General features: G+C 72.7%; 109 protein-coding genes (2 of these 109 running past the window's edge). 50 read left to right on the forward strand and 59 right to left on the reverse strand.

Going from position 1 to position 111,597, the window contains the following annotated elements:
• A protein-coding gene (locus tag DEI95_RS01115) for a methionine ABC transporter permease (protein WP_110824693.1) crosses the window boundary here: on the forward strand, positions 1-438 show its 3' portion. 234 nt of this gene lie to the left of the window's left edge; 438 of the gene's 672 nt are visible here — the last part of the coding sequence; its start codon lies off the left edge, out of view; it ends in the stop codon at positions 436-438.
• 274 nt (positions 439-712) lie between these two features.
• Here DEI95_RS01115 and DEI95_RS01120 read toward each other — a convergent pair whose 3' ends face one another.
• Together DEI95_RS01120 and DEI95_RS01125 are read right to left on the reverse strand one after the other, a co-directional pair.
• Positions 713-1,489, reverse strand: a complete 777-nt coding sequence (locus DEI95_RS01120; RefSeq protein WP_110824694.1) for an endonuclease/exonuclease/phosphatase family protein — start codon at positions 1,487-1,489, stop codon at positions 713-715.
• A gap of 185 nt (positions 1,490-1,674) precedes the next feature.
• Positions 1,675-3,099 (reverse strand): MFS transporter, encoded by a 1,425-nt coding sequence (locus DEI95_RS01125; protein ID WP_110911478.1) that lies wholly within the window; start codon positions 3,097-3,099, stop codon positions 1,675-1,677.
• Positions 3,100-3,221: 122 nt separating this feature from the next.
• Here DEI95_RS01125 and DEI95_RS01130 point away from each other — a divergent pair, with 122 nt between their 5' ends.
• On the forward strand, positions 3,222-4,463 hold the full coding sequence (locus DEI95_RS01130) for a hypothetical protein (RefSeq protein WP_111059103.1): 1,242 nt from the start codon (positions 3,222-3,224) through the stop codon (positions 4,461-4,463).
• 57 nt (positions 4,464-4,520) lie between these two features.
• Here the strand turns inward: DEI95_RS01130 and DEI95_RS01135 are convergent, their stop codons facing one another.
• The 3 genes from DEI95_RS01135 to DEI95_RS01145 form a co-directional block, all read right to left on the reverse strand.
• A complete protein-coding gene (locus tag DEI95_RS01135) occupies positions 4,521-5,012 on the reverse strand; it encodes a pyridoxamine 5'-phosphate oxidase family protein (RefSeq protein WP_110901589.1) in 492 nt (163 codons plus the stop codon).
• Between the two features lie 171 nt (positions 5,013-5,183).
• Positions 5,184-5,807, reverse strand: a complete 624-nt coding sequence (locus DEI95_RS01140) for a hypothetical protein (protein WP_110824698.1) — start codon at positions 5,805-5,807, stop codon at positions 5,184-5,186.
• A gap of 87 nt (positions 5,808-5,894) precedes the next feature.
• Positions 5,895-7,004, reverse strand: coding sequence for an LLM class flavin-dependent oxidoreductase (locus DEI95_RS01145; RefSeq protein ID WP_111059104.1), 1,110 nt, complete (start codon positions 7,002-7,004; stop codon positions 5,895-5,897).
• 122 nt (positions 7,005-7,126) lie between these two features.
• On the opposite strand from DEI95_RS01145, the gene DEI95_RS01150 reads away from it, so the two are divergent.
• Positions 7,127-8,044 carry an SDR family oxidoreductase gene (locus DEI95_RS01150; protein WP_111059105.1) on the forward strand — a complete coding sequence of 306 codons (918 nt, stop codon included), beginning with the start codon at positions 7,127-7,129 and terminating at the stop codon, positions 8,042-8,044.
• Between the two features lie 95 nt (positions 8,045-8,139).
• On the opposite strand, the gene DEI95_RS01155 is transcribed toward DEI95_RS01150, so the two are convergent.
• Positions 8,140-8,928 carry an NRDE family protein gene (locus tag DEI95_RS01155; RefSeq protein WP_110824701.1) on the reverse strand — a complete coding sequence of 263 codons (789 nt, stop codon included), beginning with the start codon at positions 8,926-8,928 and terminating at the stop codon, positions 8,140-8,142.
• 134 nt (positions 8,929-9,062) lie between these two features.
• Here DEI95_RS01155 and DEI95_RS01160 point away from each other — a divergent pair, with 134 nt between their 5' ends.
• The 7 genes from DEI95_RS01160 to DEI95_RS01190 all read left to right on the forward strand — a co-directional run bounded on the left by DEI95_RS01160 (position 9,063) and on the right by DEI95_RS01190 (position 14,742).
• Positions 9,063-10,373 (forward strand): phosphopantothenate--cysteine ligase family flavoprotein, encoded by a 1,311-nt coding sequence (locus tag DEI95_RS01160; RefSeq protein ID WP_258367381.1) that lies wholly within the window; start codon positions 9,063-9,065, stop codon positions 10,371-10,373.
• Between the two features lie 99 nt (positions 10,374-10,472).
• Positions 10,473-10,874 carry a hypothetical protein gene (locus tag DEI95_RS01165; RefSeq protein ID WP_111059106.1) on the forward strand — a complete coding sequence of 134 codons (402 nt, stop codon included), beginning with the start codon at positions 10,473-10,475 and terminating at the stop codon, positions 10,872-10,874.
• Positions 10,871-11,695, forward strand: a complete 825-nt coding sequence (locus tag DEI95_RS01170; RefSeq protein ID WP_111059107.1) for a DUF2071 domain-containing protein — start codon at positions 10,871-10,873, stop codon at positions 11,693-11,695. The genes DEI95_RS01165 and DEI95_RS01170 overlap by 4 nt, the downstream gene beginning before the upstream one ends.
• The gene (locus tag DEI95_RS01175; RefSeq protein ID WP_111059108.1) at positions 11,692-12,327 is read left to right on the forward strand and encodes a DUF1810 domain-containing protein; all 636 of its coding nucleotides are present in this window, start codon (positions 11,692-11,694) and stop codon (positions 12,325-12,327) included. The genes DEI95_RS01170 and DEI95_RS01175 overlap by 4 nt, the downstream gene beginning before the upstream one ends.
• Positions 12,216-12,866: a GntR family transcriptional regulator gene (locus DEI95_RS01180; protein ID WP_110824705.1), complete on the forward strand. Its 651-nt coding sequence runs from the start codon at positions 12,216-12,218 to the stop codon at positions 12,864-12,866. The genes DEI95_RS01175 and DEI95_RS01180 overlap by 112 nt, the downstream gene beginning before the upstream one ends.
• A gap of 187 nt (positions 12,867-13,053) precedes the next feature.
• Entirely contained in the window at positions 13,054-13,509 is a 456-nt protein-coding gene (locus DEI95_RS01185; RefSeq protein ID WP_111059109.1) for a MarR family winged helix-turn-helix transcriptional regulator, read from the forward strand.
• A gap of 357 nt (positions 13,510-13,866) precedes the next feature.
• Complete coding sequence (locus DEI95_RS01190; RefSeq protein ID WP_258367383.1) at positions 13,867-14,742, forward strand: phospholipase; 876 nt, start codon at positions 13,867-13,869, stop codon at positions 14,740-14,742.
• 118 nt (positions 14,743-14,860) lie between these two features.
• On the opposite strand, the gene DEI95_RS16390 is transcribed toward DEI95_RS01190, so the two are convergent.
• The 3 genes from DEI95_RS16390 to DEI95_RS01205 are packed head-to-tail and all read right to left on the reverse strand — an operon-like array spanning position 14,861 to position 16,529.
• Positions 14,861-15,232, reverse strand: a complete 372-nt coding sequence (locus DEI95_RS16390; RefSeq protein WP_146243561.1) for a hypothetical protein — start codon at positions 15,230-15,232, stop codon at positions 14,861-14,863.
• A complete protein-coding gene (locus DEI95_RS01200) occupies positions 15,229-15,966 on the reverse strand; it encodes a hypothetical protein (protein WP_146243562.1) in 738 nt (245 codons plus the stop codon). Before DEI95_RS01200 ends, DEI95_RS16390 begins: the two co-directional genes overlap by 4 nt.
• Positions 15,963-16,529 (reverse strand): RNA polymerase sigma factor, encoded by a 567-nt coding sequence (locus DEI95_RS01205; protein WP_111059112.1) that lies wholly within the window; start codon positions 16,527-16,529, stop codon positions 15,963-15,965. Before DEI95_RS01205 ends, DEI95_RS01200 begins: the two co-directional genes overlap by 4 nt.
• 163 nt (positions 16,530-16,692) lie before the next feature.
• Here DEI95_RS01205 and DEI95_RS01210 point away from each other — a divergent pair, with 163 nt between their 5' ends.
• Positions 16,693-17,328 carry an MOSC domain-containing protein gene (locus DEI95_RS01210; protein WP_111059113.1) on the forward strand — a complete coding sequence of 212 codons (636 nt, stop codon included), beginning with the start codon at positions 16,693-16,695 and terminating at the stop codon, positions 17,326-17,328.
• 15 nt (positions 17,329-17,343) lie between these two features.
• On the opposite strand, the gene DEI95_RS01215 is transcribed toward DEI95_RS01210, so the two are convergent.
• On the reverse strand, positions 17,344-17,727 hold the full coding sequence (locus DEI95_RS01215; RefSeq protein ID WP_110824711.1) for an MmcQ/YjbR family DNA-binding protein: 384 nt from the start codon (positions 17,725-17,727) through the stop codon (positions 17,344-17,346).
• Positions 17,728-17,899: 172 nt separating this feature from the next.
• Here DEI95_RS01215 and DEI95_RS01220 point away from each other — a divergent pair, with 172 nt between their 5' ends.
• On the forward strand, positions 17,900-18,199 hold the full coding sequence (locus DEI95_RS01220) for an excalibur calcium-binding domain-containing protein (RefSeq protein ID WP_110824712.1): 300 nt from the start codon (positions 17,900-17,902) through the stop codon (positions 18,197-18,199).
• A 39-nt stretch (positions 18,200-18,238) separates the two neighbouring features.
• Here DEI95_RS01220 and epsC read toward each other — a convergent pair whose 3' ends face one another.
• The 4 genes from epsC to DEI95_RS01240 form a co-directional block, all read right to left on the reverse strand.
• A complete protein-coding gene (epsC, locus tag DEI95_RS01225) occupies positions 18,239-18,823 on the reverse strand; it encodes a serine O-acetyltransferase EpsC (protein WP_258365921.1) in 585 nt (194 codons plus the stop codon).
• The gene (cysK, locus tag DEI95_RS01230; protein WP_110824713.1) at positions 18,820-19,758 is read right to left on the reverse strand and encodes a cysteine synthase A; all 939 of its coding nucleotides are present in this window, start codon (positions 19,756-19,758) and stop codon (positions 18,820-18,822) included. The genes epsC and cysK overlap by 4 nt, the downstream gene beginning before the upstream one ends.
• 152 nt (positions 19,759-19,910) lie before the next feature.
• A complete protein-coding gene (locus DEI95_RS01235; protein WP_111059114.1) occupies positions 19,911-20,960 on the reverse strand; it encodes a dipeptidase in 1,050 nt (349 codons plus the stop codon).
• Between the two features lie 42 nt (positions 20,961-21,002).
• Positions 21,003-22,124 carry a YeiH family protein gene (locus DEI95_RS01240; RefSeq protein ID WP_110824715.1) on the reverse strand — a complete coding sequence of 374 codons (1,122 nt, stop codon included), beginning with the start codon at positions 22,122-22,124 and terminating at the stop codon, positions 21,003-21,005.
• A 36-nt stretch (positions 22,125-22,160) separates the two neighbouring features.
• Between DEI95_RS01240 and DEI95_RS01245 the strand changes: the two genes are divergently transcribed.
• Positions 22,161-22,679 carry an SRPBCC family protein gene (locus DEI95_RS01245; RefSeq protein WP_110824716.1) on the forward strand — a complete coding sequence of 173 codons (519 nt, stop codon included), beginning with the start codon at positions 22,161-22,163 and terminating at the stop codon, positions 22,677-22,679.
• On the opposite strand, the gene DEI95_RS01250 is transcribed toward DEI95_RS01245, so the two are convergent.
• The 8 genes from DEI95_RS01250 to DEI95_RS01285 form a co-directional block, all read right to left on the reverse strand.
• Positions 22,646-23,473 (reverse strand): MurR/RpiR family transcriptional regulator, encoded by an 828-nt coding sequence (locus DEI95_RS01250; RefSeq protein ID WP_110824717.1) that lies wholly within the window; start codon positions 23,471-23,473, stop codon positions 22,646-22,648. The genes DEI95_RS01245 and DEI95_RS01250 overlap by 34 nt on opposite strands.
• Positions 23,470-24,762 carry an allantoate amidohydrolase gene (locus tag DEI95_RS01255; RefSeq protein WP_110824718.1) on the reverse strand — a complete coding sequence of 431 codons (1,293 nt, stop codon included), beginning with the start codon at positions 24,760-24,762 and terminating at the stop codon, positions 23,470-23,472. The genes DEI95_RS01250 and DEI95_RS01255 overlap by 4 nt, the downstream gene beginning before the upstream one ends.
• On the reverse strand, positions 24,759-26,045 hold the full coding sequence (locus DEI95_RS01260) for an alanine--glyoxylate aminotransferase family protein (protein WP_110824719.1): 1,287 nt from the start codon (positions 26,043-26,045) through the stop codon (positions 24,759-24,761). The genes DEI95_RS01255 and DEI95_RS01260 overlap by 4 nt, the downstream gene beginning before the upstream one ends.
• 43 nt (positions 26,046-26,088) lie before the next feature.
• Entirely contained in the window at positions 26,089-27,651 is a 1,563-nt protein-coding gene (locus DEI95_RS01265; RefSeq protein ID WP_110824720.1) for an AtzH-like domain-containing protein, read from the reverse strand.
• Positions 27,648-28,718 (reverse strand): acetamidase/formamidase family protein, encoded by a 1,071-nt coding sequence (locus DEI95_RS01270; protein WP_110824721.1) that lies wholly within the window; start codon positions 28,716-28,718, stop codon positions 27,648-27,650. Before DEI95_RS01270 ends, DEI95_RS01265 begins: the two co-directional genes overlap by 4 nt.
• A complete protein-coding gene (gene allB / locus DEI95_RS01275; RefSeq protein ID WP_110824722.1) occupies positions 28,711-30,090 on the reverse strand; it encodes an allantoinase AllB in 1,380 nt (459 codons plus the stop codon). The genes DEI95_RS01270 and allB overlap by 8 nt, the downstream gene beginning before the upstream one ends.
• Positions 30,087-30,848, reverse strand: coding sequence for an aspartate/glutamate racemase family protein (locus tag DEI95_RS01280; protein ID WP_110824723.1), 762 nt, complete (start codon positions 30,846-30,848; stop codon positions 30,087-30,089). The genes allB and DEI95_RS01280 overlap by 4 nt, the downstream gene beginning before the upstream one ends.
• Positions 30,849-30,985: 137 nt before the next feature.
• Positions 30,986-32,545 carry an NCS1 family nucleobase:cation symporter-1 gene (locus DEI95_RS01285; protein WP_111059115.1) on the reverse strand — a complete coding sequence of 520 codons (1,560 nt, stop codon included), beginning with the start codon at positions 32,543-32,545 and terminating at the stop codon, positions 30,986-30,988.
• A gap of 198 nt (positions 32,546-32,743) precedes the next feature.
• On the opposite strand from DEI95_RS01285, the gene DEI95_RS01290 reads away from it, so the two are divergent.
• Both DEI95_RS01290 and DEI95_RS01295 read left to right on the forward strand, forming a co-directional pair.
• Entirely contained in the window at positions 32,744-33,673 is a 930-nt protein-coding gene (locus DEI95_RS01290; protein WP_110824725.1) for an ABC transporter ATP-binding protein, read from the forward strand.
• Positions 33,670-34,578: an ABC transporter permease gene (locus DEI95_RS01295; RefSeq protein WP_110824726.1), complete on the forward strand. Its 909-nt coding sequence runs from the start codon at positions 33,670-33,672 to the stop codon at positions 34,576-34,578. Before DEI95_RS01290 ends, DEI95_RS01295 begins: the two co-directional genes overlap by 4 nt.
• 110 nt (positions 34,579-34,688) lie before the next feature.
• Here the strand turns inward: DEI95_RS01295 and DEI95_RS01300 are convergent, their stop codons facing one another.
• Positions 34,689-34,907, reverse strand: a complete 219-nt coding sequence (locus DEI95_RS01300; protein WP_110824727.1) for a hypothetical protein — start codon at positions 34,905-34,907, stop codon at positions 34,689-34,691.
• A 126-nt stretch (positions 34,908-35,033) separates the two neighbouring features.
• A complete protein-coding gene (locus tag DEI95_RS01305; RefSeq protein ID WP_111059116.1) occupies positions 35,034-35,780 on the reverse strand; it encodes a FadR/GntR family transcriptional regulator in 747 nt (248 codons plus the stop codon).
• A gap of 103 nt (positions 35,781-35,883) precedes the next feature.
• Here DEI95_RS01305 and DEI95_RS01310 point away from each other — a divergent pair, with 103 nt between their 5' ends.
• The 3 genes from DEI95_RS01310 (at position 35,884) to DEI95_RS01320 (ending at position 39,323) form a co-directional block, all read left to right on the forward strand.
• On the forward strand, positions 35,884-36,798 hold the full coding sequence (locus DEI95_RS01310) for a proline iminopeptidase-family hydrolase (RefSeq protein WP_111059117.1): 915 nt from the start codon (positions 35,884-35,886) through the stop codon (positions 36,796-36,798).
• Between the two features lie 126 nt (positions 36,799-36,924).
• The gene (locus DEI95_RS01315; RefSeq protein WP_258367384.1) at positions 36,925-38,373 is read left to right on the forward strand and encodes an APC family permease; all 1,449 of its coding nucleotides are present in this window, start codon (positions 36,925-36,927) and stop codon (positions 38,371-38,373) included.
• On the forward strand, positions 38,370-39,323 hold the full coding sequence (locus DEI95_RS01320; RefSeq protein WP_111059118.1) for an acetamidase/formamidase family protein: 954 nt from the start codon (positions 38,370-38,372) through the stop codon (positions 39,321-39,323). The genes DEI95_RS01315 and DEI95_RS01320 overlap by 4 nt, the downstream gene beginning before the upstream one ends.
• A 212-nt stretch (positions 39,324-39,535) precedes the next feature.
• Here DEI95_RS01320 and DEI95_RS01325 read toward each other — a convergent pair whose 3' ends face one another.
• The gene (locus tag DEI95_RS01325) at positions 39,536-40,258 is read right to left on the reverse strand and encodes a VIT1/CCC1 transporter family protein (protein WP_110824731.1); all 723 of its coding nucleotides are present in this window, start codon (positions 40,256-40,258) and stop codon (positions 39,536-39,538) included.
• Positions 40,259-40,422: 164 nt separating this feature from the next.
• On the opposite strand from DEI95_RS01325, the gene DEI95_RS01330 reads away from it, so the two are divergent.
• Positions 40,423-41,214: an SGNH/GDSL hydrolase family protein gene (locus DEI95_RS01330; protein ID WP_111059119.1), complete on the forward strand. Its 792-nt coding sequence runs from the start codon at positions 40,423-40,425 to the stop codon at positions 41,212-41,214.
• 30 nt (positions 41,215-41,244) lie between these two features.
• On the opposite strand, the gene DEI95_RS01335 is transcribed toward DEI95_RS01330, so the two are convergent.
• From DEI95_RS01335 to DEI95_RS01350, 4 genes are all read right to left on the reverse strand, one after another.
• Positions 41,245-41,742 (reverse strand): N-acetyltransferase, encoded by a 498-nt coding sequence (locus DEI95_RS01335; protein ID WP_111059120.1) that lies wholly within the window; start codon positions 41,740-41,742, stop codon positions 41,245-41,247.
• A gap of 68 nt (positions 41,743-41,810) precedes the next feature.
• Complete coding sequence (locus tag DEI95_RS01340; protein WP_258367385.1) at positions 41,811-43,211, reverse strand: LLM class flavin-dependent oxidoreductase; 1,401 nt, start codon at positions 43,209-43,211, stop codon at positions 41,811-41,813.
• An 87-nt stretch (positions 43,212-43,298) separates the two neighbouring features.
• Entirely contained in the window at positions 43,299-43,748 is a 450-nt protein-coding gene (locus DEI95_RS01345; protein WP_146243563.1) for a hypothetical protein, read from the reverse strand.
• An 89-nt stretch (positions 43,749-43,837) separates the two neighbouring features.
• Positions 43,838-44,206, reverse strand: a complete 369-nt coding sequence (locus tag DEI95_RS01350) for a VOC family protein (RefSeq protein ID WP_110890104.1) — start codon at positions 44,204-44,206, stop codon at positions 43,838-43,840.
• A 61-nt stretch (positions 44,207-44,267) separates the two neighbouring features.
• Here DEI95_RS01350 and DEI95_RS01355 point away from each other — a divergent pair, with 61 nt between their 5' ends.
• Entirely contained in the window at positions 44,268-44,720 is a 453-nt protein-coding gene (locus DEI95_RS01355) for a MarR family winged helix-turn-helix transcriptional regulator (RefSeq protein ID WP_111059122.1), read from the forward strand.
• 87 nt (positions 44,721-44,807) lie between these two features.
• Here DEI95_RS01355 and sufU read toward each other — a convergent pair whose 3' ends face one another.
• From sufU to DEI95_RS01385, 6 genes are all read right to left on the reverse strand, one after another.
• The gene (gene sufU, locus DEI95_RS01360) at positions 44,808-45,257 is read right to left on the reverse strand and encodes a Fe-S cluster assembly sulfur transfer protein SufU (RefSeq protein WP_110824738.1); all 450 of its coding nucleotides are present in this window, start codon (positions 45,255-45,257) and stop codon (positions 44,808-44,810) included.
• Entirely contained in the window at positions 45,254-46,579 is a 1,326-nt protein-coding gene (locus tag DEI95_RS01365; protein ID WP_110824739.1) for an aminotransferase class V-fold PLP-dependent enzyme, read from the reverse strand. Before DEI95_RS01365 ends, sufU begins: the two co-directional genes overlap by 4 nt.
• Positions 46,580-46,672: 93 nt before the next feature.
• Entirely contained in the window at positions 46,673-46,885 is a 213-nt protein-coding gene (locus DEI95_RS01370) for an antitoxin (protein ID WP_110824740.1), read from the reverse strand.
• A 220-nt stretch (positions 46,886-47,105) separates the two neighbouring features.
• On the reverse strand, positions 47,106-48,389 hold the full coding sequence (locus DEI95_RS01375) for a chloride channel protein (RefSeq protein WP_111059123.1): 1,284 nt from the start codon (positions 48,387-48,389) through the stop codon (positions 47,106-47,108).
• 167 nt (positions 48,390-48,556) lie between these two features.
• Positions 48,557-50,794 (reverse strand): alpha-galactosidase, encoded by a 2,238-nt coding sequence (locus DEI95_RS01380; RefSeq protein WP_111059124.1) that lies wholly within the window; start codon positions 50,792-50,794, stop codon positions 48,557-48,559.
• Between the two features lie 38 nt (positions 50,795-50,832).
• Positions 50,833-51,816, reverse strand: a complete 984-nt coding sequence (locus DEI95_RS01385; RefSeq protein WP_258365918.1) for a magnesium and cobalt transport protein CorA — start codon at positions 51,814-51,816, stop codon at positions 50,833-50,835.
• Between the two features lie 103 nt (positions 51,817-51,919).
• Here DEI95_RS01385 and DEI95_RS01390 point away from each other — a divergent pair, with 103 nt between their 5' ends.
• On the forward strand, positions 51,920-52,708 hold the full coding sequence (locus tag DEI95_RS01390) for a tryptophan-rich sensory protein (protein WP_258367386.1): 789 nt from the start codon (positions 51,920-51,922) through the stop codon (positions 52,706-52,708).
• A 116-nt stretch (positions 52,709-52,824) separates the two neighbouring features.
• Here DEI95_RS01390 and ald read toward each other — a convergent pair whose 3' ends face one another.
• The 3 genes from ald to DEI95_RS01405 all read right to left on the reverse strand — a co-directional run bounded on the left by ald (position 52,825) and on the right by DEI95_RS01405 (position 56,193).
• The gene (gene ald, locus DEI95_RS01395) at positions 52,825-53,922 is read right to left on the reverse strand and encodes an alanine dehydrogenase (protein ID WP_111059185.1); all 1,098 of its coding nucleotides are present in this window, start codon (positions 53,920-53,922) and stop codon (positions 52,825-52,827) included.
• A gap of 227 nt (positions 53,923-54,149) precedes the next feature.
• On the reverse strand, positions 54,150-55,151 hold the full coding sequence (locus tag DEI95_RS17035) for an AraC family transcriptional regulator (RefSeq protein WP_111059126.1): 1,002 nt from the start codon (positions 55,149-55,151) through the stop codon (positions 54,150-54,152).
• A gap of 79 nt (positions 55,152-55,230) precedes the next feature.
• On the reverse strand, positions 55,231-56,193 hold the full coding sequence (locus DEI95_RS01405) for a sugar-binding transcriptional regulator (protein WP_110824855.1): 963 nt from the start codon (positions 56,191-56,193) through the stop codon (positions 55,231-55,233).
• Between the two features lie 193 nt (positions 56,194-56,386).
• Here DEI95_RS01405 and DEI95_RS01410 point away from each other — a divergent pair, with 193 nt between their 5' ends.
• Positions 56,387-58,129, forward strand: a complete 1,743-nt coding sequence (locus DEI95_RS01410; protein WP_181436153.1) for a glycerol-3-phosphate dehydrogenase/oxidase — start codon at positions 56,387-56,389, stop codon at positions 58,127-58,129.
• Positions 58,130-58,235: 106 nt separating this feature from the next.
• Here DEI95_RS01410 and DEI95_RS01415 read toward each other — a convergent pair whose 3' ends face one another.
• Both DEI95_RS01415 and ykgO read right to left on the reverse strand, forming a co-directional pair.
• Positions 58,236-58,892 (reverse strand): histidine phosphatase family protein, encoded by a 657-nt coding sequence (locus tag DEI95_RS01415; protein WP_111059128.1) that lies wholly within the window; start codon positions 58,890-58,892, stop codon positions 58,236-58,238.
• Positions 58,893-58,920: 28 nt separating this feature from the next.
• Entirely contained in the window at positions 58,921-59,043 is a 123-nt protein-coding gene (ykgO, locus tag DEI95_RS01420; RefSeq protein WP_056224971.1) for a type B 50S ribosomal protein L36, read from the reverse strand.
• A 44-nt stretch (positions 59,044-59,087) separates the two neighbouring features.
• Here ykgO and DEI95_RS01425 point away from each other — a divergent pair, with 44 nt between their 5' ends.
• Both DEI95_RS01425 and DEI95_RS01430 read left to right on the forward strand, forming a co-directional pair.
• Entirely contained in the window at positions 59,088-60,101 is a 1,014-nt protein-coding gene (locus DEI95_RS01425) for a GTP-binding protein (RefSeq protein ID WP_111059129.1), read from the forward strand.
• Between the two features lie 59 nt (positions 60,102-60,160).
• Complete coding sequence (locus tag DEI95_RS01430) at positions 60,161-60,685, forward strand: DinB family protein (protein ID WP_111059186.1); 525 nt, start codon at positions 60,161-60,163, stop codon at positions 60,683-60,685.
• Between the two features lie 25 nt (positions 60,686-60,710).
• Here the strand turns inward: DEI95_RS01430 and DEI95_RS01435 are convergent, their stop codons facing one another.
• Both DEI95_RS01435 and DEI95_RS01440 read right to left on the reverse strand, forming a co-directional pair.
• Complete coding sequence (locus DEI95_RS01435; protein ID WP_110824856.1) at positions 60,711-61,721, reverse strand: sugar-binding transcriptional regulator; 1,011 nt, start codon at positions 61,719-61,721, stop codon at positions 60,711-60,713.
• A gap of 73 nt (positions 61,722-61,794) precedes the next feature.
• Positions 61,795-62,655 (reverse strand): GolD/DthD family dehydrogenase, encoded by an 861-nt coding sequence (locus DEI95_RS01440; RefSeq protein ID WP_111059130.1) that lies wholly within the window; start codon positions 62,653-62,655, stop codon positions 61,795-61,797.
• 48 nt (positions 62,656-62,703) lie between these two features.
• Here DEI95_RS01440 and DEI95_RS01445 point away from each other — a divergent pair, with 48 nt between their 5' ends.
• From DEI95_RS01445 to DEI95_RS01470, 6 genes are all read left to right on the forward strand, one after another.
• Positions 62,704-64,008, forward strand: a complete 1,305-nt coding sequence (locus DEI95_RS01445) for an RbtT/DalT/CsbX family MFS transporter (RefSeq protein WP_111059131.1) — start codon at positions 62,704-62,706, stop codon at positions 64,006-64,008.
• A gap of 50 nt (positions 64,009-64,058) precedes the next feature.
• Positions 64,059-65,837 (forward strand): dihydroxyacetone kinase family protein, encoded by a 1,779-nt coding sequence (locus DEI95_RS01450; protein WP_111059132.1) that lies wholly within the window; start codon positions 64,059-64,061, stop codon positions 65,835-65,837.
• Complete coding sequence (locus tag DEI95_RS01455; RefSeq protein WP_111059133.1) at positions 65,834-66,295, forward strand: ribose-5-phosphate isomerase; 462 nt, start codon at positions 65,834-65,836, stop codon at positions 66,293-66,295. The genes DEI95_RS01450 and DEI95_RS01455 overlap by 4 nt, the downstream gene beginning before the upstream one ends.
• Before the next feature lie 128 nt (positions 66,296-66,423).
• Positions 66,424-67,494, forward strand: a complete 1,071-nt coding sequence (locus tag DEI95_RS01460) for a DUF2092 domain-containing protein (RefSeq protein ID WP_111059134.1) — start codon at positions 66,424-66,426, stop codon at positions 67,492-67,494.
• Positions 67,491-68,480, forward strand: a complete 990-nt coding sequence (locus DEI95_RS01465; RefSeq protein WP_110901413.1) for an ABC transporter ATP-binding protein — start codon at positions 67,491-67,493, stop codon at positions 68,478-68,480. Before DEI95_RS01460 ends, DEI95_RS01465 begins: the two co-directional genes overlap by 4 nt.
• The gene (locus DEI95_RS01470) at positions 68,467-69,354 is read left to right on the forward strand and encodes an ABC transporter permease (protein WP_375342333.1); all 888 of its coding nucleotides are present in this window, start codon (positions 68,467-68,469) and stop codon (positions 69,352-69,354) included. The genes DEI95_RS01465 and DEI95_RS01470 overlap by 14 nt, the downstream gene beginning before the upstream one ends.
• A gap of 32 nt (positions 69,355-69,386) precedes the next feature.
• Here the strand turns inward: DEI95_RS01470 and DEI95_RS01475 are convergent, their stop codons facing one another.
• Positions 69,387-70,448: an NADP-dependent oxidoreductase gene (locus tag DEI95_RS01475; RefSeq protein ID WP_110824757.1), complete on the reverse strand. Its 1,062-nt coding sequence runs from the start codon at positions 70,446-70,448 to the stop codon at positions 69,387-69,389.
• A 156-nt stretch (positions 70,449-70,604) separates the two neighbouring features.
• Complete coding sequence (locus tag DEI95_RS01480) at positions 70,605-71,516, reverse strand: metallophosphoesterase (RefSeq protein WP_111059135.1); 912 nt, start codon at positions 71,514-71,516, stop codon at positions 70,605-70,607.
• 59 nt (positions 71,517-71,575) lie between these two features.
• On the opposite strand from DEI95_RS01480, the gene DEI95_RS01485 reads away from it, so the two are divergent.
• A complete protein-coding gene (locus DEI95_RS01485; RefSeq protein WP_110901417.1) occupies positions 71,576-72,574 on the forward strand; it encodes a low specificity L-threonine aldolase in 999 nt (332 codons plus the stop codon).
• Positions 72,575-72,597: 23 nt separating this feature from the next.
• Here DEI95_RS01485 and DEI95_RS01490 read toward each other — a convergent pair whose 3' ends face one another.
• On the reverse strand, positions 72,598-73,806 hold the full coding sequence (locus DEI95_RS01490; RefSeq protein WP_111059136.1) for an ROK family protein: 1,209 nt from the start codon (positions 73,804-73,806) through the stop codon (positions 72,598-72,600).
• Between the two features lie 131 nt (positions 73,807-73,937).
• Here DEI95_RS01490 and DEI95_RS01495 point away from each other — a divergent pair, with 131 nt between their 5' ends.
• The 6 genes from DEI95_RS01495 to DEI95_RS01520 all read left to right on the forward strand — a co-directional run bounded on the left by DEI95_RS01495 (position 73,938) and on the right by DEI95_RS01520 (position 81,133).
• Complete coding sequence (locus DEI95_RS01495; RefSeq protein WP_111059188.1) at positions 73,938-75,239, forward strand: ABC transporter substrate-binding protein; 1,302 nt, start codon at positions 73,938-73,940, stop codon at positions 75,237-75,239.
• 11 nt (positions 75,240-75,250) lie between these two features.
• Positions 75,251-76,183, forward strand: a complete 933-nt coding sequence (locus DEI95_RS01500) for a carbohydrate ABC transporter permease (RefSeq protein WP_181419553.1) — start codon at positions 75,251-75,253, stop codon at positions 76,181-76,183.
• A complete protein-coding gene (locus tag DEI95_RS01505) occupies positions 76,183-77,100 on the forward strand; it encodes a carbohydrate ABC transporter permease (protein ID WP_181420368.1) in 918 nt (305 codons plus the stop codon). The genes DEI95_RS01500 and DEI95_RS01505 overlap by 1 nt, the downstream gene beginning before the upstream one ends.
• Positions 77,101-77,138: 38 nt before the next feature.
• Positions 77,139-78,827: a glycoside hydrolase family 13 protein gene (locus DEI95_RS01510; RefSeq protein WP_111059137.1), complete on the forward strand. Its 1,689-nt coding sequence runs from the start codon at positions 77,139-77,141 to the stop codon at positions 78,825-78,827.
• 177 nt (positions 78,828-79,004) lie between these two features.
• Positions 79,005-79,904 (forward strand): ABC transporter ATP-binding protein, encoded by a 900-nt coding sequence (locus DEI95_RS01515; RefSeq protein ID WP_110890203.1) that lies wholly within the window; start codon positions 79,005-79,007, stop codon positions 79,902-79,904.
• On the forward strand, positions 79,901-81,133 hold the full coding sequence (locus DEI95_RS01520; RefSeq protein ID WP_110824762.1) for an ABC transporter permease: 1,233 nt from the start codon (positions 79,901-79,903) through the stop codon (positions 81,131-81,133). Before DEI95_RS01515 ends, DEI95_RS01520 begins: the two co-directional genes overlap by 4 nt.
• Positions 81,134-81,177: 44 nt before the next feature.
• Here the strand turns inward: DEI95_RS01520 and pnuC are convergent, their stop codons facing one another.
• Complete coding sequence (pnuC, locus tag DEI95_RS01525) at positions 81,178-81,843, reverse strand: nicotinamide riboside transporter PnuC (RefSeq protein ID WP_110824763.1); 666 nt, start codon at positions 81,841-81,843, stop codon at positions 81,178-81,180.
• 313 nt (positions 81,844-82,156) lie between these two features.
• Between pnuC and DEI95_RS01530 the strand changes: the two genes are divergently transcribed.
• From DEI95_RS01530 to DEI95_RS01545, 4 genes are all read left to right on the forward strand, one after another.
• Complete coding sequence (locus DEI95_RS01530; protein ID WP_110911743.1) at positions 82,157-82,705, forward strand: alternate-type signal peptide domain-containing protein; 549 nt, start codon at positions 82,157-82,159, stop codon at positions 82,703-82,705.
• Positions 82,706-82,817: 112 nt separating this feature from the next.
• Complete coding sequence (locus DEI95_RS01535) at positions 82,818-83,414, forward strand: TasA family protein (RefSeq protein WP_110824765.1); 597 nt, start codon at positions 82,818-82,820, stop codon at positions 83,412-83,414.
• The gene (locus DEI95_RS01540) at positions 83,411-84,289 is read left to right on the forward strand and encodes a hypothetical protein (RefSeq protein WP_110890128.1); all 879 of its coding nucleotides are present in this window, start codon (positions 83,411-83,413) and stop codon (positions 84,287-84,289) included. Before DEI95_RS01535 ends, DEI95_RS01540 begins: the two co-directional genes overlap by 4 nt.
• Positions 84,286-84,981, forward strand: coding sequence for a signal peptidase I (locus DEI95_RS01545; protein WP_111059189.1), 696 nt, complete (start codon positions 84,286-84,288; stop codon positions 84,979-84,981). Before DEI95_RS01540 ends, DEI95_RS01545 begins: the two co-directional genes overlap by 4 nt.
• Here DEI95_RS01545 and DEI95_RS01550 read toward each other — a convergent pair.
• Complete coding sequence (locus tag DEI95_RS01550) at positions 84,948-86,498, reverse strand: Mur ligase family protein (protein WP_258367388.1); 1,551 nt, start codon at positions 86,496-86,498, stop codon at positions 84,948-84,950. The two genes, DEI95_RS01545 and DEI95_RS01550, sit on opposite strands and share 34 nt — an antisense overlap.
• 232 nt (positions 86,499-86,730) lie before the next feature.
• Here DEI95_RS01550 and DEI95_RS01555 point away from each other — a divergent pair, with 232 nt between their 5' ends.
• Both DEI95_RS01555 and DEI95_RS01560 read left to right on the forward strand, forming a co-directional pair.
• Entirely contained in the window at positions 86,731-87,258 is a 528-nt protein-coding gene (locus DEI95_RS01555; protein WP_110901424.1) for a hypothetical protein, read from the forward strand.
• A 120-nt stretch (positions 87,259-87,378) separates the two neighbouring features.
• Positions 87,379-88,707: a GNAT family N-acetyltransferase gene (locus DEI95_RS01560; protein WP_111059138.1), complete on the forward strand. Its 1,329-nt coding sequence runs from the start codon at positions 87,379-87,381 to the stop codon at positions 88,705-88,707.
• A 62-nt stretch (positions 88,708-88,769) separates the two neighbouring features.
• Here the strand turns inward: DEI95_RS01560 and DEI95_RS01565 are convergent, their stop codons facing one another.
• From DEI95_RS01565 to DEI95_RS01595, 7 genes are all read right to left on the reverse strand, one after another.
• Positions 88,770-89,627: a cation-transporting ATPase gene (locus DEI95_RS01565; RefSeq protein WP_111059139.1), complete on the reverse strand. Its 858-nt coding sequence runs from the start codon at positions 89,625-89,627 to the stop codon at positions 88,770-88,772.
• Between the two features lie 115 nt (positions 89,628-89,742).
• Positions 89,743-91,020, reverse strand: a complete 1,278-nt coding sequence (locus tag DEI95_RS01570) for an FAD-binding protein (RefSeq protein WP_258367389.1) — start codon at positions 91,018-91,020, stop codon at positions 89,743-89,745.
• A gap of 28 nt (positions 91,021-91,048) precedes the next feature.
• Positions 91,049-92,581 (reverse strand): L-arabinose isomerase, encoded by a 1,533-nt coding sequence (gene araA, locus DEI95_RS01575; protein WP_111059141.1) that lies wholly within the window; start codon positions 92,579-92,581, stop codon positions 91,049-91,051.
• Positions 92,578-93,279, reverse strand: a complete 702-nt coding sequence (locus DEI95_RS01580) for an L-ribulose-5-phosphate 4-epimerase (RefSeq protein WP_111059142.1) — start codon at positions 93,277-93,279, stop codon at positions 92,578-92,580. The genes araA and DEI95_RS01580 overlap by 4 nt, the downstream gene beginning before the upstream one ends.
• Entirely contained in the window at positions 93,279-94,952 is a 1,674-nt protein-coding gene (locus DEI95_RS01585) for a xylulokinase (protein ID WP_111059143.1), read from the reverse strand. Before DEI95_RS01585 ends, DEI95_RS01580 begins: the two co-directional genes overlap by 1 nt.
• Before the next feature lie 93 nt (positions 94,953-95,045).
• Positions 95,046-96,941 (reverse strand): glycoside hydrolase family 127 protein, encoded by a 1,896-nt coding sequence (locus DEI95_RS01590; RefSeq protein ID WP_111059144.1) that lies wholly within the window; start codon positions 96,939-96,941, stop codon positions 95,046-95,048.
• Positions 96,942-96,950: 9 nt separating this feature from the next.
• Positions 96,951-98,009 carry a substrate-binding domain-containing protein gene (locus DEI95_RS01595; RefSeq protein ID WP_220036608.1) on the reverse strand — a complete coding sequence of 353 codons (1,059 nt, stop codon included), beginning with the start codon at positions 98,007-98,009 and terminating at the stop codon, positions 96,951-96,953.
• Between the two features lie 185 nt (positions 98,010-98,194).
• Between DEI95_RS01595 and chvE the strand changes: the two genes are divergently transcribed.
• The 3 genes from chvE to mmsB all read left to right on the forward strand — a co-directional run bounded on the left by chvE (position 98,195) and on the right by mmsB (position 102,158).
• Entirely contained in the window at positions 98,195-99,331 is a 1,137-nt protein-coding gene (gene chvE / locus DEI95_RS01600; protein ID WP_111059145.1) for a multiple monosaccharide ABC transporter substrate-binding protein, read from the forward strand.
• Between the two features lie 129 nt (positions 99,332-99,460).
• On the forward strand, positions 99,461-100,990 hold the full coding sequence (mmsA, locus tag DEI95_RS01605) for a multiple monosaccharide ABC transporter ATP-binding protein (protein WP_375342334.1): 1,530 nt from the start codon (positions 99,461-99,463) through the stop codon (positions 100,988-100,990).
• Positions 100,977-102,158: a multiple monosaccharide ABC transporter permease gene (mmsB, locus tag DEI95_RS01610; protein ID WP_110824778.1), complete on the forward strand. Its 1,182-nt coding sequence runs from the start codon at positions 100,977-100,979 to the stop codon at positions 102,156-102,158. Before mmsA ends, mmsB begins: the two co-directional genes overlap by 14 nt.
• A gap of 86 nt (positions 102,159-102,244) precedes the next feature.
• Here mmsB and DEI95_RS01615 read toward each other — a convergent pair whose 3' ends face one another.
• Entirely contained in the window at positions 102,245-103,609 is a 1,365-nt protein-coding gene (locus tag DEI95_RS01615; protein ID WP_111059147.1) for an alpha-amylase family glycosyl hydrolase, read from the reverse strand.
• A gap of 85 nt (positions 103,610-103,694) precedes the next feature.
• On the opposite strand from DEI95_RS01615, the gene DEI95_RS01620 reads away from it, so the two are divergent.
• Entirely contained in the window at positions 103,695-104,093 is a 399-nt protein-coding gene (locus DEI95_RS01620; protein WP_111059148.1) for a DUF3253 domain-containing protein, read from the forward strand.
• Positions 104,094-104,396: 303 nt separating this feature from the next.
• On the forward strand, positions 104,397-105,818 hold the full coding sequence (locus tag DEI95_RS01625; protein WP_111059149.1) for an MFS transporter: 1,422 nt from the start codon (positions 104,397-104,399) through the stop codon (positions 105,816-105,818).
• Between the two features lie 229 nt (positions 105,819-106,047).
• Here the strand turns inward: DEI95_RS01625 and DEI95_RS01630 are convergent, their stop codons facing one another.
• Both DEI95_RS01630 and DEI95_RS01635 read right to left on the reverse strand, forming a co-directional pair.
• A complete protein-coding gene (locus DEI95_RS01630) occupies positions 106,048-106,452 on the reverse strand; it encodes a DUF6640 family protein (RefSeq protein ID WP_220032872.1) in 405 nt (134 codons plus the stop codon).
• Between the two features lie 24 nt (positions 106,453-106,476).
• Positions 106,477-107,550 (reverse strand): spore photoproduct lyase family protein, encoded by a 1,074-nt coding sequence (locus DEI95_RS01635; protein ID WP_258367390.1) that lies wholly within the window; start codon positions 107,548-107,550, stop codon positions 106,477-106,479.
• A gap of 62 nt (positions 107,551-107,612) precedes the next feature.
• Between DEI95_RS01635 and DEI95_RS01640 the strand changes: the two genes are divergently transcribed.
• Both DEI95_RS01640 and DEI95_RS01645 read left to right on the forward strand, forming a co-directional pair.
• Positions 107,613-107,921 carry a biopolymer transporter Tol gene (locus DEI95_RS01640; RefSeq protein ID WP_110890146.1) on the forward strand — a complete coding sequence of 103 codons (309 nt, stop codon included), beginning with the start codon at positions 107,613-107,615 and terminating at the stop codon, positions 107,919-107,921.
• A gap of 246 nt (positions 107,922-108,167) precedes the next feature.
• Entirely contained in the window at positions 108,168-108,473 is a 306-nt protein-coding gene (locus DEI95_RS01645) for a hypothetical protein (RefSeq protein ID WP_110890147.1), read from the forward strand.
• 68 nt (positions 108,474-108,541) lie between these two features.
• On the opposite strand, the gene DEI95_RS01650 is transcribed toward DEI95_RS01645, so the two are convergent.
• Both DEI95_RS01650 and DEI95_RS01655 read right to left on the reverse strand, forming a co-directional pair.
• The gene (locus tag DEI95_RS01650) at positions 108,542-110,371 is read right to left on the reverse strand and encodes a beta-galactosidase family protein (RefSeq protein ID WP_111059150.1); all 1,830 of its coding nucleotides are present in this window, start codon (positions 110,369-110,371) and stop codon (positions 108,542-108,544) included.
• 78 nt (positions 110,372-110,449) lie between these two features.
• Positions 110,450-111,597: the 3' portion of a sugar ABC transporter substrate-binding protein gene (locus tag DEI95_RS01655; protein WP_110901441.1), read on the reverse strand. It continues 187 nt past the right edge of the window; 1,148 of the gene's 1,335 nt are visible here — the last part of the coding sequence; the start codon falls outside the window, past its right edge; the stop codon is at positions 110,450-110,452.

Genomic DNA, 111,597 nt, shown 5'->3' on the forward strand with positions numbered 1-111,597 from the left:
GCCGCGATCGCCCCGCTCTCCCGCGTGGTCGTGCAGACGACGATCGGTGTCCCGGCGGTGACGTTCGCGATCTCGCTCGCGGCGGCGTTCGCGGTGTCGCGCATCGTCGAGCAGAACCTGCTGGCGGTCGACCCCGGCGTCGTCGAGGCGGCACGGGCCTCCGGGGCGCACCCGGTGTCGATCCTGCTGACGGTGCTCATCCCCGAGGGCCTCGGGCCGCTCATCCTCGGCTACACGTTCATCTACATCGGCATCGTCGACATGACCGCGCAGGGTGCGCTCGTCGGTGGCGGTGGCCTCGGTGAGTACGCGATCACGTACGGGTCGCAGCGGTACGACTGGTGGGTCGTCTACGTGTCCGTGGCGGCGATCGTCGTGATCGTCCAGCTCGGCCAGTTCGTCGGCAACCGGCTGGCGCGGGCGACGCTCCGCCGCTGAGCCGATTCGCTGGCCCGCCAGGTTCCGCGATTCCGGCATCTCGCGCGCCGAGATGCCGGGACCCCGGAACCTCGGCGGCACGCGCGCGGCATGTCGTGTGACCTCGGCGGGCGCTGACGCGGCCTGGAGGCCCCGCCTCCGCCACGGGACCGCCGTCGGCCCGCCAGATGGACCGGTGGGGTCGCACGATGTGCCGCCGACCGGCAGGGGCAGCGGCAGGTCGTGCGACCCCGCGCAAGGTGCGCGGCGCGTCGTTCGGCTACGCGGCGGGCGGCTACGCGGCGGGCGCGTCCTCCGCGGCCGGGGCCTCCACCGCGGCGGGCTCCTCGTAGTCCGCACGGACCAGGATCGGCCGGTGGTCGGAGATGCCCGCGGGCAGGGTCTCGACCCCGGCGATGTGCAGGCCGACACTCGTGGCGAAGTCGAAGTGGCCGGTGAACTTGCGGTAGCGCAGGTACGTCGGCTGGTCGGACAGGGACAGCGCGAAGCCGGACTCCTCGATCTTCCGGCGCAGGTTCGTCTGGAACCACGGGTAGTTGAAGTCGCCGACCATGATCGCCGGGGCCTCGCTCGACAGGTCGCGGACGAAGTCGTGCGCGGCCTCGATCTGCTTGCGGCGCAGCGAGTTCGTCGCGGTCAGGGGCGAGGCGTGGAAGGACGCGACGATGACCTCGGTGTCGGCTTCCCGGTCGTACAGGTGCATGGCGATGAGGCGCTCGTGCGCGGGTGACAGCACCCGGTCGTGCAGGGACTTCTGCAGCGAGTGGATGCCGAGGTCGCGGACGTCGAACCGGTCGTCGCGCTTGTAGATGGCGAGGCCGAGCCGGTTCGCCTGGGTGGACGCGGCGAGGGTCAGGCCGCCGACGGACGTGGCGAGGTCGGTGCTGTCGCACTCCTGCACGCAGAGCACGTCGGCCTGGGAGGACTCGGCGAGGGCCGCGAGCTCGCTGTTCGCGGTGTGCTCACGGAGGTTGTAGCTCACGACGCGCAGGGCGGTCTGCCGGACCTCGGTGGTCGAGTCTGTCGTTGCCTGTTCCTGTGGCGCCGCCATGCTGCCTTCCGTTCCGGGCCCGATCGGCCCTCTCTCCTGCGGCGGTCACGGTACTCGGACACCGCAGCAGGTTGCTGAGACTGTAGCGCGGTGCGGATCGCGGACACGTGACGTGGCGGTGGACGATCGGTGACGACCCGACCGCGTGCCGGTCGACCCCGCCGCTGGCGCGCCGCACCGCCCCGTCAGCGCCCCGCCGGCTCCCGTACGCGGCGGGTCGGACGGACGGTCTCCCCCGCCGTCCGGCTCATGAGCAGCCCCTCGACGCAGGCGACGAGCAGCAGGACCGTGATCACGCCGAAGGCGACCGCGTACGGCGCCGTACCGGCGAGACCCTCCCCGCCGAGGCCCGACGCGGCACGGAGCACGACGGCGACGACGGCCACCCCGAACCCGGCCGCGGTCTGCTGCAGTGTCGAGGACAGCGTGTTCGCGGCGGTCATGTCCGGCTGCTCCACGTCCGCGAACGCGATCGTGTTGTACGCGGTGAAGCCCACCGACCGTGCGGCACCGCTGACGACGAGGAGGACCGCGAGCAGCCAGAACGGCGTCTCCGGTGTGAGGAACACCATCGCCAGGACGGACAGCGCCGCGAGGGCGGAGGACACGACGATGACCGGACGGTACCCCCACCAGCGCAGGAACGGCGTGGTCGCGGGCTTGATGCCGAGGTTGCCGACGAAGACCCAGAGGACGGCGGACCCGGCCTCGAGTGCGGTCCACCCCCAGGCGTCCTGGAAGAGCAGCGGCAGCACGAACGGCACCGCGGACACCGCCAGGCGGAACAGGCTGCCGCCTGCGTGTGAGACACGGAAGGTCTCGAGCCGGAACGCGTCGAGCCCCATGATCGGGTGCGGTGCCCGGCGGAAGTGCCGGATCGCGAGCCAGGTGCATCCCGCACCGACGACGCCGGCGACGACGGCCGGCACGACGGGCACGGTCTCGAGGGCGAGCAACGACGCCATGACGACGAGCGCGCCGAGCCCGAGGCAGGCGAGCACCGACCCGCGCCAGTCGAACGGCACCCGCTCCGGCGCACGCTCCTGCGGGACGAGGACGAGCGCCGCGACGACGGCCACCACCCCGAGCGGGATGTTGACGAGGAAGATCCAGTGCCAGGACAGCGTGTCGACGAGCACCCCGCCGAGGAACGGCGCGATGATCGGCGCCGCGAGCGCGGGCCACGTCAGGATCGCGATCGCCGTGACGAGCTGGTCGCGACCGGCGCTGCGGAGCACCACGAGCCTCCCGACCGGCACCATCAGCGCACCGCCGAGGCCCTGCAGGATCCGCCACAGCGTCAGCTCGACGAGTCCGGTCGAGGCGGCGCAGAGCGCCGAGGCGAGCGTGAACAGCGCGATCGCGCCCACGAAGACGGTCCGGGACCCGACGCGGTCGGTGATCCACCCGCTGACCGGGATGAACACGGCCAGGGTGACGAGGTAGGCGGTGATCGCGACACCGACGGCGGCGGAGTCGACGCCGAGGTCGCGCCCCATCGCCGGTGCCGCCGTGGCCAGGATCGTCCCGTCCAGGAGCTCCATGAAGAAGGTGCCCGCCACGAGCACGGCGACCGCCGTGCTGCTCGTCCGTCGTGTCGTCGTCGTCATCGCTCCGGATGCTAGTCGGACCGCTGCGTGATCCGTGACGCGAGGTGTCCCCCTTCCCCAGCGAGCGACGACTACCGTGGACCCGTGCCGTCTGCCCACCCCGACCTCTGCGGACCGCGCGCATGAGCCGCCTGGACGGGGTCCTCACCGGCTCGGTCGCCGCGGGTCGTCGCCGCGTGGTCGACACGGTCGTCAGCCTGCCGGCGTGGTCGGCGGTCCTGCTGCTCTGGACCGTCGGGCGCCTGGTGTCGACGATGTGGCTGATGGTCGTGTACCCACTCGTCTCGCGCGTGCAGCCGGACAATGCCATCTGGGGCAATGACCACGGCTTCACGGCGTTCCTGACGTCGTGGGACGGGCAGTACTACGAGGCGATCTCGCTGCACGGGTACCCCTCGGTCCTGCCGATCGATGCCACCGGACACGTCGCACAGAACGCCTGGGCGTTCCTGCCCGCGTTCCCGTTCACCATCCGGCTCCTCACCGTGTCGACCGGTCTGCCGTTCACCATCGGCGCCCCGACCGTCGCGATCGTCGCCGGCCTCGTCGCGACGTTCCTGCTGCACCGCCTCGTCCAGGAGCACGCCGGTGCGACCGCGGCACTGTGGGCGGTCTTCTTCTTCACGTGCGGTCCGCTGTCGTTCCTGCTGCAGGTCGGGTACGCCGAGACCGCCTTCCTGGCGCTGACCTTCGGGGCGCTGCTGGCGATGGAACGACGGCGGTACGGGCTGCTCACCGTCCTCGGGGTCGTCGCCGCGTTCACCCGTCCCGGTGCGCTCGCCATCCCGCTGACGCTCGGTGTGCTCGCGCTCCTCCGGTACTCCGCGGCGCGGCGGACGGGCGCCCGGTCGCTCGACGGGTTCCCGGTCGCGGAGCGGGTCAAGGTCGTCGTCGCCGGGCTCGTCATGGCGGCGGCGGGATCGGCGTGGCCGGTCATCGCGGCCTGGGCGACCGGTCGTCCGGACGCGTACCTCGCGACCGAGATGTCCTGGTGGGTGAACTTCATCGGCCGGGTGCACTTCGTGCCGCTGTCGCCGTGGTTCCTCACCACCGCGAAGTGGCTCGGCGTCGGCGGCGTGCTCCTCGTCGTGCTCCTGCTCGTCCTGTACCCGCTGTGGTTGTCGCGCCGCTCCACCCGGCAGCTCGGGACCACCACGGTGGTGTTCGCCGCGGGGTACGCGCTGTACGTCTTCGCGGTGTCGCTGCCGATGGCGTCCACGCCCCGGCTGCTCATGCCCCTCGCGCCGCTGATGGGGTCGCCGGAGCTGGTTGCGAAGCCGGGACTGCGGTGGACGCTGGTGGCCGGCGCCCTGGTGCTGCAGCCGGTGTTCGTCGCGCTCCTCTGGCTGCTCGGCCCGCCCTGACGGGACCGTCGCCGACGCCCGGGCTCGTGTCGGACACGACCCGGGCGGCGACGTGCGTCAGACCTCGAGCGTGCCGTGACTGCCGACGTCCGGCTGGGACTGGTGCCCGATCGCGGCCTTGAGGGTCTGCACGAGACCCCCGACCGGACCGGCGTCCTGCGTCCAGTACTCGACCGAGACGCCCTGCACCGTGAGCAGCCGGATCGACGGGTCGTCGCGCCCGTCCGGGAACCACGCCTCGGCGAACGGCGACCAGAGTTCGTCGACCACCGCGCGGTCCTCGGTGACGGTCGCCGTGCCGGCGATGGAGAGGTACCCGCCCTGCGACTCGATGGCGACGTTGACGTGCGGGTTCCGGGCGATGTCCTCGACCTTCTCGCTGCCGTCCTGCACGAGGAACCGCAGCGTCCCGTGGAAGGACTTGTCCTGCACGGCGAGGGGTCGGGCGTGCAGCTGGCCGTCCTCGCTGACGGTCGTGAGCAGTGCCGTCCGTGCTCCGTGGACGATGTCGGAGATGGCGGCGCGGTGGTCGGTCTGGGTGTCGGTCATGATGCTCCTTTGCGTCGTGCGCCCCGACTGCCGGCACGAGGCCGGCTCCGTGACGCGAACCGTTCCCTCCAGTCTGCCCCGATCGGCTCGGGATGCGCGAGGGACATCTGCCGGGAGGCCCGTCCCACCCCCGCGACGCCGCTCCGGCCGCGTCGGCGCGGACGGCAGCGGTCAGGCGCGCTCGCGGATGGTCGTCTCGACGTCGACCACCTGCGGGATCCGCGGCAGCGACGCGAAGCCGAACCGCACCGGCGGGTCCAGGGGCGCGAGCTCCCCGAGGGGCTCCCCCGCCCAGGTGCCACGGACACCGACCACGTCGTGCGCCCCGGTGACGCCGTAGTACTCGCGGCGGCCGCCCCCCGCGGTGCCGGCGGTGCCCGCTCCGGGAGCGACGAGCTTCGCGACGGGGTCGATCACGGTGAGCCACCGCGGGTCGCGGGCGATGCGCTTCGGGACGATGCGGAGCACCCGACCGAGCGGGGAGATCGTGCCGACGTCGACCGAGGCGACGAGGGGCCCGGCGTCGAGTTCGAGTCCGCGGGCGGTGCGTCGGGCGCTGATGTCCACGACCGACACCGCGTCGAACCGGTAGGTGCCGGAGACGTAGGCGGCGACGATCTCGTCGGGAGCGAGGAGCACGCTCGACCCGTCGGGCAGCTCGACGAACACGTCGGTGAACGCGCCGAACGGGGACGACTCCCACATGCCGACGACGAACCGGACGCCGGAGGTGCTCCCGGCGCCGAGGATCCGTCCGCGGAACCGTCGTTCGGTGGTCTCGTTGCTCGGCGACATGCGCCAGACGGTACGCGGAGCAGCCCGGGAACCGCCGGGCGGACCGCTCAGCCCGTCCGGCGACGGGTCAGCCCGTCCGGTGGTGGATCAGGGGACGGGGACCGGCTCCGCGAGCAGCTCGCGGACGCGCGGCGCGACCCGCGTGCCGTACAGCTCGATCGACCGCATCATGTCCTCGTGCGGCAGGCGACCGGTCGCGTACCGCATGTCGAACCGGGTGACGCCGAGGATGCGCATGTTCCGCGCGATCTTGCGCGCGACGGTCTCCGGCGACCCGACGTACAGCGACCCGCCCGCGGAGAGCCCGGCGCGGTAACCCGCCTGGTCGAGGGGCGGCCAGCCACGCTCACGACCGAGCTGGTCGGTGACGGCCTTGTGGAACGGCCAGTAGCGCTCGGCGGCCTCCTCGTCGGTCTCGGCGACGAACCCGGGCGAGTGCATCGCGATCGGCTGCTGCGGGAGCTCGAGCTGGTCGAGCGCCTGGCGGTAGAGCCGGGCGTACGGGGCGAACTGCGCGGGCTGCCCCCCGATGATCGCGAGGAACAGCGGCATGCCGTAGGACGCGGCGCGGATGACCGACTGCGGTGACCCGCCGACGCCGATCCAGGTCGGGATGGGGCCGTGTTCGAGCTTCGGGAAGACGTCCTGCTCGACGAGCGAGGCGCGCTTCGTGCCCTGCCACGTGACGGTGTCGCCGCCACGGAGGGCGCTCCAGAGCTGCAGCTTCTCCTCGAAGAGCACCTCGTAGTCCTGCAGGTCGAAGCCGAACAGCGGGAAGGACTCGGTGAAGGACCCGCGGCCCAGGACGACTTCGGCGCGCCCGTTGGAGATCGCGTCGACGGTGGCGAAGCGCTCGTACACGCGGACCGGGTCGTCGGAGGACAGCACGGTCACGGCGGAACCGAGGCGGATGCGCTCGGTCCGGGCGGCGATCGCTGCGAGGACGACCTCGGGGGCGCTCACGGAGTAGTCGGCGCGGTGGTGCTCGCCGACGCCGATGAAGTCGATGCCCACCTGGTCGGCGAGGACGGCCTCGTCGAGCAGGTTCCGCAGCGTCTGCGCGTGGGTGAGGGGGCTGCCGGCAGGACCGTCGGTGACGTCGCCGAACGTGTCGAGGCCGAGCTGCACCGGGCCGACCCGGTCGGGTGCGGGCGGCGGGACGTCCGAGGGTCGGTCCGTGCCGAAGGCGTTGCTCATGGGACCCTCCCGGATCTCGCAGTCGATCAATGCGAACGCATGAAAACTAGCACGATCGCCCGCCGACCGCACCCCCTGCCGCGGGCGAGCCGGGCACAGCGCCGCTGTGTACGGTCCACCCCATGGTGCAGTCCTCGACCCTCCCCGACCAGTCCGGCCGACGCATCGTCGTCACCGGGTCCAACAGCGGCACCGGCAAGGAGGCCGCCCGCCGGCTCGCCGGGGCCGGCGCGAGCGTCGTGCTCGCGGTCCGCACCCCGTCCAAGGGCGAGGACGCCGCCGCGGAGATCCGTCGTGAGCACCCGGACGGCGACCTCGAGGTCCGGGAGCTCGACCTCGCCGACCTGTCGAGCGTGCACCGCTTCGCCGACGGCGTCATCGCCGACGACCGACCGCTCGACGTCCTCGTCAACAACGCCGGCGTGATGGCCCCGCGGGAGCGCTTCGAGACCGTCGACGGGTTCGAGCTGCAGTTCGGGACCAACTTCCTCGGCCCCTTCGCCCTGACGAACCTGCTCCTGCCGACGCTCCTCCGCGCCGAGGCGCCCCGCGTGACGACCATGTCGAGCATCGCCGCGGTGCCGGGGAAGATCCACTTCGACGACCTGCAGTGGCAGCGCGGCTACCAGCCGTGGCTCGCCTACGCGCAGTCGAAGCTCGCCGACCTGCTCCTCGGGCTGCACCTGCACCAGGTCGCGATCACGCGGGAGTGGGGCCTCAGCTCGACGCTCGCGCACCCCGGCTTCACGCGGACGAACCTGCAGGCGGCGGGCCGCTCCCTGGGCCGCGACCGCCCCGTCCACGCGAGCGACCGGGCGTTCCCCTGGACGCAGGGCGTCGAGCAGGGGTCTGAGCCGCTCCTCTACGCCGCCGTGGGACCGGGTGCGGTGTCCGGCGCCTACTACGGACCGGCCGGGCCCCTCGGCCTCACCGGGCCGACGACGCTCGCACCGATCCCGCGCTCAGCACGGGGCGTCGACCTCGCCCGCTCGCTCTGGGCGGTCGCCGAGGACCTCACCGGGACCCGCCTGCCGGACTGACGCCGGTCCGCGGGACCCGGGCCGGGCCTCCCGGCGGACACCGCACCAGTCGCCCCCGCCGGGAGGCCCGTCCTCGGGCCTCCGAGGACGGTCGCCTACGCGTGGTCGTGCGTCAGCGGCCCGTGCAGGACCCCCGGCTGTGCGAGCCGGGTGTGACGCAGCACCGTCCGCTCCGGTCCGACCGCCGCGGCGACGATCGACAGGGTCGCGAAGTGCCCCTCGGGTTCGACCGTGTCCCGCAGGATCGCGTCCGGGTCGTCGGCGGGCAGGACGGTCGAGCCGTCGAGCACGTCGAACCACGGACCCCAGCCGTCCTCGTCGGCAGCCGGCCCCGTGCGGCCCACCTCGTCGGAGGGGTCCCGAGCGGGCGGGCCCGTCGGCGCCGGCGCGGCGCGGAACGCGTCGAGCCACCGGCCGATCCGGGGCGCCGCCGGGTCGTCCGGCTCGCCGTGCGTGACCATGTGCACGCCGGGCCCGAGCACGGTCGTTCGGACGGCCGACCCGTCCCAGGTGACGACCTCGGCCCCGTCGGCCGTCGCGCGCACGAGGTTGAAGGCCCGGCTCGTCGGCGCGGTGCCGGCCGCGCCCGGCAGGACGCCGTCGACCACGGCGTCGAGCGGCAGCGTGCCACGGGTCGTCCAGGACCCGTCGACTCCCGGGGTGTCCTCCCACCGGTTGAGCACGACCGCGAGCCCGGCACGGTCCGACGCGGCCAGCCACGCACCCCCGGCCTGCTGGTCGCGGACGCCCCGGACCCCGGGGTCGCGGTCGGGCCACCACGCCGCCGGCGGGTCCCACGGCCGGTCCGGCGACTCGTCCCGCAGCGCGAGCATGGTCACGGGCCAGGCCGCGGCGGGATCGACACGGACGACGACGGTGCACATGACGGCGATCCTGCCACCCGGCGTCGGCGTTCCTCGCCATCGCCGACACTCTCCGGGGTCGGTGCTCGCACGTTCCCCCGCCGGTCGCCCGAGCGACGGCCGCACGCGTGCGCTCGGCGGGTAGCGTGAGCGCCGTGAACGAGGCAGCCCTGCAGACCGTCCGCCCCCGCACCGTCGTCGTCGGCATCACCGGCGGGATCGCCGCCTACAAGGCCGTCGGCGTCGTCCGCGACCTCGTGAAGCGCGGCCACGACGTGCACGTCGTCCCGACCGAGGGCGCGCTGCGGTTCGTCGGGCTGCCGACCCTGGAGGCGCTCAGCCGCAACCCCGTCTCCACGAGCGTCTGGGACGACGTCGCCGAGGTGCGGCACGTCGCACTCGGCCGTCGCGCCGACCTCGTCGTGATCGCCCCCGCCACCGCGGACAGCCTCGCGAAGATGGCCGCGGGCCTGGCCGGCGACCTGCTCGGCACGACCCTGCTCGCGACCGAGGCACCCGTCGTCGTCGCCCCCGCGATGCACCCGCAGATGTGGGAGCACCCGGCCACCAGGGCGAACCTCGCGACACTCCGCTCCCGTGGCGTGCACGTCGTCGGTCCCGTCGTCGGCGCCCTGACCGGCGACGACGCCGGCATCGGCCGGATGTCCGAACCGGAGGACATCGTGCGGGCCGCACTCGCCGTGCTCGACGGGACGGACAGCGGGGACGCGCACGGGGGTGCCGACATGGCCGGAGCGGCACCGAGCCTCCGCACCGGCGCCCGCGGCGAGCAGGGCGACCTGGCCGGCGTCCGCGTGGTGGTCAGCGCGGGCGGGACCCGCGAACCGCTCGACCCGGTGCGGTTCGTCGGCAACCGCTCGAGCGGCCGGCAGGGCGTCGCGCTCGCCGCGGAGGCCGCACGCCGGGGCGCGGACGTGACCCTCGTCGCCGCGAACACCGACCCCGGGCTCACCGCGGACCTGCCCGTCGAGGTCGTGCGCGTCGGGTCGGCGCAGGAGCTCGCCGCTGCCGTGCACGCCGCCGCGCCCGCAGCCGACGTCGTCGTGATGACCGCGGCGGTCGCCGACTACCGGCCGGCCGAGGTGCTCGAGTCGAAGCTCAAGAAGGAGCAGCAGGGCGACCGGATGACGCTCGAACTCGTGAAGAACCCGGACGTCCTGGCCGAACTCGTCGCCGCCCGGCGGGTCGGGCAGGTCATCGTGGGCTTCGCCGCGGAGACCGAACCCGACCGCGAGGCGCGCATCGAGCTCGGGCGCGCGAAGATCGCCCGGAAGCCGGCCGACCTGCTCGTCGTCAACCACGTCGGCTGGTCGCACGGCTTCGAGCGCGAGGAGAACGCGATCGAGGTCCTGGTGCCCGGCGGCGAGGTCGTCCGCGAGACCTCCGGGTCGAAGGCCGACGTCGCCACGGCCGTCCTCGACCTGGTCGCGACCGCGCTGACCTGAGTGGTGCCGCCGTCCGGGGCACGCGCGCCCTCCCGACCCGCGATGCCGACCCCGGACCGACCTGGGCGTGCGCCGGGGCACGACGGGCACGATGGAGCGATGCGACGGCGGACCAGACGTGCACGACGTGCGACGAGGACCGCCGGTGTCCTCGCCCTCATCCTCGGCGGTGCGGGCGTGACGCACTTCCTCCGGCCCCGCGGGTACGACCGCATCGTGCCGGACGCCCTCCCGCCACGGACGACCACCCTCGCGTCCGGTGTCGCCGAGCTCGGCATCGCCGCCGGGCTCCTCGTCCCGGCGACCCGACGCGGTGCCGGGTGGGCCGCTGCGGCGCTCTTCCTCGCCGTCTTCCCCGCGAACCTCAAGATGGCCGGGGACCTGCTCGACAGCCCCCGGTCCAGCCGGACCGCACGCCTGGTCGCCGTCCTCCGTCTGCCCCTGCAGGCCCCGCTCGTCGCGTGGGGGGTGCGGGTCGCCCGACACGCCCCCCGCCGATGAGCGAGGCCGCGCCCGCGCCGGCGCCGGGACGGGGCGCTCCCCGCGCCCGGGCCTCCGTGGCGTTGCTGCACCGCCCGGTGACCGTGCACGCCTGGGACGACATCGTCTTCGCGCACTGGCGCTGCGAGCCCGAGACGCTCGCGCGCCTGGTCCCGCGTGGCACCCGACCGGACGTCGTGGACGGCAGCGCCTGGGTCGGGCTCGTCGCCTACGTGTTCCGTGAGACGCAGGTCCCACCGTTCCCGCCGTCCACCCGCCTCGGCAGGATGACCGAGGTCACGATCGAGGTCCTCACGGTCGACGACGCCGGCCGCCGCGGGATCGCGTACCTGACCGTGGACACGCCGAACGTCCCCGCCATCGTCGCCGCCCACGCGCTGCTCGGCGTGCCGTACACGTTCGCCTGGGCACGCTCCCGTCGCCGCGGCGAGACCGTCGGCCACCGGTCCGTCCGGCACCCCGGACGCGTGCGGCACCCGATCCGTGCGGTCCGCCTGGCCCGCGCGGCCCGCCGGACGCCAGGCCCGTCCACCGTCCAGCACGCCGCCTCGGTCCGCGCCGTGGCCGGCGAGGTCGACCGCTCGCCCTTGGCCGCCGAGCTGACCACCCGTGCCGGCATCCACGCACGGCTGCTCGCGCAGACCCTGTTCTGGCAGCGCCAGCACCCGCCGCTCACCGTGCGGTCCGCCCGACTCGAACGGCTCGAGGGCGACCTGCCCGACGCGGTCGGCCTGCCGGGGCTGTTCGACCGGGCTCCCGACTCCGTGCTCGTCGTCGACGGCACCACCGTCCGCTACGCCTGGGGGGACGTCGTCCGATGAGCACCGTGCACGACGGGTCGGACGGCGACGACCCGTTCGACCTCGACCGCTTCGTGACGGCCCAACAGGGCGTGCACGAGACCGCGCTCGCCGAGCTCCGGTCCGGGCGGAAGCGGTCGCACTGGATGTGGTTCGTGTTCCCGCAGGTCGCCGGCCTCGGTCGGAGCTCGACCGCCCGCCACTACGCGGTGACCGGCCTGCCGGAAGCCCGGGCGGTCCTCGCACACCCGGTGCTCGGACCGCGACTGCTCGACGCCGCGGCCGCGGCCGCCGACGCGCCGGCGGACTCGGCCGAGGACCTGTTCGGCGGCATCGACGCCGTGAAGGCCCGGTCGTCGATGACCCTGTTCGCCCGTGCCGCCGGCGACCCGGCACCGTTCCGGGCCGTCCTGGAGCGGTGGTTCGACGGCCACGAGGACCCCGCGACGCTGCGCCTGCTCGACCTGGGCTGGCCACATCCTGCCGGTAGCACATCAGGTACGGTGAGGAGGCCCCCGCCCCCGATCCGGAAGGTCCTCGCATGCCGGTCCCCAGCACCGCCCCGACCGAGCACAAGCTGCTCCGCGACACCGTCCGGCAGAAGATCCACGAGGCGATCATGGACGGGACCCTCGAGCCCGGGGAGCGCCTGAACGACGAGGAGCTCATCGCCTGGCTCGGCGTCTCCCGGACCCCCATCCGCGAGGCCCTCAGCCAGCTCGCCCGGGCAGGGCTCATCGAGATGGCACCGAACCGGTACACGCGCGTGACCACCCCCGACCCGGCGCAGGTCGTCGAGGCCATGCAGACGCTCGGCGTGCTGTTCGGCGGCGTCGTCCGGCTGGCCGTGCCGCGTCTGTCGGTGGCCGCGCGGAAGCGGATCCTGTCGGCGCTCGACACGACCGTCACCGAGCTCGAGGCACACGACGTCCCGGCGGTGAACCGTGGCGCCCTCGGGGTGTTCGCGCTGTACGTCGACGAGTGCGGCAACGCGGACCTGCAGCGTGTCTGCCGCGACACGATGGACGGCCTGGCCTTCCGGCTGCGGTTGCCGGACCTCGACCGGCTCGTCGACTGGGATCGGATGACCGAGGACTTCCGGCGGCTCCGGACGGCCACGGCCGACGGGGACAACGTCGCCGCGGAGCTCGCCACCGAGGCCATCCACCTCCTCCCGGGCGAGAAGCGCTGACCCCGTAGCCGTCCATTCCCTGAACGTCCGCACAGGATCGGAGCGGGCCGACCGGGAGCAGGGCCTGACCTCGTCACCGGACACGGTCCCGCCGATCCCGGCGGTCACGCTCGTGTCCCCCGATCTGCACCGCCCCGGCGACCGCTACGATCGTGCTCACCACCCGACCGATCCCCGCGGAGCAGCCATGACCGACCTCGACCCGGACCGCACCGAGGTCGCCGCACGACTCGCCGCGGCGGTCGGTCGGATCAACCGGCGGGCGCGCACCGACTCCGCGTCACTCGGCTACGGCATCGTGTCGGCACTCGCCTCCATCGTGCAGCACGGCCCCCTGCGCCCCGGCGACCTGTCGCGGATCGAGGTCGTCACCAAGCCGACGATGACCCGCATCCTGACCGAGCTCGAGCAGCGCGGCTTCATCGAGCGCGACGCCGATCCGCGCGACGGCCGGGCCTTCATGGTGAGTGCGACACCCGCCGGCGTGGACGCCGTCGACGCGGCCCGTTCGGAGCGCACCGGCATCGTCGCCGGCCTCATCGCGGAATTGTCCCCCGACGACGTCGACGCGATCGCCGGCGCCCTCGACGCACTGGAGCGCGTCGCCCAGAGTCCGACCGCCCGGGCGGCCGGGTCCTCCTGAGCGCTCGCGCCTCGTTACCGAACCGTTACCGGGCTCCGGCCGGTCTCCGGTGCGCAGGTGCTGACGACACGTCCAGGATCACGGGTCATCGTGGCGGCTTCGCCCCGCGGGTGACCTGAGCGTCACCGCGCCGCGGCGGAACGGACGGGCCCCACACCACCGTCCGCTCCTCCCCCGGCTCGCGGGTCCACGCGACGACGCGGACGGCAGGGCCCCCACCCCTGTCGTCTCCCCGGTGCGCCCGACCGTCCCCGACGCTCGACCGCACCGGTGTCCGGCGTGCGCCCGACCCGCGCACCCGTCCGGACAGCCGTCCACCGAGGACCCGCACCACGAGCCGGCCGACCCCCGGAAACCATGACGCGAACCACTCCCCGCACCGGTGCCCCGGCACCCGGCACCCGCCGCGCCGCCCTCGACACCCCCTCCCGTCGCATGCGTCGGACCCTGCGCAAGCACGGCGTCCTCCTCGCCGGCGGGGCCGCGGTCGTCGCGATCGCCGGCGGCGCCCTCACCGTGACGCAGCCCGCGCTCGGCGACGCGCTCGGCGTGCCCAGCGCCTCCGCGACCCCCGGCCTGAGCGGCACCGACCTCGGCCGGGCCCAGGCCGCAGCGACGGTCGCGACCGCCCGCACCGTCGTGCAGGACGCCAACGACGAGACCGACACCGCCGAGCTCGAGCAGCACATCGCATCGCTGGCGGACATCCGTGCGCTGTCCGGCTCGGCGCTGACCGAACGCATCGCCGCGACCGTCGACACCACGCAGGAGGTCGCTCAGGCGAGCGCCGACCAGGACGCGCAGGACGCCGCCGACCGGCAGGCGGCAGCGCAGCGGGCTGCCGACCGGGCGGCCGCGGCGGAGGCAGCCGCCGCTCGTGCCGCGGCGGAACGGGCTGCCGCCGAAGCGCAGGCCCGCGCGAACACACCCGCCGGGGCGAAGACCGTGGCGGCGGCGATGGCGGCGTCCGAGTACGGCTGGGGCGCGGACCAGTTCCAGTGCCTCGACAGCCTGTGGACGAAGGAGTCCGGCTGGGACTACCGGGCCGTCAACCCGGACGGCGGCGCGACGGGCATCCCGCAGGCGCTCCCCGGCTCGAAGATGGCCTCGGTCGCCGCCGACTGGCAGACGAACGCCAGCACCCAGATCACCTGGGGCCTGCGCTACATCGACGCCTCCTACGGCACCCCGTGCAGCGCGTGGTCGCACTCGCAGGCGGTCAACTGGTACTGAGCCGGCCAGCCCGCTGACGCGACCGCCCGACGTCCCGGGCAGACCGGGTGGTGAGCGAGCGACGCGACGGGCCGGTGTCGGGCCTCCCGTCCGGCGCAGCCCGGGCCGAGGACGACCGTCAGCCGATGCGCGCGACCCGCACGTCGATGCGGGTCGGTGTCCGACCCGCGGCGGACGCGGCCGCGAGCGCGGCGTCGTGGACGGCATGTGCGACGGCGGGGGCCGGCGCGCTCCCGTCCGTCCCGATGACCAGGTGGAGCACCGGACCGTCGACGCCGACGCGCGCACCGGCCGGGCCCGCACCGGCAACGCCGGGGGCGAGGCGCCGGACGGCCGCGACGGCGCTGCCGATGGTCGGCAAGGGCCGGTAGAGGTCGGTGACGCCGGGGACGGCGAGCACGGCGGCCTCGACCGCCAGGAGCGTCTCCGCGGTCCAAGGTGTGGCGGTCTCGTCGGTGACGTCGCCGCCGGTGGTGGTCTGGTCGGTCATCGCGAGGTCTCCTCGTCCGTGGTCCGCTCGTCCGTGGCCCGCTCGTCCGTGGCCCGCTCGTCCGTGGCCCGCTCGTCCGTGGTCCGCTCGTCCGTGGTCCGAGGTGTGATGAGGTCACGGACGACGACGTCCACCGCGACCACGGTCAGGTCGGTCTGCGTGGCGAGTGCCTTCTCGACGGCCAGCCGCACGGCGTCCGCGGTCGGGACGAGCCGGTTGCCGGCGACCACGGCGACCTCCACCGAGACCCGCACGGGTGCCGCGAGCGCCGTCACGTCACCGTCGAGGAGACAGCGGGAGACCACAACGCCGGGGACCTCGTCGCCGGCACGACGGACGAGTGACCGGACGGCGCCCTCGGTCAGGACCGGGTGCTCGGTCGGGGCCGCGGCGCGCAGCGGGATGTCCCGTCCGGCACGGACCTCGAGCGAGATGTTCGCCAGGACGCCGCCGATCCAGGACTCGTCGGCGGGCGGCTCGGCCTCGGCCGCCTGGTCGAGCGACGCGAGCGAGGCGTGTCGCAACCGCAGGATGGCGGCGAGGGCGTTCTGGCACGCGGGGCTGTCGTCGATGGTGGGGTCCGCCGGCTGCATCCCCGCGTCGAGGTAGTCGGAGAGCTCGTCGATCGTGTGCCCGTCCAGGTCCTCGGGCTCGAGGGTCGCGAGGCCGGGCTCGTCCGGTACGGACGCACCGTCCGGTCCGGACGCGGCGGTCGGTTCGGGTGCGGCGGTCATCGCCATCCCTCCATGAGTCGGATCATGTTCTTCCGGGCGCGGGACAGGATCCCGCGGACGGTCGACGTCGGCAGGCCGAGCTCCTCGGCGATGTCCTCGTAGCGGTACTCGAGGACCTCCTTCATCACCCAGCACCGGCGTTGGTCGACGGGTAGTGCGCTGAGTGCGCGGTCGACGGCGTCCTCGCGGGAGTGCGCCTCGGCGACCCACTCGGGGGCCGCGTCGGACGGTGCCGCGACCTCGAGTTCGGTGACGTCGTCGTGGTCCCGGCGCGACCGGATACGGTCCAGGCACTTCCGGCTGAGGATGCGCATCAGCCAGGCCTTGACCCGCCGGCGGTCCTGGAGCCCGTCGAGTCGGTTCCAGGCGGTGATGAAGGTCTCCTGGACCACGTCGTCGAGCTCGTCCGTCGACCCGAGCGTGCGTCGCGCGTAGGCCCGGAGCAGCGGCGTGTGTCGTCGGATGAGGACCTCGAACGCCCGGACGTCACCGTCGGTGGCACGGTCGGCGAGCACCTCGTCGTCGAGGTCGACGAGATCCGTCCGGTGTTGCTGCGGCTGCACGGTCCCCTTCTACTGGGAGCGGTTGCGAACGGCCCGCGTGTCGGCGGACCGGAGCGCTCGGGCACCGATGAGACGCACGCCGGCGCCGGATCGTCACACCGGATCCGGCCGTGCCCGATGCCCACGGATGCGCGCCCGGGCCGATGTACGGCAGGCTGTCCCCATGTCCGTCGTCACCGCCGTCTGCCGCGTCGACCAGCTGCTCCGGGACTCGGGCACGATCGGTGTCACCGCGATCGACAAGCGACCGGTGCCGGGTCCGGTCCGCGTCCGTCCCCTCGGCCTGCACGCCGACGTGCAGGCGGACCGGAAGCACCACGGCGGTGAGGACCAGGCCGTCTACGTGTACGCCGACGAGGACGCCGCGTACTTCGCCGGACAGCTCGACAGGCCGATCCCGCCCGGGCTCTTCGGCGAGAACCTGCGCACCTCCGGCATCGACGTCACCGGCCTCGTGATCGGCGAGCGGTGGCGGATCGGCGAGGTCCTGGAACTCGAGGCGACGATCCCGCGGACCCCCTGCGGCACCTTCGCCCGGCGGATGGGGGTCGACAAGTGGGTCAAGCGCTTCGCGGAGGAGGGCCGCCCCGGTGCGTACTTCCGCGTCAAGCGCTCCGGCCCCGTGGCCGCGGGCGACACCGTGACGGTGCTGGCGCGCCCCGAGCACGGCGTCACGATCGGGCAGATGTTCGCCGGACTCAGCGCGGACCAGGCAGCTGCGGTGCTCGCCTCGGGTGACGGGCTCGCTCCGAAGGTCGTCCGGGAGGCCCGGCTCGCGCTCCGGCGCTCCGCCGTCTGACCGGGGACGGCCGGGTCAAGGCTGCTGTGCACCGCGGGTCGGGTCGAGTGGACGACGGGCACGGGGCAGGCCCGCGACGACGAGGTCCCACGCGTTCGCGACGAGGTCCTCGACGAACGCCTCGTCGAGTCCGGGTCCCGGGGAGAGCGTGATCCAGTGGCGCTTGTCCATGTGCCAGCCCGGCGTGACCTCGGCGAGGTCCCGCACCAGCGCGGCGCCGTGCGGCGGCGCGCACTTGAGGGTGACGATCGCGACGCCGCGAAGTTCGGTCGTCATCACGAACATCTTCTCGACGACCTTGTAGACGTCCGTGCCCTCGCCGAAGGGCTGCGTCTCGGTCACTGCCGGGAGGGCCATCGCCGTCCGTGCGGCGACCGACTGCAGGGTGCTGCCGTCCATGCACCCATGATGACGGGGACCAGGGACACCGACGGGACGGAACGGGGTCGCGGTGTCGAGGCCGGGTCGGTGCATGCCTCGATCGGGGGGGGTGGTGAAGATGTCTCATCGATTCGCAGTACCCTCGTCCTGCCTGCGTACCGACGCCGGTCATCGCTCCGGAGGAACCGCCATGAAGACCACCCGCACCCTCGGCGTCACCGCCCTCGCGCTCGCGCTCACCGTCGGCGGCGTCGTCGGCACCGCGACCAGCGCCTCCGCGGCCCCGAAGACCTACGCGAACTGCACCGCCGTCCACAAGGTGTACTCGGGCGGCATCGCGAAGAAGTCGGTCACGAAGAACAAGGTGACCTCCGCCGGGAAGACGTCGTACCGCGCACTCAAGGGCACGGTGAAGAAGGACGACGCGCTCTACAACGCGAACAAGAAGATGGACCGCGACGCCGACGGGATCGCCTGCGAGAAGAGCTGACCGCTCCGACGCGCGCCGGGGCCGGCCGGGCGGGACGGTTCAGAGTTCCGGCACGCCCTCGTGACCGGAACGTGGCCGGGCCGTCCCGGCGACGCCGGTGACGACGGAGCCGGGCGGCACGTCCTTCGTGACGACCGTGCCGGCTCCGACGACGGAGTCGTCGCCGACGGTGATCCCGCCGATGACGGCGGAGCCCGCCCCCAGGACGACCCGGTCGCCCACCGTCGGGTGGCGCTTGGAACCCAGCCCCGGGCCTCCGCCCCGACCCCCGAGCGTCACGCCGTGGAAGACGAGGACGTCGTCGCCGATCACGGCCGTCTCCCCGATCACCACGCCGATGCCGTGGTCGATGAAGAACCGCCGTCCGATCCGTGCGCCCGGGTGGATCTCGATCCCCGTCAGGGTCCGGGTGGCCTGCGCCAGGATGCGCGCCACCGTGCGGGAGCCGGGCAGGCCGCGCGCGTGCCACAGCCGGTGCGCGACGCGGTGCGACCAGACGGCGTGCAGGCCCGAGTAGACGATCGCGTTCTCGAGGTCCCCGCGCGCGGCGGGGTCACCGCGGCGTGCTGCGGCGAGGTCCTCCCGGACCGTCCGCAGCACGCCGCGGCGTGGAGCCGTCGTCACGCAGAGAGCCCCTCGAAGAGCACCGTCGACAGGTAGCGCTCCCCCGTGTCGCAGACGATCGCGACGACGCGCTTGCCGGCGTTCTCCGGCCGCGCCGCGACCTGCAGGGCTGCGTGGATGATGGCACCCGAGGAGATGCCGGACAGGATGCCCTCCTCCGTGGCCAGCGCGCGGGCGACCCGCAGGGCGTCGTCGAGCTCGACGTCGATGACCTCGTCGATCACCGAACGGTCGAGCACCTCCGGGACGAAGTTCGCCCCGATGCCGGCGATCTTGTGCGGTCCGGCCGTGCCCTTGGTCAGGAGGGGCGAGTCGGCCGGTTCGACGGCGATGACCTGCACGCCGGGGACGCGCTCCTTGAGGACCTGCCCGACACCGGTGATGGTGCCGCCGGTCCCGACACCCGCGACGAACACGTCGACGTGCTCCTCGGTGTCGCGGAGGATCTCCTGCGCCGTGGTCCGGCGGTGGATCGCCGCGTTCGCGGTCGTCTCGAACTGGTGGGCGAGGATCGCGCCCGGGGTCTCGTCGACGATCTGACCGGCGCGTTCGACGGCGCCCTTCATGCCCTCGGAGCCCGGGGTCAGGACGATCTCCGCTCCGTACGCGCGCATCACGGCCCGGCGCTCGACGCTCATGGTCTCGGGCATCGTGATGACGACCTTGTACCCGCGGGCCGCACCGACGAGGGCGAGGGCGATGCCGGTGTTGCCCGACGAACCCTCGACGATCGTGCCGCCGGGCTTCAGCTCGCCGGACTCCTCGGCGGCGTCGATGATCGCGACACCCAGACGGTCCTTGACGCTCGCACCGGGGTTGTAGAACTCGAGCTTGGCGAGGACCTCGGCCCCGCCCTCCTGCGGCAGACGGTTCAGCCGCACGAGCGGGGTGTTGCCGAAGGCCTGGGAGATGTCGTCGTAGATGGTGCCGCTCATCGGTTCCGTCCTCACGTCGGTTGCCGCAGCCCCTCCCGTGGAGGCGCGGTGCGCTCGCGATCCTAGCGACCGCACCCAGGGCGGTCCTGTTCCGTGACGGAACGGTCCGCGGAGCGGTGCCGAGCGTGCCGGCGACCCGCGCCTCCCGTCCGTCAGCGCGGAGCGACCGCGAGGTGCGCCGTCCGCGCGAAGCGCTCGTCCGTGGCCTCGAGTACCCGCAGGACGTTGCCGCCGGCGAGTGCCCGGAGGTCCGCGTCGCCCCAACCGCGGCGGCGCAGCTCCTCGGCCAGCACCGGGTACCGGGACACGTCCCGCAGGTCCGGCGGCAGCACCGGGGTGCCGTCGTAGTCGCCACCGAGCCCGATGTGCGCGGCTCCTGCCACGTCCCGAGCGTGCTCGACGTGGTCGGCGACGTCAGCCACGGTCACGTGCGGCGGCTCCCCGACCGACCCGCTCTCCTCCCAGTCCGCCCACGCCCGCGAGACGAACGCCGGCACGAACGTCACCATGACCACGCCGCCGTTGTCCGCGAGGCGGGCGAGCACGTCGTCGGGGACGTTCCGCGGGTGGTCGGCGACCGCGACGGTCGACGAGTGGCTGAACACGACCGGTCGTGTGGCGACGTCGAGGGCGTCCCGCATCGTGGCGGGGGCGGTGTGCGACAGGTCGACGAGCATGCCGATGCGTTCCATCTCGGCGACGACCTCTCGTCCACGATCGGTCAGTCCGTCGTGCGCCCGCGCTCCCGTGGCCGAGTCGGCCCACGGAGTGTCCTCGGTGTGCGTCAGGGTCATGTAGCGGACGCCGAGCCGGGCGAAGTCGCGGAGGACCGCGAGGTCGTCCCCGATGGAGTGGCCGCCCTCCGCGCCGAGGAGCGAGGCGATGCGGCCGGAGGCAACGGCGGCGCGGACCTCGTCCGCCGTGCGGGCGAGCGCCAGGTCGTCCTGGTACCGGTCCACCATGCGGTGCACGAGGTCGATCTGCTGGAGGGTCGTCCGGACCGGGTCCGGCTCCTCGACGGGTACGTAGACCGACCAGAACTGTCCGACGACCCCACCGGCCCGGAGCTTCGGCAGCTCGGTGTGGAGGGAGTCGGTCTCGGAGTCGATGCCGTCCAGACCGGATGCGTGCGTGTCGCGGCGTTCCGACGGCAGGTCGTTGTGTCCGTCGATGACGGGGAAGGCGAGGGCGTCGAGGTCCATCCCCCGACCGTAGCGCCAGGTCAGCGGCAGCTCGGCGGCGGGTCAGAGGCTGCCGGTGAGGGCCTGCAGGCCGAGGCTGGACAGGGACACCACGACCCACAGGGCGCCGCCGAGCAGCAGCGGTCGGAACCCGGCCCGGCGGAACCCGGCCAGGTCGGTGGAGAGCCCGATGGCGCTGAGCGCGACGGTGATGAGGAACGCGGCGACCGCGGCGATCACCGGGTGCGCCGGACCGGGGACGAGACCGGTGGAGTTCACCGCGGCGGCCAGCACGAAGCCGATGAGGAACCAGGGCACGAGGCGGGTCACCCGACGCGCCGACCAGCGCGGTCTGCCGGACGGTGACGTGGCACCCGGTCGAGCCCCGGCGGGGACTCCTCCGCTCGACTGCGCCGTGCCGTCGAGGGCGACGCCGTCGGTCGCGACCGTCGTGGGGTCCGAGCGACGCCCGACGAACCAGGCCAACCCGAGCACGACCGGGATGATCATCAGGGTGCGGACGAGCTTCACGACGACCGCGGAGTCCGCAGCGCCCGCCCCGTAGGTGCTCGCCGCGGCGACGACCGACGAGGTGTCGTTCACCGCGGTTCCCGCGAACAGACCGAACGCGTGCTGGCTCATCCCGAGCGCGTGCCCCACCACGGGGAAGACGACGACCGCGGCCACGTTGAACAGGAAGATCGTCGACACGGCGTACGCCACCTCGATCGACACCGCGCCGATCACCGGGGCCACCGCGGCGATCGCGGAGGCGCCGCAGATCCCCGTCCCGACCCCGATCAGCATCCGCAGGTTGCCGACGACGCCCAGCGCGCGACCGATGCCCCACGCTGCGAGCAGGCAGACGACGAGGGTGCCGAGCATCACCGGCAACGACGCCACCCCGACGCGCGCGACCTGCAGCAGGGACAGCTGGGCGCCGAGGAGCACCACCGAGCACTGCAGGACGGTCTTGCTCGCGGTCGAGATGCCCGGCCGGAACACCGCGCCCGGACGACGGATCGTCCCGATGACGGCCCCGATGAGGACGCCGCTGACCGGAGCGCCGACGACGGGCAGGAAGCGCCCGATCACGGTGGCGACCAGGGCGATACCGGTGGCGAGTGCGAGTCCGGGCAGGAGCCTCCCGGCACGGTCCAGCGGGCGCACGGCGGCTTCGGTCACGTGACCATCCTGCCGCCCGTACGGCAGGATCGTCGCGTGAGCGCTGTCTTCCGGATCGTGACCGACCTGCCGGTGCCGCCGGAGCGCGCCTTCGCGCTCTCGCTCGACATCGGCGCGCACCTGCGGTCGATGGCCGCGAGCGGGGAGCAGGCGGTCGCCGGACGGACGAGCGGCGTGATCGGGCTCGGTGAGTCGGTCACGTGGCGCGCGCGTCACCTCGGCGTCGTCTGGCGGATGACGAACGAGGTCACCGTCCTGGAGGCGCCGCACCGGTTCGTCGACGAACAGGTGCGTGGGCCGTTCGCCCGGTTCCGGCACGAGCACCGGTTCGAGCGCACGGCGGACGGGACGCGGATGGTGGACGAGATCGCGTTCCGTGCCCCTTTCGGGCCGCTCGGGACGATCGCCGAGGGGCTCGTGCTGCGCCGGTACCTCCGGGCGCTCATCGTCGAGCGCAACGGCTCGCTCCTGTCGGAGCTCCGTGCGGAGCGGGAGCCCCGGGTGGTGCAGGACGACGCTTCTCAGGACCCGGCGAGCTCGCCCAGCGTGTCGTAGGCGTCCGCGACCGCCTCGACCCGGGTCCGGCCGGACGGCCCGGAGGCCTCGTAGACGTCGTTCGCGATCGCCGCGACCACGGCGAACAGGGCCGCCATCGAGTCGAACGCCGACGGTGAGTCGACCGGGCACAGGACCGCGGTCGCAGCGGGTGCCGCGATGACCGCCGCGGTGGGGTCGCCGAGCACGACCACGTCGGCGCCCGTCCCGACGCAGTGCCGCACCACGCGGTCGACCCCGGCCGCGTGCCGTCGCACGGTGACGATGAACACGAGGTCCCGGCGGTCGAGGTCGGCGACCTCCTCGCCGAGACGTTGCCCCGGCGAGGGGCCGATGCGGACGTCCGGACGGACCTGCGCGAGCTGCGCGCGCAGTTGCAGGGCGATCGGGTACGCACCGCGCTCGCCGACCACCAGGACCCGGCGGGCGCGCATCACGCGGCGGGCGAGTCGGGGACGGTCGGCCCGGGCGAGCGAGGCGAAGGCGGCGTCGAGGTTCCGCGCCTCCACCGCGCGCTGGTCCACGTGGGCGGCGTCCTCGGCGGCCCAGGGCAACCCGGTGCCGCGGGCGGACATCAGGTTCTGCCGGACCTCGGCGGCGTCCTGGAAGCCCAGGGACCGGACGAGCCGCGAGACCGTCGCCTTCGAGGTCCCGGACTCCGCGGCGAGTTGCGCCGAGGTACCGACGAGCAGCAGTTCCGGGTCGTGTCGGATCATCGCGGCGACCCGGCGTTCGGCGGGCGAGAGGCGCTCCCACACCCGGTCGATCCGCCCGCGGACGTCCGGGACGGTCACGCGTCGGCTCCGTCGGCGAGGAGGTGCTCGTCAGCGAGCCGTTCTACCGCCGTGGCGAGCGCGTCGAGGCCGAGGGCGACGTCCGCCGCGGAGACGAACTCGTCCGGGTGGTGGCTGATGCCGTCCGGGTTGCGGAGGAACAGCATCGCGACGTCGGTGACGAGGCCGAGGGACATCGCGTCGTGTCCGGCACGGGAGAACAATTCGAGCGGTGCGGATTCGCCGGTCGCGACGATGCCGGCCCGGACGGCGTCCATCAGCCGCGGCGCGCAGAACACCGCGGGGGCACGGTGCACCTCGGTCGGTGTCACGTCGACCCCGCGGCGCTCCCCGATCTCGCGGAAGGCGTCGGCGACGGCGTCCCACACGCGGTCCCGTCCGTCGTCGAACTCGCCGCGCAGGTCGACCGCGAAGGTCGCAAGGCCCGGGACGACGTTGACGGCCCCGGGTTCCACCGTCATGGTGCCGACCGTGCCGATGTGCTGCTCGGTACGGCAGATCCGTTCGACGGCGAGTGCTGCCTCGGCGGCGGCGAGCAGTGCGTCGTGGCGTCGTTCGTAGGGCGTCCCGCCGGCGTGCCGGGCCTCCCCGACCGCCTCCACCGTGAAGCGCCGGGCGCTCGCGATGCTCGTCACGACACCGAGCGCCTGGTCGGCCTGCTCCAGGTACGGTCCCTGCTCGATGTGCGCCTCGAGGTACCCGACGAGGGACGCCGGTGCGACCGCGGCCTCGGCGATCCGGCCGGGGTCGAGGCCGAACGACTCGAAGGCGGACCGGAGGGTGGTGCCGTGCGCGTCCTGCAGGTCCCACCACGCCTCGTCCCAGACGCCGGCGACCGCGGAGGACCCGAGCAGCGCCTTGCCGAACCGGGTTCCCTCCTCGTCGGAGAACGCGATCACCTCGAGGGCGAACGGCAGCGCCCCGTGGTCCTGGACCAGGCGGGCGACGACCTCGACGGCCATGAGGACCCCGACGACGCCGTCGTAGCGACCGGCGTCCACGACGGTGTCCAGGTGGGAGCCGAGCAGGAGCACCGGCGCGTCCGGTGTCGCCCCCGCGGCGCGTCCGTGCAGGTTGCCGGCGGCGTCCTGCCAGGTGCGCAGCCCGACGTCCCGCATCCAGGCCCCGACGGTCTCGTTCGCCCGGGCGTGCTCGGGTGACAGGTACACGCGGGTGATCCGCCCGGGCGTCTCGGTGACGTCCGCGAGCTCGTCACAGCGGGCGATGATGGTGTCCGCCGCGGCCCGCGCTCGATCGCTCGCCAGCGGCACCTGCACGACGGCGCTCACGCGGGCGCTCCGGCGGGGACGAACGTCGCTGCGTCCGGGATCGGGGGCACGGCCGCGGGTGCGCTGTCGGCCGCTGCCGCGTACACGTCGAGCGCGGCGTCGACGCCGCCGCCCTGCGGAACGGCCACCCCGCCGCGCCGCAGGCACTGTTCGAGGGCGGCGAGCGTCGTCACGACGGTGTCCTTCCGGGCGTTGTAGCCCATCGTCCCGATCCGCCAGACGCGCCCGTGCAGGGGTCCGAACGAGGTGCCGATCTCGATGCCGTGGTCCTCGAGCATCGCGGCGCGGACGGCGTCCCCGCTGACCGTGTCCGGGATCTCCACCGCGACGACGTTGTGCATCTTGTGGCCGACGTCGCCGAAGACCGTCAGGCCGAGTCCGCGGACGCCCTCGAGCATCGCCCGCCCGGCGAGCGCGTGCCGCTCGACGACGGCGTCGCGGCCCTCCTCGAGCAGGATGCGGGCGCACTCGTTCGCGGCGTAGAGCATCGACGCCGCCTCGGTGTGGTGGTTGAGGCGCCGGGGACCCCAGTAGTCGAGGATCATCGCGAGGTCGAGGTAGTTCGACCGGATCGGGTCGTCGGAGACGTCGTCGCCGGGCTCGCGGATGCCGGCCTCGATGCTCCGACGGGCGTCCAGCACGGCGACCGCGGCCGGGGAGAGGGACAGCGGCGCGCTGCCGGAGGGACCGCCGAGGCACTTCTGCAGGCCCGCACTGACGGCGTCGATGCCCCACGCGTCCACCTCGAGCGGGTTGCCGCCGACCGAGGCCGTGACGTCGGTGTAGAAGAGCACGCCGTACCGGGCACAGATCGCGCCGAGTTCGTCGAGCGGCTGGTTCATCGTCGTCGAGGTGTCGCCCTGCACGATCGCCAACACCTTCGGACGGACACGGGCGATCGCGTCCTCGATGACCGAGGTCGGGAACACCTGCCCCCACTCGGTCTCGATCGTGTGCACGGTGGCGCCGGCTCGTCCGGCGATCTCGGCGAGCAGGTGCCCGAACCGTCCGAACACCGGCACGAGCACCGCGTCGCCCGGGGCGAGGAGGGAGACGAGGGCGGCTTCGATGCCGGCGCGCGAGGTGCCGTCGACCAGGACGGTGGCGTCGTTCCGCGTGCCGAGGACCTGCCGGTACAGCTCCTGCGTCCGGTTCATGGTCTCGGTCATCCACGGGTCGTACTGGCCGACGAGCGGTGTGGACAGGGCGCGGAGCACGCGGGGGTCGGCGGTGATCGGCCCGGGCCCCATGAGGAGCCGTGTCGGCGGGTTGACGGGATGCATGTTCGTACCTTCCGTTCCTTGCACGATCCTATTGGAACGCTCGTTACAGCAGTGTTGCGACGGCCAGTCCGGCAGCACGGTCGACGAGCGCCAGGTCCGACCCGACCGGACCGACGAGGGAGACGCCCACCGGGGCTCCGTCGACGACCAGGAGCGGAGCGCTCACCGCCGGCAGGCCGCCGACGCCGGCGACCGCGGTCATCCGCAGGGTCGACCGCCGTGTGGCGAGGACCGCCGGGCCGTCGGCCGTCCGGAGCGGCGCGGGGCCGGGCACCGTCGGGAGGACCAGCGCGCCGTCGGCGACCACGGCCCGGACCGCGGAACGCAGTCGCCCGAGCCCGTCCCGCGCAGCGGCCTCCTGCTCGGCGGTGATCCGGGCGGCCGCCGCGAACCGATCGGCGACGTCCGGGCCCAGGGCACCGGGATGCGCTGCGACCCACGCCCCGTGGTTCCGGCGTGCTTCGGCACCCTGCACGATCCGCACCGTCTCGGCGAGGTCGTCAAGGTCCGGCAGGTCGACGACCCCGACGCCCGTCCCGGTCCGTGCCAGCCAGTCCTCGAACGCGCGTCTCGTGGCGGGGTCCGCCGCAGCGAGCAGGGCCTCGCAGACCAGCAGCGGCGTCGCGAGGCTCCGCACCGCGGTACCGACCGCCACCGTCGCGACCGCTCGGAGCGTGTCGGGCCGTCGCGTCAGCCACCCGACCGTGTCGAAGCTCTGCGCGAGTGGCAGGACGCCGTCGCGCGACACGAGTCCGTGGGTCGTCCGCAGACCCCACAGCCCCTGGTACGAGGCGGGGACGCGGATGCTGCCCGCGGTGTCGGTGCCGAGCCCGACGTCCGCCTGCCCGAGCGCCACGGCCGTCGCGGGGCCGGAGGTCGAGCCACCGCTGATGCGCGCCGGATCGGCCCCGTTCGGCGGGGCGCCGGTGTGGGCGTTCCGCCCGGCGAGCGCGTAGGCGAACTCGTCCGTGCGGGCGATCCCGGTCACGTCGGCCCCGGCCTGCAGGAGCACCGAGACGGCCGGGGCGTGCTCCGTCTCGACGCGGGCTGCGGACTCCCACGTCGGGTTGCCGGCGCCGATCACGTGGCCGGCGACGGCGAAGAGGTCCTTGACGGCCACCCGGACCCCGGCGAGCGGACGGGCGTCGGACGCACCGGCGACCGCCTCCGCACCGGACGCGGCACCGGCACCGGCGCCGCGGACGAGCGGGTCCCCGACGGCCCGCCACACCGTCCGGTCGAAGGCGACCGCACGGCCCGTCACGTGCGCCGTCCGGATCCGCCACGCGCCCGCCGTGCGACGCCAGAGCTGCGTCTGCAGGCCGCGCCCACCGTCCGTGAACCGCGACTCCCCCACGACGAGGACCTCGTCCGCGGTCAGTTCCTGCACGTCGACGCCGACGAGCGTGCGCCGGGCGACACCACCACGGGCGGACCGGAACGCGCTGATCCGGTCGTGCCCGCGGAGCAACCCGGCTCCGTCGCCGCGCAACGTGTCCGGGCCGGGCTCGAACAGCGCGTCCAGCACCGCGGTGTCGTCCCGCATAAGGGCGTCCTCGTAGGCCCGGAACGCCGTCTCCAGTCCGTCCGGCCACGTCCCGGTCACCCGCACGTCGGTACCGCCTGGAAGTCGCTCTTCCGCACCGTCGCGTGCACACCGCACACGAGGTCGACGACCTGCGAGATCCGGAAGTCGGTCGCGGCGCTGAGGTAGGCGTACGCCAGGTGCTCCTCCACGCCCCACCGCGCCCGGAGCAGCGTGATCGCGGCACGGACGCACCGGCGCACGGCGTCGTCCAGGTCGGCGTCCATGCCCGTCGGGACGAGGTACTCCGTGGTCTCCGCCAGGGGTCCGACCAGCGCGCCGAAGCGCGCGAGCGCCACGGCCCGCGGGACCACGTCGAGGCGCAGGGTCAGCCGGAGCGAGGCCTCCATCGCGGTGAGCGCGACCTCGCCGTCCCCCTGCGCGAAGTGCGGATCGCCGACGGAGACGCCGGCCCCGGGCACCTGCACGGGCAGGTGCAGTGTGGCGCCGGCGGTGAGCAGGGCGATGTCGACGTTCCCGCCGTGCGGCCCCGGTGGGACGGAGTGCGGCCGGACCTCGCTGTCGACGGTCACGCCGACGATGCCGGGGAACGGCCGGAGTGGGAAGGTGACCACCCGGGGCCCGCCCGTCACGACCGGCAACCGCCCGAAGTCGACGCCGTCACGGGTCACGACGTCCGCGAAGACCGAGACGGGCTCGTCCCCGCGCGGGAGTTCCCCCGGCAGCGCTCCGCGACCGTGCCGGTTGGAGATCACGCCGTACGGCACCCGCGGGACGGCCTCGAGCACCGTGACGGAGACGACGTCGCCGGGCTCGGCCCCCTGCACAGCGACCGGGCGGGACACCACGTGCGGACCGTCGGCCGCGTCGCGCTCCACGTGCCGGACGATGTCGACCGCGTCCGCCAGCACGTCCGCCGCGGCCACGCCGTGCCGCCCGAAGAACGCCACCGGGTCGGACCCCTGGTCGGGCAGCAGGCCTTCGTGGCTGACGGTGTCGATCGTCACGACGGTCCCGGGGGCGACGGTGCGGACCGGCTCGTCGTCCCGACTCGGCAGCCGTCCCCAGAGGACGTCGTCGGGCGTGGAGCCGAGGTGCACGTCGGCTGCGGCGAGCGTCTCAGGCACGGTCCACCAGCTCTCCGGCGACCACGTCCACGGTCGTGACGTCGTCCGCGGTGGAGGTGATCCGCCTCCCCCGCAGCCAGGTCCCCGTGACCCGACCGCGTACCGACAGCCCGTCGAAGGCGGAGACGGGGTTGCGGTGTGCGAGCGCGTCGGCCCGGACCGTGGACTCGGCGTCGGGGTCGAACACCGCGAAGTGCGCGAGGGCGCCCGGCGCGATCCGACCGCGGTCGGTGAAACGGGCGAGCGCCGCCGGTCCGGTCGTGACCGCGGGCACGACCGCGTCGAGCGGCAGGCCACGGCGAGCGGCCTCGGTCCACACGGCACGGAAGCCGACCTGGAGCCCGGCGATGCCGCCCCACGCCAGACCCCAGTCGTCGACCTTGAGGTCGACGGTCGACGGGGAGTGGTCGGACACCACCATGTCGATCGTGCCGTCGAGGAGCCCCGCCCAGAGCGCGTCGCGGTTCGCGTCGTCACGGATCGGCGGGCAGCACTTGTACGCGGTGGCTCCGTCCGGGATCGACCCGGCCTCGAACGCCAGGTAGTGGGGGCAGGTCTCGACCGTGATGCGCACGCCGTCGTCCTTCGCCGCACGGATCATCGGGAGGGCGCCTGCGTCGGAGAGGTGCAGGACGTGCACCCGGGCGCCGGTCTCCCGTGCGCCGTCGATCACCCGGGCGATGGCCGAGCGTTCGGCCTGCGCGGGTCGGGTGGCGAGGAAGTCGCGGTACCGGCCGCCGAGCGCGTCGTGGTCGACGAGGTGCTCCGGGTCCTCGGCGTGCACGATGAGCAACGCGTCCAGGGCAGCGACCTCGCCGATCGCCTGCCGCAGCGCACCCGGGTCGAGGTGCGGGAACTCGTCCACGCCGGACGGTGCCGTGAAGCACTTGAAGCCGAAGACCCCGGCGTCGTGCAGGTCGCCGAGGGAACCGGCGTTGCCCGGGACCGCGCCGCCCCAGAAGCCGACGTCGACCGCCACCCGGCCGGCCGCACTCGCCCGCTTGACGGCGAGGGCGGGCACGTCGACCGTCGCCGGGATCGAGTTCAGCGGCATGTCGATGATCGTCGTGACACCACCGAGTGCGGCCGCGCGCGTGGCGGAGGCGAAGCCCTCCCACTCGGTGCGGCCGGGCTCGTTGACGTGGACGTGGGTGTCGACGAGGCCCGGCAGCAGGACGTGCCCGTCCGGCACCGTCTCGTCACGCTGCCCGTTCGCCACGGCGTCGACCGGTCCGACGGACACGATCCGGCCGTCACGGACGACGACCGACGCGGGGCGGAAGGCACCGTCGACCCAGGCGCGCTGCGCGCGGAGCACGAGGTCGGCGGGCGCCAGGCCCTCGTCCACCGTCACGGACCCGAGGCTCGTCATGCGCCCGCCCCCACCGTCACGCGGGCGTCCGCGAGCGCGAAGGACGCGAGCGCCCCGGAGAACGGCTTCGGTGGCGGCGGGGCGTACTCGCCGTGCTTCCCGGTCGTCAGCCCGAGGCGGACGAGCGACTCGGCGAGCAGCGTCGTCGCGCTGACCCCGTCGACGACCGGGGCCCCGATCTCCTCGGACACGGAGGCGCAGAAGTCGGCCATGCCCGCGCAGCCGAGCACGACCGCGTCGGCGCCGTTCGCGATGACCTCGCGACACTCGGCGACGACCAGGTCCCGCGCGCCGGACGTCGGGTCCTCGAGCCGGAGCACGGGCACCTCGCACGCCCGCACCTCCGTCAGGAGCGCCGCACACCCGTAGCGCTCGGCGAGTTCCCGTGCGCGCCCGGTCGTCCGCGCGAGCGTCGTGACGACCCCGAACCGCCGCCCGAGCAGCACCGCCGTCCGGTAGGCGCCCTCGGCGATGCCGATCACCGGGCCGCTGGCGAGCTCCCGGGCCGCGTCGATGCCGGGATCGCCGAAGCACGCGACGACGGTGGCGTCCACCCCGTCCCGCTCGCCCGCGGCGATCTGCTCGAGGAGCCCCGGGACGGCGAGCGCTTCCTCGTAGTGGCTCTCGATCGAGGCCGGCCCCATCGTGGGCTGCACGGCCTCGACGACCGTGCCCGGACCGACGACGGCGGCCGCGGCCCTGCCGATCGCCGCCGTCATGGACGCGGTGGTGTTCGGGTTGACGACACGGATGCGCATCGCGGGTCCTTCCGATGGAGCTGGTGGTGCTGGGTGGTGACGATCCTCGACGGACCGGGGGCGGGCCTCCCGGCTGTCCACAGGGGCACCGGCTCAGAGGGCTGCGCCGGCGCCCCTGTGGACGAGTGGGCAGCCGTTCAGGCGCGGCCGGAGGCGGCGCCGTCGTCGACCGTCGGGTCGTCCGCGGCGAGCGCGGGCATCCGCGGCGACCGACGTTCCATCGCCCAGAAGACGACGAGCCCGAGTCCGCAGCCGATGAACCAGCTGTAGGTGCTCAGCCAGGGCAGGACGCCGAGGGCCGGCGGGAGCACCGCGCTGCCGACCGAGACCGCCCCGGTGGTGACGAGCGTCCAGATCGCGTTCGGGTTGAAGCCCTTCCGGTACCAGTACCGCGCGGACGGGTCCATCGAGTACATGTCGTCGACCGCGACGCGCTGCTTCCCGACGATGTAGTACCCCGCGATGAGGATCCCGAACAGCGGACCGATCAGCGCACCGAGCACGCCCAGGGTGTACAGGATGGCCTGGTCGTTGCCGTACCAGTTCCACGGGGTGAGGAGCACCGACCCGACCGCCGCGATCATGCCGCCCGCCCGCCAGCTGATCCGGCGCGGGGACACGTTCGAGAAGTCGAAGGCGGGGCTGATGAAGTTCGCGACGATGTTGATGCCGACGGTGGCGATGACGAACGTCAGCCCGCCGAGCAGGATCGCGAAGGGGGCGTCGATCGCCTGGACGGTCGCGATCGGGTCGGTGATGAGCTCGCCGAAGACCGGCACGGTGGCACTCGCGCACAGCACGGTCAGGATCGAGAAGAACAGGAAGTTGACCGGCAGCCCGAGCAGGTTGCCGCGCTTCACGGCCGCGAACGACCGCCCGTACCGCGAGAAGTCGCCGAAGTTGAGCATCGGGCCGGAGAAGTAGCTGACGACCAGGGCGATCGCGGACAGCATCACCGGGATGCTCTCGGCGAAGGACATCGGCTCGCCGACCGAGAGCGTCAGCGAGATGTTGCCGATGCCGGCCCGTGCGACGAGGTACACCGCGAGGGCGATCATGACGACGTAGACCGCCGGCCCGGCCCAGTCGATGAACTTCCGGATCGCGTCCATGCCCATCCAGAACAGGGCTCCCTGAGCGACCCACAGGACGGCGTAGGAGATCCAGCCGAGCGCGTCGAGGCCCAGGAAGGACGGCTCGAGGAGGGCCGCGGCACCCGGGATGAACTTGAGGAACACGATGTTCAGCGACTGCGCCGCGAGGAACGTCTGCACGCCGTACCAGGCCATCGCGATGAGACCGCGGATGATCGCCGGGACGTTCGCACCGAGCACGCCGAACACCGCGCGGTTGATCACCGGGTACGGGACCCCGGTCCGCTGCGACGGCTTCGCGACGAGGTTCGCGAAGACCTGCACGACGAGGATGCCGACGACCAGGGCGACGAGCACCTGCCAGCTCGCGATGCCGAGCGCGAAGAGCGACCCCGCCGTGACGTAGCCGCCGACCGAGTGCACGTCGGACATCCAGAACGCGAAGACGTTGTAACTCGACCAGGTCTGCTTCCGCAGCGGCGCGAGGTCCTCGTTCGTGAGGGCCGGGTCGTACCCGGGCTTGATCAGGCCGGCGCCCGCGGGGGCGGTCGACGTGACGGGGGCGTGGGGCGGTGCGACGGGTGCCGCGACTTCGGTTGCCATGACGTCCTCCGGAGTGGGAGAGGGTGAGGTCGGCGTCTGCCTGGGAAGGAAGCTACGGACCCCGGTCGCACCGCCCGTTTCCCCTGTGTGACGACCGTGTGACATGACACCTGCATCGGAACGATCGTTCCAGGAGGCGCCGATCTCCTCCTCGAGGGGGAGGCACCGGCCGGACGGGCTCCCCTAGCGTGGCCACCGATGATCGAAGTACAGCACCTCTCCAAGCGCTACGGCCCGAAGACCGCGGTCGACGACGTCTCGTTCGTCGTGCACCCCGGGATGGTGACCGGCTTCCTCGGCCCGAACGGCGCCGGCAAGTCGACCACCATGCGGATGATCATGGGGCTCGACCGCCCGACCTCCGGCAGCGCGACGGTGAACGGGCGGCCGTACCAGGACTTCCGCGACCCGCTCCGGCAGGTCGGGGCCCTGCTCGAGGCGAAGGCGGTGCACTCCGGGCGCAGCGCGCACAACCACCTGCTCGCGCTCGCGGCGACGCACGGCATCCCGAAGCAGCGCGTGCACGAGGTCATCGAGATGACCGGCCTCGAGTCGGTCGCCCGCAAGCGGGTCGGTGGGTTCTCGCTCGGCATGGGCCAGCGGCTCGGCATCGCGGCGGCACTGCTCGGTGACCCGCACACGCTGATCCTCGACGAGCCGGTGAACGGCCTCGACCCGGACGGGGTGCTCTGGGTCCGTCAGCTCGCGCGCCGTCTGGCGGCGGAGGGGCGCACGGTCTTCCTCTCCAGCCACCTCATGAGCGAGATGGCGCAGACCGCCGACCGCGTGGTCGTCCTCGGTCGCGGCAAGGTGCTCGCCGACGCCCCGATCGCGGAGTTCGTCGCCGGCGCCGGTGGTCCCGCCGGCGGCACGGCACTCGCCCGGGTCGTCGTCCGGACCCCGATGCCGGACCAGCTCTTCGCCGCGATCGGCCCGGCGGCCACCGTCACCCAGCGTGAGGACGGGTCGTTCCTCGTGGTCGGGCCGGACGCACCGACGGTCGGTGACATCGCCGCCCGCGCCGGTGTCGTCCTGCACGAACTCACCCCGACCGGCGCCAGCCTGGAGGAGGCCTACATGGCGCTCACCCGCGACGACGTCGAGTACCGATCGGAGGGCACGCGATGAGCGCGCCGCAGCAGACCGACCACCGCGGGACCGAGCAGCACCGCCACCGCGGCAAGGCCTCCCTGGAGGGCAAGCGCCTCGGGTTCGCCCGACTGGTGCGCAGTGAGTGGATCAAGTTCTGGAGCATCCGGTCGACGTTCTGGTGCTTCGCCGTCATCGCCGTGCTGACGATCGGCCTGGCGACCCTCCTCGGCGCCCTGGCCGAGGCCGGCGCGACCACCACCACCGACGCGGCGAACGAGACCATCGTCGGGATGAACACGATCAGCGTGTACCTGTCCGCTCTCGTGGTCGGGGTGCTCGGCGTCCTCATCATCTCCGGCGAGTACACCACCGGGCAGATCCGGTCGACCTTCACCGCGGACCCCGGACGCCTCGGCGCCCTGCTCGCCAAGGCCACCGTGCTCGCCGTCTCGACGTTCCTCGTCAGCGTCGTCGCCACCTGGATCGGCGTCGCGATCTCGACCGCGCTGCAGGCGGGCAAGGGGGTCCACCCGGACCTCGCCGACCCCGCGGTCTTCATGCCGCTCCTCGGTGCGTCCGTGTACGTGACGCTCGTGGCACTGCTCGCGTTCGGCATCGGCCTGCTCGTCCGCTCGAGTGCCGGCGGCATCGCCATCACGCTCGGCATCCTGCTGGTGCTGCCGATCGTGCTCAGCCTGGTGTCCGTGCTCGCGGGCATCGACTGGCTCGGCACGGCCGCCGGGTACCTGCCCGACGCAGCCGGCGGGCAGCTGTACGCCTACGCGTCCGACGCACCCGCGGGCGCGACCGGAGCCCCGGCGACGGCGACGGCCGAGGGCGGTTCCGACCTGAACGGGTGGAGCGGTGCGGGCGTCCTCCTCGCCGAGGTGGTCGTGGTCAACGCCCTCGCGATGGTGGTCGCGCGACGCCGCGACGTCTGAGCACACCGGCACACCGGCCCACCGGCCCACCGATGACCGGTCGCTGCCGACGGGAGGCCCGTGGCGGGTCCGCCGCGGGCCTCCCGTCCGTCAGGCGACGACCGGAGCGGTCATCCCCCGACCCGGGGGTCCGAGCCACCGCGGGCGCGCAGCAGCCCGCCGACGACGAGGGTCACGAGCCCGCCGACGGCGACCAGCAGGGCGGCCAGGGCTGCCACGCCGGCGCCGATGTTCGCTCCCGTGCCCTCGGACAACGGGATGCTGTTCCACCACAGCGCGAGCTGGTGCCCGACGAGCCCGATGACCGTCAGCACCACCCCGATGACCATCAGGCGATGCGACGACCCCGGGCCCCTCCGCGGTCGGGGCGATCGCTGGAGGCGCGGCGGCGGCAGGTGGGTCATGTGCTCATCATGCCCGTGTCGTGCCGGCGCCCGCGGACGCGGTCTTCGCCCTCACCGTGGTGCGGGATCCGCCGTCGGGACCTGCCCCGCGCGCAGCATCGCCTGTTCGAGCAGCTCCACGTCGATGCCGACATGCCGGCGTGCGACCTCGCCGGCCTCCGCCGCCCGCCCCGCACACACCGCCTCGACGAGGACCTCGTGGTCCCGCGTGGCACGTGTCTCCATGTCCGCCATGCCCTCCTCGGTCCCCCAGAGGTGTGCCGGTGCCGCGATCGAGATCTGCGCCTCGAGGGTCGCGAGGGTCGCGCGGAGGACGTCGTTGCGCGCCGCGTCGATGATGCTCCGGTGCAGGACGGCGTCCGCCTGCTGCTTCGCCGCGCCGCTCGAGGCCTGCCGGAAGGCGTCGAGCCGGTCCCGGAGCGCGGCCGCCTCCGCCGGGGTGATCCGCTCGGCTGCGGCGGCGGCCAGGGCCCCGTGCAGCAGGGCGATCGCGTCGGCGGTGTCCTGGATGCCGGCCCACCGGGCGAGCAGGGTCCGGCCGACCGACTCGGACGAGCTCGCCGGCCACTGCGTCCGGACGAACGTGCCGCCACCACGTCCGCGTCGGGTCTCGAGCAACCCGCGGTCGACCAGGCGGGCGAGGGCGCTCCGCACGGTGACACGCGCGACGCCGAGCAACGCCGCCAGTTCGCGTTCGGGCGGGAGTCGCGCCGCGGGCAGGTACTCCCCCACGGCGAGCGCGGTCACGAGCCGGTCCTCGACCTCGTCCACCCGCGTCTCCGTCGCGCGATCCGTCACGGCACCCCTCTCGACGGCCCTCCGTGGGCCGGCGCTGTTACGGCCACGTTAAACGAGCAGAAAAGGTCTTGCCTGGGACCTTTCGAAGGGCCATGCTCACCCCATGTCCCGCATCACCGAGAGCACGATGCCGTTCCTCGACGGCGAGACCTGGTACCGGATCACCGAGCCCGACCGTCCCGTCCCGGGGACGCTGCCCCTCGTCGTCCTGCACGGCGGCCCCGGCATGGCGCACGACTACCTGCGGAACCTCGAGGCGTTCGCCGACGAGACCGGCCGCACCGTCGTCCACTCTGACCAGTTCGGCTGCGGTCGGAGCAGCCACCGTCCGGACGCCCCCGCCGACTTCTGGCAACCGCAGCTGTTCGTCGACGAGTACCGCGCGCTCGTCGCCCACCTCGGCCTCGGCGACCACCACGTGCTCGGGCAGTCGTGGGGCGGCATGCTCGGCGCCGAGATCGGTGTCCGCCGTCCGGGTGGCATCGCGAGCCTGTCGATCTGCAACTCCCCCGCGTCGATGCAGCTGTGGGTCGACGGTGCCGCGGAGCTCCGCAGCCGTCTGCCCGAGGACGTGCAGGACGCGCTCACCCGGCACGAGGCCGCCGGCACCACCGAGGACCCCGAGTACCTCGCCGCGACGCAGGTGTTCTACGAGCGCCACGTCTGCCGCGTCGTCCCGATGCCCGCCGACTTCGTCGCGTCCGAGGAACAGATGGAAGCCGAGCCGACGGTCTACCACACCATGAACGGGCCGAACGAGTTCCACGTCATCGGGTCCCTGCGCGACTGGTCCGTCATCGACCGCCTGGACCAGGTCGACGTCCCGACCCTCGTCGTCGCCGGTGAGCACGACGAGGCCACCCCCGCCACCTGGCAGCCCTTCGTGGAGCGCATCCCCGGGGCCCGCCAGCACGTCTTCCCCGGCGCCAGCCACTGCACCCACCTGGAGCAGCCGGAGGAGTTCCGCCGCGTCATCGGTGCGTTCCTCGCCGAGCACGACGCCCACCCCACCGACTGACTGACACCGCCGGCACCACCCCGGCCGGCCGTTCGCCGGACAGGAGGCCCGTCACCGACCCGTGCCGCGCCTCCCGTCCGGACACCCACCCCCTGCACCGTCCCTCCTCCCCGAAACGGAACCGACATGTCGCAGCAGCACAGCGAGCTCTCCGCACAGCAACAGCTCGAGGCCTACGGCTACAAGCAGGAGCTCGACCGCTCCGTCTCCACCACCGACCTGCTCGTGTACGGGCTCGTCTTCATGGTGCCGATCGCCCCGTGGGCGATCTTCGGCACCGTCTACAACGCGTCGAGCGGCATGGTGCCGCTCGTCTACATCGTCGGCCTCGTCGCGATGATCTTCACGGCCCTGGCCTACGCGCAGATGGCGAAGTCGATCCCCCTCGCCGGCAGCGTGTTCTCGTACGTCGGCCGCGGCATCCACCCCGCCGCCGGCTTCTTCGCCGGCTGGGCGATCCTGCTCGACTACCTGCTCGTCCCCACGCTGCTCTACGTCTTCGCCGCGGAGAGCATGGTCGGCATCTTCCCCGGCACCCCGCGGTGGCTGTGGGCGCTCGTCTTCGTGGCGATCAACACCGTCATCAACCTGGCCGGGGTGTCGTCGCTCAAGCTGGCGAACCGGATCTTCCTGCTCATCGAGCTCGTCTTCGTGGTGGTCTTCGTCGTGATCGCGATCGTCGCCCTGACCGGCGGCACCGTGCCGGGAGCGTCCTTCAGCACCGACCAGGTGTTCGACCCGGCGAAGGTGTCGGCACCGCTGATCGCGTCGGCACTGTCGATCGCGGTCCTGAGCTTCCTCGGCTTCGACGGCATCTCCACCCTGTCGGAGGAGTCGACCGGCCGCCGTGGTGGTGCCGGGCTGGCGATGATCCTGGCGCTCGTCATCGTCGCGTTCCTGTTCGTCGTGCAGACCTGGCTCGCGAGCGCACTGGCCGCCGGTCGGGATTCGTTCTCGGACAGCGAGGCCGGGAACGCGTTCTTCACCGTCGTCGAGCAGGCCTCGTCGAGCGGGTGGGCGACGGCCTTCTTCGCCGTCAACGTCCTGGCCGTGGGCATCGCGAACGCCATGGCCGCGCAGGCCGCGACGAGCCGCCTGCTCTTCTCGATGAGCCGCGACCGGCAGCTGCCCGCGTTCCTGCACAAGCTCAACGGCCGTCGGGTCCCGCAGAACGCGATCCTGGTCGTCTCGGTGCTCTCCGCGATCCTCGTGCTGTTCTTCGTCGGACAGATCGACACGATCTCGTCACTGGTGAACTTCGGCGCGCTGTTCGGCTTCATGCTCCTGCACGTGTCGGTGTTCGTGCACCACGTCGTGAAGGGGAAGTCGCGCAACTGGCTGCTGCACCTCGTCGTGCCGCTCATCGGGTTCCTCATCATCGGGTACGTGCTGCTCAACGCGGCCGTCGAGGCGAAGGTCGGCGGCGTCATCTGGCTCGTCGTCGGCGCCGGCGTGTTCCTGTACTACCGGGCGACCGGGCGCTCCACCGAGGTCGGTTCGGAGGAGCCGGGCACGCTGGGTGAGGGCGACCGCACCGCCGCCACCACCCTGACGAAGGACGAGGACCACCGATGACCGCGGACCACCACCTCCCGAACACGCTCGGCCGCCCCGGCTACGCGGCCGACCGCGAGCCCGTGCTGACCATCGCGCCCGGCACCGGCGAGACGATCGGGTTCGAGACGACCGACGCCGTGTACGCCGAGCTCGACGACCACCACGACATGGCGCAGCTGCAGGCCCCGATCAACCCGGTCACCGGCCCGGTGTACGTCGAGGGCGCGGAGCCGGGCGACACCCTCGCCGTGACGATCCACGACATCGAGCTCACCACCCACGGCTGGTCCGTCTCGCTGCCGGGCTCGGGCGCCCTACAGCACGTCATGGGCGACCGCGTCTTCACCCGACGCTGCCCGATCGAGAACGGCGTCGTGCACGTCACCGACCGGCACGCGTTCCCGGTCCGCCCGATGATCGGCTGCATCGGCACCGCCCCGGCCGCGGGCGAGAACTCGACGATCATGCCCGCGTACGCCGAGGGCGGGAACATGGACGTCACCGAGGCCCGACCCGGTTCGACGGTGTACCTGCCGGTCCGGGTGCCCGGCGCCCTGCTGTCGATCGGCGACATCCACGCCATCATGGCCGAGGGCGAGTCCTCCTTCGTCGCCATCGAGGCGCAAGGCACCGCCGTCGTGTCCGTCGACCTCGTCAAGGGCGGACCCGAACTGCGTGCTCCGCGCATCGAGACCGCCGACGAGTGGTTGTTCGTCGGTCTCGGCGAGCCCGTGCAGGAGAGCATCCGCCGCGGGTACGAGGACGCGTACGCGTTCCTGGTCGACGAGCACGGCTGGTCCGGGGACGACGCCTACGCGGTGCTCAGCGCCGTGGGCGACTCGAAGCTCGGTGGGCCGACGGGCTCCGGTGCGCCGGACCCGCTCCACCCGTTCGACGCGGTCGGCGCCGTGACGCTGCACCGGGTGCCGAAGGCGGTGCTGGAGCCGGCCGAGACGCCGACGCCGTAGCCACCCGCCGCCGGACGGGAGGCCCGGACCACGTGACCGACGTCGGTCACGCGGTCCGGGCCTCCCGTCCTTGCGTCCGTGCGTCCTGCTTGCTCGCTTGCGTTCGAGGTTCCGCAACACGCCGCCGGGGGCCCGTCCCGGTTCCGCAATTCGCGCATCTCGCGCCGCGAGATGCGTGAATTGCGGAACCGCGGGGACGGGGCCCGGGCGCGTCAGAACGCGTGTGCTCCGAGGAGCGTCCCCGCGGCGTAGGTCGCGGCGAGCGCGAGCGCCCCGCCGAACACCACGCGGACGGTGGCGCGGCCGCGACGAGCACCACCGAGTGCGGCGCCGGTCGTCCCGGTCACGGCAAGTGCGACGAGCACGGCGACCACCGTGACCGCGATCTGGATCGACGTCGGGGCGAGGAGCATCGCGAGGAAGGGCAGCGCGGCGCCCGCGGTGAAGGTCGCGGCCGAGACCCAGGCTGCGCGCCACGGGCTGACGACCTCCTCCTCGGCGTCGCGGAGTGCGGCGGCGGCGCGGCGGTCCCGGACCTCGGGTCGGACGAGTTCGGCGGCGACGGAGGTCGCGACGTCGTCCGTGACCCCGAGCGCGCGGTAGTGGTCGGCGATGGTGACCGCGTCCTCGGACTCGGCCTCGAGCTGGGCCTGGTGGGCGGCCTGGCCGGTGCGCTGGGCGTCGCGGGCTCCGCTCACCGACACGTACTCGCCGAGCGCCATCGACACGGCGCCGCCGACGAGTGCTGCCGTGCCCGCGGCGAGGACGGGGCCGGTCGTGGCACCGGCACCGGCGACCCCGACCAGGACGGCGGCGACGGACACGATGCCGTCGTTCGCGCCGAGGAGACCGGCGCGCAACCAGTTGAGGCGGGCGGCGCTCGTGGCGTCGTCGTGCTCGGTGCCGGGGAGCGCGAGGTCAGCTGCGGTCGACATGGGGAGAGCCAAGCACCTGCGCGGGGATCGCACCAGCAAGGGAAGGCTCCCCTGACCGGGGCGTTCCCCACCGAGGACGACCGGTCCGCACCGGCCGCGCAGCGGGAGGAGCACGATGGACGCGACCGCACGCTCCGCCGCCACCGGCTGCCCAGAGGAGGACCATGTCCACCGTCCCCGCCCGCACCGACCCCGTCCGCTACGTCGCCATCGGGGACAGCTTCTCCGAGGGCGTCGGCGACGACGGGGACGTCCCCTTCCCCGGGTGGGCCGGACGACTGGCCTCCGGGCTCGCCGACCACCTGTCGGGCCCGGTCTCGTACGCGAACCTCGCGATCCGCGGTCGCCTGCTCGCCGGGGTCCTGGACGAGCAGCTCGACGCCGCGCTCGCCCTCGACCCGACGCCGACGCTCGTCACGTTCTGCGGCGGCGGGAACGACATGCTCCGTCCGGGCTACGACGTGGACGTGCTGCTCGGGCGGCTCGCGACCGCGGCGGACGCGGTCGCCGCCCGCGGGATCCGGCTGGCGCTCCTCAGCCCGGCCGACCCGAGCGCCCGACTGCCGCTCGGCAAGCTCATCAACGCCCGCGGGGACGCCTGGGCGGAGGCCCTGACCGGCTTCGCGCGGGAGCGGGGCCTGCCCTACGTCGACGTGTCCCGCGACCCACACCTGCGGCGCGCCGAGTTCTGGTCCGAGGACCGGCTGCACATGAACCCGCTCGGACACCAGCGGGTCGCCGACCTGGCCCTCCACGAGATCGCGGGTGGACCGACCGTGACGGCGCCGGTCGTCCTGGACGCGACGCGATCATCGGTCACCGAAGAACTCCGGTACTACCGGGACCACGTCGTCCCGTGGGTCCGGCGGCGCGTAACCGGCCGGTCCTCCGGTGACGGGCGGGTCGCGTCCCACGGCGACTGGACCCCCGTGCCGCCGAGCGGCCGACGACGCTGATCCGGGCGGGGTGCGGCCCCGCAGCCGCGGTCAGACCACGAACGTCCGGGTCGGGCGGCCGCTGAGGGCGTGCGGGAACGGCTCGCCGACCGGGCGGAACCCGGCGCTGCGGTAGAGGCGCACGGCCGGCGCGTTGTCCTCGAGCGCGTGCAGCATGCAGTGCTCGTACCCGGCGTCCCGGGCAGCGTCGACGGCCGCGACGAGGAGCGCTCGACCGAGCCCGCTCCCCTGCGCGGCCGGGTCGACCGCGAGCAGGCTGAGGTAGGCGGCGTCCGCGGGTCCCACTCCCCCTCCGGTGCCCGGCGCGGTGACGAGTGCGAAGCCGCGGACGCCGTGGTCGGAGTCCCCGGGCGCGACCACGAGGGCGACCCGCTCGGCGGCGAACTTCGCGGCGGCTCGCGCCCGGACCGCCGGGTCCCGGGGACGACCGTCGCGCGCGGCGACGGCGGCGGCCCACAGGTCGATGCACGCGGTGTCCGTCCCGGCCTCCGCCGTCGCGACGCGCACGGCTGCAGAGGACTCGATCACCGGACCACCCTACGACCGGGCTCCTGCGTGCGCGGGACGCCAGGGCACGGCGTCACGAGGACCACCCGTCACGCGGTCGCCGGCACCCGTACCCGGAACGACGCTCCGCGGTGTTCGTCCGGCAACCGGTCGCCCCGTCCGAGCAGCTTGTGCCGCAGGGAGCCCTCCTCGTACCCGTCCGGGTAGGCGTTGCGCGCCCGGAGTTTGGGGACGACGAACTCGATGACGTCCTGCCACGTGCCCGGCGTCACCGCGTACGCCAGGTTGAAGCCGTCGACGTCGGTCTGCTCCTGGATGTCGATGAGGCGCTGCGCGATCGTCGCCCCGCTGCCGACCTCGACCGGACCGAGTCCGCCGATCGCCGTCTGCCGGGCGATGTCCCGGACCGTCCACGTCGTCCCGTCCTCACCGGTCGCGGCGGACAGGTTCGCGGCGGCCGACTGGATCGCGTTCGACTCGATGTTGCCGAGCGGCTCGTCCAGGTCGTACTGCGACAGGTCGACGCCCATCCAGCCGGAGTTCAGCACGAGCGCACCCGCCTCGGACGCGTACGACAGGTAGTCGCGGTACTTCGCCTGCGCGGCCTCGTCGGTCTCGTCCGTGATGACGGTGAGCAGCGTGTACACCCTGGCGGCGTACCGGTCGCGACCAGCGGCCTCCAGGGCGTCGCGGATCTTCCGCACCGTCGCGGCGAGCTGCGGCAGGGTCGGCGCCCCGACGAACACGGCCTCGGCGTTCTCGGCGGCGAAGCGGATGCCGCGCGGCGAGGCGCCCGCCTGGTAGATGACGGGCGAGCGCTGCACGGACGGCTCGGACAGGTGGATGCCCGGCACGTCGAAGTGCGCACCGTGGTGCTCGATCGGGTGCACCTTCGCGGGGTCGGTGAAGACACCGGTCTCGCGGTCCTCGACCACGGCGTCGTCCTCCCACGAGCCCTCCCACAGCTTGTAGAGGACCTCGAGGTACTCGTCGGCGACGTCGTAGCGGTCGTCGTGGCTGAGCTGGTCCGTCTGGCCCATGTTGCGGGCGGCGCTCGGCAGGTACCCGGTGACGACGTTCCAGCCGACGCGGCCCTTCGTCAGGTGGTCGAGCGTGGACATGCGTCGGGCGAACGGGTACGGGTGCTCGTAGGCGGTGCCCGCGGTGATGCCGAAGCCCAGGTGCTCGGTCACCGCTGCCATCGCGGACACGAGGAGGATCGGGTCGTTCACCGGCACCTGCGACCCGGTGCGGAGCGCGGCCTCGTTCGTCCCGCCGTAGACGTCGTAGGTCCCGAGGACGTCGGCGATGAAGATGCCGTCGAACGCTCCGCCCTCGAGGATCTTCGCCAGGTCCGTCCAGTACGACAGGTCGTTGTAGTGCCGGGATCGGTCGCGCGGGTGGCGCCACAGCCCGGAGGACTGGTGCGCGACGCAGTTCATGTCGAACGCGTTGAAGCGGATCTGCCGGGGCTCGCGGTTCGTGGTCACGACGCGACCGTACGTCGGCCGTCCCCGCGGCGTCACGGAGGATGACGCCGCATGACACGGGCATCCGGGTGCGGGACGTGCCGGTGGTCAGCGGGGCGCCCGGACCGTGACCTCCGCCGTCGACGGGCCGCCGCACTGCTCGGAGCCGCCGTACCGGATCCACCGCGTGCGAACCGTCTCCGTCAGGAGCGGCCGGTCGGCGGCGTCCCGCAGCTCGACGACCGCCCGGTCCGGCGTGCCCATCAGCACGGGGAGCCGCCAGACGGCTCCGGCGGCGGTCGACGTCGGCGACGGGGCCGGCGCGACCTCGGGAGGCAGGACGGGCGGGTCGCTCGGCGCGGGCGGCGTGCATCCGGTCCCGGTGCAGACGGCGACGTCACGGACCGCGTCGACCGACCCGTCCGATCCGCTGACCGTGACCACCACGGTGTTCGTCCACCCGATCGCCGGACAGGCCGTGGGCACGATGCCACACGCCGCTGTCGTCAGCACCGACAGCGCAGCCCCGGTCGCTGCCCACACCCGTCGCCCCCGCATGCCCCCATCGTCGGTCCTGAGGAGCGGTGGTGGGGACACGATGTGGTCACGACCACCGGTCGGGGGACGACCGGCGGTCCGCGCGACGCTCAGGCGCGGTCGTGGAGGGTGACGTGGTAACCGTCGGGGTCGGCGAAGGTGAACGTCCGGCCGAACGGGCCGTCGATCGGTGCCGCGACGATCCGGTGCCCGTCTGCCTCGAGGGCGTCGTGGACCGCCTGGACGTCGGTCGCGTGCAACCAGAGGGCGACGCCGAGACCCGGCTGGTCGACCGACGCGAGGTCGGTGCCGGGGAGGACGTCGCGCAGCGCGAACGCGATCGGCGTCGTGGTGAACACGACGGCGTGCGGTGGCCCGGCGGGCGAACGCTCGAGCCCGAGGTACCGCTCGTAGAACGCCTGCGAGGCATCGAGGTCGCGGACCTGCAGGGAGAGGAAGTCGGGGCCGGTGGCGGGCATGGGTGCTCCTTCTGGTCATGTCAGTTGTCTGACACCGAGCAGCGTATGTCAGACTGCTGACATGAGTCAACAGGACGGCGTCGACCTCCCGACCTCGATCGGGTACCTGCTCAAGGAGACCGCGACGGCGCTCCGGACCGCGATGGAGGCCGTGCTCCGCCCGCTCGGCATGACCGTGACGCACTACTCCTGCCTGGAACTCCTGGCGCAGCGTCCGGGGTCGTCGAACTCCGAGCTCGCCCGCGGCACGTTCGTGACCCGGCAGTCGATGAACGTCCTGCTGCAGACCCTCGAGCGCGACGGCGTCGTCGAGCGCCCGCCCGGGGCCCGCTCGGGCCGGGTCATGCCGGCGCAGCTCACCGACCGCGGACGCCGGGACCTCGCCGCCGCGACGGCCGCCGTCCGCTCGGTGGAGGACCGGATGCTCGCCGACCTCGACGAGGACGACCGCGCCGCGGCGAGGCGGCTGCTGCGGCGCATGGTGCGCGCACTGCGGGACGGCGCCGCGCACTGACGGACGGGAGGCGCGGCACCCGCTGGCACCGCGCCTCCCGTCCGGTGGACCGCCGCCGAGGGCCGCGCCCCCGCACCGCGCCGGTCGTCAGCCCGCCGCGACCGCCTGCTGCGCCGCCGCCTCGGCGGCGACCCACGCGAGCATGCCGCACTTGACCCGCATGACGAACTTCGAGACACCCTGGAAGGCGACGAGGTCCTCGAGCACGTCCTCGTCCGGCTCGCCGACGCCCCGGGAGCGCATCATCGTGCGGAACGCCTCGGTCAGGGTCAGGAGTTCCGGGACGGTCCGGCCGACGGCCATGTCGGTGAGGACCGAGGCCGACGCCATCGAGATCGAGCAGCCGTCCCCCTGCCAGGCGACGGCGGCGATCCGGTCGGTCCCGGGCTCGAGTCGGAGCCGCACGGTGATCTCGTCACCGCACGTCGGGTTCCGCTCGAAGTGCTCGGCGTCCGCATCCGGCATCGGACCGTCGCCCCGACGGGCTCTCGCGTGGTCGAGGATCACCTGCTGGTAGAGCCCGTCCAGGCCGGTCACGCGGGCTCCTCCGCACCGAAGTAGCCGCGGATCCCGCCGACCGCGGTCACGAAGCGGTCGACGTCCTCCTCGGTCGTGTACACGTACGTGCTCGCGCGGCTCGTGGCCGTGAGCCCCAGACGACGGTGGAGCGGCTGCGCGCAGTGGTGGCCGGAGCGCACCGCGATGCCCTGCGCGTCGAGGTACTGGGACACGTCGTGCGCGTGCACGCCGTCGACGACGAAGGACGCGAGTCCACTGCGCGGGACACCGGCCGCGGGTCCGACGACGGAGACGCCGGGGACGGTGGCGAGGCCGGTGAGCATCCGCTGCGCCAGGTGCTCCTCGTGCTCCTGCACCCGGTCCATCCCGATGCGCTCGAGGTAGCGGACGGCCTCGGCGAGCGCGACGGCCTGTGAGACCGGCTGCGTGCCGGCCTCGAACCGCTCGGGGGCCGGCATGAAGTCGGTGTGCTCCATCGTCACCGTGGTGATCATCGAGCCGCCGGTGCGGAACGGCGGCAGTGCGTTGAGCAGGTCCTGCCGACCCCAGAGCACGCCGATCCCGTTCGGGCCGAGCATCTTGTGCCCGGAGAACGCGGCGAAGTCGATGTCGAGGGCGCGGACGTCGAGCGGCCGGTGCGGCGCGGACTGGCAGGCGTCGAGCACGACGAGCGCCCCGACGGCGTGGGCCGCCGCCACGAGCTCGGCGACGGGGGCGATCATCCCGGTGACGTTCGACACGTGGGCGAACGCGACGACCCGGGTGTGTTCGGTGACGAGCGCGACGGCGTCCTCGGCGCTCCAGCACCCGGTGTCGTCGACCGGCACCCAGCGCAGCGTCGCACCGGTGGCGGCGGCGAGCTCCTGCCAGGGCACGAGGTTCGCGTGGTGCTCGGCCTCGGTGACCAGGACCTCGTCCCCGGGGCCGATGCGGAAGCGGTCGGCCTCGGCACCGCCGCGGCCGGCGCTGGCGTTGCGGATGCCGTAGGCGACGAGGTTGAGCGCGTCGGTGGCGTTGGCCGTCCAGACGACCTCGGACGGGCTCGCGGCTCCGATGAAGCGCGCGACGGTCGCACGGGCGTCCTCGTAGGCGTCGGTGCTCAGCGCGGCGAGGGTGTGGGCACCGCGGTGCACGGCCGCGTTGTCCTGCTCGAGGAAGCACCGTTCGGCGTCGAGGACCTGCACGGGCCGCTCGGCCGTCGCGCCGGAGTCGAGGTAGGCCAGCGGCTGCCCGTTCACCTCCTGCTGGAGGATCGGGAAGTCCGCCCGGATGCGGAGGACCTCGTCCTCGGTGAGCGGTGCGACGAAGTCGTCCGTCGGCGTTGGTGCAACGATCGTCACGGTGCTGGCCCTCCTGTACGTCTCCGGGAGACAACCCGTCAATGGTGGTCGTTCTTCCCGGCAGCGTCCAGTCGGGCCGGCACCGCGCGGGCGCTACTCGTTCCCGACGCGCTTGTCGGCCTGCTCGCGGGCGGCGTCGATCTTGTCGTCGTACTTGCCGCCGGTGGCCTTCTTCACGGCGTCGGCGACCCCTTCGAACACCTTGTCGCTGACGCCCTCGGCCTTCTCGCTCTTCAGCGCGTCCTGCACCTTGCCGTTCTGCAGCAGCGCCTGGGCCTTCTTCGTGATGTCGTCGAACCCTGCCATGACCTGCTCCTCGTCGATCGGGCGGAACCTCGTGCCCCGCGTCCTGGCGCCGATGCTAACCAGCGTGCGGCCACCTGGTCCGGGCCGTCCACCGGATGCCCAGCACCGGACCGGTCGACGGTGCCGCGGGGCGGCGCGGCGCGGCGCGGCTCGGCGCGGCTCGGCGCGGCTCGCCGCGGCGCGGCGCGGCGCGGCTCGGCTCGGCTCGGCTCGGCTCGGCTCAGGCCATCTGCGCACTGCGCCGACGGGCCAGGACGTAGCCGACGGCGACGGCTCCGCTCACCGCCAGCAGCGAGGGGATGAGGATGTCGGTGCCCTCCTGCGTGAACTCGACGACGAGCACGAGGGCCGTGAACGGCGCGCGCATGGTCGTGGCCAGGAACGCGGCCGCGCCGACGAACGCGAAGGCCGCCAGGCTGCCGCCGTCGGTCGGCCAGAGCAGCATCCAGGCGGCCCCGAGGAAGCCGCCGAGCGCCGACCCGACCGCGATCGAGGGGGTCAGCGTGCCGCCCACGGCGCCGGCACCGATCGTCGCCGCGGTCGTCACGGTCTTCAGCAGTCCGAGGACGAGGAGCGCGAGCAGGGGCGCCATGCCGAGCAGCGTCGGCCCGTCGAGGTCGGCGTTCATCGCGGCGAGTCCGAGCGCCCGGCCGTTCCCCATCACCTCCGGGAAGGGGATCGCGACGAGGCCGACGAGTGCGAACACGACCGGCAGCACGACGAGCAGCTTCCACCCGGTCGGGGCGATCGCCTGCAGCCGGTTGGTGGCCCGCACGAACCCGACCCCGGCGAGCCCGAGCAGCGGCCCGACGACGACCGCCCAGACGAGCAGCGAGGGCGAGAGGTGCATCGCGGGCACGTGGTACAGCACCTCGTCCGGGATCACGAGCCGGGCGACGAACGCGGCGACGGCACTCGTGACGAACGCGGGCAGGGCCGTCGCCAGGGTGAGCTCGCCGAGCAGCACCTCGACCGCGAACAGCGCACCCCCGAGCGGTACGTCGTAGACCGCTGCGAGCCCGGCGGCAGCACCACAGGCCACCAGGACCTTCGTCTCGCGCGGCGTCAACCCGGCCCGGACGGTGAGCAGCTGCGCGGCCCACGCACCGAGTTCGCGCGGTGCGACCTCCTTGCCGATCGAGGCGCCGAGACCCACCGCGAGGATCTGCACGCCCGCGTTGCCGACGGTCACCAGGGAGGGCATCCGCCTGCCCGCGACGGCGGCCTGGACACCGACGACCGGACGCCCCCACCGCCGGATCGCCCACCACGCGACGGCCGTCAGGACGCCGGCGGCCAGGACCGCGAGGAACCGGTTCAGCGCCGACGGTGCGTCCGCCGCCTCACGGTGCTCGCCGAAGGCGTAGCCGAAGGCGACGAACTGGATGAGTTGGAGCGCGAGCCACACGGCGATCCCGGCGGCCCCGCCGGCGACGCCGACGAGCCCCGTGACCACGGCCAGCTTGAGCGCCCAGGCCGGAGCGGCGAGACCGTTGTGTGGCATGTCGGCAAGCGTAGCGGTCGCGCGTCGGCGTGCGTCGCGCGCGTCGACGCGCTCGTTCGACGGTTCTTCGCGCTCGTCAGTGGGTTGGCCGGGAGGCCCGTCCCGCCGTCCCGGCTCCGGCACCGGTCCGGAGGCGGTGATCCGGGCCTCCCGACCGGGCTCCGACGTCAGACCGCGGCGACGCGGTAGGGCACGACGGTCTCCGGGTACGTCATCGGCGCCTGGACGCCGACGACCTCGAGCACCCGGCCGGAGAACACCCGGTCGCCGGACTCCCACGGCGCGGGCTCGAGGCCCGGCACGTCCCCGATGACGACCGGGTCCACGCGGTACCGGGTCTCCGGGTCGAGGCCGCGCAGCGTGATCCGGCCGCGCGGGCTGACCTCGGAGCGGCCGACCACGGCGAGGAAGAACAGCGCCTCCCGCCGGTCCGGAGCCACCGCGCCGTAGATCAGCTGCGTCTCGTCGGCCTGGTCGACACGCACCAGGTCCCCGTGGTGCAGGAGCTCCCGGCACTGCCGGTAGGTCGCGACCCACTCGGTGAGCTCGCGCTCCTCGGCCTCGGTCGCGGTCGCCAGGTCCCACTCGATGCCGAGGTGCCCGTAGAGCGCGGTACCGGCCCGGAAGGCCAGGGTGTGGCGGCGCCCGGTCGTGTGGTTCGTGCCGCTCGCGATGTGCGACCCGAGCATCTCGGGCGGCAGGAGCTGCATGGTCCAGCGGTTCATCTGCTGCCGCTCGAGCGGGTCGATGCAGTCCGAGGTCCAGACGCGGTCGGTGTGCTCGATGACGCCGAGGTCGACCCGGCTACCGCCCGACGAGCACGACTCGATCTCGAGCCCCGGGAACCGGTCCTTGAGCGCCGCCATCAAGCGGTACGCGGCCAGGGTCTGCTCGTGCACGGCAGCACCGGCGCCCCGGGTGCCTGCCTCGATCAGGTCGCGGTTGTGGTCCCACTTGACGTAGTCGACACCGACCTCGCCGATCACGGCGGTCAGCCGTCCGAGGACGTGCTCGTACGCCTCCGGGATCGCCAAGTCGAGCACCTGCTGGTTCCGGGCGCGGACCGGGAGTCGGCCGTCCGCCTGCATGATCCACTCCGGGTGCTCCCGGGCCAGGTCGCTGTCCTCGTTCACCATCTCCGGCTCGAACCACAGCCCGAACTCCATGCCGAGGGCGCGGACGTGGTCGACCAGCGGGGCGAGCCCGTCGGGCCAGACGTCCTCGTCGACGTACCAGTCGCCCAGCCCGGCACGGTCGTCGCGACGGCCGCGGAACCACCCGTCGTCGAGGACGAACCGCTCGACGCCGATCCGGGCGGCCCGGTCCGCCAGGTCCGTCAGGCGGGTGAGGTCGTGGTCGAAGTAGACGGCCTCCCAGACGTTGATCGTCGTCGGCCGCGGCCGGGTGGGGTGCTGCGGGCGCCGTCGGAGCCAGTCGTGGAACCGGTGGGCCTGGTCGTCGAGGCCGTCCCCGTAGGCGCCGTACACCCACGGGCCGGCGTAGGTCGCTCCCTGGTCGAGCCGGACCTCGCCGGGCAGCAGGAGCTCCCCACCGCCGACCACCTGTCGGCCGTCGTTGCCGCGCTCGGCGTGGTGCCGGTGGTTCCCGCTCCAACCGACGTGCACGCCCCAGACCTCGCCGCTCGCGAAGCCGAAGCCGGGGGTTCCGACGCTCAGGACCGTGGCGGCGTCGGGGCCCGTCCGACCACGACGGCCCTCGCGCTGGTGCGTGCCGACGACGAGTTCGTGCCGCTGCGGGGTGCGCTCCTTGCCCCAGCGTCCGGCGAAGTCGAGGACCTCGCGAGCACGACCCGGGACCGGGAGCGCGACGGTGACGTCGTCGACCGTGTAGTGACCCGGGGCCGTGTTCGTGACCGCCGCGCGGAGCCGGACCAGGCCGGAGGACAAGAGCTCGATCTCGATGCGGACGGACAGGCCGGCGACGCGGTCCTCGGCGTCGGCGACGAGGCGCCGGCCGGGGGCGACGCCGGTGCCGGGGACGCTGGTCCTGCCGGGGTCACTCGTGTCGGTGCCGCCCGCGCCGGTGGCACCCGTGCCGGGGGCGCTCGCGGCGGTGCCGCTCGTCGGCAGGTCGCTGACGTCGACGGCGGTGAGCGTGAACGCCGGCGACCAGTCGCGGCCGTCCCGATGCCCGACGAGGCCCGGACGCCCCGTCCACCCGGTGTGGGCCTCGGGGAGCACGCTGAGGCGCACGGCGACGTCGGGCGTGCTCGGCTGCAGCGGGAGGACGTCGGCGGCCGCGAGCGCGGACAGCTCGGCGTCGGACAGGTCCCCGAGAGCCGCACCCCAGTGCACGACGGCGGGCAGCCGGCCGTCCGAGCAGTCGAGCACGAGGGACACACCCCCGGCGCTCAGATGGACGGGGACGGTGGGGAGCGACGACATCGGTTCTCCTCGGTGCGAGCGAGCGGGCGGGCGGGTCCTCAGAACCAGCGTTTGACCTTGAACACCGCGTAGAGGACCGCGGCGAACAGGACCATCAGCACGATCGACAGCGGGTACCCCCACGTCCAGGACAGCTCCGGCATGTGCTCGAAGTTCATGCCGTAGACCGCGGCGATGAGCGTCGGGGCGAACAGGATCGCCGCCCAGCCGGAGATCCGCTTCGTGTCGTCGTTCTGCTTCTGCGCCGCCAGGGTCGAGTCGACCGTCAGCGCGTTCTGCAGGAGCTGCCGGAAGGTGTCCAGCCGCTCCACGACCCGGATGACGTGGTCCAGGACGTCACGGAACCGGCGCTGGAGCTCGACGGGCAGGTGGTACTTCTCGGCGCCGCGGTGCAGGTCCTCGATCATCCGGATGAGGGGGCGGGCGGCGCGCTGGAAGTCGACGACCTCTCCGAAGAGCTCGTAGACGCGGCGGGAGACGCCGGCCTCGCCCGAGAAGAGCTGCCCCTCGATCTGGTTGATGTCCTCCTCGAGCCCGTCGATGACCGGCCGGTAGTCGTCGACGATCGAGTCCATCAGGGCCCAGAGCTGCGCCTGGGGCCCCGCGGTGACCAGCCCGGGCTTGCCGCTCATCCGCTGCAGGGCGCGCGGGACCGCTCGTCCGCCCCGCGGGTCTGCCTGCACCACCGCGAGGAAGAAGTCCTCACCGACGAAGGCGTGGACCTCGCCGAACTCGACCTCCTCGGCCGCGTCGCGGTACACCGCGGGCTTGAGCACCGCGAAGAGCGTCGAGCCGTACCGCTCGAGCTTCGGTCGCTGGTGTCCCTCGGCGGAGTCCTCCACCGCGAGCTCGTGCAGGCCGAGAGCGACCGCGACGTCACCGAGTTCCTCGGCGTCCGGCCGATCGAGCACGATGCAGGCCGAGGCACCGTGCTCCGCGATCATCGTGAAGCTCTCGTCGAGCGAGGGACTCGTCGTCGGGGCGATCCGGTCCACGTACACGGTGTTCAGCTCGACGGTCACGGCACCACCGTACGCACCCTGGGCAGCGGCTGCGTGATCGCGGACGGGGTGGCGTAGCGTCCTGGTCATCAGCATGCTGACGAAGGGGAGCACGATGCGCTGGATGCGGAAGGTCATGATCGCCGTGAGCACGGTGGTCGCCGTGGTGGGTTCGTTCATCGGGTCCGGGGCCGCGGGCGGCACCCCGATCGCCGAGGCGGCCGACGGCGCGCTCTCGGCATCGTCCACGGCGATCGCCCCCGGTGGGCCCGCGTTCGGCATCTGGAGCGTCATCTACGTGGGGCTCGTCGCCTTCGCCGTCTGGCAGTTCCTCCCTCGTCGGGACGACCGGGCCCGGCACGACCGCCTCGCCGTGCCCGCGACCCTGTCCCTGCTCCTCAACGCGGCGTGGATCCTGTCCGTGCAGTTCGGCTTCCTCTGGCTGAGCGAGCCGGTCATCCTCGCCCTGCTCGGCGTCCTGGCGTGGGCGTTCGTGGTGCTCCGGCGCACCAGGCCGTCCGGCCGTGTCGAGGCGGTCGTCACGGACGGCACGTTCGGGCTGTACCTCGGATGGGTCTGCGTGGCGACGGCGGCCAACACGGCCGCGGTCCTGACGGCTGCGGGGTTCCGGGGCTTCGGCCTCGGTCAGGACGTGTGGGGTGTGGCGGTCGCAGCGGTCGCCGGCCTCGTCGGGGTCCTCGTCGGGGTGACCGGCCGTGGTCGCATCGCCCCGGCGATGTCGCTCGGCTGGGGGCTCGCGTGGGTCGCGGTCGCGCGGCTGGACGGGCCGCTCGTCTCGGTGCCCACCGCCGTCGCCGCGCTGGTCGCCGTCGCCGCGGTGCTCGTGGTGACGGTCGTCGCGCGGGCCCGTGCAGGCTGGACCGCAGGGTCGGCCGCGCCCCGCACCGCCTGAGCGCGCTGGCGCAGCGCCGGACTGCTGCGCGGAACCGACAGATCGACGTGGACCTTCCGCGTCGATCTGTCGGTTCCGCGTGCATGACCGGCCGGGCGGGCCGGGGCGGGCCGGGTTCAGCGCCGCGCGACGGCCATGCCGTGCGCGGCGGCGACGGCCTCGTTCGTCACGCGGCCGTCGTGCACGTTGAGCCCGGAGGCGAGTGCCGGGTCGGACTCCAGCGCCCGCTCCCACCCCTGGTCCGCGATCGCCACGGCGTACGGGAGCGTCGCGTTCGTCAGCGCGATGGTGCTCGTCCGCGGGACCGCGCCCGGCATGTTCGCCACGCAGTAGTAGACGGCGTCGTGCACGGCGAACGTCGGGTCGTCGTGGGTGGTCGGCCGCGACCCCTCGAAGCACCCGCCCTGGTCGATCGCGATGTCGACGAGGACGGACCCGGCGCGCATGTCGGCGACCATCGCGTCCGTGACGAGCTTCGGAGCCGACGCCCCGGGGATGAGGACGGACCCGATCACCAGGTCCGCCTCGGCGACGGCGTGCGCGATCGCGAGCGGGCTCGACCGGAGGGTCGTCACCCGGCCGTCGAACCGCGCGTCGAGGGCTCGGAGGCGCGGCAGGCTGATGTCGAAGACCGTCACCTCGGCACCCATCCCGAGCGCGATCGTCGCGGCGTGCTCGCCCGCGACACCACCGCCGATCACCACGACCCGCCCCTTCGGCGTGCCGGGGACACCCCCGAGCAGGAGCCCGCGGCCGCCGTTCGCACGCATGAGGTGGTGGGCGCCGACCTGGGCGGACAGCCGCCCGGCGATCTCCGACATCGGCGACAGGAGCGGCAGCGAACGGTCGGGGAGCTGCACGGTCTCGTACGCGATCGCGGTGGCGCCCGACTCGACCAGCGCCGCGGTCAGCGGGCGGTCGGCGGCGAGGTGCAGGTACGTGAAGAGGACCTGTCCCGCGCGCAGGAGCGGGTACTCGGCGGCCACGGGCTCCTTCACCTTGAGCACCATCTCGGCGTCCCAGGCCGACCCAGCATCCGACACGATCACGGCACCAGCTGCGGTGTACTCGTCGTCGGAGAACGCCGACCCGGTCCCGGCGCCGGACTGCACGAGCACCTCGTGCCCGTGCATCGTCAGCTCGGCGACGCCGGCCGGGGTCGCGGCGACGCGGAACTCGTTGTTCTTGATCTCGGTGGGGACGCCGATGCGCATGACGGACTCCTTCGTGGGCAGGTGCTCGGACACCGCCCATCCAGCCGCACGTTCGCCGCGAGTGCTCCCGCACCGAAGGATCACCCGCTCACCGGGTGTTCCGTTCCGCTCAGTTCGGAATCACGCAGGACGGGAGCGCTCCCACCGAACGATCCGGTCGCTCCCCCGGACCGACGCAGCACCTCGGCTGACGGCGACGAGCCAGCCGTCGGCGACCGGGTCTGCCCTCAGCGGCGCGACCTGGTCCGCAACGTGTCGCTCGGCAGCTCGCCGAACCGGGACCGGTACGCGGCCGAGAACCGACCGAGGTGGCCGAAGCCCCACCCGCGGGCGATGTCCGCGACCGAGGTCTCGTCCCGCTCCGCCCGTCGCAACTCGTGGAGGGCGCCGTCGAGCCGGACCGAGCGCAGCAGCTCACCGGGCGTCTGGTCCAGGTGACGGCGGAGCGACTGCTGCAACCCGCGCGGGCTGAGCCCCGCCGCCGCGGCGATCTCCGGCGTGCCGATCGGCTCCCGGGCGTGCGCCTGCACGTAGTCGAGCGCGCGTCGCAGCCGCTGGTGCTCCGGCCCGGACCCGGTCACGGCGGCACGCCAGGTGCTGCGGCGTGGGAACGCCCGGAGCGCCGCGTCCGCGAAGGTCTCGGCGACGTCACGGCGGACGGTGGCGGTCAACGGGGTGTCCACCTGCAGCCACGTCGACGAGAGCCGGCGGACCGTGTCGCGCCAGACCGCCATGCCGTCGGCGGTCGGCCGTTCGAGGGGTTCGAACGAGAACGTGTCGTCGCCGACCAGGCTCGTGACGAACGGGCGGTCGAGGTGCACGAGGTTGAGGCCGATGTCGCGGTGGTGCAGGTCGTACGGCTCCGACGGCAGGATGACCGGGACACCGGGCTCGAGGTCCACGGAGCGGCCGTTGAACGTGATGGTGCTGCTCCCGCTGCGGAGCCACGCGACGATGAAGTCGTCGGACTGGCTCTGGCTGCGCAGGTCGACGCCGAAGCGGGAGGTCCGCAGGGAGATCCGTTCATCGGTGACACCGGCGAAGTCCCACGCTGTGTCCGCGTGCGTCCGCCGGATCGCGGGGGCCTTCAGGTCGTAGTCGGAGGTGAAGAACGCCATCGCCTGGTCGATGTCCGTGCCTGCCAACCGCCGGTACGACCGGGTGTCGGCACGCTCGACGCCGACGGGCGGAGCGGACGGAGCGGGACCGGGATCGGGAGTGAGCACCATGCTCCGACCGTACGCGACACCTCCGACATCCGACCCGACTGGCCTCCCGCAGAACCGGGGCCACGCGCGTCCCGTCCGGTCAGTTCTGCAGGATCGCCTGCCCGACGCTCTCGTCGAGGATGAGGTCCGTCACGAGCCCCGCGGCCAGGGCGCCACGCAGCGACGCGGCCTTCCCCCGCCCGGCGACGACGCAGATCCGACGCGGTGCCCGCTTGACCGTGTCGAGGTCGGGCGCGCCGGCGCGGGCGTTCACCCCGATGTCCTTCCACGACCCGTCCGCGCGGTAGAACACGGTGGACACGTCGCCGACGACCCCGGCCTGTCGCAACTCGTCCTGGTCCGCCGGGTCGAGGTACCCGCCGGAGTACACGTGCGACGGCACCGGGGCCTGCGGAGCGCCGACCCCGAACACGACCAGGTCCATCCGCTCGTGCAGGTCGAGCACGCGTCGGATCGAGCGCTCGCGGAACAGCGCGGCCTTCGTGGCGGGGTCGTCGAAGAACGCCGGCACGGGGAACTGCTGCACGAGTGCACCGTAGGCCTCGCCGAACCGCCGGAGGATCTCCGACGCGTAGACGATGCCCGTCGTGCGGGTGTTCGCGGCGCCGTTCACCTGCACGACGGTCGACCCGTGCGTGGTCTTCGGCACGAGGTAGCGGCTCACGGCGCTGACCGTCGAGCCCCACGAGATGCCGATGACCATGTTCGACTCGATGTACTGCGTCAGGATCCGGGCGGCGGACAGGGCCACCCGCTCCAACCGGTCGACGTCGCTCGTGTGGTCCGGCACCGGGACGACGTGTGCGTGCACGCCGAAGCGCGCCCGGATGCTGCGGCTCAGCGCGGCCGCCTGGTCGAGCGGTGAGCGGATCTGGATGTCGACGAGCCCGGTGTCACGGGCGTACTTGAGCAGGCGGGACACCGACGACCGGGACGTGCCGAGCTCGTCGGCGATGGCGTCCATCGTGAGGTCCTGCAGGTAGTAGAGGTGCGCGGCCCGCAGGGCCTGCTGGGTGCGCACGGGCTGGGCGGCGTCGCTCATGGGTCCGAGCATGCACGGACGTGCACGCCCGCTGCAACCCCGTCCGGGCCTCCCGTCCGCCGTCCAGCGGCCCGGGCGGGAGGCGCGACAACCGTTCTGCACGTCCGTGCACGGAGGTTGCCCACACGTTCCGACGAGCGCACGATCGATGGAGTACCAACGGAATCGACCCCAGAAAGCGATGCGAACGACCATGTCGAAGAAGACGCAGCCCAGGAACACGGTCACCGCCCTCACCGGACGCCCGAACGCACAGGTCCTCATCGTCGGTGGCGGGATCAACGGCATCGCCACCTTCCGCGACCTCGCACTGCAGGGCGTCGACGTCGCCCTCGTCGAGCGCAGCGACTACGGCTCGGGCGCGTCCGCCGCGTCGAGCCACATGATCCACGGCGGCATCCGCTACCTCGAGAACGGCGAGTTCCGTCTGGTGCGCGAGAGCGTGCAGGAGCGCAACGGCCTCATCCGCATCGCCCCGCACTACGTCAAGCCGCTGCAGACGACCATGCCGGTCTTCTCGACGTTCTCCGGCATCATGAACGCCCCGCTGCGCATGCTCACGCACAAGCAGCGCTCCACGAAGGAGCGCGGCGCGATGCTCATCAAGATCGGCATGACGATCTACGACTCCTTCTCGCGCGACGGCGGTTCGGTCCCGAAGCACGTCTTCCGCACGAAGAAGGCCGCGCTCGAGGACATGCCGGCCCTCAACCGCGACCTCAAGTACACGGGCACGTACTACGACGCTTCGGTGCACGAGCCGGAGCGCCTGGCGCTCGACGTCCTCAAGGACGGGCTGGCCGCGAGCACCGGCACCGGCTCGGACGCGACGGCCCGTGCGACGAACTACGTCGAGGCCGTCGGCAGCCGTGACGGTGGCGTCCTGCTCCGTGACCGCGAGACCGGCGAGGAGTTCGTGTTCACCGCGGACGTCGTCGTGAACGCGTCCGGTCCCTGGACGGACCTGACGAACGAGGCGTTCGGTGGTGGCACGAAGTACATGGGCGGCACGAAGGGCTCCCACATCGTCGTCGACAACCGCGAGCTGCTCGAGGCGACGAAGGGCCGCGAGCTGTTCTTCGAGAACAACGACGGCCGCATCGTCCTCATCTACCCGCTCAAGGGCCGGGTCCTCATCGGCACGACCGACATCGACGCCGACCCGTCGCAGCCGGTCGTCACCACCGACGAGGAGATCGACTACTTCTTCGGGCTCGTGAAGCACGTGTTCCCGCAGATCGAGGTCACGCGCGACCACATCGTGTACAGCTACTCGGGCATCCGACCGCTCCCCCGCCACGAGGACACCGCCCCCGGGTTCGTGTCCCGCGACTACCGGATCGTCGACACCCCGATCGCCGGCCTGCCGGACACGACCGTGCTGTCGCTCGTGGGCGGCAAGTGGACGACCTTCCGGGCCCTGGCCGCGCACCTGTCGACCGACGTCACGAAGAAGCTCGGCGTCGCCCGCACGGTCGACACGACCGGCATGCCGATCGGTGGTGGCAAGGACTTCCCGACCACCGACGGCCAGCGTGCCCTGTGGATCAAGTCGCACCGTGACGGCCTCGCGTCCGAGACCGTCGACCGCCTGCTCGACCGCTACGGCACCCGTGCCGCCGAGGTCGTCGACGCGCTGGTCACCGGTCCGGTCGAGCCCCTCGAGTCGGACGGCACGCTGACCCGCGCCGAGGTCCGGTACTTCGCCGAGCACGAGCAGGCCGTGCACCTGGTCGACGTCGTCCTCCGCCGCACGAACCTCGCGTTCGTCGGTGGCGTCACGATCGACCTGCTCGACGAGCTCGCCGACGTCATGGCCGAGACCCTCGACTGGACGACCGAGGAGCGCGCCGACGAGGTCCAGCGCACGCTCGACGTGCTGCGTGAGTCGCACCGCGTCATCGTGCCGCTGACGTCCGCGTCGCAGCTCGCCTGACCCCTCCGCAGAACGCACCGTGGGCGGTCCCCCGCGACGACACGTCGTCGCGCGGGACCGCCCACGGCGCGTTGCGGGTCCGGACCGGAGGCTCGGACCGGCCCCGTCAGAACCGCTCGCCGGTCGGGTCCTGCGCGGCCAGGTCGGCGAGGCCGTCGCCGCCGACGGGCTCGCCCGCCCAGTCCACGAGGCGCCACCCATCGGCGGTCGAGCCCTCGAGCTCCACGACGCCGGTGTTCTCGAGGTGCCGGTTCCGCCCGAGGTCGTCCGGCACGTTCTGCGCCGTGACCGCGGCCCAGATCCGGATCGCGGCGCCGTGGCTGAACGCCGCGACGACGTCCGCCCCGGTCTCCTCGATCTGCCGCACGGCGTCGTCGTACCGCGCGAAGAACGCGTGGCCGTCCTCCGCGCCGGGCAGGTGCTCGTCGCGGTCACCGGCGGCCCAGGCGTACACGGCCGCGAGGTAGCTCTGGACGGCGACCGTGTCCCGTCTGCCCTGCAGGTCGCCGGCCTCGATCTCCCGCAGGCCCGGCAGCACCACGGGTGCGAGGTCGAGCGCACGCGCGAGCGGGGCCGCGGTGATCTGCGTCCGGACCATCGTCGAGGTGAACAGGCGCTCGATGCCCCGGTCCCCCAGCGCGGCGGGGAGCGCGTCGGCCTGCTCCTGTCCGAGCTCGGTCAGGCCCGGTCCGGGCACCTCCGCGTCGAGCAGGCCGGTCACGTTCGCGGGGGTCTGTCCGTGTCGGACGAGCAGGAGTCGCATCCCCTCACCCTACGGAGCGGCTCCCCCACTAGCCCTGACGGGTGTTCCAGCGCGGGTCCTTCTTGTTGATGACGTACACGCGCCCGCGCCGCCGCACGACCTGCGAGCCGGGGATCTTCTTGAGCGCCTTGAGCGAGTTGCGGACCTTCACGTGGACCTCCTTGATGAGAACGGTTTTCATGTACCGTACTGCACATGGCCGCAGTCCCGATCACCCTCGTCTCCGCCCTCCACGACGTCGACGCCGCACGCATCGCCGCACGGCTGTCCGACGGGCACCGACTGCACGCCGCCGGCAGCGCGATGGCCGCGGCGCGGGCCGTCGCGGACCGGGCCGGGCGCCTCGCCGACGTCTGCGGGCCCGGTGCCCGGCACGCGCTCGTCGTCACCCTGCCCGTCGGCGGTGACGCTCGGGCCGTGGGCATGATGCTCGCGAACGCGGCCCGGGCCGAGACGGGCGACGACCGGGTGCTCCGCCACGTGGTGTCCGTCCTCCGCACCGACGAGGTCGAGCACCTGTTCTGGTCCGGCGTCGACGACGCGTTCGTCGCCGGCGAGCGCCTCGCGGCCCTGGTCGAGTACGCGACCGTCATCGTGCTCGACCGCACCGACCGCCTGCCCACGGCACGGCGTCGAGCCCTCGTCGGCCTCGTGCACCGCTGCGCGCCGTCCGCCGTGGTCCTCGCAGACGAGCGGGTCCGCAGCGCCGACGACCTCCCGGCGTCGAACGGCGGCACGGCCCGGGTGCTCGCCGGGAGCGCCGGGTGGATGCGCGCCCTGTCGACCGGGGCCGACGACGCCCACCGGCGGTCCGCAGACGGGCTCACCGCCGTGTGCTACCGGGACCCGCTGCCCTTCCACCCGTCCCGACTCGCCGACGTCGTGGAGCACGACCTCGCGGCCGGGGCGGACGGACGGGTCCTGCGCTCCCGCGGGTTCTTCCGGCTGGCGTCCCGGCCCGACCACGTTGGCTCCTGGTCGAGCGTCGGGGCGATGCTCGCGCTCGACCCGACCGCGAACCCGTCCTGGGACGAGGACGCCCCGATCGGCCAGTCGCTCTGGTTCGTCGGCGAGGACCTGGACGCGGACCGGGTCACGCGGGCGCTCGACGGAGCGCTCATCACCCCGGACGAGCTGCTCGCCGGGCCGGACCTGTGGCGCGCCTGGGCTGACCCCTTCCCGGTGTGGCCCGTGCTCGACCGCGACTGACGGCACGGTCCCCGCGACCGACCCGACACCGAGCCGTCCGCGACTGCTACCGTCTGGCCGTGGCGATCGAACCGGACACGAAGAACTGGACCTGGGTCATCGAGGCGGCGTGCCCGGACTGCGGCTTCGACGGCAGCGCGGTGACGTTCCGGGACGTGCCCACGGTCATCGACGCGAACACGGACGGCTGGCCCGAGCAGCTCCGCCGCCCGGACGTGCGGGAGCGCCCGGACGAGTCGACGTGGTCACCGCTCGAGTACGGCGCCCACGTCCGTGACGTGCACCGGAAGATGACGGAGCGCCTCGAGCTGATGCTCGCCGAGGACGACCCGCTGTTCCCGAACTGGGACCAGGACGCCACCGCCGTCGCCGACCGCTACGCCGAACAGGACCCGGCCACCGTCACCCGGGAGCTCCTCGCCGCCGCCGACCGCGCCGTGTCGGCCTTCGGCGGAGTGCCCGACCACCAGCTCGCCCGGACCGGGCGCCGCTCGGACGGCAGCGTCTTCACGGTCGCGACGCTCGCCGTCTACTACGCGCACGACCCGGTGCACCACCTGTGGGACGTCCGCCGGTCGCGCTGAGCGGTCCGGGCCTCGCGGCCGGGCGTCAGGCGAGCGCGTCGAGCAGTGCCCGCGCCGTCGCCGCGTCGGTGACCAGCTCGTTGACGAGCCGGCCACGCACGGCGCTGATGATGCTCGGCACCTTCACGGCACCGACGGCCACGCCGACCGCGTGCGGCACCGCGGCCAGGACCTCCCGCGAGGTCCGGACCATCCGCTCGCTGCCGGGGAACTCGATCGCCTCGCCGTCGGGGCCGGTGAAGTTCAGGCACACGTCCCCGGTCGCCCGGTCGAAGACCGCGTGGTCCACGGGCAGGCCCCTGGCCATCGCGTCGCGGGTCGCGACCGGCGCGCCGATGCCGAGGATCGCGCCTGTCGCACGCTCCCAGAGACCGACGACGTGCTGGAAGGCCGGGTCCTCGTCCAGGGAGGCCCGCAGCGCCTCCGACGGGAGCGCCTGCGCGAACAGGAAGGTCGGGATCGCCCCCGACCGCTCCGCGGCCGCCCGGGTGATCTCGTTCGTCTGGAACCACTGGTTCGGGTCGGCCTGACCACCGACGGTCGGGACGAGCTGCACGCCCGGCATCGGGGGCACGACGCCGTGCGCGATGGCGTGCACCGTGCTGCCGGAGGACACCAGGACCGCGTCCCCCGGGGCGAGGTGCATGGCCTCGACCGCTGCGGCGACGGGCTCGGCGAGGTCGACGCCGAGGGTCGCCGTGTGCGTCACGGCCGCGAGGTACACGGCTTGCAGACCGAGCACGACCCGCAACCGCTCGGCCAGGACGGCGGTCTCGTCCTGGAACGGGTCGACGACCTCGATCCGGACGAGCCCGGCGCGGCGGGCCTCGGACACCAGGCGGCTGACGGTCGGGCGGGAGACGCCCAGGCGGGCGGCGATCTCGTTCTGGGTCGCGTCCTCGAGGTAGTACATCCGGGCCGCCTGGTACACCGTGTCGAGCGGGAACCGGGAGCGGGGACCGTCGCCGGCGGGGACACCGCCCTCCGTGGGCGGACCGCTGGCGGGTGCGGGGTCGGACGGACTCGTTCCGGACATCGAGCGCGGGCCTCCCGGGGTGGTGCCGTCGGCCGGGTGCCGGGACGACACCGCGATCGTAGCGCCGCCCGTCCTACCGGATGGTGAAGCCACCGTCGACGCGGAGGTCGGCGCCGTTCACCATCGCGGCCGACCCGCCGGCGAGGAAGAGCACCGCCGCCGCGACCTCGTCGGGCGTCGCGAACCGTCCGGTCGGGATCTCGTCCTGGTGGCGCAGGCCCGCCTCGTTCGCCCACGCGGACCGACCCAGGGCGGTGAGCACGACCGTCGGCGACACCGTGTTGACGGTGACGCCGCGGCGCCCCCACTCGAGGGCGAGCACGCGGGTCAGCCCGAGCAGACCGGCCTTCGACGCGCAGTAGGCGGCGTGCCCGTCGATCCCGACGTGCGCAGCCTGGGACGCGATGGTCACGATCCGTCCGTACCCCGCGGCGAGCATGTGCCGTCCGACCGCCTGCGTCACGCGGTGCGTGCCGGTGAGGTTCACGTCGAGCGTCCGCGCCCAGGCGTCGGGCCCGAGGTCCTCGGCGGGGGCCAGGGCGACGATGCCCGCGCAGTTCACCAGGACCTCGACGTGCCCGGCGCCGGCGAGGACCTCGGCGACGGCCGTGTCCACCGAGGCCTGGTCCGTGACGTCGCACCCGATGCCGAGGTGCCCGTCCCCGGGCAACTCGGACGCAGCCGAGGCCGACGCGTCGACGCGGACGTCGATGACGGCGACCCGTGCACCGCGGCCGGCGAGGGCGCGTGCGACCGCGTTGCCGATGCCGGACGCGCCACCGGTGACGACCGCGACGCGGCCGGTGAACGGGTTCGTGTGGTCGAGGTGGGCCGGACCGGGCCGCAGCAGCGCGGCGAGGTCGTCGTCGTCCGGCAGCGCTGCCGGGGCCGATGCGGGACCGGTGGACGGGTGGTGGTTCTGGAACGCGGACATGACGGGTAACATACCCGATGTCAGATACCACTGCGATCGAGAGAGCCCATGTCGACGACGACGCCCCCACTCCTGCGCACCGCTCCCGCCCCCGGCCGCCTCGACCGACTCGGGATCCCCCGCCCCCTCGCCCTCGGCTTCCTCGGCGTCCTGGTGATGATGACCGGGGTCGGCGTCGAGTCGAACTTCGTCACCCCGCACATGGTCGCCGTGCTCGGCAGCCCTCCGGCCACGGTCGCGACGATCGTCACCGGCGCGAGCCTCGCCACCCTCGTCGGCAGCTACCTGTCCGGCGCGCTCGCCGACCTGGTCGGCCCACGCCCCGTGATGACCGTCGGCGTCGTCGTCTGGGTCGTGTTCGAGGTCCTGTTCCTCGGTGCCCTCCACCTCGGCAGCGTCCCGCTCACCGCGGTGGCCTACACACTCCGCGGACTCGGGCACCCGCTCGCCGCGTTCGCGTTCCTGGTCTGGGTGAACGTCACCGCGCCCGTCGAACGCCGTGGTGCGGCGGTCGGGTGGTTCTACGTCGCCTTCACCGGCGGCCTGCCCACGCTCGGCTCGTTGTTCGCCCTCGGGACCATCCCGGCCCTCGGCGGCGGGGTCGTCGGCGAGACCGGAGCGATGACCGCCTCGATCGCCCTCGTCGTCGCCGGGTGGGCGCTCGCGCGCTTCGGTGTCCGGCTGCCGAGCGGCACGCAGCGGATCGCCCCCGCCGGCGAGAGCGCCTGGCGGGTCGTCACGAGCGGGATCCGCCTGACCGCGACACGGCCGCGCGTGCTCATGGGGTTCCTCGTCCGACTCGTCAACACCGCACCGGAGTTCGGCATGTTCGTCGTCCTGCCGGCCGTCATCGCCGACGAGCGCGGCTGGGGGCAGCAGCGCTGGCTCCTCATGACCGTGTGCGTGTACGCGACGAACATCCTCGTGAACGCCCTGTTCGGCTGGGTCGGCGACCGCATCGGATGGGTCCGCACGGTCCGCTGGTTCGGCGTCGTCGGGTCCGCGGTCGGGCTGCTGGCCTGGTGGTACGTCCCGCAACTCGTCCCCGCCGGCTCCGACTGGGGGTACGTCGCCGCCGTCGTCGCCGGGTGCGTCTTCGGGTGCTCACTCGCGGGGTTCGTCCCGATGGGCGCGCTCATGCCGGCGCTCGAACCGCAGCACCGTGGTGCGGCCATGGCGATGTACACGACCGCGGCCGGCGGTGCCGCGTTCCTCGGCACCGGAGTGGTGGCCGTCGTCCTCGCGCTCGGCGGGGGCGGCGCCGCCGTCACCTGGACGTTCGTGGGGCTGTACGCCTGCGCCTTCCTCATGGTCGGCCGACTCCACGTCCCGCAGCACGACGAGGCCCACTGACCGATGTCCCCGTCCCTTCCCACCCACCCGTCCCCCGAGGAGGACCGCACATGACCACGATCTGCGACGACCCCGACGAGTTCGCCGAGGACCAACTCGCCGGTTGGCTCGCCCTGTACGCCGACCGCGTCCGCGGGGTGACCGGCGGCGTCGTGACGCTGCCGACCGCCGACACCGCCCCGCAGGTCGCCGTCGTCATCGGTGGCGGCTCCGGCCACTACCCCGCCTTCAGCGGTCTGGTCGGTCCCGGGCTCGCGACCGGCGCGGTCGTCGGGAACGTCTTCACGTCACCGTCCGCCGCCCAGGTGTACTCCGTGGCCAGGGCCGCCGACCAGGGCCGCGGCGTCGTCCTGTGCTTCGGGAACTACGCCGGCGACACGATGAACTTCGGGATCGCCGCCGAACGACTCCGCGCTGCCGGTGTCGACACGAGGATCGTGGTGGTCACCGACGACGTCGCCTCGGCGGACGAGGTCGACCGACGACGCGGCATCGCGGGCGACTTCGCGGTCGTCAAGGCCATGGGCGCCGCGGCGGCCGCCGGGGCCTCGCTGGACGAGGTCGAACGGGTCGGCCGGCACGCGAACGACCGAACGCGGACGATCGGCGTCGCCTTCTCGGGCTGCACGCTGCCCGGAGCCGACGAGCCGTTGTTCACGGTGCCGCACGGTCACCTGGGCCTCGGCCTCGGGATCCACGGGGAGCCGGGCATCCGCGACGTCCCGCTCGTGCCGGCCCGCCAGCTCGCGCACCTGCTCGTGGACCGGTTGCTCGCCGAGCGTCCGGCCGACGCCCCCGCCGGTGGCCGGGTCGCCCCGGTCCTCAACGGTCTCGGCGACACCAAGTACGAGGAGCTGTTCGTGCTCTGGGGACGGATCGCGCCGCTCCTCGAGCAGGCCGGCCTCGCGGTCGTCGAGCCCGAGGTCGGCGAACTCGTGACGAGCCTGGACATGGGCGGGTGCTCGCTCACCCTGCAGTGGCTCGACGACGACCTCGAACGACTCTGGTGTGCCGACGCCTACGCGCCCGCCTACCGCAAGGTGGCAGCGCCCGTCACAGCACTCGTCCCCACGGCCGCCGGGACCGAGTGCGTTGCGGACGCGACGGTCGTGCCGGACGCGAGCCGGGCCTCCCGGCAGGCCGCCGACACCGTGCGCGTGGTCGTCGCGGCGACGGAACGGCTGCTCCGCGAGCAGGAGCACGAACTCGGCCGCATCGACGCCGTCGCCGGGGACGGCGACCACGGACGCGGGATGGTGAAGGGCATCGGTGCGGCCCGGCGGGCGGTGGACGGCACGGACGCGACCGCCGGCGTCGCGTTCCTGCTCGGACGCGCCGGCGAGGCCTGGGCGGCAGAGGCCGGCGGGACCTCGGGCGTGCTCTGGGGCGCGGCCCTCGAGGCGTTCGGCGCCGCGATCGGCGACGACGCCGACGAGGTCACCGCGTCGCTCGTGGTCGACGCGGCCCGGGCCTTCGCCGACGCGGTCGTCCAGCTCGGACGGGCGCAGCGTGGCGACAAGACGCTGCTCGACGCCCTGCTGCCGTTCGTCGACGCCCTCGACGCGGCGGTGCGCTCCGGCGTGCTGCCGGAGGCCTGGACCGCTGCCGCCGAGGTCGCCCGGCTCGAGGCGACCGCCACCGCGGCGCTGTCGCCACGCGTGGGACGAGCCCGGCCGCTCGCCGCGAAGAGCGTCGGCACCCCGGACGCCGGAGCCGTCTCGATGGGCATGGTCCTCACCCGCGTCGGCGAGGTCCTCACCGCCCGACGTGACACCACGAACACCACCATCACCACCACCACCACCACCACCGGAGGAGTGCACGCATGACGTTCCGCATCGCGATCGGATCGGACGACGCCGGCTTCACACTCAAGGAGGTGCTGCGCGCCGACCTCATGGCCGATCCCCGGGTCGTGGACGTCGTCGACGTGGGTGTCGACGCCGACGGCCACACGGCCTACCCCCACGTCGCCGTCGAGGCCGCGCGGCTCGTCGCCGCCGGGTCCGCCGACCGGGCGCTGCTCGTCTGCGGCACCGGACTCGGGGTGGCGATCAGCGCGAACAAGGTCCCCGGCATCCGGGCGGTGACCGCGCACGACCCGTGCAGCGTCGAGCGGTCGGTGCTGTCGAACGACGCGCAGGTCCTCTGCCTCGGGCAGCGGGTGATCGGCACCGAGCTCGCCCGCCGCCTGGTGCGCGAGTGGCTCGGGTACACCTTCGACCCGACATCGGCGAGTGCCGGGAAGGTCGACGCGATCCGGTCGTACGAGCAGTCCGCCGGATGACCCGGTGAACGCTGTGCTCCGGCCGCCGGACCTGGCCGGAGCACAGCGTTCTGTCGGTTGCCGGACGTACCGTGCACCCGACTCCGATGCACCACCGCGGGTCCGATGCTCGACCGAGGGGAACCCCCATGAAGAAGTCCGTCTGGCTGCCGGCACTGATCGCGCCCGTCGTCGTCGCCGGGGCCGTCGCCGCTCCCGCACTGGCGAACGCCGCCGCTCCTCCCGTCGCCGGGGAGCACCCGACCGCCGCCGCGGTCATCGCCAGCATCGCCGATTCCTCGGACGCGCAGTACTCGGGCAAGCTGGCGCAGACGAGCGACCTCGGGCTCCCGGAACTGCCCACCGGCTCCGGCGGCTCCTCGCTCGAGGGGGACGCCTCGGACGCACTCGGTCTGCTCACCGCCCCGCACACCGCCCGCGTCTACGTCGACGGCGCGACGAAGCAGCGGGTGCAGGTCACCGAACAGCTCGCCGAGCGGGACGTCGTCCGCAACGGCAGCACCGTGTGGACGTGGGACTCCGAGGAGCGCGCCGCGACGAAGGTCACGCTCCCGAGCCGCTCCGCGGAGACGCCCGGATCCGGCACCACCACCCCGGGTGACGTGGCCGAGCGCGCGATCGACGCCATCACCCCGACCACGGAGGTCTCGAAGCCGGTGGCGACCTCGGTCGCCGGTCACGACGCCTGGCTCCTCACGCTCAGCCCGAAGTCCTCCGACACCCTCGTCGGCACGGTGCAGCTCGCCGTCGACCAGCAGACGGGTTTGCCGCTGCGCGCATCGGTCACCGCCGCGGGGAAGGACGACCCCGCGTTCCAGGTCGGCTTCACGAGCCTGTCGTACGGCGCGCCGGCGGCACGCCTGTTCGCGTTCACGCCGCCGAGCGGTGCGGACGTGACCACGAAGGACCTCTCCGACGCCGATCCGGGTACACACGGGAACGGCTCCGGGCACGGTGTGGCCGACCACGGCGCCACGGTCACCGGCAGCGGGTGGGACACGGTGGTGGCCCTGCCCGCCGGTACCGCCGACCAGACCGGTCTCGGGTCGGACGCGTCCGGGCTCCTCGACCAGCTCACGACGGCGGTCGACGGCGGTCGCGCCCTGCAGACCTCGCTCGTCTCGGTGTACCTGGCCGACGACGGCCGTGTCCTCGCGGGCGCGGTGCCGGTCGCGACGCTGGTCGCCGCCGCGAAGTGACGACGGGGACGGACACCGCGGCCGCACCCCGGGACACCACGGACACCGCAGCCGGGCTCGCCATCCGGACGGTCGGCCTCCGCAAGGTCTTCCGGAAGCAGCGGGCCGTGGACGGCATCGACCTCGCGGTGCCCCGTGGCTCGGTGTTCGGGTTCCTCGGGCCGAACGGCAGCGGCAAGACCACCACGATCCGGATGCTCCTGGGGCTGTCGACCGCCACGAGCGGGACGATCGAGGTGCTCGGCGAACCGATGCCGCGCGGGCTGCACTCGGTGCTCCCCCGGGTCGGCGCCCTGGTCGAGGGTCCGGCCTTCTACCCCTACCTGTCCGGCCGGGCGAACCTGTCCCGCTTCGACGCCGCCGATCCGACCTCCGACCCGCGGACGCGGCGGGAGCGGGTCGCGAGCGCACTCGACCGGGTCGGGTTGAGCCACGCCGCCGACAAGAAGGCGCACGCGTACTCGCTCGGGATGAAGCAGCGCCTGGGCCTGGCGAACGCGCTGCTGTCCCCGCGCGACCTCCTCGTGCTCGACGAGCCGACGAACGGCCTGGACCCGCAGGGCACGCGGGAGGTCCGGCACCTCATCCGGTCCCTGGCGGACGACGGCACGACGGTGTTCGTGTCGAGTCACCTGCTGGCCGAGATCGAGCAGGTCTGCACGCACGCGGCTGTGATGCGCACCGGCTCGATCGTCGCGCAGGGCCCGCTCGACGAGCTCCGAGCCGCCGGCGCCCGGACCGTCACGGTCCGGACCCCCGACATCGGGCAGGCCGGTGTCGTCCTCTCCCGCCTCGGACTCGCGCCCCGGCGGGAAGGCGGGTCCGACGTCCTGGTCGCCGACCTCACCACCGACGTCGAGCCGGAGACGATCACCGCCGAACTCGTCCGCGCCGAGGTCCGGGTGCGCGGCATCGCGGTCGGCGGCGGCACCCTCGAGGACCTGTTCGTCGCACTCACCGGAGAGGGATTCGATGTCGCAGGGTGACACCGTGGACACGACGACACGACCCGCTGGTACCCGGTCCGCTCCGGGCGCTGCGCGGCGGCCCCGCACGTTCGCCCTGCTCGGGTCCGAACTCGCGCTCGTCTTCCGTCGGCGTCGGACCTGGGCGATGCTCGGGGCACTCGCCCTCGTGCCGATCCTCATCGCCGTCGCGGTCCGGCTCACCACCGACGGCGACGATGGTGGCCCGGCGTTCCTCGGCGACATCACGAACAACGGCCTGTTCGTGTCCTTCACGGCGCTGACGGTGTCGATCCCGCTCTTCCTGCCCCTCACGGTCGGGGTGGTCGCCGGCGACACGGTCGCCGGCGAGGCCAGCCACGGCACGCTGCGCTACCTGCTCGTCGCCCCGACCGGGCGGGTGCGGTTCATCGTCGTGAAGACGATCGGCGCGGTCGCGTTCTGTCTCGCCGCCACCCTGCTCGTCGTCCTCGTCGGGGCGGCGATCGGTGCGGCGCTGTTCCCGGTCGGTCCGGTGACGCTGCTCTCCGGTACGCAGGTCGACGGCTGGTCGTACGCGGGCCGTGCGGTCCTGCTCGCGCTCTACGTGACGCTGTCGATGCTCGGCCTGGTGGCGATCGGTCTGTTCGCGTCGACGCTGACCAACGTCCCGGTCGGGGCGATGGCCGCGACGGTCGTGCTGGCCGGGGCATCGCAGGTGCTCGACCAGCTCCCGCAGCTCGACTGGCTGCACCCGTTCCTGTTCTCGCACCTCTGGCTCGGGTTCGGCGACCTGCTGCGGGACCCGATCTCGTTCGACTCGTTCGGCAGCAACGCGGTCCTGCAGCTCGGGTACCTGGTCGTCTTCGGCGCGCTGGCGTACGGCCGGTTCGCCAGCAAGGACGTCCTCAGCTAGGTCCGGCCGGCGCCAGCGCTGCACCGCCGCCGTCAGTCGGCGCCGCGGGACGCCGGGGAACCGCTCTCGAGCGTGCCCTCGGCCTTCTCGTGCGCGTACACGTCGCGGAGGTCACGCGCCTTCTCGGACCGGTACCAGTCCTGCCGGGCCCCGGTCTCGACGGGCTGCATGCCGACGACGACCTTCCCGCGGGAGTGCATCTCCGCCAGGTCCTCGTACGCCTCGACGATGTACTCGAACGGGTAGAACCCGGAGATGAGGACCTGCACACGGCGGTCCTCGACGGCCTTCACGAGGTACGTGATGAGCTCGCGCGCCTCCGGGTCGGACGCCGGGGCCCGGAGGAACCGGAGTTCGGCGTCCCGCCGGTCGTCCGACGACACGAAGCGCTTCTCGTCCACCCCGAGCCGGACGGCGAGCTCGCGCGCGGACTCGTCGCCGTGGTTGTCGATGAAGGCGGTGACGGGCCGGCCCTTCGCGATCTCGGTGATCCGGGCCTCCTCACCGTCCCCGTAGGCGACGGGCAGGATGCCGATCTGCCGCAGGTAGTCGTGGTTGCGCGGGCTGCCGAGTCCGATGACCGTCGCACCGGCGTCGCGGGCGAGCTGGCACTGGATGTGACCGACGCCGCCGGCGGCCGCGCTGATGACGACGGTGTCGTCGGGTCCGAGTCGGAGCTTCCGGACGACGTCGACGGCGGTGCAGCCCGCCAGGTACAGCCCGCCGGCGACCTCCCACCCGACGTGGGTCGGCTTGATGACGACGGCGTCGCGGGGCACGACCACCCAGGTGGCGTGCGAGCCGCCCTCGGGCGCGTGCCCCATGACCTCGTCGCCCACGCGGAGGTCCTTCACCCCGTCGCCACGCGCGCGCACGATGCCGGCGAGGTCGACGCCCTGCCGTGCCGGGAAGTCGACGTGGACGTGGTCCTGGAGCTTGCCCTCGCGGAGGAACCGCTCGATGTGGTTGAGGCCCGCCGCGATCACCTCGACGAGGACCTCGCCGGGTCCGGGCGTGGGGCGTTCCTGCGGCACGACCTCGACCACGTCGAATTCGCCGTACCGCTCGTACTGGACTGCGCTACCGGTTCGCATGTCATCCTCCTCGGGACGTCGTGCGTCCGTCCTACTCGCCGCACCCCGGTCGGTGCGCGGGGATGAGGGGTACTCGCAGGGACGGGTCGGACGGGAGGCCCGGCGCGGCCCGGAGCGCGCCTCCCGTCCGGTCCGGCGACCGGGGGAGGACGCCGGTCAGGACGGACCGAAGGCCGCCGCGATGCGGGCAGCGGTGTCGGCGTCGAGGTGCAGCGCCCGCTGGTCGGCGTCCGGACGCGGCACGCGGACCGGCGTCGACCAGAGCGAACCGTCCTCGGCGAGGTCGACGACGAGGGCGCCGGTGCCGACGAGGGCGGTCTCCTCGTCGTACCGACCGGTGACGTCGGCGTCGTTCGCGACCCCGGGCGCGACGAGGACGGGGACGCCGCCGGTCGAGCCGGCGAAGTGGTGGTGGTAGTGGCCGGCGAGCACGACCCGGACGTCGGTCCCCCGCAGCACCGCGGCGAGGTCACCGGGGTTGCGGAGCTTCAGCGCGTCGTGCAGCGACGTCGGTGCGGGCAGTGGCGGGTGGTGCAGGACGACGACCGACCCGTGCGCTGCCGGCTCGGCGAGGGCGGCCCGCAGGTGCTCGGTCGCGGTCGCGGACAGCTCGCCGTACCCGGCGCCCGGGACGCTCGTGTCGACGGTGACGATCCCACGGCCCGCGACGACGGACCGCCCTCGGACCGGGACCGCGGGGTCGTGGTGCTCCATCGTGTGCATGGTCGGTCTCCCGCCCTCGCCGAGGACGTGCCCGTCGAACAGGACCCGTCGGAAGCCGTCGCGCTGGTCGTGGTTGCCGGGGACCGTCACGAACGCCGCGCCGTGCCGCTCGGCCCAGCCGCCGACCAGGTCGCGGACCGTCGCGTACGACTCCGGCGACCCGTCCTCGGACACGTCGCCGGAGACGACGACCAGCCCCACGCCGTCGAGGCCGTCCAGGTGGTCGAGCAGGGCGCCCAGCGCCGCCGTGGTGTCGACGGTGCCCTGGTGCAGCGCGCCGTCCCCGGTCACGTGCGTGTCCGACAGGTGCAGGATGCGGAGTGTTCCGGGAGCGGGAGGCTGCATGTCGCACACCGTAGCCGGGCCGGACGACCGGGGTGCGTCGCCGGGGGTACCGTTGTCCGGTGATCGACCTGCGCTCCGACACCGTGACCCGTCCGACCCCGGCGATGCGCCGCGCCATGGTGGACGCCGAGGTCGGTGACGACGTGTTCGGCGAGGACCCCGAGACCACCGCGCTCGAGCAGGAGGTCGCCGCGCTCCTCGGTCACGAAGCCGGGCTCTTCACCCCGTCCGGCTCGATGGCGAACCAGCTCGGGCTCCGCCTGCTCGTCGGCCCCGGCGAGGAACTGCTCGCCGACGTGCAGGCCCACGTCGTCCGCGCCGAGCTCGGCGCGGCGGCCGTGTTCTCCGGCATCACCACACGGACGTGGGCGTCCGACCGCGGCCGTCTGGTGGCCGACGCGGTGCGCGCGATCGCGGAGCCGAACGCCGGCGCCTACTCGGTGTCGACGACGGCGATCGCGGTCGAGAACACGCACAACTTCGGCGGCGGCACCGTGCAGCCCGTGGCCGAGGTCCGCGCCGTGCAGGAGTTCGCCCGCGAGCACGGCATCGGCCTGCACCTGGACGGTGCCCGGTTGTGGAACGCCCACGTGGCGTCGGGCACCCCGTTCCCCGACCTGGCGAGCGGGTTCGACACGGTGTCCGTCTGCATGTCGAAGGGCCTCGGTGCGCCCGTCGGGTCCGTGCTCGTCGGATCGGCCGACCGGATCGCGGCCGCGCGGATCTGGCGGAAGCGCTACGGCGGGGGCATGCGGCAGACGGGCATCCTCGCCGCGGGCGCACGGCACGCCCTGCACGAGCACGTCGACCGCCTGGCCGAGGACCACGCGAACGCCCGGGTGCTCGCAGCGGCGCTCGACGTCGATCCGGAGTCGGTGGACACGAACATCGTCTTCGCGCAGGTGTCCGACCCCGACACGTTCGTCGCCGCCGCCGAGGCCGCTGGCGTCCGGGTGATGCGGCTCGGGCGGACGACGGTGCGCCTCGTCACCCACCTGGACGTGTCGGCGGAGGACGCCGCGCGGGCCGCCGAGGTGCTCGCCGCACTCCCCCGCTGACGGTGGAGCCGGCCCAGCACTCGTCAGCCGACGGCTGCCGTCGCCGCGGGTGCCGTCTGGAGGTCGAACGACAGCGGATCCGCGCGGACCGTGTCGAGCGCGAGCGCGACGGCACCCGTCACGACGACGTCCGCCCCCAGCGTCGAGGCCACGATCTCCGGCACCGGGTCGAACCGCCCGCTGCCGAGCACGGCCGAAGCGCGGTCGATGACGGCACCGGCGTGCCCCGCGATCGCCCCCGCGACGACCACCCGGTCGATGTCGAGCAGGCTCGCGAGCAGGACGCACACCCGGGCGAGCAGGTCCCCGAGCTGGTCCACGACCTCGAGCGCGACGGGGTCGCCGTCGTCCGCGGCGCGGAAGACCGCGGCCGCGTCGAGGCCCTCGCGGGCGACGGCACGGCCGAGCGGGCTGTGCGGGTCGACCCGGCCGGCGTCGACCGCCGCGGTCACCGCGGTGCGCGCCGCCGCGCCGAGTCCGTCCGACGACCCGACACCGACGACGAGTCCGAGTGCGCGCAGCTCGCCCGCGCCGCCCCGTGCACCGCGGAGCAGCACGCCGTCGACGACGAGGCCGGCGCCGAACCGCTCCCCCGCGAGCAGTGCGGCGAAGGACGCCTCCGGCGCGGACGGCCGTTCGGCGATGGCCGCCAGGTTCGCGTCGTTCTCGACGACGACGCGGGCTCCGGGGGCGACCGCGTCGAAGCCGGGGTTCATGCTGACCCAGAAGCCGCCGTCGTCCGGTGAGACACCGCGGGCGTCGACGGGTGCGGGGACCCCGACGGTGGTCACGAGGACCCGCTCGGCGTCCGTCCCGGCTGCGGCGAGCGCGGCGGCGACGGTGGTCGCGACCGCATCGAGGCGGAACCCGACGTCGAGCCCCCGCGTGCCGAGGTCGGTCTCCGCACGCGCGAGCACGGCACCGCGCAGGTCGGCGACGAACGCAGCGACCCGGTGCTGTCCGGCGTCGACGCCGACGACGCACCCCGCGGTCGGGTCGAGTTCGTAGCGCCGTGCGGGTCGACCGATGCGGTACTCGCCGGCGGTGCGCGCGTCGTCCAGCTCCGTCAGCCAGCCGCGTGCGACGAGGTCCTCGCACGCCGCGAGCACGGTGGAGCGGGTCAGTCCGGTCGACTCCATCGCCTCGGTCGCGGTGAAGGCGCCGACGTCGAGTGCGTGGTCGAGGACGGTCTCCGCACTGGAGGCACGGGGCGACGCTCGACGCTGCGGCATGTGGCGAGACTACCGCGGCACGGATTGCTTGCGCGAGTAGATTTTGTCCGTATATTTAGTCGGGCGCGCTGCATCGGAGCAGCGCGCACACCGGGACGGCGACGGTGCCGATCCCGGCGAACGGAGACGACGTGCAACCACGCGCCACACGAGCCGGCAGCGCATCCGCGCTGAGCCGGCGGCCGTTCCTGCTCGGGGCGGGCGGCATCGCCAGCGGCCTCGCACTCGCCGGCTGTGCACCGGTCGGGTCGACCGGCTCACGGCCGGAGACGATCAGCTTCTACGTGTCCAAGCCCGAGGTCATCGGGTACTTCGACGACCTCATCGCGCAGTTCCACCAGGCGCAGTCACGGATCCGGGTGGTCCGGGACTCGACGTCGAGCATGTCGGCGAACTTCGTGCGGAACAGCCCGCCGGACCTCGGCTGCTGGAACTACAACTTCTCCGTCGTGCCCTTCGTGGAGCACGGCGCACTCACCGACCTCTCGGACCTGCCCGAGGCCGCGACGATCAACCCCGACCTGTGGCCACTCATGGAGCAGACCGCCGACTACCCGGGCCGCAGGAGCGCGCTGCCGTACTCCGTGACCGCCGCGTCGGTGATCTACGACCGCGCCCTGTTCGCCGAGCAGGGGCTCGACGTCCCGACGACGTGGTCCGAGTTCGCCGCCGTGTGCCGCCGGCTGCAGGAGGCGGGCATCGCACCGGTGTACGGCACGTTCAAGGACAACTGGACGATCGCGCAGGGCATGTTCGACTACAGCATCGGCGGGATGATCGACACCCCGGCGACGTTCGCGGCCCTCCGCGCGGCCGGCACCCGAGTCGGCACGGGATCCGCGCCGTCGTTCGCAGAGGACTTCGCGGCCCCGATGGAACGCATGGCGCAGCTGCGCGAGTGGCACCAGCCCGGTGCGGTCAGCCGCGGGTACGGAGACGGCAACCTGGCCTTCGCGCAGGGGAAGGCCGCGATGTACCTGCAGGGCCCGTGGGCGCTCGGCGAGATCGCCAAGACCACGCCCGACATGGACCTCGGGACGTTCCCGCTGCCCGTGACCGAGGACCCCGCCGACCGGAAGGTGCGGGTCAACGTCGACCTGGCGCTCTGGATCCCGGAGGCCTCGCGCAAGCAGGAGGCGGCGCGGGAGTTCCTGTCGTTCCTCATGACCCCGGCCGTGAACGACCGGTACAACGCGGACAACAACGGGTTCGGGGTCCGGCAGGACGCCCCGCCCGCGTCGAACCCCGCCCTGCGCGGCATGCAGTCGTACTACGACGACGCCGCCTTCTACCTCGGCGCCTCGCAGCTCATCCCCGCCGAGATCCCCGTCGCGAACTACGCGCAGTCGATCGCGTTCGGCGGCGACCCGCAGCGACAACTCCGCACCCTCGACTCCGACTGGGCGCGCCTGGCGCTCCGCTCGGCCGCGTGAAGGAGACGACCATGACCCTCACCACCAAGGCGGACGGCGGCCGCACGCACGGCCGGACCACGAGCCTCCCGGCCGGACGCCGGAGGCGACCGCGGATCGACCCGCTGTTCCTCGCGTTCCTGCTGCCCACCCTCGTCCTGTTCACGCTCGCCATCACGCTCCCCGCCGTGATGGGCATCGTGCTGAGCTTCACGAACTCCGTCGGGTTCGGCGAGTTCCGGTTCATCGGCTTGACGAACTACGTGGCGGTGTTCTCCGACCCGGCGATCCTGCAGGCGTACCTGTTCACGATCGGCTTCTCGCTCGTGACCGTGCTCGTCGTGAACGCCGTCGCGTTCCTGCTCGCGATCGCCCTGACCGCGAAGGTGCGCGGCAAGATCGCGCTGCGGGCGGTGTTCGTGCTGCCGATGGTGATCTCCGGCATCGTCATCGCCTACGTGTTCTCGTTCCTGTTCGCGAACAGCCTGCCGGCGCTCGCAACCACGCTCGGGATCACGCCGCTCGAGCAGAGCATCCTGGCGGACCCGGACCTGGCGTGGATCGCGATCGTCGTGGTCACCGCGTGGCAGGCGATCCCGTCGACCCTGCTCATCTACATCGCCGGGGTGCTGTCGATCCCGGGCGAGGTGTACGAGGCGGCGTCGCTCGACGGTGCCGGTGGGTGGCGCCAGCTGCTCTCGATCACCGTGCCGCTGACGGCCGGGTACATCCTCATCAACCTCGTCATCGGGTTCAAGAACTTCCTGAACTCGTACGACATCATCGTCGGGCTCACCGACGGTGGCCCCGGCACCTCGACGACCAGCGTCGCGATGTCGATCTTCAAGGGCTTCAACGGTGGCGACTACGCCTACCAGATGGCCAACGCGACCATCTTCTTCGTGATCGCCGTCGTGATCGCCGTGATCCAGCTGCGGGCCACCCGCGGGAAGGCAGCGCTCTGATGTCCCTGCAAGCACCCCTGCGACCGGGGACGACGGCGACCGGCAGCATCCGGTCGGTGGACGCCGACCGGACCACCGGCAGCCGCGGCGCCGGCCGGCGCGAGCGTGCCAACTGGCCGGTCACGATCGTCCTCGTCCTCTGCGCGCTGTCCGTGCTCGTCCCGCTCTACGTCACGCTGACGATGGCGTTCAAGACCACCGGACAGGCGGTCGACGGCAACGCCTTCTCGCTCCCGGCACCGTTCAGCGTCGACGGGTTCGTGCAGGCGTGGGAGCTCACGGACTTCCCGCGGGCCTTCGGCATCTCCGTGCTCGTCGCGGCGATCACCGTCGCCGGCACGATCCTGCTCGCCTCGTTCACCGCGTACGCCATCGCCCGGAACTGGGACCGTCGGCTGTTCCGCTGGTCGTTCTTCTACCTGCTCGCCGCGATGTTCCTGCCGTTCCCGGTGCTCGCCCTGTCGCAGGTGAAGCTCACCGGTCTGGTCGGGCTCGACAACCCCGTCGGCGTCGCGATCCTGCACGTCATGTTCCAGCTGTCCTTCAGCGTGCTGCTCTTCACCGCCTTCCTGCGCTCGATCCCGGCCGAGCTGGAGGAGAGTGCCCGCATCGACGGTGCGAGCACGGGGCAGGTGTTCTGGCGACTCGTGTTCCCGCTGCTGGCACCGATGAGCGCCACCGTCGGCATCTTCGCGTTCCTCGCGTCCTGGAACGACTTCGTGATGCCGTCGCTGATCACCTCCGACCCCGCGCTGCAGACCCTGCCGGTCCTGCAGCAGATGTTCCAGACCCAGTTCAGCAACAACTACAACGTGTCGTTCGCCTCGTACCTGATGGCCATGGCCCCGGCGATCATCGTCTACCTCATCACGCAGCGGTGGGTCATGGCCGGCGTGACCCAGGGCGCCATCAAGTGACCGACACCCGCCCGACCCCGACCGAAGGAAGCAACCCCATGACCGACGTGCTCGACCCGGCCGTCCAGCCGACGACCCCCGCGACCGACGAGACCTGGTGGCGGCAGGCGAGCGTCTACCAGATCTACCCCCGGTCCTTCGCGGACGCGGACGGTGACGGCATCGGCGACCTCCGCGGGGTCACCGACCGGGTGCCGTACCTGGCGTCCCTCGGCGTCGAGGCCGTCTGGCTCAGCCCCTTCTACCCGTCCGCCCTCGCCGACGGCGGCTACGACGTGGACGACTACCGGGACGTCGACCCGCGGCTCGGGACGCTCGACGACTTCGACGACATGGTCGCGGCGCTGCACGGTGCCGGCATCCGGGTGATCGTCGACGTCGTCCCGAACCACACGAGCGACCGGCACGAGTGGTTCCGCGAGGCGCTCGCGTCCCCGAAGGGCTCCCCCGCCCGGGCACGGTACGTGTTCCGCGACGGCACCGGCCCGTCCGGCGCGGACGCCCCCGCCGACTGGGTGTCGATCTTCGGCGGCCCGGCGTGGACCCCTGTCGGTGACGGCCAGTGGTACCTGCACAGCTTCGCGAAGGAGCAGCCGGACCTGGACTGGACGAACCGGGAGGTCCGCGACGACTTCCTCCGGACCCTGCGCTTCTGGTCCGACCGCGGGGTCGACGGGTTCCGCATCGACGTCGCCCACGGACTGGCGAAGGACCTGCCCGCGGGTGACCTGCCGACCTGGGCCGAGGTCACCGCGATGCCGAAGAACGGCACGCACCCCCTCTGGGACCGCGACGAGGTGCACGAGATCTACGCCGAGTGGCGCCGGGTGTTCGAGGAGTACACCCCCGCCCGGACCGCGGTCGCCGAGGCCTGGGTGCCGGCGGACCGGCGTGCCCGCTACGCCAGCGCCGAAGGGCTCGGTCAGGCCTTCAACTTCGACCTGCTCGAGGCGGACTTCGACGCCGGGCAGTTCCGGTCGGTCATCGAGTTCAACCTCGGCCTGGCGGAGCAGTCCGGGTCCTCGACCACGTGGGTGTTCTCGAACCACGACGTCGTCCGACACGCGACCCGGTACGCGCTGCCCCCGCGCAGCGGCGACGCCGCGCACGCCCCCTCCACCGACAAGCAGGGCAGCGCCTGGCTGCTCGCCGGCGGGTCACAGGACGACCTGGACCGGGGCCTCGGCCTGCGTCGTGCCCGTGCCGCGACGCTCCTCGAGCTCGCGCTCCCCGGCTCCGCGTACCTGTACCAGGGCGAGGAACTCGGCCTGCACGAGGTCGGCGACGTCCCGGACGCCGCCCGCCAGGACCCCGCCTACTTCCGCAACCCCGGCGTCGACGTGGGCCGCGACGGCTGCCGGGTGCCGATCCCGTGGACCCGGACGGGCGAGAGCTTCGGGTTCGGGCCCGGCGGCGCCCACCTGCCCCAGCCGGCCTGGTTCGCGGAGTCGAGCGTCGAGGCCGAGGACGCCGACCCGGACTCCACCCTGAACCTGTACCGCGCGGCGCTCCGGCTGCGCCGCGCGCTGCAGGCCGCGGAGCACCTGGAGTGGGTCGAGACCGGACGCGACGACGTCCTGGCGTTCCGCCGCCCGAACGGGTGGACGAGCGTCACGGTCTTCGGCGAGGAGCCGTTCCGGCTGCCCGAGGGCGAGCTGCTGCTCGCCAGCGCGCCGGTGACGGACGGTGAGCTGGCGGGCGTCGGGACCGCCTGGCTGCGGCCCTGACGGGACGGCACGACCGGACCGGGAGACGGACGGGAGGCCCGGTGCGCGTCGCGTGCCGGGCCTCCCGTCCGTCCGGGGTCGCCCCGAGGCCCGGACCCGTCAGACGGGCTCGGTAGGGTCGGCACGTCGAGAGGAGGCCGCGTGGCCGGAGCAGCCGTCACCGTGCGTGACTTCGTCATGCGGTTCGGGGACCGGACCGTGGTCGACGGTCTCACCTTCGACATCGCTCCCGGCGAGACGTTCGGGCTGCTCGGCAGCAACGGCTCGGGCAAGACCACGACGATCCGCGCTCTCCTCGGCATCACGGCTCCCACCTCCGGCACGCTGACCATCGACGGTGGGGCGTACCGACCGGCCACCGGCGGCATCGGGTACCTGCCCGAGGAGCGTGGGCTCTACCGCAAGGAGACCGTCATCGACGTGATGACGTACTTCGCAGCGCTCCGCGGCATGCCCCGGGGTCCGGCGACGCGGTGGTCGACCGAGTACCTGGAGCGCGTCGGGCTCGCGGACAAGGCGAAGGTCCGGATCGACAAGCTCTCCGGCGGCCAGCAGCAGAAGGTGCAGCTCGGCATCACGATCATGGACCGCCCGCGGCTGCTCATCCTCGACGAGCCGACGAAGGGTCTCGACCCGGTGAACCGACGGCTGCTGCTCGACCTCGTGGCCGAGCGGAAGGCCGACGGCGCGACCGTCGTCCTCGTCACGCACCAGATGGACGAGGTCGAACGGCTCTGCGACCGGATCCTCCTCCTCAAGGACGGCGTCGCCGCCGCGTACGGCACCATCCCCGAGGTGCAGGACGCGTTCGGCGGGGCGGTCGCGCAGGTCGGGCTGACCGGCTCCGTGCCCGCGTCGGACCTGTACCGGCTCGCCCGGCACGAGGGGCACGTCGCCCACCTGGTGCCCACCGCGGCCTCGGCCCGCGACGGGTCCGACATCCTCGCCGAGCTCGTCGGGGCCGGCGTGCACGTCACCGCGTTCGCGATGCGCCGCATCCCCCTCGAGGAGATCTTCGTGCAGCTGTACGGCCACGACGCGGCGACCGACGCCGCCCCGGTCGGAGCAGCACGGTGAGCCGCCTCGGCACCGTCGTCCGGTTCGAGTTCGTGCGGGCGGTGAAGAAGCCCGCGTTCTGGATCGGCACGCTCGCGCTCCCCCTCGTCGTCATCGTCGTCTCGCTGCTCGTCGGCATCGGGCAGGCGGCCGGCACCGACTCGGCGGTCTCGAGCGGCTCCGCGGCGAGGACGCCCTTCCACTACGTCGACCACTCCGGACTGGTCTCGGAACCGATCGCCGCGAGGTGGGGCGGGTCGCCGTCCGAGGACCCGGCGGCCGACCGCGCGGCGGTGCGGACCGGACACCTCGACGCCTTCATCGAGTTCCCCGCGAAGCCGTCCACGTCCCCGGTCACCGTCCTCGGGGCCGACCGCGGGCTGTTCGCGAACAACGGCTACTCGGCGCTCGCGCAACGGGTGCTCGAACAGAGCGTCGCCGCCGGGGTCGACGACGCCGAGGCCGTCCGCATCCTCCGGTCACCACCGACCACCGACGTCACGACCTACGCCGACGGTCGTGTCGCGCCGGGCTGGCTGTCGGTCGTGCCGCCGCTGCTCTACGTCGCCGCGTTCTTCGGGCTCGTGGTCCTGCTCGCCGCCCGGATGGTGACCGTCGTGGTGGAGGAGAAGGAGAACCGGATCTCCGAGATGATCCTGACGACCGTCACGGCCGGCACGCTCATCCGCGGCAAGGTCCTCGCGATGCTCCTGGTCGGACTCGTGCAGGTCGGGGTGTTCCTGGTTCCGGGCCTGCTCTCGCTGGCCGTGGTCCTGCCGCTCGTCGCGGGACGGGTCGGCGCCCTCGCGGTCGACCCGTGGCGGATGGTGGCCGGGGCGCTCCTCCTGGTCGGCGGGGTGCTGCTGGCGTCCGCACTGTTCGTCGCCGTCGGCGCGTCGGTCCCCACGATCAAGGACGCCTCCACGCTGCAGTCCGCGGCGCTCTTCGCGGTGATCATCCCGCTGTACGCCGCGTTCTTCGTCACGACGACCCCCGCGTCGCCGATCGCCGCGTTCTTCACGTACTTCCCGACGTTCACCCCGGTGACGGCGATGGTGCGGAACGCGGTCGGCTCGCTCTCCGTCCTCGAGACGGTGGTGTGCATCGTCGAGGTGTTCGTCGTCGCGGGTCTGCTGCTCTGGTTCGCCGAGTACCTGTTCCGACACTCGGTCGCGCAGTACGGGTCGAAGGTGACGCTGCAGCAGATCGCCGGGTGGCGCCGGACGCGCACGCTGCCGCGCTCCCGCTGACGGGAGGCCCCAGGCGGGCGGGCAGCCAGTCGGCCGTCGGTGGGTCAGCCGACGGTGACCGGTGCCGCCGACGGCCTGCGGCGCTGCTGCATCCAGACGAAGAAGCCGGCCAGCGTGAACGCGCCGTAGACGACGTACATGAGGCCCGAGGCGTAGTACCCGGCCGAGAACAGCAGGGGCACGCCGACCAGGTCGACGGCCACCCAGATGAGCCAGAACTCCACCCACCCCTTCGCCATGCCGTAGGTGGCGAGGAGGGACCCGACGAAGATCCAGGCGTCGCTCCACACCGGCTCGTAGGACCCCAGGGCGCGGAACACGGGGGTCAGCAGGGCCGTGCCGCCGACCAGGCCGACGACGAGCAGTGCGCGGGACCGCCAGGAGGCCCAGTGCGGCTCGAGCACGGTCGCGGTGTCGTCGGCCCGGTGGGTCCAGCGGTACCAGCCGTACACGCTGACCAGGATGAACATCACCTGCCGACCGGCCTGACCGAGCAGGTTGACGGGGTTGGGCGTGTCGAAGAGCGCCCCCATGAAGACCGTGAAGAGGAGGGCGTTGCCGGCGATCCCGACGGGCCAGGCCCAGACCCGGCGTCGCATGCCGCCGAGGGCGCTGAGCAACCCGAACGCGTTGCCGATGACCTCGCGCCACAGCACCGTCTGGTCGCCGATGACGAGTTGTGCGTCGAACAACCACCGCACGAAGCCCATGTGACCCTCCTCGATCCGGTCGATGCAACTGCAAGGATCCGGTGTGCATTCCGGGGCCGACGCGCGCGGCAGGAGCTCCGCCCCCGAACTGGGGCCGATGCGAACGCATAGTGCCCTGTCCGCAGTATGGGGGACCGGGTAGGTTCGACCACAGGACGACCGAGCCCGAGTTTCCCTCACTCCTGGGCACCGGCCGTCCTCCGGCACCGGTCAGCCGCGCCCCCTGCACGCAGGGGTCGATGACAGCCGTCCCGTCGGGCTCTCCCGAAGTCCATGACGCCAACAGCGCTGCCCGCGCAGGAACGGAAGAACCATGCACAAGATCGTGACCGGCACCATCGCGAGCGCCGCCGGCGTCGCCCTCCTCCTCGGCGGAGCGGGTTCCTTCGCCCTGTGGAACGCGCAGGCCAGCAGTGCCGCGACCGGGGTGAGCTCCGGCACCTTCACCCTGACGGCGGACGACGACGGCTCCTGGACCGACATCACGAACGGGAGGTCCACGTCCATCGACCCGACGCAGGTGCTCATGGTCCCGGGCAACACCTACCGCTTCACGCAGACCCTCGTGGTCGGCGCGACCGGCACGGACCTCCGCGCCCTCCTCACCTACGCGCCGCAGAGCATCACCGGTGACCAGGAGCTCATCGACGCGAGCACCCAGCACCTCGAGGTCACCTCGACGAGCACCGCGCTCCGCAGGACCTCCGACACGGCCTTCGAGGTCACGCCGTCCCAGGCCCGGTCGACCGTGCAGGTCGTCTTCACGATCAGCCTGCCCGAGTCCGCGACCACCGGCCAGGGCGGCACCGTGGACGTCGGCGCGCTCGCGTTCACGCTCACCCAGACCGCCATCGGTTCCTGACGCACCGACGCCGCCCGGGAACGGACGGCGACCCGGACACGGCGGACGGCGGGCCCCTGACCCGCCCGTCGTCCGTCGCACCACGAGGACCGCGACGTCCAGGGGGACGACCATGACGAGGACCACACCGACGACGGGACGCCACCGCGCGCCCCGTCGTCGGCGCTGGGTCTGGACCCTCGGGATCGCTCTCGCCGCCGCCGTGAGCGCTGCTGTCATGGGCAGTGGCAGCACCTACGCCCTGTGGAACAGCTCCGCCGAGACCGACGCGGTCACGATCCGATCGGGCACGGCGACCCTCGCCGTCACGGCGATGCGCGTCACGGACGCGGCACCGCTCGCGCCGGGGACGAGCACGACGGGGACGTTCACCGTCCGGAACACCGGCACCGTCCCGCTCTCCATCCGGCTCGCGCTGACCGGGACGAAGGTGGCCTACGTCCCCTCCGTCCCCGACGCCGCCGTGCTCGACGAGCTCACCGTGCGTCTCGCCGCGGTCGCGCGGGCGTCCGACTGCCGGGCCGGGCTCGGCGGCTACAGTGCCCGCCCGACCGCGTTCGACACCGGGAGCGGCTACTACACGCTACCCGTCGGGGTCACGGGCACGGCCTGCGTCGAGGTGGTCCTCGACGCGGACGCGCCGCAGACCGTCTCAGGTGCCGTCACCGACTTCACCCTGACGGTCACGGGGACGCAGGTGGCAGGGTGAACGGCCGCCTCCGGGTCCTGCTCGCCGTGGTGCTCGTCGCCGCGTTCGTCGGCGGTGGCTCCTCCGTCGCCTGGGCGCTGTGGACCGCGACCGGGACCACCGCGTCGAGCGTCACGAACGGCAAGGTGGTCGCGGGCATCACGGGCACCGAGGCCATCACGACCACCTTCACCTCCGCCGACCCGACCGTCACCCGCCCGGTCACCCTGCGGAACACCGGGAACATCGCGGGCACGACCGCGACGCGCGTCCTGGTCGCCGCCGGGTCGGTCGCCCTCGCCCAGGCCGTCGACGTCGTGGCGTGGCCCGTCCCGTCGGCCGACGGGTGCACCGCGACCGGGGACGTCGGCAGCGGTGCCGTCCGAGGGACCTGGGCCGCGCTCCCGAGCCTGGTGTCCCACCTCGGGCCGCGGGCCGATGCCGTGTGGTGCATCCGGTCGACTGTCCGGGCCGACGCACCCCCGCAGGCGACCACGGACGTGCACCTCGAACTGACGACGGCGAACGGGAGTTGGGTGTCCGCCACCGTGTCGGGCGGGCTGTACCTCAACACGGGCAACGGCCTCCCCGCGTTCACCTGCACGGACCACGACGGCAACTACGTCGACGTGGCCTGGGCCCGCGGTACCCGGCCGGACGCCACCTACTACGCCGCCTACGTGGGCGAGAAGCGGGTCGGCGCGTCCGACCAGGGCTACCACGGAACCCTCCAGATCGCTCCGGTGGACCTCCCGCCGGGCACCCCCGCCGGGCCCGTGACCGTGGACGTCCGCGTCCTCGACGACGCCGGGCAGCCGACCGACGACATCGCCGGTTCCGGGCCGGTGACCCTGTTCACGCAGCAGGACGGCCCCGCCATCCGGTGCGGCGCATGACCACGATCAGCAGCGGCACCCGGTCCGGAGGCGCGACCCGGCCCCGCCACGCCGCCCGCCCCGCCGTCCGTCGTGTCCCGACCGGCTTCCCGGCACTCCTCCGCGCGGTCGGACTCGGTCTGAGCACCGGGCTGGTCCTGCTCGTGGCGGCGCTGGCCGTCGTGCTCGTCGTGCTCCCGAAGGCCACCGGCTCGGTGCCGCTCTCCGTCCTGACACAGTCGATGGAGCCGACCCTGCCGCCGGGGACGCTCGTCGTCGTCCGTCCGGTCGCACCCGAGGACATCCGGGTCGGGGACGTCGTCACCTACCAGCTCGTCTCCGGGCGGCCCGAGGTGGTCACGCACCGGGTCGTCGCGATCGGTGCGTCCTCGGACGGCTCCCGGACGTTCGTGTTCCGCGGCGACGCGAACGCCGAGGCCGACGCCGACCCGGTGATCCCGGCGCAGGTCCGCGGTGAGGTCTGGTACAGCGTGCCCGGGCTCGGCGCGGTCAACCAGGTGGTGAACGGGTCCCGGACCTGGCTGCTGCCGACGCTCGCCGGCCTGCTGCTCACCTACGGCGTCGTCATGATCACCATCGGCACGGTCTCCGCCGTGCGCCGCCGTCGGCGCCGGGCGGAACGTCGTCGGGCGGGCCGTGACCACGTCGCCCGCGATGGTCACATGGCGGAGACGGCCTCCCGCGCCGGGTGACCGGCCTCCGCGAGTGCGGCCTGCGCGTCCCGGAAGGACGAGTACGGCACGTGCACGCCGCGGACGTCCCGGTAGTCGGTCAGCCCCGGACCGGCCCAGTACACGACACCGTCCTCCCCCACCGCGGCGAGGGCGTGGCGGATCGCCTGCGCCGGGTCCGCCAGTTCGACGACGGTGGCCGTCCCCCCGGACCGCCGGGCACCGTCGAGGACCGCGGCCCGGATGCCGTCCGGGTCCTCGAATCGCGGGTGGTGGTCCGCGACGACCACGAGGTCCGCCATCGTCGCCGCGACCGCACCCATCGGACCGCGCTTGCTCGGGTCGCGGTCGCCGTCCGCGCCGAGGACGATCGCCACGGGGCCGCTGGCGAACGCACGGATCGCCGCGAGGCTCTTCGCGAACGCGTCCGGGGTGTGCGCGAAGTCGACGAACACGCGCGGACCCGTCGCACTCGACGCATCGGCCATCCGCCCCGGCACGACGACGTCGAGCCCGCCGTCGACCGCCGCGACCAGGTCGTCCGCGGGGACACCGCCTGCGCGGAGCATCGCGACCGCCAACCCGACGTTCGCCGCCATGTGCCGACCGAGCAACGGCACCTCGGTGCTCACGTGCACGCCCGGGCCGTCGATCCGGAAGCGGGTGCCGTCGGGGCGTTGTTCCAGGACCGTGACCCGCCAGTCCGCGGACGTGCCCGGGTCGCTCGTGACCGTCTCGACCGGGATCCCGCTCGCCCGGACGACGGCGCGACCGGCGGCCGAGTCGAGCGACACGACGCCGCGTCCGGCCCGGTCGGGCTGGAACAGCTGCACCTTCGCGCGGAGGTAGTCGTCCATGTCCACGTAGTCGTCGAGGTGGTCGTGGCTGAGGTTCGTGAACCCGGCGACGTCGAACCACACGCCGTCGACGCGGTGGCGCGTGAGCCCCTGTGCGCTGACCTCGACCGCGGCTCCGTCGACGCGGCGTTCACGGGCACGGGCGAGGAACGCGTGGAGTTCCGTGGCCTCCGGCGTCGTCAACCGGCTGGCGACGACCTCGTCGGCGATGCGGCGCTCTGCGGTGGAGGTCATGGCGGTGGTCCACCCGAGGCGCTGCATGACCGCGTCGAGGACCGACACGGTCGACGTCTTGCCGTTGGTCCCGGTGACACCGAACAGCGGGAACCCGAGGTCGGCGGTGCCCGACACCACCCGGGCGACCGCACCGAGGACCGCGCGCGGGTCCGGGACGACGACGGTCGGCAGCCCCGCGAGCGCAGCGTCACGCGCCCCGGCGTCGTCCGTGAGGACCGCGACCGCTCCGGCGGCACGGGCCGCTTCGACGTGCCGGGAGCCGTGGCCACGACGACCCGGCACCGCGATGAAGAGCCAGCCGGGCAGGAGGTCCGCGGTGGCGACCGCGGCGCCCGTGACGACGGTCCGTGCGGCTGCCCCGGTCAGCGGTCCCGCGCCGGCCGCCGCGGCGACGTCGGCGAGCGCGACCGGCCGGGAGCGCTGGGGGTCGAAGGCGTGCGGCACGGTGTCCTCCTCGGCAGGAGCGATGGTCGTCGGGGTCGACGAGCATCGGTGCGACGGACGTCGTGGTGGCGGTGGCCAGGGTGCCGACCGCCCGGTCGCGTCGTCGGTGACGCAGCTGCGGCGACAGGCCGGGATCGGACCGGACCACCAGTGAACCCCAGCGAACCGAGCGCGACCACAGCTGCTCGTACCCCGACCTCTCGACCATCCCGCCGCGTCTAGGCTCTGGCGGGTGAGGGACGGGGTGGAACGGGCGCGGGTGCTGCTCGCCGGGGCAGCGGACCGACTCGGTGCGGCCGGTACCCGGGACGAGGCGCTCGGGGAGTACGTCGAGCCGAAGCCGGTGCTCGGGATCCGACGTGACCCGACGATCCGCTCGCTCGGCCGGGTCTGGCGTGTCGGGGCGCTGCTGCTCGGGTCCTCACCCGAGACGGCCGGGCGGGTGTGGTCGACCGGGTCCATCACCCGGGTCACCGAGGCCGGCCGCGCGCAGTTCGTGTCCGTGTCCGCCGAGGTCCGCCGCGCCTACCGGGCAGCCGCGGCGAAGGGGCACTTCGCCCCCGGCGACACCGTGAACCACGGCGCGACGCCGATCCCCCTCGACGACTCCCTGGTCGACGGCAACGGCACGCTGTTCGTCCGCGACGGCACCCCCCGGGTCCGCTGGTCGGCGACGGCGGGCACCGACGTGCCGCTGGCCGACTACCTCGACGACCGCGTCGCCCTGCTCGTCGACCCACCCCGCGGCGCGACCGACTAGCAAGCGACCCCGTACCGTCCCCGACGCCACCGGGACCGGGACCGCGACCGGGTCGTCGCCCAGGAGGCCGCCCGCCGGATGCCCTGACGACCGCCACCGGACGCCGGTAGGGTCGGCCACGTGGGATCGATCAACGACGCGTCCGCCGACCGCTACGAGCTCCGGGAGTTCCACCCGGGGACCGACGACCAGGGAGCTCCGGACAGCAGGACGAAGCCGTGGATGGACGCCATCGGCCTCGGCTTCCACGAGCCGACCGAGACCGACGAAGCGGCAGCCCGCATGGCGGCGCACATGATCGCCGACCAGGAGACCTTCCTCGGGGTGTACGTCCGACAGCCAGCGCCGGGGTCGGTCGACGAGACCTGGCCCGCCGGCACGTTCACGTGGTTCCGGAAGGCGCTCAGCTGGGGTGACGGGACCGCGATCGACACGCAGGCGGTGTCCGCGGTGACCGTCCGCCCGACCGAGCGTCGGCGCGGGATCCTCCGGCGGATGATGACGCACGCGCTCGAGCGCGGTGTCGCCGAGGGGTACGCGATGGCGTCCCTCACGGCGTCCGAGGGCACGATCTACCGCCGCTTCGGGTTCGGCTGCGCCATCCGCGAGCGTGCGGTCCGTGTCCGCCGCGCCCGCGCGCTCCCCTTCCTCGCCCCGACCACCGGCACGGTCGCGGTGGTCCCGCCGCAGTGGCTCGCGGACGGCGTCGGCCAGGAGGTCTTCGCCCGGTTCCACGCCCGCACACCGGGCTCGATGGTCCGCAACACCGGCACGTGGCCGATCGTGTTCGGGGAGATCGGCCGCGACGGCGAGAAGGCGAAGGACGTCCGCGCCGCCGTGCACCGCCCCGACGGCTCGGACGAGGTCGACGGCTACGTCACCTGGCGCGTCGTCGAGGGCAAGACCGGTGAGGACACCCGCGTCGAGGTCGTCGACCTCGTCTACGTGACCGACGAGGCCTACCTGTCGCTATGGGAGTTCCTGCTCTCGATCGACCTGAACGACGTGGTCGTCTACGACCGCTCGCGTCTGGACGACCCGATCGTCGCCGCCGTCGCCGACAACCGCGCGTTCGACGTCGACCACGAGGAGGACCACGTCTGGCTCCGCGTCCTGGACGTCGCCGCCGTGCTCGAGTCCCGCCCGTACGCGGTCGACGGATCGCTCACGCTCGCCGTCACGGATGCGCTCGGCCACGCGTCCGGCACGTACCGGCTCGACGTCCGAGAGGCCCGTGGCACCGTCACCCGGCTGGCCGACGACGCCGACGCGGCCGGCTCCGACATCGCGCTCGACGTCGCCGACCTCGGAGCGGTGCTCATCGGGTCGGTGTCACCGCAGACCCTGGCGGCCGCCGGGCTGCTGCACGCCGCCGACGAGGCCGCCCCGACCCTGCTGCGGTCGATGCTGACCCCGCCGCGCACGCCGCACGGGATCACGTACTTCTGAGGCCGGCCTGGTCCGTCGGGGCGCACGCCGGGGGACCAGGGGGGGTCGACCTCCAGACCGGCTCAGCGGTCGAAGAAGTCGCCGATCCCCGGCCACTGGAAGCCCTCGCCGAGGTTCCCGACCTGGTCGCCGAGCCCGCCGAGTGCCTGCTCGCCCTGTGCGGCGACACCCTCGACGCCACCGCCGAGGTCACCGAGCCCACCGCTCACGGTGTCACCCAGGCCGGACGCGACGCCCTCGAAGTCGACGCCGAGGTCAGCCGCCTGCGTGAGCACCGGTCCCGCTGCCGCGCTGAGGACCGCGCCGCCCGCGACCGCCACCGCGAGTCCGCCGACCGCGAGTGCTCCGCCACCGATCGCGGTGCCGGCGAGGACCTTCCGCATCGTCCCCGGACGGCTCGTCTCGCCCCGGGTCGCGGCCCTCGCCAAGCCGGCCGGGGACGCATCGGTCGACCGGTCGTGCTGCGGGACCTCGGCGTTGAGTCGCTGGAGCACCTGCTGTCGCTGCTCCGGGGTCAGGCGAGCGAACGCGTCGTGGTGCGCCTGCTCCAGACGCTCGGGGTCCGCGGTCTTCAGCAGGTAGTCGTACTTCGCGATCGCCACGCGGTCGGCATCGGTCGAGGGCGTGCGTGCGGGTCGCCCCTCGGTCGGCTGCCCGTACGACTGCTGTCCGGTCGGCTGCTGCGGCTGCCGCGCGGAGTCGTGCCCGCTCCGGTCGTCACCGGTCAACCTGTCCGCGGCCGTCCGGACCAGGCCGCGCCAGTCGGTGCCACCCGATCGACCGGGCTGCCGGTACTGCTGCATGCCGCCCGGCTGCTGCGCACCGCCCTGGTTCCCGGCCCCGGGCTGGCCGGAGCGCTTCTGGAGTTGCTTGTCGATGACCTTCGAGGCCATGCCGAGGATGCGGTTCAGGTTCGCCATACCTGACCTTTGCGTCCTCACATGTGCGCACGCGGCAGTGCTCCGGTGCGCTGCCGGTGCACTCCCCCGGCATCCCCTGTGAGCGGCGACGCTCCGGTCCACTGCGCCGCGCGCGTCAGCCGAGCACGCGGTCCAGGAACGGGTTGCGGAACCGGCCCTGCGGGTCGAGGTCCCGCGCGAGTGCCGCGAACGCCCCGAGCTGCGGGTAGACCTGGTGCAGCCGCTCCGGCGTCGCCGCGGTGACCTTCCCCCAGTGCGGACGGGGAGCGAAGGGCGCGAGGGCGTTCTCGATGAGGGGCAGCGCGACGGCCACGTCCTCGGTCTGCCGACGGAAGGTGAAGTGGAACGCGACCGAGTCCTGTCCCGAGCTCGGCGCGAGCCAGGCGTCGTCCGCCGCGATGCGTCGGATCTCGGAGACGAAGAGCACCGGTGCGATGGCCTCGCCGATCTCGCGCAGGGCCTGGATCGCGGGGACGGCGTCCGTGGCGGCGACCATGTACTCCGCCTGGATCTCCTCGCCGGCGGACGGCGTGAACGACGACCGGAAGTGCGGGAGCCGCTCGTGCCAGGGTCCGGGCACGCCGCCCTGTTCGGTGACGCCCGCGGTCTCGCTGCCCGGTACGGGGTGGATCGGTTCGGCGCCGGCGACGGCCCCGAGCGCGGCGAGGTCGATGACCGCGTCGTCCCGGTCCTCGCGCCGCTTCGTCCAGATCTGGCGGACGCCGTCGGCGGTGTACCCGGTGAACATGCTGACGCTGTACCCGGCCGACATGATCTGCTCGAACTGCGCGTCGACGACGTCCCACCCGAGGCCGGTGTGCACCGTCTGGGCGACGCGGTAGCTCGGTTCGACGGCGAGGTGCACCGCGACGACGACGCCGAGTGCGCCGAGCGCGACCCGGTGCGCGTCGAGCCGGGGGTCGTCCGCGGCGACGAGCTCGACCTCCCCGGAGGCCCGCACGATCTCGACCCCGACGACCGACTGCGCCAGCGAGGCGTTGCCGACACCCGAGCCGTGGGTGCCCGTCGCGACGGCACCGGCGACGGAGATGTGCGGCAGGGAGGCGAGGTTCGCGAGTGCCCAGCCACGGGCCTCCAGGGCGACGGCCACCTGGGCGTGCGTGAGGCCGGCGGCGACGCGCGCCACGCGCCGCTCGCCGTCCACGTCGAGTTCGGGCGGGAGGCCCGTGAGCGTCACCTGCACCGCGTCGGTGTCGGCGATGGTGTTGAACGAGTGCCGCGACCCGAGCGCCGTCAGGCGCGGGGTGGTGGCGACCAGCCGCTGGAGTTCGTCGAGGCTCGTCGGTTCCGCCAGGTGGCTCGCCGAGTAGGTGACGTTCCCCGCCCAGTTGGTGCGGGTGTGGGCTGCGGTGGTGGTGTCGTCGTCGATCACGTCGCTCATCGTAGGCCTCCCGACCGGCTCAGAAGCCCCGGTCGAGCCGGTGCCAGGTCTGCTGCGTGCGGACCTCGTCGCGGAAGCCGCGCAGCGTGGTGTGCTCGTCGATGACCAGGAACTCGGTGCCGATCATCGTCGCGAGGTCCTCGACCACCTGGATGCCGACGGCGGTCGTCATCACGGTGTGGTGCGCGGCGCCGGCGGTGAGCCAGGCCTCGGCGGACACCGGGAACGACGGCTGCGGCTCCCAGACGGCACGGCCGACGGGCAGGTTCGGCAGCGCCTCGGTGGGTTCGACGACCTCGACGACGTTCGCGGTGAGGCGGAAACCGTCGCGCGTGTCGGACAGCGCGGCGACCACGGCGGGGCCGGCGTCGGCGGTGAAGACCAGGCGTACCGGGTCGTCCTTGCCGCCGATGCCGAGCGGGTGGATCTCGAGCGTCGGGGTGGACGAGGTCAGCGTCGGCGAGACCTCGAGCATGTGGGCGCCGAGGATCTTCTCCGCGCCCGGGGTGAGGTCGTACGTGTAGTCCTCCATGAGCGACGCGCCACCGGGGAGCCCGGCGCCGGCGACGTTCATCGCGCGGACGAGGACGGCGGTCTTCCAGTCGCCCTCGGCACCGAACCCGTACCCCTCCGCCATGAGCCGCTGCACCGCGAGGCCGGGCAGCTGCTTGAGCGTGCCGAGGTCCTCGAAGTTCGTGGTGAACGCGGCGGAGCCGTTCTCGGCGAGCAGGGCGCGGAGGCCGAGCTCGATCGCGGCGCCGTCGCGGAGGGACTGGCGACGGGCGCCGCCGTCCTGCAGCTCGGCGACGAGGTCGTAGGCGCTGTCGTACTCCGCGACGAGCGCGTCGACGGCGGCGGTGTCGGCCGTCGCGGTCTCGACGGCCGCGACGAGGTCATTGACACCCCAGGTGTTGACCTGGACGCCGAGCTCGATCTCGGCCTCGGTCTTGTCGCCCTCGGTGACGGCGACGTAGCGCATGTTGTCGCCGAAGCGGGTGAGCTTGAGCTGGCGGATCGCGGCGGCACCGGCGGCGGCACGGGACCAGTCGGACACCCGCTGCTGCACCCGCGCGTCGGATACGTGACCGACGGCGGTGGCGTGCCGGACGCCCATGCGGGCCAGCGCGTACCCGAACTCGCGGTCGCCGTGCGCGGCCTGGTTGAGGTTCATGAAGTCGAAGTCGATGTCCGCCCACGGCAGCGCGACGTTCGCCTGCGTGTGCAGGTGCAGCAGCGGCTTCGTCAGCGCGTTGAGGCCGCCGATCCACATCTTCGCGGGGCTGAACGTGTGCATCCACGTCGTGACGCCGATGACCTTGTCGTCGGCGCTCGCCTCGATGAGGGCGCGGCGGATGCCGTCGGCGTCCTTGAGCACGGGCTTCCACACGAGCTTCACCGGCAGGGCACCGGCGAGCGTCTCGTGCACGGCCTTGCTCTGCTCCTCGACCTGGCGGAGGGTCTCCTCGCCGTACAGGCCCTGGGACCCGGTGAGGAACCACACCTCGTAGCCGTCGAGCGTGGCCTGGGGGTCGACGGGGGTGTCCTGCGTCATCGCATGGCTCCTTCGGGGTTCTGTCCGTAGACGTTCTGGTACCGGTCGAACAACCGGTCGATGTTGTCCTGCGCGATCGGGACGAGCTCGCCGCCCTGCTTCGCGATGTGCACGGTGCGGGCGACGTCCTCGCACATCACCGCGGCCTTGACGGCGTCCTTCGCGTCCTTGCCGATCGTGAACACGCCGTGGTTCTGCATGAGCACCGCACGGGAGCGGTGTCCGGACAGGGTCTCCACGATGCCGCGGCCGATGGTGTCGTCGCCGATGATCGCGAACGGGCCGACCGGGATCGGTCCGCCGAACTCGTCCGCCATCGCGGTGATGACGCAGGGGATCTCCTCGGCGCGGGCGGCCCAGGCGGTGGCGTACGTCGAGTGCGTGTGCACGACGCCGTTCACCTCGGGCATGTTGCGGTAGACGTAGGCGTGCGCGGCGGTGTCGCTCGACGGGCCGTGCTCGTTGCCCCACCCGTCGGCCGGCACACCGTCGAGGGTGCAGACGACCTGGTTCTCGGGCGCGAGGTCCTCGCTGACGACGCCGCTCGGCTTGATCACGAAGAGGTCGGTGCCGGGCACGCGCTCGGAGACGTTGCCGCCGGTCCAGATCACCAGGCCGTAGCGCACGAGTTCGCCGTGCAGGCGGGCCACGCGCTCGCGCGCGGCCGCCACGGCCGCTCGGGTGGTGTCGTCGGTCATCAGATCACGTCCTGTTCCTGCTGGGGGTCGGCGTCGGTGTCGGTCTGGAGGCCCGGCTCGCCCGCCTCCGTCGGTACGCCGCCGCGCGTGGTCGCGCCGGGCACCGTGGCCGCGATCGCCTGGATCGGCAGCGCGGCACGGAAGCGGTCGAGGTACGTGGCGAAGCCGTCGACGTCGCGGTCGTCGGGCTCGACGACGTCGGCAGCGGCGGACCCGAAGACCGTGGTGTCGAGGTACTCGGCGAGGGAGCTGTCGGCGGCGTGCTCGAGGTAGGCGGCCAGGACGGCGATGCCCCACGCCCCGCCCTCGCTCGCGGTGGCCTCGAGGGCGACCGGCACGCGGAGGGCCGCGGCGAGCTGGCGCTGCGGCAGCCCGGGCGTCCGGAAGAGCCCGCCGTGCGCGGTCATCCGGTCGACGGCGACGCCCTCGCCGTGCAGGACCTCCATGCCGATCGCGAGCGTCGCGAACGCGCCCATGAGCTCCGCGCGGACGAGGTTGCCGAGCGTGAAGCGGGCGTCGGGCGCGCGGAGGAGCAGCGGGCGACCGTCCTCGACACCCGTGACGGGCTCACCGGCCAGGTAGTTCACCGCGAGCAGTCCGCCGGCGTCGGTGTCGGCGTCCGCTGCCTCGTCGAGGAGCGTGCGGAACACGGTGTCGGCGTCGACGGGGCCACCGGCGGCCTCGGCGAAACGGCCGAAGACCCGGGCCCAGCTGCCGATCTCGCTCGCACCGTTGTTGCAGTGCACCATCGCGACGGCGTCACCCGCGGGGGTCGTGACGACGTCGAGCTCCTCGTGCGGAGTCGACAGCGGCCGCTCGAGGACGACCATCGCGAAGATGCTCGTGCCGACGCTGACGTTGCCGGTGCGCTGGGCGACGGCGTTCGTGGCGACCATGCCGGTGCCGGCGTCGCCCTCCGGCGGGCAGAGCGGAGCACCGGGCTGCAGCGTCCCGGTCGCGTCGAGCCACGCCGCGCCCTCGGGGGTGAGCGTGCCGGCGTCCTGGCCGGCGACGAGCACCTCGGGCAGCAGCGCCCGGAGGTCGGGGACACCGATGAGGTCCTGTGCGGCGCTGAGCATCGCGGCGTCGTAGTCCTGCGTCGCCGGGTCGATCGGGAACACCCCGGAGGCGTCGCCGACCCCGAGCACGTCCCGGCCCGTCAGGCGGCGGTGCACGTACCCGGCGAGGGTCGTGATGCCGTCGATGTGCGCGACGTGCTGCTCCTCGTCGAGGACGGCCTGGTACAGGTGCGCGACCGACCAGCGGAGCGGGATGTTGAACCCGAGCGCGTCGCTGAGCGCGGCGGCGGCGGGGCCCGTCGAGGTGTTGCGCCAGGTGCGGAAGGGGACGAGGAGGTCGCCCGCTGCGTCGAACGGCAGGTAGCCGTGCATCATGGCCGAGACGCCGACCGCGCGGAAGGCCGTCGGGACGGAGCCGTGCTGCTCCTGCACGTCCGCCACCAGCGCGCCGTACGCGGCACGGACACCGGTCTCGACGGCTGCCAGCGGGTAGGTCCAGCGTCCGTCGACGAACTCGTTCTCCCACTCGTGCGAACCGGAGGCGATGACCGTCAGGTCCTCCCCCACCAGACACGCCTTGATGCGGGTCGAACCGAGTTCGATGCCGAGGGTCGTGCGGCCGTCCGCGATCTCGCGGGTCCGGTCGTCGCTCATGGGGGCCTCCTGCTCTCGCCGTCGAGTGAGCGCTCACACTGTAGCGCGTGAGCGCTCACGCGGACAACTCGTCGGCCGTGTCGGCGGGGCGTCCTACCCGACCGGGAGGAACACGCGCATGGTCGACGGACCCCGGTTCCCCCACGACGCGTACGGCACCAGCCGGACGGGTTCCGCTGCCCCGTCGTCCACCGACGTCGCCCCGTACGGCAGCGCGCCGTCGGCGTGCACCGACCGCGGCCGGAGCCACACCCGGACGTCGTCCGGACCGTCGTCCTCCGGCACGGAGTCCGCGACGAGGACGACCTCCCCGACGTCCCGACCGAGGTCGGTCGACTCCAGGGCGTAGACGAGCGGGCCTCGTTCGACGGCGAGCGTGCCGCGGACCGCGTCGATCCGCGGGTCCGGGGCAGTGAGCCGTGCGGTCACCGGCACCCGGAGCACGACCCGATCCCCCGGGACGAACGCGCGCTCGACGGTCACGGTCTGCTCGCCGGCCACCTGACGGGAGCCGTCCGGCGTCTCGAGTGTGGCCTCGCCCGCCCACGAGGGCACGCGGAGCCGGAGCGCGACCGGGATGCCGGTCGCCCGGGTCGCCTCGACGACGACGGTGCCGTCGGTCGGCCACCCAGAGCGCACCCGAAAGCCGACCTGTGCGCCGCCGGGCAGGGTCAGCTCGATGTCGAGGTCACCGTACTGGTGCAGCTGCAGGCCGTCGTCGGTCATCGTCGCGAAGACCGACTCGACACTGGCCAGGGTCCGGGCGAGGTTCGTCGGGCAGCACGACACCGCGAACCACGGCGCGCGGAGGCTCGACAGGGCTCGGTCGCTGAGGTCACCCTCCGGGGGCACCGCGCCCTCGACGCGCTGGTGCATCGTGTTCGCGTAGAAGAACGCCCGACCGTCCGCGCGGGGTGCCACCATGACGGCGTTGTACAGCGTGCGCTCGATGAGGTCCGCGTACTTCGACTCCCCCGTCTCGAGCAGCAGACGCCACGACACCATGTTCGACGCGATCGCCGCGCAGGTCTCGCCGTACTCGCGGTCCGGTGGCAGCTCGAAGTCGGCCCCGAACGCCTCGTCCTGGTGGTGGGAGCCCATCGCACCGGTCAGGTAGGTGCGCGTGGCCACGGTGTTGGACCACTGCCGTTCGACTGCGGCGACGAGATCCGCGTCGCCGGTCTCGACCGCGACGTCGACCGCTCCCGCCGCCAGGTACACCGCCCGGACGGCGTGCCCGCGCCAGACGTCGGCCTCCCGCACCGGCACGTCGTCCTGGAAGTACTCCGGACCGAAGGCGATCGGCCCGAGCCGACCGTGTCCGCGTCGTTCGATGAAGAGCTGGGCCAGCCGGACGTACCGGTCGTCACCGGTCGCCCGACCGAGCTCGACGAGGGCCGGTTCGATCTCCGGGTGGCCGCACACCGCCTCCCGTCCGCCGTCCCCGAACACCACGACCAGGTGGTCGGCGACGCGGACCGCCACGTCGACCAGCCGCCCGCTGCCGGCCGTCCGGAGCCGGGCGACGGCCGCCTGGATGAGGTGGCCCATGCAGTAGAGCTCGTGGCCCCACTCCAGGTCCGACCACCGGGGCCGCTGCCACGGCCGTCCGAACGCGGTGTGCAGGTACCCGTCGTCGTCCTGGGCGGCGGCGACCCGGTCGACGAGCCGCTCGTACCGCACCTGGAGCTCCGCGTCCCCGGTGCGTCCGAGCTCCCAGGCCATGGCCTCGAGGAGCTTGTACACCTCGGAGTCGACGAAGTCGATGCCCGCGTGCTCGAACGGCGCACCGGTGGCCGCACCGTCGAAGTTGCCGGCCCAGCCGATCCGCTCGATCCAGTCCTCGCAGTGCCGGAGCACGGCGCTCCCGTTCCGCTCCTGCCACGCTCCCCAGTACCCGGCACCCAGGCGGAGGGCACCGTGCGGCAGGGGGCGCAGGACCGAGGTGGAGGGCGAGACAGGGCCGGTTGCGGGAGACGTCGTCGTCATGGCCCGAGGCTACGCCGAGCGCCGCACCACCAGCTCCGGCTGCAGCAGCGCCTCGTCGTGCTGGCCGCCCTCGAGCAGCGCCCGGGCCGAGGCGAGCACGCGCTCGCCCATCGCCTGGAAGTCCTGGCGCACGGTGGTCAGCGGCGGGGTGAAGTGTGCCGCCTCCGGGATGTCGTCGAAGCCCACGACGGCGATGTCGTCGGGGACCCGCAGCCCCTCCTCGGCGAAGGCGTGCAGGACACCGAGCGCCATCTGGTCGTTCCCCGCGAAGACCGCGTCGACCGCCGTCACGTCCAGGGACCGCCCGGCCGCGAACCCGCTCGCCGGGGTCCAGTCGCCGTCGAGCACGACCGGGGTCAGACCGCGGGAGCGCATGGTCCGCTCGTAGGTGGCACGGCGCACCTCGCCCTCCTGCGAGACGCCGGGTCCGGCGATGTGCACGATGCGTCGGTGCCCCCGGTCGAACAGGTGCTGCAGCGCCATGGTCGTGCCGGCGGCCTGGTCGATGGCGACGGCCGAGACGGTGGCGCCACCGCTGCCGGGCACGACCAGGTCGGTCGGCACGGCGTCCCGCTGCACGGCGTTCGCGACGACGACGGGCACCGTCACGGCCATGGTCAACGAGCCGAGGGCGTCGAGCACGCGGTTGTCCGCGGCGACGAGCACCACGGCGGCGACGTCCTGGGCGAGCAGGGTCGTGAGCGCCTCGGACAGGTCGACCGGCCGGGGGTCGTCGGGCAGCGTCGAGAGGAGCACGTGGTACCCGGCGGTGCGCGCGGCCCGCTCGAACCCGATCGCGGTGCTCGACGGTCCGTACAGCGCGTCCCCCGCGCTCACCAGGCCGAGTGCACGACTCCGGCCACCGGCCAGGGCCCGGGCAGCGGCGCGCGGACGGTAGCCGAGCTCCCCGATCGCGGTGGTCACACGCGACCGGAAGCCGTCACGGACCGTCGGGTCCCCGTTGATCACGCGGCTCACGGTCTGGTGCGAGACGCCCGCGCGCTCGGCGACGTCGAAGATCGTCGGGGCCTTGCGGGGCCTGCCGTTCGGCGTCGTCGTCGTGGTCACCCGGTCACCGTACCGCGGCGCCCGTCCGGGGCGGCGACATACCGATCCGGTCACGACGAGTTGACACCGTGTAACAGAACCAACATGATGTGAGCGCTCACTTGGAGCATCACATCCCCAGCGGGACACAGCAGCCCCGCACCCGAGCGCGTCGACGTCGACGCGAGAGGAACAGAGGTACTTCGATGAAGAAGCGCAGGATCGTCGCGAGCGTCACCGCTCTCGGTCTCGCCCTCTCCCTGGCCGCCTGCTCTGCCGGCGGCCGCGGTGCCACCAGCTCTGACGGCGGTGACGAGGGCAACGGCAACAAGGGCGCCCTCGTCGGCGTCGCGATGCCGACCAAGGTCTCCGAGCGTTGGATCAAGGACGGCGACGCCGTCAAGAGCAGCCTCGAGAAGGCCGGCTACAAGGTCGACCTCGAGTACGCGGACAACAAGATCCCGCAGCAGGTCCAGCAGGTCAGCAACATGATCACCAAGGGCGCGAAGGTCCTCATCGTCGCGTCCATCGACGGTGGCTCGCTGTCCGACCAGCTCGACGCAGCGGCCGACGCCGGCATCAAGGTCATCTCCTACGACCGCCTGCTCACCGGCAACAAGAACGTCGACTACTACGTCTCGTTCGACAACTACAAGGTCGGCGTCGACCAGGCGACCTCGCTCCTGACCGGCCTCGGGCTCCTCGACGCCGACGGCAAGAAGACCGACGAGAAGGGTCCCTTCAACATCGAGGTCTTCGCCGGCTCGCCCGACGACAACAACGCCACGTTCTTCTTCAACGGCGCCATGGACACCCTCAAGCCGTACCTCGAGGACGGCACGCTGAAGATCGGCTCCGGCCAGGACGGCTTCACGCAGGCCGCCACGCAGCAGTGGGACCCGGCGCTCGCCAAGTCCCGCATGCAGAACCTCGTCGCGAAGTCGTACTCGGGCGGCACCAATCTCGACGGCGTGCTCTCCCCGTACGACGGCATCTCGATCGGCATCATCTCGGCGCTCCAGGGTGCCGGCTACGGTTCGGGCGACCGCCCGCTCCCGGTGATCACCGGCCAGGACGCTGAGGCCGCCTCGGTCAAGTCGATCATGAACGACCAGCAGTACTCGACCATCTACAAGGACACGCGCCAGCTCGCCGAGAAGTCCGCGTCGATGGCCCAGGACCTGCTGTCGGGCAAGAAGCCCGAGGTCAACGACACCAAGACCTACGACAACAAGGTCAAGGTCGTCCCGACGTTCCTGTTCCAGCCGACGGTCGTCACCAAGGAGAACTACGAGAAGGTCCTCGTCGACTCCGGGTACTACACGGACGCCGACCTCAAGTAGGTCGCAACTCCTCTCCGGACGGGAGGCCCGGTGCCGGGCTGGCACCGGGCCTCCCGCCCGTCCCCACCCACTCGCGCGCCGTGCCGGCGCCCAACGGAAGGCGGTCCCGTGGCGGACACCATCCTCGAGATGCGCGACATCACCAAGACGTTCCCCGGCGTCAAGGCCCTGCAGAACGTCTCGCTCCAGGTCGAACGGGGCCAGGTCCACGCGATCTGCGGTGAGAACGGCGCGGGCAAGTCCACGCTCATGAAGGTCCTGTCCGGCGTCTACCCGGCCGGCAGCTTCGACGGCGAGATCCTGCTCGACGGGAAGCCCGTCTCCTTCTCGACCATCAACGACTCCGAGGACGCCGGCGTCGTCATCATCCACCAGGAGCTCGCATTGAGCCCCTACCTGTCGATCGCCGAGAACATCTTCCTCGGCAACGAGCGCGCCAAGGGCGGCTTCATCGACTGGAACAAGACGAACCTCGAGGCCGCGGCGCTCCTGAAGCGCGTCGGCCTCAAGGACAACCCGATCACCAAGATCACGGACATCGGCGTCGGCAAGCAGCAGCTCGTCGAGATCGCGAAGGCACTGTCGAAGGAGGTCAAGCTCCTCATCCTCGACGAGCCGACCGCCGCGCTGAACGACGACGACTCCGCGCACCTGCTCGAGCTCATCCGTTCGCTGCAGGCCGAGGGCATGACGGCGATCATCATCAGCCACAAGCTCAACGAGATCAAGGCGATCGCGGACAAGGTCACGATCATCCGTGACGGCCAGACCATCGAGACCCTCGACATGCACGCCGGCGAGGTCTCCGAGGACCGCATCATCCGCGGCATGGTCGGACGCGACCTCTCCACCCGCTACCCGGAGCACGAGTCGAAGATCGGCGAAGAGCTCCTGCGCATCGAGGACTGGACCGTCCACCACCCCCTCGACGCCTCCCGCGAGATCATCCACCAGGCGAACCTCACCGTCCGCGCCGGCGAGATCGTCGGGATCGCCGGGCTGATGGGCGCCGGCCGCACCGAGCTGGCGATGAGCGTCTTCGGGCACTCGTACGGCACCGGGATCAGCGGCACCGTCTACAAGCGCGGCACCCCGATCAAGACGAACACGGTCACCGCCGCGATCGACAACGGCCTGGCCTACGCGACCGAGGACCGGAAGCGCTACGGCCTCAACCTGATCGACGACATCAAGCGGAACGTCTCCGGCTCGGCACTCGGCAAGCTCGCCAGGTGGGGCTTCGTGAACGGCTCCGAGGAGACGACCGTCGCGCGCCAGTTCCTCAAGAACATGAACATCAAGGCGCCGACCGTGAACGCGGTGACCGGCAAGCTCTCCGGCGGGAACCAGCAGAAGGTCGTCCTGTCGAAGTGGATGTACTCCGACCCGGACGTGCTCATCCTCGACGAGCCGACCCGCGGCATCGACGTCGGCGCGAAGTACGAGATCTACACGATCATCAACGCGCTCGCGGACCAGGGGAAGGGGATCATCGTCATCTCCTCCGAACTCCCCGAACTGCTCGGCATCTGCGACCGCATCTACACGCTCTCCGAGGGCACCATCACCGCCGACGTCCCGCGCTCCGAGGCGTCGCCGGAAGTCCTCATGCAGTACATGACCCAGGAACGGGAGACCCCAGTCAATGAACGCGCTTAAGTCCGCCGCCAGCTACCTCACCGGGCAGCTCCGACAGATCGGCCTGTTCATCGCGCTGATCGTCATCGTCATCTTCTTCCAGGTGACGACGAACGGCATCACGCTGGCCCCGATCAACGTCTCGAACCTGATCGTCCAGAACAGCTACATCCTGATCCTCGCGATCGGCATGGTGATGGTGATCATCGCCGGCCACATCGACCTCTCCGTCGGTTCGGTCGTCGCGTTCACCGGTGCCATGGCCGGCGTCATGATCACGCAGTGGGGCATCCCCTGGCCGGTCGCCGTCGTCCTCTGCCTGGTCCTCGGCGCCCTGGTCGGCGCGTGGCAGGGCTTCTGGATCGCCTACTTCGGGATCCCGGCGTTCATCGTGACCCTGGCGGGCATGCTCGCCTTCCGCGGTGCCGCGCAGATCGCCCTGCAGAACCAGCAGATCTCGCCCTTCCCGGACGGCTTCCGCTCGCTCGGCTCCGGCTTCCTGCCGTCCTTCGGCACCTCGGGCTACGAGCCGCTCACGATGATCCTCGGCCTCGCCGCCGCCGCGATCCTCGTCATCACCGGCTTCCGCGGTCGTGCGACCCGTCGCAAGTACCAGCTCGAGGACGAGCCGTTCGCATGGTTCATCACCAAGATGGCGTTCACCGTCGCACTGGTCATCTTCATCGCGCTGCTGCTCGCCAGCTACAACGGCACCCCGATCGTCCTCGTGATCCTCGGCGTCCTGGTCATCGCGTACTCGATGGTCATGCGCAGCGCGGTCTTCGGTCGTCACATCTACGCGATCGGCGGCAACCCGCTGGCCGCACAGCTGTCGGGTGTCAAGACGAAGCGCGTCACGTTCCTGCTGTTCGTGAACATGGGTGTCATCTCGGCCCTCGCCGGCGTCGTCTTCACCGGCCAGCTCAACCTCGCCTCGCCGAGCGCGGGCAACGGCTTCGAGCTCGACGCCATCGCGGCCGTGTTCATCGGTGGCGCTGCCGTCACCGGTGGCATCGGTACGGTCCCGGGCGCGATCGTCGGTGGTCTCATCATCGGTCTGCTCAACAACGGCATGTCGATCCTCGGTGTCGGTTCCGAGTTCCAGCAGCTCATCAAGGGCCTGGTGCTCCTCGCCGCCGTCGCGTTCGACGTCTTCAACAAGCGCCGCGCGGCCTCCGCTCGGAAGTAGCACCCGCGGTTCCTCCCCAAAGCGACAGATCTCCGTGGAAGTTCCACGGAGATCTGTCGCTTTCGCGTTGCCGTCCCGGCGGCAGGTCAGGCGGTCAGGACCGCCCAGGCGCCGGCCGGGAGGCGCAGCCCGCCCTCCGACAGGTCGGCGCGGCCCGCCTCGACGCGCGTCGCGTCGGCCGCGGGCAGCACCACCGGCTCGGGCGAGAGGTTCAGGGCGGTGACCACGGCCTCCCGGTCGGTCGCGGTCCGGAGGACCAGCGTCTCGTTCGTCAGGTGCACCACGTCCGTGTGCGCGCGGTGCAGCCACGGGTGCCGACGCCGGAGGGCGACGAGCGCCTGGTGCGCGTGCACCAGCTCGGCAGCGGTCCCGCTCGGTCCCGGCGGAGTCGCCGGGAAGGCGGGGCGGACGGCGTCGTCGCCGCCCTCGCGCTGCTCCTTGACGCCGGTCCAGCCGAACTCGTCGCCCGCGTACACCGACGGCGTGCCGGCGACGGTGAAGAGCACCGCGACGGCGTGACCGACGAACCCCTCCCCCACCGCGCTCGCGATCCGGGTGACGTCGTGGTTGCCGACGAACGTGCTCGGGGCGGAGGTCGCGAGCAACTCGTCGTGCCGCTCGATCGCGTGCGCCAGTTCGAAGCAGTTCCGGTCCGCGATGCCGTGCCAGATGCCCTGCCACAGCTCGTACTGGGTGGTCGAGTCCATCGTCGACTCCCGGACGATCGCCGCGGTGTCGCCGTGGATGACCTCGCCCGAGAACCAGGCGTCCGGGAACCGCTCGCGCACGCGCGCCAGCACCCGGGCCCAGAACGCCGGCGGCACCGCGTAGGCCGCGTCGAGCCGCCAGCCGTCGATGCCACGCTCCAGCCAGTGCGTCATGACCGCGACGACGAGGTCCTCGGTCTGCTGCGACGCGTGGTCGAGTGCGACGAGGATGTCGTGCCCCTCGAACGACCCGACCGGTACCGGCTGCCCCGGCTGCCAGCCCGACCAGTCGACGGCGAACAGGCCCGCGGTGTCGGCGTCCGGTCCCGCCGTCTCGAGCTGGCGGAACGCCGGGTGCTCACGGCCGACGTGGTTGAAGACGCCGTCGAGCAGCACACGGACCCCCCGCTCGCGCGCAGCGGCCACCAGGCGGTCGAAGTCCGCGTCGTCGCCGAGTCGGGGGTCGATCCGGAAGTGGTCGACCGTGTCGTAGCCGTGCGACGAACTCGCGAAGACCGGCCCGAGCAGCAGTCCGTTCAAGCCGAGGTCCACCACGTGGTCGAGCCAGCCCTCCAGGTGCCCGAGCCGGTGCTCCACGGGACGTGCGTCGACCGTGGTGCCGGGCCGGACCTCCGCACCGACGAAGCCGAGCGGGTAGACGTGCCACCACATGACGTGCTCGACCCAGGCGGGCTCGCTCGGCCGCGTCGCGGCGGCGGGGTTCGGCTCGGCTGCTGTGTCCATCCATGCATGCTGCCAGGCGGCCCTGGCCAGGACCGGGGTACCGCCAGCCTGGAAGCGCGTCGGTGGCCGGGACGATCATGGGCGCATGGGACGAGCCATCCGGACCGAGGACGACGCACGCCGACTCGAGGCCGCGCACGCGGAACGGACGTGTGCGTCCTGCGGTCGGCGCATGCCCGACAGCGCCGGCCCGGACACCAAGTGGTGCTCCGACGCGTGCCGACGCCACGGGCTCGACGACACCGACCGGACCCTCGAGCACACGATCGACGCGCTGCTCGACGCCCGCGCGCTGACCTCGAGCATCTGCCCGTCGGATGCCGCCCGCGCCGTCGGCGGTGAGGACTGGCGCGACCTCATGGAACCCGCGCGTCGCGCCGCCCGGCGGATGGTCGCACGTGGCGAGGTCGAGATCACCCAGGGCGGGAACGTCGTCGACCCGTCGACCGCGAAGGGCCCGATCCGGATCCGCCGTCCGCGCTGAGGCCGTGGTGCCGCCGGTGGCGAAGGGTCGAGCACGCCGCCGCCGAGTCTGTCCTTCCGCTCAGCGAGAGGTAGGGTTCCCACGGCGGGAGCGTCGTGAACGAGATCGAGATCACTGCCGATCCGAGCTCGATCGTTGCCTGCGTCTCCGACTCCTCGGCGTGCAACCACCTCCAGCCTGCGGACTGCGTACGTGAGTACCACTCCCGATCCGGCTGGCTGCTGTCGAGGGCGAGGGGCGAGGGGCGAGGGCGCGACGCTGCGCCCGCCAGTGACCGACACTCCCCCCGACGGATCAGGACCAATGACACATCCTCGAACACAGACCGACGTGGCGACACGCAAGGGCCTTACCGCCTTCCTCGCTGCACCACCCCCGGCAGCCCGACTCGACGCGGCGACGGTCGCCCGGCGCTACCCGCGCCTGCGACTGCAGGTCTTCATCGGCATCTTCATCGGCTACGCCGCCTACTACCTCATCCGCAACAACGTGCCGCTCGTCGCGACGATCCTGCGCGACGAGAACGGGTTCAGCACCGTCGGCCTCGGTGTCATCACGAACGGCGTGCTGCTCGCGTACGGCGTCAGCAAGTTCCTCAGCGCGATCGTCAGCGACCGCAGCAGTGCGCGCTGGTTCCTGCCGATCGGGCTCGTGCTGTCCGCGATCGCGAACCTGTTCATCGCCTTCGTCCCGGCGGTCGGCGCGTCCGTCGCGATCTTCGCCGTCGTGATGATCTTCAACGGGTTCTTCCAGGGCATGGGGTGGCCGCCCAGCGGGCGTACCCTCGTGCACTGGTTCTCGACGTCGGAGCGCGGAAGCAAGACGGCGATCTGGAACGTCGCGCACAACGTCGGCGGCGCCGGGGCCGGCGGCCTCGCGGGTCTCGGCCTCGCGTGGTTCGGCGGATGGCAGAGCGTCTTCTGGTTCCCCGCCATCGTCTGCCTCGTGATCGCCGTGGTGGCCTTCGTGCTGCTCCGGGACACACCGGAGTCCGAGGGCCTGCCGCCCATCGAGGAGTACCGGAACGACCCGGCACCGGTCGAGACCGATGCCGCTGACGACGGCGCGTCCACCTGGACGACCCTGCGCCGCTACGTCCTCACGAACGGCACGATGGTGAAGCTCGCCCTCGCCAACGTGTTCGTCTACACCCTCCGCTACGGCGTGCTCGTGTGGGCGCCGGTCTACCTGGCCGAGGTCCGTGGTGCCAGCCTCGGTGAAGGCATCGCCGGGTTCTCACTGTTCGAACTCGCCGGCATCCCAGGCACGCTGCTCTGCGGCTACATCAGCGACAAGGTGTTCCGCGGGCGACGGTCGCCGACCGGCATCCTGTTCATGGCCGCCGTCGGTGTCGCACTCGCGGTGTACTGGCTGTCCCCGGTGGAGGGCCCGCTCGGGGTCTCGCTCGCGATGCTCGTCCTCATCGGCGGCCTCATCTACGGGCCGGTCATGCTCATCGGGCTGCAGGCGCTCGACCTCAGCCCGCGCTCCGTCGCCGGCACCGCCGCCGGGTTCACCGGCCTGTTCGGCTACGTCCTGGGCGCCACCCTGGCGTCGACCGGTGTGGGCCTCTCGGTCCACGCGTTCGGGTGGGACGTGACGTTCGCGTTGATCCTCGGCTGCGTCGTGGTCGCGATCGTCCTGCTCTTCTTCGTCGGCAAGGACGAACGCGCGCTCGCTGCACGCAAGCTCGAGCGGGAGCAGCAGCGCAGCGCCGGACGATGAGGAAGTCAGCTCAGTTCTCGGCCGCCACCCGCCGAGAGCTGAGCTCTTCTTCGCCGCGACGGCAGGGGGCGATGTCGAGCATCGGACCGCAAGCCCCCTCCCGCCGACGTCGGTCTGCGCGAGGACACGGAGGGCGTCGGCCAGGGTCGGCCCGACGAGCGTGGCGAGCGTGGCGAGCGTGGCGAGCGTGGCGAGCGGATCGGTGAGCTGCATCGGTCTCGTGTGCGGGTCAGGGACGCCGACGGGCGAGCAGTGTCCCCACGGCGACGAGCGCGAGGCAGGCGATGATCGGGACGCGCTGGTCGCCCTTGACGTCGCGGTACTGCACTCCGGGATCGGCCAGCGCCGTGCCGGGGAAGGCGAGGCTCGTCACCTGTGTCACCCAGTAGGTCGAGGCGATGCTGCTCGCGAGACCGACGTCACGCACCGCGGGACGCAGGCGCCACACGGTGAGGCCGGCCAACGCCACCGCGAGTGACATCGTCTGCGCGTTGTGGAACTTGGCGTGCGGTGGCCAGGCCGGGTTCTTCACGTGGGTCTCGTTGTAGTCGAAGACGAAGGCGCCCACGGGGGCGGCGACCGCAGCGACGCCGATGCAGATCCGCCCGGCCAGTTCGCGCGCAGAGAGTGTCATGACGCCAGCCTGCCCGGGACCGGATCAGAAGGCGTAGCGGATGCGGCAGGCGGGCAGGTTCTCGTCGACGAGCTGGCGGAAGCGCTCGATGTGCCGCGCCTTCATCGCCGCGCGGTACCGGATGTTCACGGCACCGTTCTGGGACAGCTTCTGCTCCTGCAGGTCCGGACGCCAGAGCAGGTCCTCCGCCTTCGGGTGCCAGCCGAGGTTCACCTCGTGCAGCTGCTCGTTGTGGGTGAGGAAGATCACCTCGGCCGCGAGCTGCGCCTTCGCAGCCGGGGAGAGCACGTCATCGACCTCCCGCAGCAGTGCGGCCCAGTCGGTCTCCCACGTCGGCGTCAGGATGACGGGCGAGAAGTTCAGGTGGACCTCGTACCCGGCCTCGACGAAGTCGTTCACGGCGCCCAGTCGTTCCGCGATCGGTGACGTCCGGATGTCGGTCACCTTCGCCGTCTCGTGTGGCATGAGCGAGAAGCGGATGCGGGTGCGCCCCATCGGGTCCCAGTCGAGCAGGTCGCGGTTGACGTACTTCGTCGCGAACGAGGCCTTCGCCGTCGGTGTCATCCGGAACAGGTCGCAGAGGTCGCGGACGTTGTCACTGAGCATGGCGTCCACCGAACAGTCGCTGTTCTCGCCGATGTCGTACACCCACGCGTCGGGGTCGCACTGGTTCGGCTCGGTCTTCTGCCCCTGCTTCTGGATGTTGCGAGCGAGGTGCTTGGTGATCTGCTCGATGTTGGCGAAGACGGTGACCGGGTTGCTGTAGCCCTTGCGACGCGGCACGTAGCAGTACGCGCACGCCATCGCGCACCCGTTCGCGGTCGACGGGGCGATGAAGTCCGCCGAGCGGCCGTTCGGCCTCGTGACGAGGGACTTCTTCACGCCGAGGACGAGCGCCTCGGTCTTGATCCGCACCCAGCGGGAGACGTTCCGCTCGTCGCCGTGCACCTCGGGGATCTGCCAGTGCGACGCGACGGGCACGATCTCGGCGTCCGGCCACTGCCCGACGATCTCCTGCCCGCGTGGCAGTTCGAGGGCGGCGTCCTCGGCGTAGATGCGCTTGACGTCGAGCAGGGGGCGCATGCGGGACTCGGTCATCACCCACCGTTCTACCGGTCACCACCGACACCTCTGGAGGTGCCTCGTGCAGACTCGACGGCATGACCGCCGGCGTGGAGGACGACCACTACTTCGTCGTGGACGGACGGCGCTGGCGACGGACCGACCCGGCCCTCCCCGAGGACGTCGCCGCACGCCTCCGGTCCCACCTCGGCCGTGGTCGCAACGCCGTGAAGCAGGCGAGACGGGCCGGCGACGAGGACGCGGTCGCAGCTGCCCGTCACCGCAACGGGCTCGCGAAGCACGGCCTCGGGGAACGCGGCCCGGAGTGGTGGACCCGACCGGAGTCCGAGCGCCTGGCCCAGGCCGAGCAGGCTCTCGCGGACCTCGACGGTCTCGACGAGCGGTAGCCTCTGTCGCGCCGAGGTCGCACGAACCGCCGCTCCGAGCCAGCTGATCCGGCAGGTCGTGCGACTCCGGCGGACGACCGACGGCACGTTGCGCGATCCGGGCGGCGGACCCGGCTCCGCCTCCGATGCTGCCGTCAGCCGAACGGCGGACGACACGTCCCGTTTCCCCACCTTCCGGATGAGGTGCGAGAGATCCTCGCAGCCGTAAGCTCATCGCGGCGAGGACGCCGAGAACGAGGGGGAACCATGAACGAGATCGTCACGCACACGGGCGCGCTGGTGGGGCTGCGCACCGGGACGACCACCACCGAGGGGCCGACGGGGACGCGGGTCGGCGTCCTGCTGGAGCTGTGCTCCGAGGACAACGCGGGCGTCCGCCGCCCGTGGGAGCTGCTGGTCACACCGGCCCAGGCGGCCGCGCTCGTCGAGGCCGAGCGGACCGAGTCCGGCGTGCTCGTCCGGTTCGCCGGCGAACGGCTGGGTGAGCGCGGTGGGGTGCCGCTCGTGCGCGTCGGCCGGATCGCGGTGCTCGTGCCCGAACCGACCTGCTGACCGCACGACCACGATCGAACGGCCCCGGACATCCGCCGGGGCCGTTCGTCGTCGCGGGACCCGTTCGGTCAGGCCTCGGTGTGCCCGAGCTCCGGCTCGACGCACATGCAGACCGTGCGCGATGCCGCGGCGTGCACCTCGAGGACGACGACCTCGTTCCGCCCGGCCCGGAGCACCGGACCGGGGACGGCGAGGGTGCCCTGGGGTCCGCGCGACCAGTAGCGGCCGAGGCAGAACCCGTTCACCCACGCCACCCCCTTCCGGAAGCCGTCCAGGGCGAGGTACCGGTCGAGCGTGGCCCCGCTCGCGGGGAGGTCGAACGTGCCGGAGGCGAACGCCGGCCCGGCGAGGGTCTCCCCCGCGGACGCCGGTGCTCCGCGGAGCACTGCGACGGCTGCGTCCGGCAGCGGGTCGAGTGCGAGCGGCGACACGGTCCAGTGCGTGAGGACGTCGTCGTCGACGCGCACCGCGCCGACGAGGCCCTTCGGCTCGCCGATACGGGGACCGTAGTCGACCCTCCCCTGGTCCTCCACGAGCAGTTCCAGGAGGCCCGTGGCCGGCGGAAGGGCGATGGCACGGTCGTGGTGCTCGCGCTCGAGGACGCCGATCGGACGTCCGGCGAGGCTGACGAGCACACGGTCGCGGACCTCCTCCGCGACCGTGAGGACGCCGCCCTCGGGCAGGTCGACCTCGTTCCGGTACAGGACGAACCCGGAGGCGGCGCCGAGCTCGTCGAAGGTCGGCGGCGTCTCGTGCGTGGTCCAGGACGTGATCGTCGGCAGGAGGCCTGCGAGCGGTACGACGCGGTCGAGGCGGACGGCAACGTCTCCGGCGGGGGCGGGTCGGGCCTCCCGTCCGTCGTCGTGCGTCGCGAGCCGACCGGACCCGCCGGGCTGCATCGTCGGCGGCAGCTCCGGCACGGGCGCGTAGCGCGCGATGACCTGACGGAAGGCGTGGAACTTGTCGGTCGGACGGCCGGCCTCGTCGAGCGGGGCGTCGTAGTCGTAGGACGTGGCGATGGGCCGGTACACGCCCTTGTCGTTCGCGCCGTTGGTGAAGCCGAAGTTGGTCCCGCCGTGGAACATGTAGATGTTCACGGAGCCACCCGCGGCGAGCAGGACGTCGAGGTCCTCGGCGCTGGCTGCCGCCGGCGTGGTGTGGTGGTGCTCACCCCAGCTGTCGAACCACCCGTCCCAGAACTCGGAACACATCAGCGGACCGGTGGGCTGCGCCTGACGGAGGCGGGCGAGCCGCTCGGCGGACCGGGAGCCGAACGACCCGGTCTTGTGGAGGGACGGGAGCGACCCGTCCTCGAGCATGGCGTCCATCGGCTGGTCGACGCTCGTGAACGGCACGGTGAGCCCGATGTCCCGGTGCATGCGCTCGAGCTTCTGCAGGTACACGGGATCGGATCCGTACGCGCCGTACTCGTTCTCGACCTGCACGAGCACGATCGGTCCGCCGGCGTCGATCTGTCGTGGCACGAGGATCGGCGCGAGGGCGTCGAGGTACCGCCCGACGGCGGCCAGGAACTGCGGCTCGTCGCGGCGGATCCCGACGGTGCCGTCGGTGAACAGCCAGAACGGCAGCCCACCGTTCGTCCACTCGGCGCAGATGTACGGTCCGGGGCGGACGACGGCGTGCATGCCCTCGGCCGCGACGAGGTCGAGGAAACGGCCGAGGTCGAGACCGCCGGTGAAGTCGAAGGTGCCCCGCGTCGCCTCGTGCGCGTTCCACGCGACGTAGGTCTCGACGGTGTTGAGGCCCATGAGCTTGGCCTTGCGGATCCGGTCCGCCCACAGGTCGGGGTGGACGCGGAAGTAGTGGATCGCGCCGGAGAGCACGCGGTGCGGCTGCCCGTCGAGCAGGAAGTCGGTGTCGCCGATGGCGAAGCGCATCTCGCGCCTTTCTGGGTGGGGGCGGCAGGGGGACGCGGCCGTGCGGGATGCCCGCACGGCCGCGTCGGTGGGGTGCTGCTACTTGGTGGAGACCGTGAAGCCCTGGTCCTTGCCGTACTTCACGAGCGCGTCCTGCCAGGCCTCGAGACCCGACTCGAGCGACGTGCCCTTCTCGTACGACTGCCCGACGGTGTCGGCGTAGACGCTGTTCGCGTACACCTGGTACGGCAGGTAGGCGAAGTCGTTGTCCGAGGACTTCGACGCGTCGACGAGCACCTTGTTGATCTGCTGGCCGCCGAAGTACTCCGGCTTCTCCTCCAGGAACGCCGACGACTCGAGGTCTGCGGTGGTCGACGGGAACCCGCCGGACTCCATGAAGATCCCCGTGGACTCCTTCGAGGAGTTCAGCCACTTGAGGAAGCCGGCAGCGAGAGCCGGGTTCTCGGACTGCTCCATGACGACCTGGGCGCTGCCGCCGTTGTTCGCGGTCTGCGCGGGGCCACCGTCGTAGGTCGGCATCGGTGCCACGCGCCAGTCACCCTTCGCGTCGGCGACGCTGGCCTCGAGGTTGCCGGGCATCCAGGCGCCGGTGATCATCGTGGCGATCTGGCCGTTGCCGAGCTGCTTGTACCAGTCGTCGGTCCAGCCGACGGTCTTCGCGACGAGACCCTGCTCGACGAGCTGGTCCCAGGTCTCGGTCCACTTCTTCGTGCCCTCGTCCTGCAGGTTGATCGTGACCTTGTCACCGTCGGTGGTGAACGGGGTGCCGCCGGCCTGGGCGATCATGCTCGTGGTGAAGCCCGCGTCGCCGGAGTCCGCGGCCAGGTACTTCTCGGGGTCGGCCTCGTGCAGCTTCTTCGCCGCCGCGACGTACTCGTCCCACGTCTTCGGCACCTCGATGCCGTACTCGTCGAACACCTTCTTGTTGTAGAACATGGCCATGGGGCCGGAGTCCTGGGGCAGGCCGTAGACCTTGCCGTCCATCGACACCGAGTTCCAGGTGCTCGCGGCGAACTTGTCCTTCAGGTCGCCGAACCCGTACGAGCTCAGGTCGAGGAGCGACTCGGACAGGGCGAACTGCGGCAGTGCGTAGTACTCGACCTGGGCGACGTCGGGGGCGCCCGAGCCGGCCTTCACGGTGTTCTGCAGCTTCGTGTACTGGTCGGCACCGGTACCGGCGTTGACGAGCTTGACCTTCACCTTCGGGTAGGCCTTCTCGAACGCGG

This window comes from Curtobacterium sp. MCBD17_008, from assembly GCF_003234475.1.
In the GTDB taxonomy this organism is placed as follows: domain Bacteria; phylum Actinomycetota; class Actinomycetes; order Actinomycetales; family Microbacteriaceae; genus Curtobacterium.

Bases quoted from the DNA above. Each gene is read 5' to 3' on its own strand.
- DEI95_RS01515 (WP_110890203.1), top strand. From the start codon at position 79,005: ATGCGGTTCGGGGACCGGACCGTGGTCGACGGTCTCACCTTCGACATC.
- DEI95_RS01120 (WP_110824694.1), bottom strand. From the start codon at position 1,489: ATGGCGGCGCCACAGGAACAGGCAACGACAGACTCGACCACCGAGGTC.
- araA (WP_111059141.1), bottom strand. From the start codon at position 92,581: ATGACGCAGGACACCCCCGTCGACCCCCAGGCCACGCTCGACGGCTAC.
- DEI95_RS01490 (WP_111059136.1), bottom strand. From the start codon at position 73,806: ATGCCGCAGCGTCGAGCGTCGCCCCGTGCCTCCAGTGCGGAGACCGTC.
- pnuC (WP_110824763.1), bottom strand. From the start codon at position 81,843: ATGGGCTTCGTGCGGTGGTTGTTCGACGCACAACTCGTCATCGGCGAC.
- DEI95_RS01125 (WP_110911478.1), bottom strand. From the start codon at position 3,099: ATGACGACGACGACACGACGGACGAGCAGCACGGCGGTCGCCGTGCTC.
- DEI95_RS01635 (WP_258367390.1), bottom strand. From the start codon at position 107,550: ATGACCGAGTCCCGCATGCGCCCCCTGCTCGACGTCAAGCGCATCTAC.
- DEI95_RS01165 (WP_111059106.1), top strand. From the start codon at position 10,473: ATGCGACGGCGGACCAGACGTGCACGACGTGCGACGAGGACCGCCGGT.
- cysK (WP_110824713.1), bottom strand. From the start codon at position 19,758: ATGAGCGGCACCATCTACGACGACATCTCCCAGGCCTTCGGCAACACC.
- DEI95_RS01455 (WP_111059133.1), top strand. From the start codon at position 65,834: ATGACGTTCCGCATCGCGATCGGATCGGACGACGCCGGCTTCACACTC.
- DEI95_RS01630 (WP_220032872.1), bottom strand. From the start codon at position 106,452: ATGACACTCTCTGCGCGCGAACTGGCCGGGCGGATCTGCATCGGCGTC.
- DEI95_RS01625 (WP_111059149.1), top strand. From the start codon at position 104,397: ATGACACATCCTCGAACACAGACCGACGTGGCGACACGCAAGGGCCTT.
- DEI95_RS01220 (WP_110824712.1), top strand. From the start codon at position 17,900: ATGAAGACCACCCGCACCCTCGGCGTCACCGCCCTCGCGCTCGCGCTC.
- DEI95_RS01390 (WP_258367386.1), top strand. From the start codon at position 51,920: ATGCGGAAGGTCATGATCGCCGTGAGCACGGTGGTCGCCGTGGTGGGT.
- DEI95_RS01545 (WP_111059189.1), top strand. From the start codon at position 84,286: ATGACCACGATCAGCAGCGGCACCCGGTCCGGAGGCGCGACCCGGCCC.
- DEI95_RS01640 (WP_110890146.1), top strand. From the start codon at position 107,613: ATGACCGCCGGCGTGGAGGACGACCACTACTTCGTCGTGGACGGACGG.
- DEI95_RS01315 (WP_258367384.1), top strand. From the start codon at position 36,925: ATGTCGCAGCAGCACAGCGAGCTCTCCGCACAGCAACAGCTCGAGGCC.
- DEI95_RS01565 (WP_111059139.1), bottom strand. From the start codon at position 89,627: ATGGCGAACCTGAACCGCATCCTCGGCATGGCCTCGAAGGTCATCGAC.
- DEI95_RS01585 (WP_111059143.1), bottom strand. From the start codon at position 94,952: ATGAGCGACGACCGGACCCGCGAGATCGCGGACGGCCGCACGACCCTC.
- DEI95_RS01320 (WP_111059118.1), top strand. From the start codon at position 38,370: ATGACCGCGGACCACCACCTCCCGAACACGCTCGGCCGCCCCGGCTAC.
- DEI95_RS17035 (WP_111059126.1), bottom strand. From the start codon at position 55,151: ATGGTGCTCACTCCCGATCCCGGTCCCGCTCCGTCCGCTCCGCCCGTC.
- DEI95_RS01285 (WP_111059115.1), bottom strand. From the start codon at position 32,545: ATGGCAACCGAAGTCGCGGCACCCGTCGCACCGCCCCACGCCCCCGTC.
- DEI95_RS01510 (WP_111059137.1), top strand. From the start codon at position 77,139: ATGACCGACGTGCTCGACCCGGCCGTCCAGCCGACGACCCCCGCGACC.
- DEI95_RS01435 (WP_110824856.1), bottom strand. From the start codon at position 61,721: ATGTCCGGAACGAGTCCGTCCGACCCCGCACCCGCCAGCGGTCCGCCC.
- DEI95_RS01535 (WP_110824765.1), top strand. From the start codon at position 82,818: ATGACGAGGACCACACCGACGACGGGACGCCACCGCGCGCCCCGTCGT.
- DEI95_RS01405 (WP_110824855.1), bottom strand. From the start codon at position 56,193: ATGAGCGACGCCGCCCAGCCCGTGCGCACCCAGCAGGCCCTGCGGGCC.
- DEI95_RS01410 (WP_181436153.1), top strand. From the start codon at position 56,387: ATGTCGAAGAAGACGCAGCCCAGGAACACGGTCACCGCCCTCACCGGA.
- DEI95_RS01355 (WP_111059122.1), top strand. From the start codon at position 44,268: ATGAGTCAACAGGACGGCGTCGACCTCCCGACCTCGATCGGGTACCTG.
- DEI95_RS01150 (WP_111059105.1), top strand. From the start codon at position 7,127: ATGGTGCAGTCCTCGACCCTCCCCGACCAGTCCGGCCGACGCATCGTC.
- DEI95_RS01170 (WP_111059107.1), top strand. From the start codon at position 10,871: ATGAGCGAGGCCGCGCCCGCGCCGGCGCCGGGACGGGGCGCTCCCCGC.
- DEI95_RS01215 (WP_110824711.1), bottom strand. From the start codon at position 17,727: ATGGACGGCAGCACCCTGCAGTCGGTCGCCGCACGGACGGCGATGGCC.
- DEI95_RS01200 (WP_146243562.1), bottom strand. From the start codon at position 15,966: ATGACCGCCGCACCCGAACCGACCGCCGCGTCCGGACCGGACGGTGCG.
- DEI95_RS01645 (WP_110890147.1), top strand. From the start codon at position 108,168: ATGAACGAGATCGTCACGCACACGGGCGCGCTGGTGGGGCTGCGCACC.
- mmsA (WP_375342334.1), top strand. From the start codon at position 99,461: ATGCGCGACATCACCAAGACGTTCCCCGGCGTCAAGGCCCTGCAGAAC.
- DEI95_RS01295 (WP_110824726.1), top strand. From the start codon at position 33,670: ATGAGCGCGCCGCAGCAGACCGACCACCGCGGGACCGAGCAGCACCGC.
- DEI95_RS01450 (WP_111059132.1), top strand. From the start codon at position 64,059: ATGACCACGATCTGCGACGACCCCGACGAGTTCGCCGAGGACCAACTC.
- DEI95_RS01260 (WP_110824719.1), bottom strand. From the start codon at position 26,045: ATGCATCCCGTCAACCCGCCGACACGGCTCCTCATGGGGCCCGGGCCG.
- DEI95_RS16390 (WP_146243561.1), bottom strand. From the start codon at position 15,232: ATGACCGACCAGACCACCACCGGCGGCGACGTCACCGACGAGACCGCC.
- DEI95_RS01300 (WP_110824727.1), bottom strand. From the start codon at position 34,907: ATGGTCATCGGGGTGGTGCTGACGGTCATCGGGCTCGTCGGGCACCAG.
- DEI95_RS01480 (WP_111059135.1), bottom strand. From the start codon at position 71,516: ATGCAGCCTCCCGCTCCCGGAACACTCCGCATCCTGCACCTGTCGGAC.
- DEI95_RS01130 (WP_111059103.1), top strand. From the start codon at position 3,222: ATGAGCCGCCTGGACGGGGTCCTCACCGGCTCGGTCGCCGCGGGTCGT.
- DEI95_RS01140 (WP_110824698.1), bottom strand. From the start codon at position 5,807: ATGTCGCCGAGCAACGAGACCACCGAACGACGGTTCCGCGGACGGATC.
- DEI95_RS01445 (WP_111059131.1), top strand. From the start codon at position 62,704: ATGTCGACGACGACGCCCCCACTCCTGCGCACCGCTCCCGCCCCCGGC.
- DEI95_RS01505 (WP_181420368.1), top strand. From the start codon at position 76,183: ATGTCCCTGCAAGCACCCCTGCGACCGGGGACGACGGCGACCGGCAGC.
- DEI95_RS01425 (WP_111059129.1), top strand. From the start codon at position 59,088: ATGGCCGCAGTCCCGATCACCCTCGTCTCCGCCCTCCACGACGTCGAC.
- DEI95_RS01235 (WP_111059114.1), bottom strand. From the start codon at position 20,960: ATGGACCTCGACGCCCTCGCCTTCCCCGTCATCGACGGACACAACGAC.
- DEI95_RS01175 (WP_111059108.1), top strand. From the start codon at position 11,692: ATGAGCACCGTGCACGACGGGTCGGACGGCGACGACCCGTTCGACCTC.
- DEI95_RS01590 (WP_111059144.1), bottom strand. From the start codon at position 96,941: ATGACGACGACGTCTCCCGCAACCGGCCCTGTCTCGCCCTCCACCTCG.
- DEI95_RS01370 (WP_110824740.1), bottom strand. From the start codon at position 46,885: ATGGCAGGGTTCGACGACATCACGAAGAAGGCCCAGGCGCTGCTGCAG.
- DEI95_RS01440 (WP_111059130.1), bottom strand. From the start codon at position 62,655: ATGTCCGCGTTCCAGAACCACCACCCGTCCACCGGTCCCGCATCGGCC.
- DEI95_RS01350 (WP_110890104.1), bottom strand. From the start codon at position 44,206: ATGCCCGCCACCGGCCCCGACTTCCTCTCCCTGCAGGTCCGCGACCTC.
- DEI95_RS01620 (WP_111059148.1), top strand. From the start codon at position 103,695: ATGGGACGAGCCATCCGGACCGAGGACGACGCACGCCGACTCGAGGCC.
- mmsB (WP_110824778.1), top strand. From the start codon at position 100,977: ATGAACGCGCTTAAGTCCGCCGCCAGCTACCTCACCGGGCAGCTCCGA.
- DEI95_RS01460 (WP_111059134.1), top strand. From the start codon at position 66,424: ATGAAGAAGTCCGTCTGGCTGCCGGCACTGATCGCGCCCGTCGTCGTC.
- chvE (WP_111059145.1), top strand. From the start codon at position 98,195: ATGAAGAAGCGCAGGATCGTCGCGAGCGTCACCGCTCTCGGTCTCGCC.
- DEI95_RS01330 (WP_111059119.1), top strand. From the start codon at position 40,423: ATGTCCACCGTCCCCGCCCGCACCGACCCCGTCCGCTACGTCGCCATC.
- DEI95_RS01380 (WP_111059124.1), bottom strand. From the start codon at position 50,794: ATGTCGTCGCTCCCCACCGTCCCCGTCCATCTGAGCGCCGGGGGTGTG.
- DEI95_RS01145 (WP_111059104.1), bottom strand. From the start codon at position 7,004: ATGAGCAACGCCTTCGGCACGGACCGACCCTCGGACGTCCCGCCGCCC.
- DEI95_RS01135 (WP_110901589.1), bottom strand. From the start codon at position 5,012: ATGACCGACACCCAGACCGACCACCGCGCCGCCATCTCCGACATCGTC.
- DEI95_RS01280 (WP_110824723.1), bottom strand. From the start codon at position 30,848: ATGCGCATCCGTGTCGTCAACCCGAACACCACCGCGTCCATGACGGCG.
- DEI95_RS01375 (WP_111059123.1), bottom strand. From the start codon at position 48,389: ATGCCACACAACGGTCTCGCCGCTCCGGCCTGGGCGCTCAAGCTGGCC.
- DEI95_RS01310 (WP_111059117.1), top strand. From the start codon at position 35,884: ATGTCCCGCATCACCGAGAGCACGATGCCGTTCCTCGACGGCGAGACC.
- DEI95_RS01580 (WP_111059142.1), bottom strand. From the start codon at position 93,279: ATGACCGACGACACCACCCGAGCGGCCGTGGCGGCCGCGCGCGAGCGC.
- DEI95_RS01290 (WP_110824725.1), top strand. From the start codon at position 32,744: ATGATCGAAGTACAGCACCTCTCCAAGCGCTACGGCCCGAAGACCGCG.
- allB (WP_110824722.1), bottom strand. From the start codon at position 30,090: ATGACGAGCCTCGGGTCCGTGACGGTGGACGAGGGCCTGGCGCCCGCC.
- DEI95_RS01615 (WP_111059147.1), bottom strand. From the start codon at position 103,609: ATGGACACAGCAGCCGAGCCGAACCCCGCCGCCGCGACGCGGCCGAGC.
- DEI95_RS01475 (WP_110824757.1), bottom strand. From the start codon at position 70,448: ATGCGAACCGGTAGCGCAGTCCAGTACGAGCGGTACGGCGAATTCGAC.
- DEI95_RS01650 (WP_111059150.1), bottom strand. From the start codon at position 110,371: ATGCGCTTCGCCATCGGCGACACCGACTTCCTGCTCGACGGGCAGCCG.
- DEI95_RS01180 (WP_110824705.1), top strand. From the start codon at position 12,216: ATGCCGGTCCCCAGCACCGCCCCGACCGAGCACAAGCTGCTCCGCGAC.
- DEI95_RS01470 (WP_375342333.1), top strand. From the start codon at position 68,467: ATGTCGCAGGGTGACACCGTGGACACGACGACACGACCCGCTGGTACC.
- ald (WP_111059185.1), bottom strand. From the start codon at position 53,922: ATGCGCATCGGCGTCCCCACCGAGATCAAGAACAACGAGTTCCGCGTC.
- DEI95_RS01185 (WP_111059109.1), top strand. From the start codon at position 13,054: ATGACCGACCTCGACCCGGACCGCACCGAGGTCGCCGCACGACTCGCC.
- DEI95_RS01415 (WP_111059128.1), bottom strand. From the start codon at position 58,892: ATGCGACTCCTGCTCGTCCGACACGGACAGACCCCCGCGAACGTGACC.
- DEI95_RS01530 (WP_110911743.1), top strand. From the start codon at position 82,157: ATGCACAAGATCGTGACCGGCACCATCGCGAGCGCCGCCGGCGTCGCC.
- DEI95_RS01210 (WP_111059113.1), top strand. From the start codon at position 16,693: ATGTCCGTCGTCACCGCCGTCTGCCGCGTCGACCAGCTGCTCCGGGAC.
- DEI95_RS01345 (WP_146243563.1), bottom strand. From the start codon at position 43,748: ATGCGGGGGCGACGGGTGTGGGCAGCGACCGGGGCTGCGCTGTCGGTG.
- DEI95_RS01325 (WP_110824731.1), bottom strand. From the start codon at position 40,258: ATGTCGACCGCAGCTGACCTCGCGCTCCCCGGCACCGAGCACGACGAC.
- DEI95_RS01500 (WP_181419553.1), top strand. From the start codon at position 75,251: ATGACCCTCACCACCAAGGCGGACGGCGGCCGCACGCACGGCCGGACC.
- DEI95_RS01190 (WP_258367383.1), top strand. From the start codon at position 13,867: ATGACGCGAACCACTCCCCGCACCGGTGCCCCGGCACCCGGCACCCGC.
- DEI95_RS01155 (WP_110824701.1), bottom strand. From the start codon at position 8,928: ATGTGCACCGTCGTCGTCCGTGTCGATCCCGCCGCGGCCTGGCCCGTG.